Annotated in this window: 65 protein-coding genes, 2 tRNA genes and 1 riboswitch; of the genes, 19 read left to right on the top strand and 48 right to left on the bottom strand. The window is 63.8% G+C overall.

Annotated elements, in window-relative coordinates; translation table 11 throughout:
* Window positions 1–24: 24 nt before the first annotated feature.
* From KIH77_RS07665 to KIH77_RS07640, 6 genes are all read right to left on the bottom strand, one after another.
* On the bottom strand, window positions 25–831 hold the full coding sequence (locus tag KIH77_RS07665; RefSeq protein WP_219100640.1) for an ABC transporter ATP-binding protein: 807 nt from the start codon (window positions 829–831) through the stop codon (window positions 25–27).
* A 158-nt stretch (window positions 832–989) separates the two neighbouring features.
* Window positions 990–2,297, bottom strand: coding sequence for an ABC transporter permease (locus KIH77_RS07660; RefSeq protein WP_236024556.1), 1,308 nt, complete (start codon window positions 2,295–2,297; stop codon window positions 990–992).
* Between the two features lie 4 nt (window positions 2,298–2,301).
* Entirely contained in the window at window positions 2,302–3,618 is a 1,317-nt protein-coding gene (locus KIH77_RS07655; protein WP_219100638.1) for an ABC transporter permease, read from the bottom strand.
* 97 nt (window positions 3,619–3,715) lie between these two features.
* A complete protein-coding gene (locus KIH77_RS07650; RefSeq protein ID WP_219100636.1) occupies window positions 3,716–4,984 on the bottom strand; it encodes a DUF2318 domain-containing protein in 1,269 nt (422 codons plus the stop codon).
* Window positions 4,985–5,247: 263 nt separating this feature from the next.
* On the bottom strand, window positions 5,248–5,913 hold the full coding sequence (locus KIH77_RS07645) for an iron transporter (protein WP_219100634.1): 666 nt from the start codon (window positions 5,911–5,913) through the stop codon (window positions 5,248–5,250).
* Window positions 5,914–5,978: 65 nt separating this feature from the next.
* Window positions 5,979–7,769, bottom strand: coding sequence for an FTR1 family iron permease (locus KIH77_RS07640; RefSeq protein WP_219100632.1), 1,791 nt, complete (start codon window positions 7,767–7,769; stop codon window positions 5,979–5,981).
* A 546-nt stretch (window positions 7,770–8,315) separates the two neighbouring features.
* On the opposite strand from KIH77_RS07640, the gene KIH77_RS07635 reads away from it, so the two are divergent.
* Window positions 8,316–9,584 (top strand): FAD:protein FMN transferase, encoded by a 1,269-nt coding sequence (locus KIH77_RS07635; protein WP_236024555.1) that lies wholly within the window; start codon window positions 8,316–8,318, stop codon window positions 9,582–9,584.
* Between the two features lie 49 nt (window positions 9,585–9,633).
* On the opposite strand, the gene KIH77_RS07630 is transcribed toward KIH77_RS07635, so the two are convergent.
* Window positions 9,634–10,011, bottom strand: a complete 378-nt coding sequence (locus tag KIH77_RS07630) for a hypothetical protein (protein WP_219100630.1) — start codon at window positions 10,009–10,011, stop codon at window positions 9,634–9,636.
* A 593-nt stretch (window positions 10,012–10,604) separates the two neighbouring features.
* Here KIH77_RS07630 and KIH77_RS07625 point away from each other — a divergent pair.
* Window positions 10,605–13,217, top strand: coding sequence for a pectinesterase family protein (locus KIH77_RS07625; RefSeq protein WP_219100628.1), 2,613 nt, complete (start codon window positions 10,605–10,607; stop codon window positions 13,215–13,217).
* Window positions 13,218–13,519: 302 nt separating this feature from the next.
* Here KIH77_RS07625 and KIH77_RS07620 read toward each other — a convergent pair whose 3' ends face one another.
* The 4 genes from KIH77_RS07620 to KIH77_RS07605 all read right to left on the bottom strand — a co-directional run bounded on the left by KIH77_RS07620 (window position 13,520) and on the right by KIH77_RS07605 (window position 19,491).
* Window positions 13,520–14,536, bottom strand: a complete 1,017-nt coding sequence (locus KIH77_RS07620; RefSeq protein WP_219100704.1) for an aldo/keto reductase — start codon at window positions 14,534–14,536, stop codon at window positions 13,520–13,522.
* Between the two features lie 231 nt (window positions 14,537–14,767).
* Window positions 14,768–16,597 carry an ABC transporter ATP-binding protein gene (locus KIH77_RS07615; RefSeq protein ID WP_372445380.1) on the bottom strand — a complete coding sequence of 610 codons (1,830 nt, stop codon included), beginning with the start codon at window positions 16,595–16,597 and terminating at the stop codon, window positions 14,768–14,770.
* A 355-nt stretch (window positions 16,598–16,952) separates the two neighbouring features.
* A complete protein-coding gene (locus KIH77_RS07610) occupies window positions 16,953–18,752 on the bottom strand; it encodes an ABC transporter ATP-binding protein (protein ID WP_219100624.1) in 1,800 nt (599 codons plus the stop codon).
* A gap of 277 nt (window positions 18,753–19,029) precedes the next feature.
* A complete protein-coding gene (locus tag KIH77_RS07605; protein ID WP_219100621.1) occupies window positions 19,030–19,491 on the bottom strand; it encodes a MarR family winged helix-turn-helix transcriptional regulator in 462 nt (153 codons plus the stop codon).
* 1,011 nt (window positions 19,492–20,502) lie between these two features.
* Between KIH77_RS07605 and KIH77_RS07600 the strand changes: the two genes are divergently transcribed.
* Complete coding sequence (locus tag KIH77_RS07600) at window positions 20,503–21,975, top strand: amino acid permease (RefSeq protein WP_219100619.1); 1,473 nt, start codon at window positions 20,503–20,505, stop codon at window positions 21,973–21,975.
* A gap of 50 nt (window positions 21,976–22,025) precedes the next feature.
* Here the strand turns inward: KIH77_RS07600 and KIH77_RS07595 are convergent, their stop codons facing one another.
* Window positions 22,026–22,934: an alpha/beta fold hydrolase gene (locus KIH77_RS07595; protein WP_219100617.1), complete on the bottom strand. Its 909-nt coding sequence runs from the start codon at window positions 22,932–22,934 to the stop codon at window positions 22,026–22,028.
* Window positions 22,935–23,348: 414 nt separating this feature from the next.
* Here KIH77_RS07595 and KIH77_RS07590 point away from each other — a divergent pair, with 414 nt between their 5' ends.
* Entirely contained in the window at window positions 23,349–24,578 is a 1,230-nt protein-coding gene (locus KIH77_RS07590) for an alcohol dehydrogenase catalytic domain-containing protein (protein WP_219100615.1), read from the top strand.
* A gap of 474 nt (window positions 24,579–25,052) precedes the next feature.
* Here the strand turns inward: KIH77_RS07590 and KIH77_RS07585 are convergent, their stop codons facing one another.
* The 5 genes from KIH77_RS07585 to KIH77_RS07570 form a co-directional block, all read right to left on the bottom strand.
* Window positions 25,053–28,472, bottom strand: coding sequence for a bacterial Ig-like domain-containing protein (locus KIH77_RS07585; RefSeq protein WP_219100613.1), 3,420 nt, complete (start codon window positions 28,470–28,472; stop codon window positions 25,053–25,055).
* Window positions 28,473–28,478: 6 nt separating this feature from the next.
* A complete protein-coding gene (locus KIH77_RS07580; protein WP_219100611.1) occupies window positions 28,479–32,597 on the bottom strand; it encodes a family 43 glycosylhydrolase in 4,119 nt (1,372 codons plus the stop codon).
* Window positions 32,598–33,379: 782 nt separating this feature from the next.
* Window positions 33,380–34,966, bottom strand: a complete 1,587-nt coding sequence (locus tag KIH77_RS10475) for a family 43 glycosylhydrolase (protein WP_308283305.1) — start codon at window positions 34,964–34,966, stop codon at window positions 33,380–33,382.
* Between the two features lie 18 nt (window positions 34,967–34,984).
* The gene (locus KIH77_RS07575; protein WP_236024553.1) at window positions 34,985–39,583 is read right to left on the bottom strand and encodes a LamG-like jellyroll fold domain-containing protein; all 4,599 of its coding nucleotides are present in this window, start codon (window positions 39,581–39,583) and stop codon (window positions 34,985–34,987) included.
* A gap of 2,043 nt (window positions 39,584–41,626) precedes the next feature.
* Complete coding sequence (locus KIH77_RS07570; protein ID WP_219100609.1) at window positions 41,627–45,100, bottom strand: Ig-like domain-containing protein; 3,474 nt, start codon at window positions 45,098–45,100, stop codon at window positions 41,627–41,629.
* A 192-nt stretch (window positions 45,101–45,292) separates the two neighbouring features.
* Between KIH77_RS07570 and KIH77_RS07565 the strand changes: the two genes are divergently transcribed.
* Window positions 45,293–46,270 carry an AEC family transporter gene (locus KIH77_RS07565; RefSeq protein ID WP_219100607.1) on the top strand — a complete coding sequence of 326 codons (978 nt, stop codon included), beginning with the start codon at window positions 45,293–45,295 and terminating at the stop codon, window positions 46,268–46,270.
* A 57-nt stretch (window positions 46,271–46,327) separates the two neighbouring features.
* Here KIH77_RS07565 and KIH77_RS07560 read toward each other — a convergent pair whose 3' ends face one another.
* The 7 genes from KIH77_RS07560 to KIH77_RS07530 all read right to left on the bottom strand — a co-directional run bounded on the left by KIH77_RS07560 (window position 46,328) and on the right by KIH77_RS07530 (window position 56,893).
* Window positions 46,328–47,797 (bottom strand): amino acid permease, encoded by a 1,470-nt coding sequence (locus KIH77_RS07560; RefSeq protein ID WP_219100605.1) that lies wholly within the window; start codon window positions 47,795–47,797, stop codon window positions 46,328–46,330.
* A gap of 369 nt (window positions 47,798–48,166) precedes the next feature.
* Window positions 48,167–50,989 (bottom strand): S9 family peptidase, encoded by a 2,823-nt coding sequence (locus KIH77_RS07555; RefSeq protein ID WP_236024552.1) that lies wholly within the window; start codon window positions 50,987–50,989, stop codon window positions 48,167–48,169.
* 319 nt (window positions 50,990–51,308) lie between these two features.
* Window positions 51,309–52,169 (bottom strand): aldo/keto reductase, encoded by an 861-nt coding sequence (locus KIH77_RS07550; protein WP_236024551.1) that lies wholly within the window; start codon window positions 52,167–52,169, stop codon window positions 51,309–51,311.
* Between the two features lie 195 nt (window positions 52,170–52,364).
* The gene (gene garR, locus KIH77_RS07545) at window positions 52,365–53,249 is read right to left on the bottom strand and encodes a 2-hydroxy-3-oxopropionate reductase (RefSeq protein WP_219100603.1); all 885 of its coding nucleotides are present in this window, start codon (window positions 53,247–53,249) and stop codon (window positions 52,365–52,367) included.
* Window positions 53,250–53,314: 65 nt separating this feature from the next.
* A complete protein-coding gene (locus KIH77_RS07540) occupies window positions 53,315–54,493 on the bottom strand; it encodes a glycerate kinase (RefSeq protein WP_219100601.1) in 1,179 nt (392 codons plus the stop codon).
* A 108-nt stretch (window positions 54,494–54,601) separates the two neighbouring features.
* Window positions 54,602–55,519 (bottom strand): dihydrodipicolinate synthase family protein, encoded by a 918-nt coding sequence (locus KIH77_RS07535; protein WP_219100599.1) that lies wholly within the window; start codon window positions 55,517–55,519, stop codon window positions 54,602–54,604.
* Window positions 55,520–55,567: 48 nt separating this feature from the next.
* Window positions 55,568–56,893: an enolase C-terminal domain-like protein gene (locus KIH77_RS07530; protein ID WP_240542198.1), complete on the bottom strand. Its 1,326-nt coding sequence runs from the start codon at window positions 56,891–56,893 to the stop codon at window positions 55,568–55,570.
* Between the two features lie 254 nt (window positions 56,894–57,147).
* Here KIH77_RS07530 and KIH77_RS07525 point away from each other — a divergent pair, with 254 nt between their 5' ends.
* Together KIH77_RS07525 and KIH77_RS07520 are read left to right on the top strand one after the other, a co-directional pair.
* The gene (locus tag KIH77_RS07525) at window positions 57,148–58,275 is read left to right on the top strand and encodes a CdaR family transcriptional regulator (protein ID WP_219100595.1); all 1,128 of its coding nucleotides are present in this window, start codon (window positions 57,148–57,150) and stop codon (window positions 58,273–58,275) included.
* Between the two features lie 380 nt (window positions 58,276–58,655).
* Complete coding sequence (locus KIH77_RS07520) at window positions 58,656–59,774, top strand: DUF559 domain-containing protein (protein WP_219100593.1); 1,119 nt, start codon at window positions 58,656–58,658, stop codon at window positions 59,772–59,774.
* A 176-nt stretch (window positions 59,775–59,950) separates the two neighbouring features.
* Here the strand turns inward: KIH77_RS07520 and ilvC (KIH77_RS07515) are convergent, their stop codons facing one another.
* The 4 genes from ilvC (KIH77_RS07515) to KIH77_RS07500 all read right to left on the bottom strand — a co-directional run bounded on the left by ilvC (KIH77_RS07515) (window position 59,951) and on the right by KIH77_RS07500 (window position 66,980).
* Window positions 59,951–61,003 (bottom strand): ketol-acid reductoisomerase, encoded by a 1,053-nt coding sequence (gene ilvC / locus KIH77_RS07515; protein ID WP_219100591.1) that lies wholly within the window; start codon window positions 61,001–61,003, stop codon window positions 59,951–59,953.
* A 346-nt stretch (window positions 61,004–61,349) separates the two neighbouring features.
* Window positions 61,350–62,402 carry a ketol-acid reductoisomerase gene (ilvC, locus tag KIH77_RS07510; protein WP_219100589.1) on the bottom strand — a complete coding sequence of 351 codons (1,053 nt, stop codon included), beginning with the start codon at window positions 62,400–62,402 and terminating at the stop codon, window positions 61,350–61,352.
* A gap of 564 nt (window positions 62,403–62,966) precedes the next feature.
* Window positions 62,967–64,319: an MFS transporter gene (locus KIH77_RS07505; protein ID WP_219100587.1), complete on the bottom strand. Its 1,353-nt coding sequence runs from the start codon at window positions 64,317–64,319 to the stop codon at window positions 62,967–62,969.
* Window positions 64,320–65,102: 783 nt separating this feature from the next.
* Window positions 65,103–66,980 (bottom strand): glycoside hydrolase family 13 protein, encoded by a 1,878-nt coding sequence (locus KIH77_RS07500; protein ID WP_219100585.1) that lies wholly within the window; start codon window positions 66,978–66,980, stop codon window positions 65,103–65,105.
* A gap of 343 nt (window positions 66,981–67,323) precedes the next feature.
* On the opposite strand from KIH77_RS07500, the gene KIH77_RS07495 reads away from it, so the two are divergent.
* A complete protein-coding gene (locus KIH77_RS07495) occupies window positions 67,324–69,195 on the top strand; it encodes a hypothetical protein (RefSeq protein ID WP_219100583.1) in 1,872 nt (623 codons plus the stop codon).
* A gap of 77 nt (window positions 69,196–69,272) precedes the next feature.
* Here KIH77_RS07495 and KIH77_RS07490 read toward each other — a convergent pair whose 3' ends face one another.
* Together KIH77_RS07490 and KIH77_RS07485 are read right to left on the bottom strand one after the other, a co-directional pair.
* Window positions 69,273–70,043 carry a sulfite exporter TauE/SafE family protein gene (locus tag KIH77_RS07490; RefSeq protein WP_236024565.1) on the bottom strand — a complete coding sequence of 257 codons (771 nt, stop codon included), beginning with the start codon at window positions 70,041–70,043 and terminating at the stop codon, window positions 69,273–69,275.
* Between the two features lie 558 nt (window positions 70,044–70,601).
* On the bottom strand, window positions 70,602–72,053 hold the full coding sequence (locus KIH77_RS07485) for a glycoside-pentoside-hexuronide (GPH):cation symporter (protein ID WP_219100581.1): 1,452 nt from the start codon (window positions 72,051–72,053) through the stop codon (window positions 70,602–70,604).
* An 862-nt stretch (window positions 72,054–72,915) separates the two neighbouring features.
* Between KIH77_RS07485 and KIH77_RS07480 the strand changes: the two genes are divergently transcribed.
* On the top strand, window positions 72,916–74,286 hold the full coding sequence (locus KIH77_RS07480) for an NAD-dependent succinate-semialdehyde dehydrogenase (protein WP_219100579.1): 1,371 nt from the start codon (window positions 72,916–72,918) through the stop codon (window positions 74,284–74,286).
* A 553-nt stretch (window positions 74,287–74,839) separates the two neighbouring features.
* On the top strand, window positions 74,840–76,228 hold the full coding sequence (locus KIH77_RS07475; RefSeq protein ID WP_219100577.1) for an NAD-dependent succinate-semialdehyde dehydrogenase: 1,389 nt from the start codon (window positions 74,840–74,842) through the stop codon (window positions 76,226–76,228).
* 136 nt (window positions 76,229–76,364) lie between these two features.
* Here KIH77_RS07475 and pdxT read toward each other — a convergent pair whose 3' ends face one another.
* On the bottom strand, window positions 76,365–76,985 hold the full coding sequence (pdxT, locus tag KIH77_RS07470) for a pyridoxal 5'-phosphate synthase glutaminase subunit PdxT (protein ID WP_219100575.1): 621 nt from the start codon (window positions 76,983–76,985) through the stop codon (window positions 76,365–76,367).
* A gap of 104 nt (window positions 76,986–77,089) precedes the next feature.
* Entirely contained in the window at window positions 77,090–77,965 is an 876-nt protein-coding gene (gene pdxS, locus KIH77_RS07465) for a pyridoxal 5'-phosphate synthase lyase subunit PdxS (protein WP_219100573.1), read from the bottom strand.
* Between the two features lie 357 nt (window positions 77,966–78,322).
* Here pdxS and KIH77_RS07460 point away from each other — a divergent pair, with 357 nt between their 5' ends.
* A complete protein-coding gene (locus tag KIH77_RS07460; protein WP_219100571.1) occupies window positions 78,323–80,011 on the top strand; it encodes a ClC family H(+)/Cl(-) exchange transporter in 1,689 nt (562 codons plus the stop codon).
* A 57-nt stretch (window positions 80,012–80,068) separates the two neighbouring features.
* On the opposite strand, the gene KIH77_RS07455 is transcribed toward KIH77_RS07460, so the two are convergent.
* The 4 genes from KIH77_RS07455 to KIH77_RS07440 all read right to left on the bottom strand — a co-directional run bounded on the left by KIH77_RS07455 (window position 80,069) and on the right by KIH77_RS07440 (window position 84,128).
* The gene (locus KIH77_RS07455; protein WP_219100569.1) at window positions 80,069–80,452 is read right to left on the bottom strand and encodes a fluoride efflux transporter FluC; all 384 of its coding nucleotides are present in this window, start codon (window positions 80,450–80,452) and stop codon (window positions 80,069–80,071) included.
* Window positions 80,449–81,225, bottom strand: a complete 777-nt coding sequence (locus tag KIH77_RS07450) for a fluoride efflux transporter FluC (RefSeq protein WP_219100567.1) — start codon at window positions 81,223–81,225, stop codon at window positions 80,449–80,451. The genes KIH77_RS07455 and KIH77_RS07450 overlap by 4 nt, the downstream gene beginning before the upstream one ends.
* 200 nt (window positions 81,226–81,425) lie before the next feature.
* A riboswitch (Fluoride riboswitch) is annotated at window positions 81,426–81,536 on the bottom strand.
* Window positions 81,537–81,680: 144 nt separating this feature from the next.
* Window positions 81,681–82,646, bottom strand: coding sequence for a nucleoside hydrolase (locus KIH77_RS07445; protein WP_219100565.1), 966 nt, complete (start codon window positions 82,644–82,646; stop codon window positions 81,681–81,683).
* Window positions 82,647–82,703: 57 nt separating this feature from the next.
* On the bottom strand, window positions 82,704–84,128 hold the full coding sequence (locus tag KIH77_RS07440; RefSeq protein WP_219100563.1) for an MFS transporter: 1,425 nt from the start codon (window positions 84,126–84,128) through the stop codon (window positions 82,704–82,706).
* A 347-nt stretch (window positions 84,129–84,475) separates the two neighbouring features.
* Here KIH77_RS07440 and KIH77_RS07435 point away from each other — a divergent pair, with 347 nt between their 5' ends.
* Window positions 84,476–85,258: a GntR family transcriptional regulator gene (locus KIH77_RS07435; RefSeq protein WP_219100561.1), complete on the top strand. Its 783-nt coding sequence runs from the start codon at window positions 84,476–84,478 to the stop codon at window positions 85,256–85,258.
* A gap of 186 nt (window positions 85,259–85,444) precedes the next feature.
* On the opposite strand, the gene KIH77_RS07430 is transcribed toward KIH77_RS07435, so the two are convergent.
* On the bottom strand, window positions 85,445–86,746 hold the full coding sequence (locus tag KIH77_RS07430; protein WP_219100559.1) for an adenylosuccinate synthase: 1,302 nt from the start codon (window positions 86,744–86,746) through the stop codon (window positions 85,445–85,447).
* Between the two features lie 556 nt (window positions 86,747–87,302).
* Here KIH77_RS07430 and KIH77_RS10600 point away from each other — a divergent pair.
* Complete coding sequence (locus KIH77_RS10600) at window positions 87,303–88,643, top strand: polysaccharide deacetylase family protein (RefSeq protein ID WP_219100557.1); 1,341 nt, start codon at window positions 87,303–87,305, stop codon at window positions 88,641–88,643.
* 185 nt (window positions 88,644–88,828) lie between these two features.
* On the opposite strand, the gene KIH77_RS07420 is transcribed toward KIH77_RS10600, so the two are convergent.
* The 5 genes from KIH77_RS07420 to KIH77_RS07400 form a co-directional block, all read right to left on the bottom strand.
* Window positions 88,829–89,638, bottom strand: a complete 810-nt coding sequence (locus tag KIH77_RS07420) for an inositol monophosphatase family protein (RefSeq protein ID WP_219100555.1) — start codon at window positions 89,636–89,638, stop codon at window positions 88,829–88,831.
* 220 nt (window positions 89,639–89,858) lie between these two features.
* The gene (locus tag KIH77_RS07415) at window positions 89,859–92,210 is read right to left on the bottom strand and encodes a PASTA domain-containing protein (RefSeq protein ID WP_219100553.1); all 2,352 of its coding nucleotides are present in this window, start codon (window positions 92,208–92,210) and stop codon (window positions 89,859–89,861) included.
* Between the two features lie 438 nt (window positions 92,211–92,648).
* The gene (locus KIH77_RS07410) at window positions 92,649–95,054 is read right to left on the bottom strand and encodes a PASTA domain-containing protein (RefSeq protein ID WP_219100551.1); all 2,406 of its coding nucleotides are present in this window, start codon (window positions 95,052–95,054) and stop codon (window positions 92,649–92,651) included.
* A 21-nt stretch (window positions 95,055–95,075) separates the two neighbouring features.
* Entirely contained in the window at window positions 95,076–95,783 is a 708-nt protein-coding gene (locus KIH77_RS07405) for a hypothetical protein (protein WP_219100549.1), read from the bottom strand.
* 238 nt (window positions 95,784–96,021) lie between these two features.
* Window positions 96,022–96,897 carry a cutinase family protein gene (locus tag KIH77_RS07400; RefSeq protein ID WP_219100547.1) on the bottom strand — a complete coding sequence of 292 codons (876 nt, stop codon included), beginning with the start codon at window positions 96,895–96,897 and terminating at the stop codon, window positions 96,022–96,024.
* A gap of 468 nt (window positions 96,898–97,365) precedes the next feature.
* Between KIH77_RS07400 and KIH77_RS07395 the strand changes: the two genes are divergently transcribed.
* On the top strand, window positions 97,366–98,805 hold the full coding sequence (locus KIH77_RS07395; RefSeq protein ID WP_219100545.1) for an MFS transporter: 1,440 nt from the start codon (window positions 97,366–97,368) through the stop codon (window positions 98,803–98,805).
* Between the two features lie 695 nt (window positions 98,806–99,500).
* On the opposite strand, the gene KIH77_RS07390 is transcribed toward KIH77_RS07395, so the two are convergent.
* The 4 genes from KIH77_RS07390 to KIH77_RS07375 all read right to left on the bottom strand — a co-directional run bounded on the left by KIH77_RS07390 (window position 99,501) and on the right by KIH77_RS07375 (window position 103,566).
* A tRNA-Gly gene (locus KIH77_RS07390) sits at window positions 99,501–99,574 on the bottom strand.
* A gap of 161 nt (window positions 99,575–99,735) precedes the next feature.
* Window positions 99,736–100,665, bottom strand: a complete 930-nt coding sequence (htpX, locus tag KIH77_RS07385; RefSeq protein WP_219100543.1) for a zinc metalloprotease HtpX — start codon at window positions 100,663–100,665, stop codon at window positions 99,736–99,738.
* 211 nt (window positions 100,666–100,876) lie between these two features.
* A complete protein-coding gene (locus tag KIH77_RS07380) occupies window positions 100,877–101,899 on the bottom strand; it encodes a LysR family transcriptional regulator (protein WP_219100541.1) in 1,023 nt (340 codons plus the stop codon).
* A 218-nt stretch (window positions 101,900–102,117) separates the two neighbouring features.
* On the bottom strand, window positions 102,118–103,566 hold the full coding sequence (locus KIH77_RS07375; protein ID WP_219100539.1) for an FAD-dependent oxidoreductase: 1,449 nt from the start codon (window positions 103,564–103,566) through the stop codon (window positions 102,118–102,120).
* 233 nt (window positions 103,567–103,799) lie between these two features.
* Between KIH77_RS07375 and KIH77_RS07370 the strand changes: the two genes are divergently transcribed.
* Together KIH77_RS07370 and KIH77_RS07365 are read left to right on the top strand one after the other, a co-directional pair.
* A complete protein-coding gene (locus tag KIH77_RS07370) occupies window positions 103,800–105,275 on the top strand; it encodes an amino acid permease (RefSeq protein WP_236024550.1) in 1,476 nt (491 codons plus the stop codon).
* Between the two features lie 33 nt (window positions 105,276–105,308).
* Window positions 105,309–106,307, top strand: coding sequence for an asparaginase (locus KIH77_RS07365; protein ID WP_219100537.1), 999 nt, complete (start codon window positions 105,309–105,311; stop codon window positions 106,305–106,307).
* Window positions 106,308–106,741: 434 nt separating this feature from the next.
* Here KIH77_RS07365 and KIH77_RS07360 read toward each other — a convergent pair whose 3' ends face one another.
* Both KIH77_RS07360 and KIH77_RS07355 read right to left on the bottom strand, forming a co-directional pair.
* The gene (locus KIH77_RS07360; protein ID WP_219100535.1) at window positions 106,742–109,186 is read right to left on the bottom strand and encodes an HAD-IC family P-type ATPase; all 2,445 of its coding nucleotides are present in this window, start codon (window positions 109,184–109,186) and stop codon (window positions 106,742–106,744) included.
* 647 nt (window positions 109,187–109,833) lie between these two features.
* A complete protein-coding gene (locus KIH77_RS07355; protein ID WP_219100533.1) occupies window positions 109,834–111,795 on the bottom strand; it encodes a S1C family serine protease in 1,962 nt (653 codons plus the stop codon).
* A 217-nt stretch (window positions 111,796–112,012) separates the two neighbouring features.
* Here KIH77_RS07355 and tgt point away from each other — a divergent pair, with 217 nt between their 5' ends.
* The 3 genes from tgt (at window position 112,013) to KIH77_RS07340 (ending at window position 114,954) form a co-directional block, all read left to right on the top strand.
* Window positions 112,013–113,344 carry a tRNA guanosine(34) transglycosylase Tgt gene (gene tgt, locus KIH77_RS07350; RefSeq protein WP_219100531.1) on the top strand — a complete coding sequence of 444 codons (1,332 nt, stop codon included), beginning with the start codon at window positions 112,013–112,015 and terminating at the stop codon, window positions 113,342–113,344.
* 362 nt (window positions 113,345–113,706) lie between these two features.
* Window positions 113,707–114,453: a nitroreductase family protein gene (locus KIH77_RS07345; protein ID WP_219100529.1), complete on the top strand. Its 747-nt coding sequence runs from the start codon at window positions 113,707–113,709 to the stop codon at window positions 114,451–114,453.
* 418 nt (window positions 114,454–114,871) lie between these two features.
* A tRNA-Leu gene (locus tag KIH77_RS07340) sits at window positions 114,872–114,954 on the top strand.
* Window positions 114,955–115,343: the final 389 nt, after the last annotated feature.

Here is a 115,343-nt window from a genome sequence, read left to right as displayed (position 1 = left end):
GCATCGCCTACGAATAGTCCAAGGCTACTTGTTGAGCGGTTCAGCGCCGGTTTTGGCGGCCTTGGTGGGGTCGGCGAATCCGACCGGGGCGTCGCCGGACTGGGCGCCTTCGGCCTTCGACCCGGTGGAGGCGGGCTTGCCGCCGGCGGCCTCGTACGCGGCCCGCGCGGCGTCGTCATTCCACTTCTCGCCCACGAGCACGCCGTGGTTGAGCATGATCTCGCGTTCCGCGCAGCTGGCGACCAGCGCGTCATGCGTGACGACGATGATGGTGGTGCCCTGCTTGTGCAGGTCGCGGAACAGGTCGAGCACGATCTTCTCGTTCTTCTCGTCGAGGTTGCCGGTGGGCTCGTCGGCGAGGATGAGCTTCGGGCAATTAATCAGTGCACGGGCGATGCACACGCGCTGCTGTTCACCGCCGGAGAGCTGGCCGGGCAGGTGGTGGGCACGATCCGCCAGACCGACCTTGTCGAGCGCCTCCATGGCCTGCTTCTCATCGACGACGGAATGGTAGTACTGCGCGACCATCACGTTTTCGACGGCGGTCAGATGCGGCACGAGATAGAACTTCTGGAACACGAGGCCGATGAGGTTCTTGCGTACGTCGGCCAGCTGCGTGGCGTTGAGGTCCTCGAGTTTGCGGCCCTCAAGCGAGACGGAGCCCTTGGACGGGGTATCCATGCAGCCGATCATGTTCATGAGCGTGGTCTTGCCGGAGCCGGACGAGCCGACGATGGCGAGCCATTCGCCTTCGGGCACGGTGAGTGAAAGATCGTCGACGGCATGCAACGATCCGTAGATCTTGGAGATGTGATCGAGTTCGAGAAGCATGGGAGATTTCCTTCTTTTTGGTGTGGTTTGCTCCCGCTGGCGGGAGCTGTCAGCGTAGCTGACTGAGGGTGGCTGGTGCGCTATGGAGACGTCCAACCACCCCCAGCCTGCCTTCGGCAGCCAGCCCCCGCCAGCGGGGGCGGGGCAGAGACCGGGGATTATTCCTCGCGCAGCACGACGGCCGGGTCGATGCGGTTGGCGCGGTGGACGGGCGGGATGGAGGCGAGCACGGCGATCAGCGCGGAGAGGATCACCGACCCGATGGCGAGCGGCCAGTTGAGCGACAATGTACGTCCGAACACGACCGTGGTGAGCACGTGTGCCAGGCCATAGCCCGCCGCCGTGCCGATGACGCCGCCAATCAGCCCATAGAACGCGGACTCCACGTAGAATTCCGCGCCGATGCTGCGGCTGGAGGCGCCGAGCGCCTTACGCAGGCCGATTTCGTAGCCGCGTTGGGAGACGATCGACGAGATGGTCGTCGAGACGCCGACCAGCGTGAGCACGAGCACGACGAGCGAGACGATCCAGAACAGCGTCTGCAGCATGGTGATGATGCGCGTGTCGGAGGACGTGATCTTGGTGACCTGCTGCGCCTTGACGTGCATGGAGGTCATGTCGTTGATGGAGGAGACGGTCTTGTTCAGGTCGTCGCCGGTGGCGCTGGACGAGTATTCGATGACGTCGGCGCCGCGTTTGGTGCCGGTCAGCTTCTGCATGTCGTTCAGCGTGGCGTAGATGATGGAGTCCTCGTTGCCGCCGGTGTCGACGATGCCGGCGACGCGGAAGTCGGTGCCCTTGGTGTCCATGATGTCGCTGGAGACGTGGCCGCTCGCGTTCGTCGCGGACGAACCGCTCTGCGACGTCGCATCGCCGGACGACTGTCCGGACGACGCCGATGAAGACGACGCCGATGAAGACGACTGACCATCCGAGGAAGAAGACGACGAGGACGAAGACGCCGTGTTGTCGGACGAACGGTATCCGATGGTGATGGTCGAGCCGATGTCGGCGCCCAACGCGTCGGCCACGTCACGGCCGACGAGCACGGCGCCGCTTGACGGCCATGAGCCGTCGACGCTCCAATGATGGTTGAGGTCGCGCACCTGCGTCGGGTCGACGCCGGCCATCACATACGGTGCGGCGTTGACGCGCACGTTCTCGTAACGGTACGTGGCGTAGCGGGCGCTGCCGTGGGCGCGCACCATTTCGGTGGTGTGGTCGACCATCGCGCTGTCGATGCCGGTCTTATGACCATCGGTCTCGATGGGCGTGACGATGAGGTTCGCGCCATAGGAGCGCATCTCGTCGTTCATCTGCTGCGGCACGGCGATGCAGATCGCCGTCAGGCAGAACAGCGTGGCCGCGCCGACCAGCGACGCCACCACCGCCATGATCGCCCTGGAACGGCGGCGGAACACCGCTCCCCAGAGCATGGTGAAGAACATTCGGGTATTGGAAGTCATGGGTTTACCGGCCATGGAGCACCTCCGCGGGACGTAGGCTCAGAATGGAACGAATCGAGGACGCCGACGCCACGAGCACGGTGATCGCCAGCAGGACGAACACGAGCACGAAGACCATCGGGCGCATCGTGATGCCCGAGCCGAACACCACATGGCCGACGATCTGCGCGACGCCCGAGCCAAGCAGCGCACCAATAATCGCGCCGATCAGCGATATGGCGGCGGTTTCGGCGAGCATCAGGCGAGATACGGAGCCGTCGGTCGCGCCGATGGCCTTGAGCAGGGCCAGCTCGTTGGAACGCTCCGATATGGACGCGGCCATGAGGTTGGCGACGGCCACGGCGGCGGCGAGAAGGCTCAACGCGGTCATGAGAATCATCACGGCCTGGGTCTTCTGCAATACGTTGCCCTGCAGGGCGGCGACCTGCCGCACCTGCTTGGCCACGGCGCCCGGAATCACCTCCTCGATCTGGTAGGCGATGGAGCTCGGGTAGGCGGTGCAATACCACGTCTCCCATTCCTCCTGGCTGAGGGCGGCGGGGTTCTTCGCGGCCTTGCGGGCGAGGTCGTTCTCCGGCGTGGTCAGCGCCTTGACCTCGATCTTGTCGACGGAGCCGGGCAGGTCGGCGAGCATCTGCGCCGTGGACGAGGCGATGTACAGGCCGCCGTTGTCGTCGTCGCCGGAGTCATAGACGCCGGTGATCGTGATCTTCTGCGTATTGTGCTTGCCGGAGGCCGTGGTCTTGTTCAGGGTTATCGTGTCGCCGGTGCCGACGCCCAGCTGCTTGGCGAGCGTGGCGCCGATGACGCCCTGGTCGGAGTCGTCCTTGGGCCATGCGCCGTCAAGCTGCCACCAGGAACGCATGCCCTCGACGCCGGCCACCGTGCTTTCCCCGGTGGAGAGCTTGAGCTGCTTGTTGAACCACGTGCCGGTCACGGGGGCGGTCGCCTTGCCGTCCTTGCCGGATATCTGCGCGTGGAAGTTGAGCTGCGGGGCGAAGTTGGTGATGTTGAACGCCCAGAAGATCGTCTTGATCTTCGGCACGTCGGATTCCTTGAGGAACGACGTCGGATCGGTTTCCGACGACGCGCCTGCGGCATCGGTGTTGTACAGGTCGGAGACCACGGCGTCGGATTTCGGCTGCACGGTGATGTTCGACCCGTATGTGGAGAGTTCGGCGTTGAGTTTGTCGCCGACGTCGAACACGACGCCCAGCATCGCCACCGAGACCGTGGCCGAAAGGCATACGGTCAGCGCGATGAGCAACCGTCGACGCAACTGGCGGCTGAACGAACGATAGATCATTCGCAGAAAGAACAATGTTCCTCCTTTCTATTCCAGGGGAGATTCCGGTGTCCGTCCTCTCCCCCGCCCGCTTCGCGGGAGGCCTCCGTGGAGGAGGCCGGCTACGACGGTTTTACTTGAAGTGTGCGCTGAGCGCGTCGAGATCGGCGGTCTGGATGGTTATCTTGCCGTTGGCGGTCTTGTAGGGCAACGGGACGGGGTTGCATCCGCCCTTGAAGCCGATGGTCGCCAGATTGATGGCCACCTCGCACTTCTTGCAGATGATCTTGCCGTCCTTCTCGTAATAGCCGGCGTCGCCGCAGTTGTCGCAGGCGTCAAGGCCGATGCCGTAGGCGCCGCCGTTCTTCTTGATGATGATGAACCGCATGACGGTGCCGTCCTTCGCCTTGTATTCAAAACGATGCAGGTGGCCGTCCTCGACCTGGCTGAACGGGATCGTGGCGGTGGTCTTGGTGAGGGAATACGCCTCGGGAGGCGACAACGTCGGGGCCTTGTTGATTTCGGCCACGCCGAGCGTCAACGTGACGGTCACGCCGATCATCGCGACGAGACTCCATACGGCGGCGACGATGGCGCGGCGGCGGAACGCCCTATGCGTACGTGCGACGGCCTCGTTCGCGCCGGTCATCGGCATACGGAATCCGGCGATCACGGACGCTACGGCGGGGACGATGAACACCCAGGCCTGCGCCTGGATCATCCACGAATTATGGTTGAGCGACCATGCGAGGAACACGAACAGCGTATGCGGGAAGAGCAGCACCTTCACCTGGATGATCTGCAGCAGCGCGGTCGCATGCTGCCACAGCAGGATGACGAGCACGGCGAGCACGGCGAAGGTGAACGCCGGCCGCACGGCCGTGGAACGCATGGTACGGAAGATGGCGGCGATGATGACGGACGCGGCGATGCCCAGCGCGAAGCCGAGCGCACGCAGCAGCATGGCCGAGGTGAAGACCGGGTCGCCGGGCTCGACCCAGATGGTCAGCTGGAGGATGACGTCGGGCAGGGCGTAGAACACGGTGAGCGCGATGCACAGGGCGGCGACGCCGTTGGCGATGTGCATGAGGGCCGGGCGACGCTTCCAGTTCGTCACGATCCAATGGGATGCCGCGATCAGCGCGATGGTCAGGACGTCGACGATCACGCAGACGATGAGCAGCGGGAAGTTTACAAAAGTACGCTGGTTGATGATGGCGGACGCGCGCAATCCGGCGAATACGACCGCGGCCACCATACCGATGAGGAAGCCCCATCGGCGCCAATGCGCGCTGACCGGCTTGTCACGGCCCTCGCCGACGTTGAGCATCACGCTCAGACACATGATCAGCAATGCGGGGCCCAGCGTGCCCGGCATCACCGCAACGAACTGTTTCAGCATTCGCTTTCGCTTCTTTCCTAGGCGTTCCTTAGGATTTCTTGAGTTTTATGGTTTCGCGCCAAAAACGCGAAAAATCCTTCCGCCGTCATGTTCCAAGGTTTCAGGCGGAAGGAGGGGTCAGGGGCTCCCTGCAACGAGGGAGCCGGGCTGCATCGGTCTGAGGGGAGGGTTAGAGAACGATCGTCATGTTCTCTCCCCCAGTCGGCTTCGCCGACAGCCCCCTCGTCAGAGGGGGCCGAGCCGCGGCAGGCCGTACGACGTAATCACCACTGGCGCGGGGTGTAATCCCAGTTGTCGAAGGTGACCTCGATCGGTTCGGTCCAGAACTTGTGGTTCTTCACACCGGTCTCGGGATCGACGTGGAGCATCCAGCCCTTCTTCTCCGGGGACTGGATCGAGAGCTTCAGCTGGTAGGTGCCGGCCTTGTCGAGCTTGACGTTGGCGCCGTAGTGCGGGCCGTCGGAGGCGTTCATCTGCATGAACGTGCCGGAGGTGGCGGTGCCTTCGACCGGCTTGCCGGTGGACTTGTCGATGATCTGGTAGTTGACGGTCAGGTCGGGGACGAAGTCACCCTTGCCGTAGCCGTAGTCGGTGCCTTCCTGGCTGGCGTGGATGTCGGCCTCCAGGTGGAAGCTCGCGTCGGCGGCCTTCAGGCCCATGCCGGCGGGCTCCATGTCGATGGGCTGGAAGTAGACGGCGCCGACGGTCAGCGGGCCGGCGGGCTTGTCCTGCTCCTCGGCGGTGCCGGACGGGCCGACCGGGACCTCTTCGAAGCCGGAGGCCTCGCTCGGGGCGGCGGCGGACGAGGAGGAGTCGGACTTGCTGGAGCTGCTCGAGCTGCTCGAGCTGGCGGAGTTGCCGCAGCCGGACAGGGCGAGAGCGCCGGAGAGGACGATGGCGGCGAGGGCCATCAGCTTGCTTTTCTTCATTTCTCTATCCTTTAGTTGTTTTTGTTGTGTTGCTTGGTAAATTGCTTTGCCAAAATCTTGATGCGTCACTTGGTCGCGGCCTTGTCGGTCTTGCCGTCGGAGGACGGCTGGGAGGCCGATTCGAGGCGGGCCTTCTCACGGCGTTTCTTGGCGAAGCCGACCGCGAACAGGGCGATGACGGCGATGGCCGCAAGGACCTGCGCCACGATCGACTCGACGTACGGGTAGAGGCCGATCCAATCGTTCGTCGGCACGGACGGCAGGTACATGGCGGGCAGCAGGTCGCCCTCGATGAGGGCGTGCACACCGCCGCCGGCGAAGACCACGACCAGCACCGACATCAGGATCGACGTGACCATGAAGAACGGTCCGATCGGAATCTTCACCGAAGTGAAGCGGATGATGAGGAAGATGATGACGAGGACCACGGCCGCGGCGATGCCGCCCGTCCACATGCCCTTCGTATCCTGGCTCATCGTGTAGATGGACTGGTAGAAGATCACGGTCTCGGCGCCTTCACGGAACACGGCGAGGAAGCTCAGCATGGCCAGTGAAACCACGGTACCGAACGCCACCTTTTCGCCGGATTCCACCTGCGAGGAGACGGAGGCGACAGCCGATTCGGTCTTGTTCCTGATGTAGCGGTTCCATGCCTCGACGGACGACTTGTTGAGCATCCAGTTGCTGGTCCACAGCAGCATGAGCATGGCGATCAGGGCGCAGATGCCCTCCATGATCTCCTGCTCCTCGCCGGCGCCGCCGAACAGCAGCGTGAAGATGACGGCGATGACGCCCGAGCCGGCGAGACCGGCGACGACGCCCACGTAGATCCACTTGGTGAAGCGGCGGTTGCCGGACTTGACCAGGTAGGCGATCACGGCGGCGACGACGAGCAGCGCCTCAAGGCCCTCGCGGATGAGGATGAGGAACGCCTGGCCGACGGCACTGGTGAGGAACTTGAGCGCACCGCCCTCCTGGTCGGCGGCGCCGCCGTCGAGCTTGGCGGCGTCGGTGGTGAGCATCGACTTGAGCTGTTCGATGTTCTGCTTGACCTCGGAGACGGGCTTGCCGGTGTTCATCGAGGAACGGCACAGCTTGAACTGGTATTCGACCTGCGAGACGCGGTTGCCGCTGATGGCGCTGAGCACGGTCTTCTCGAAGCCGAGCTTCTCGTAATGCTGGTAGTAGGCCTCGTTGACGAGTGTGGCGCCCTTGGCGGCATCGCCCTGCTCGTACGCCTTGGCGGCGTCGTCGAGGATCGGCAGCATCGCATTGGCGACGTCCTTCCACGTCTTGGCCGTGTCGGTGGTCTTCTTTTTCTTGGCATCGAGGGCCTTGCGCTCCTTGGCGGTCTGCTCGGCGCGGGCCTTCGCGTAGGCGGCCGGCTTGAGCAGCTTGGCGTTGCCGTCGAGCGTGGCGGCGGTGGAGTTCAGGTCGGCGATGAGCTTGGCGGCCTGCTTGGCGATGGTGCCCGCGTTGCCGGTGGTGTAGGCGCTGGTCTGCAGATCCTGGAACTGCTGCGTCTGGCTCTGGTATTTCTCGGCGCCGATGGTGTCGTTGACGACCTTGCCGAAGTTGGCCGCCTCGTAGATCGACCACTGGGCGGACTGGAATTCGGAGGCCGCGCCGGCGTTGTCGCCGGCCTTGTAGGTCTTCTGGCCGTTGGCGATCTCGTCGTTGATGGCCTTGGCGACGGCACTCCACGTGGCGTAGTTCGTCGACGACGTGGTGGAGTCCGCGGCCTGCGCCGGCGATACGAGCGGCGCCGCGAAGAACGACGTCGTCAGTATCAGCAGCATGGCGAGCGCCGCGCCCACACGCACGACGACATCGAACACTGAACTACGTGACCGCATGATTTCCTCTCAAAAAAACCGATGTTTTTTGTGATTCACGGTCGTGTCAAGGCGTGTCGCACAGAAATCGAAAGAATTTTTCTGTTTCGGAAGGCGCGCTTCCGAAGCGGGAAAACCCTTTGAATTTCTTACGATTCTCGGCAATCCCTCGAATCACAGGTACAACGTAAGAGGCTTTCGGCAAAAAATAAAGTCTTGATTTTTTGGATGATGCGTGGTATCAAGCTCGCGCCGCGTGACGGCAACCGCGGAACGACGCCGGTTCGGCCGTCTCCGAATCCATCCCATGCACCAACCACTATATGGAAGCCCTCAAGCACAGGAATCCTGCTCGGCGGCGCACCGACCACCTTTCTTGCCATCCTGAGCGAAGCCGGCTATTGGTCATCCTGAACGGAGCCGGCTATTGGTCATCCTGAACAGAGCCGGCTATTGGTCATCCTGAACGGAGCCACCTTTTTCTGTCATCCTGAGCGGAGGCCGTAGGCCGGAGCCGAAGGATCTCCCACCGCCCCAAGATCCTTCGACTCGCTCCGCTCGCTCAGGATGACAGGAAATGAAACGCTCGCCCAGGATGACAAGGGCGGAACGCTCACCCAGGATGACAAAGGCAGAGCCCTCCATCCCGGCACCCCGGCTACCATGAGCGGTATGAACGCCCATGCCTCGCACGCCGACTCCCCTGACGGCGCCACCTCAGCCATCACGCCCGACAACGATGCCGCAGCCACCGGTGACGCGCATGCAGACGGCACGGCAGCACGCCATTCCTCGCGACTGCCGTACGTGGCCGCGTTTCCGCAGGCGCTGGGCACGGGCATCATCGTCACCTGCGAGCGGCCGGTCCCCGAATGTCTGCGCCGGCGCATGGCGAATCTCATCGAGGAATTCGAGGGCGCGTTCTCCCGTTTCCGCACCGACTCTTTGGTCGGGCGAATCGCGTCCGACGCCCATGGTGGCACGGTCACGTTCCCGTCCGGACTCGGTGCGGAGCCATTGTTCGCGCTCTATGACCGTCTGTATGCGGCTTCGGACGGCGCCGTCGACCCGCTGGTCGGCGAGGAGCTGACGAGACTCGGGTACGGCGCCGACATGGCGTTCCGCCTGCGTTCGGGCAAAACCCCGGAAACCGCCTCCCCTCCCTCATCCGCCTTTATAAAGTCGTCTGGAAAAGCGGGGGCCGCCTACGACACTTATGCAGACGGCTTGCAGAAGCGTCCGACGTGGCGTGACATCACGCATGCCGGGCGGACGCTGACCGTGGACCGACCGATGCGATTGGATTTCGGTGCGGCGGGAAAAGGCATGATGGTCGACCTGTTGGCGAATCTGCTCGAACATGAACTGCCGGACGCCGCCTACGTCGTCGACGCGGGCGGCGACCTGCGGGTCCGCGGCCTTGATCACGCCGACCCGTTGACCATAGCCATGGAGGATCCGGACGACGATGCGCGCGCGGTGGGAACCCTGCGCATCACCGACGGGTCATTGTGCGCGTCGGCGCCAAGCCGTCGTCATTGGCGAATCCGCTCAGGGGATGCGCTGCGCGAGGTGCACCATCTGCTGAACGCCGTCGACGGCCGGCCGGCGAACGACATCAAGGCCACATGGGTGTTCGTGCCCCGCAGCGGCATCACCAGTCCCACCGCACTGGCCGACGGACTGGCCACGGCCCTGTTCGTCGCCGACGCCGGCAGTCTGGCCGCGGCATTCCCCAGGGAAGACGGCGCGCCGGCGTTCGCATGCGCGATGCTCGACGCCGGCCGCAACGCCGCCGCGTCCGCGAACTTCCCCGGAGGCTTCTTCACGGCATAATCCGCCTCAGCCCGGTCGGGGCGGCCTTGGCGTTCACCGTCGCAACCGATCAGTCGTCGTTGTCGTCCCTGTCGTCGGCATCATCGTTGCCGTCGTCCTTGTCGTCATTATCGTCGTTGTCGTCGCTATCGTCCTTGTCGCCGGCGTCGTCATTCTTGTCGTCGTCGCTGTCATCGTTGCCATCGTTGCCATCGTCGGCGTCGTCGTTGCCGTCGTCATCGTTGCCATCGTCGTTCTGGTCGTCGGCGTCGTCATTATCGTCGTCCGTCGTGCCGGTGTTGCTCGACTGGCTCGGCGAATTGGACGGCGCGTCACCGCCTCCCCCTCCGATGTTGCCGCACGCGGACAATCCGAGCACCATCAGCACCGCCGCGAGAACGGCGAGCAACGGCATGATTCGACGGTTGGTGATGGACTTCGTACGCATGATATTCCCTTCATATGGTCGCCCGCATCATCGCTGCCACGGACGATCGTCAACCCCCAACGACCTATGCCGAAAACCCCACTGGCATACATCATCAAGGCCGGCCGGCAGTTGCCATGCCTGATTTCAGGGTATCGTATGCCCTATGGCCAAGAAGCCCCCTACTCCCCCTTCAAACGATTGCCATCACCGAATCTCTACGAATTCTTAGAGCAATCTAAGAACGAGGAGGCACCGCGCCGGTACGGCAAACCCCATCAGCCCGGAACCGCGGCAACCCGCACGCCGACAGCGCACATGCCCCAAGGAGGGCATTATTCACGTGTGGTTTTTTGCGACAAGCGAACATCATGATTCACAACCACATACCACATAATCATACCCTCGATATACCCCTGAACATTTCATCACGGACCCTCTATTCCGTTTCCCACCAATGAAGGCGAACCAGACGTTCTACGTTGGAATCCGAGGGTTGGATTTGTTGGGGTTTGAACAATCGCATCATTCATTTCTCCATCGGACCATCGGAAAAACGATTCCCATCAACGATTGCGAAGCATACAAAAATGAGAAAAAATCCATTGACCATAATGACCGGAGTATGCGCGGCCGCCATCATGATGACGGCATTCGCCATGCCCGCCAACGCGGCGGCAACGCCGAACAACACCGCAGCCGCGACGCCCGCGGCCACCAGCGGCGCCACCGCCAAAGCGCCGGCCGCGGCATCGTCCGATAACGCCGGCACCAACGCCAAGCCGGAATCCAACGACAATACCGGTAATACGAACAACGGCGCCACGACCGCCGGCAACGGCAACGCCGACACCAACGGCGCGGGAGCATCCGACGCGCCGAACACCGGCGACACCGCCGACTTCCCGGGAACGCCGGGCACCACGGAAGCGAAGGACGTCACGACGACGTTCGATGCCGCCGACGGTCTGAAGGACGCCTCCGGCAATCCGATTGCGGCAGACGCGACCGGCGTCGCCAAGCTTGAAGCCGCCAAGGGCTCGTTCGGCGCCATCAAGATCGACGCGACCACCGGCAAGTTCGCCATGCGCACGACGAACAAGGACGTGCAAATCAACGCGGGCACCGTACTGTACATCCCCGTGGCCTACGACGCCAAGGGTGTCTCGCTGAAAATCGCCTCCGCCGGCGGCAACGCCGCGATCACCGTGGACGGCAAGGACGCGACGACCAACCAGTCCGTCGCCATCGCCGGCAAGCAGACCGACTTCCCGAAGTACGTGACGGTGCGATTCACCGCCGCCGCATACGCCACCGCCATCACCGTGGACTACAGCTCCGACAGCGGCTACGGCACCCCGGACGTGAAGGCCGTGGACCGCACCTACACGTTCAACACCTCGAAGGCCGCGCTGCTCAAGGACGCCGCCGGCAAGCCCGTCGACGCGGCGAACCCGGCCATCCAAGGCGCCAAGGGCAGCTTTGACGACATCAAGATCGACGCGCTCTCGGGCAAGTTCCTCCTCAGGGCCAGCGACACGCAGGTGAACTCCGGCACCGTGCTGTATCTGCCCATCGCCGCCGACTCCAAGGGCGCGACGGTCACCGTGCAGTCCAGCGGCGCCAACGGCGTGAAGCTCACGCTCGACGGCGACGACATCGCCGCGGGAACGGCCAAGGTCGTCGACGCCACGGAGGCGCGCTACGTGGCGCTCGCCGTCAACAGCACCGACCCCACGCTGACGGGCAGCTTCTATCTGACGTCGATCAGCGTGGACTACGGTTCGAACGAGCCGGCCACGACGAACCGGACCGTCACCGTGGGCCACGGCAGGCAGTACCGCTACCAGAGCATCCAGCAGGCCCTCAACGCCAACGATTCCTCGCTGACCGACCGCCTCGTCCTGCAGATCGCCCCCGGCGACTACCGCGAGAAGATCACCGTGGCCAAGCCCGGCGTGGTGTTCGAGAACGGCGACAAGACGGCGACGCATCCGGTCGTCATCCACGAGGCGTATTACGCGGCCATGGGCACGGTCACCCCGCAGGCGAACCCGAAGTACGACGCCTCGCGCGCGGCCGGCACCAACACGTCGGGCACCGTGAGCGTGCAGTCGGGCGCGGACGGATTCACGGCATACGGCATCACGTTCCGCAATGATTTCAACATCTCCGTGCACCCCGAGGCCGGCTCGCAGACCCCGGCCGTGGCGCTGTACACGGCGGCCGACAAAATCAACCTCGTCAACTGCCGCCTCATCGGACGTCAGGACACCGTCTGGTTCAACGGCAACGGCCGCGTGAACGTGGCGAACTCGTACATCGAAGGCACGGTCGATTTCGTGTTCGGCTCCGCCGATGCCTACATCCACGATACGCAGCTGCACATGGCGCACTTCGCCGGCAAGGACAACGGCTACTTCACCGCGCCGAACACCAACAAGGCCCACACCGGCCTCGTATTCGACAAGTGCCGCTTCACCGCCGACGCCGCCAACGCCAAGGTCACGCTCGGACGCCCCTGGCAGACCGAGGTGAAGCAGGTCAAGAACGCGGCCGGCGTCATCACCGGATATGACTTCTCGAAGCAGGAGGGCGCCGACGGCCAGGGCGTGTATCCAATGGGCGCGGCCTCGGCCACGACGCTGCTGGAATCCACGGTGGCGTCGAACGTGGGCGCGAAGGTCTCGGGCACGAAGGCCGTCACGCGTTGGAGCACGTGGAGCCGCAAGCTCGACGGCAAGAACGTGGACGTGACCTACCATCCGGCCGTGCGGTTCGCCGAATACAATTCGGTCGACGAGAACGGCGTGGCCGCCCCCACCTACGACTACGATTCCAAGCTCGGCGGCGACAACACGAAGCGCACCGACTTCCTCATCGGCCACGGCGAGACGCTGGCCGCCGACCAGCTGGCGGCGAAGCGCACGGAACTGCTCGCCGCGATGCACATCGGCGACGGGCTCGGCGACTGGAACCCGGCGTTCGGATACGTGGGTCAGGGCATGGCGATCCCGACGACGCCGACAACGGGCAACGGCGGCAACGGCGCGAATGGCAGTGGCTCTGCGACGGTCTCGACGGGCTCGAACGCCGGCAACGGCCAGCAGGGCAACGGCAACGCGTTGGCCAGGACCGGCGTCGACGTCATCGCCGTCGCGGGAACGATGCTGATGATCGCGGCCGCGGGAGCCGTGATGGTGTATCGCCGTATGCTCAGCCGCTGAATCGAGTGGTCGTATCGGGAATCAATCGGTCGGTTGATTAGCCCAATCGGCTGATCGATTCCCGATTTACGCAACCATCGCAACCGGCAGGAACCGAAAACACGGTACGGTTCCTGCCGGTTGTTGTATATACGACGAATGGGAACCGGGGAAACGGTACCGTTCCTATCGGTTGCCTCACACACGACGAACGGGAACCGGAACAGTGACGCGGTTCCTGTCGGTTGCTCCACACACGACGAACGGGAACCGGGGAGGTTCCACGGTTCCTATCGGTTGCATGGCAGCATGGCAGCGTCGTGTTACCGACCGACCGCCGCGTTGAGATAGGTAAGTTCGTCGGACGTCAGCACGAGGTCGGTCGCCGCGAACGAATCGCTGATTTCATGCGGATTCCGGGCGCTGGGGATGGTGAACAGGTGGTCGTATTGCGCCAGTTCCCATGCGAGCGTGACGCGCTGGTACGAACAGCCGCGCGTCGCGGCGACCTTGCGGAACGGGTCGTACTTACGCTGGTCGACGGCGTCGAGGAATCCGCCGAGCGGCGACCAGCAGACGAATGCCAACCCCAATTCCGCGCAGTATTCCAACGTATGGTCGGGGTCGGGATAGGACGGCGAGAACTGGTTCTGCACGGCGATGAGACTCTCACCGAGGATGCTCCGGGCGATGTCGATGTCGTGGGCGTCGACGCGCGAGATGCCGACGTGACGGACCACGCCCTCGTCGACAAGCCGCCGGAACGCGCCCATCTGGTCCTCGTACGGCAGTTGCGGGTCGTTGCAATGCGAGTACAGCAGGCTCAGCGAGTCGACGTGGAGTCGACGGGCCGATTCCTTGGCCTGATGGATGATGGTTTCGGGGCGGGCGTCGGCCTGCCAGCCGTATTCGCCGAAGTTGTTGCCGGAGACGGCGCCGGTTCGGTCGGCGATGGCGGATTTGGGCGCGGCGGCAGAGTCTGCGTTGGAAGTGGCGGGAGCGGCGGAGAGGGTGCGCAGCCAGCCGGTTTTCGTGGCGACGAGCACGTCGTCGCGCGGGCCGTCCCATGTGGCGAGCGCCTCGTACACGAGTTTTTCGCCGTAGCCGAGGTCCTCGGGCTCGCCGGTGCCGGGTCTGCTGGGCAGATAATACGACCATGCGGTGTCGAGGTAGCGTACGCCGACGTCGAGCGCGGCGTGGATGGTGTCGATGGCGACGTTGCGGTTGGACGGCCGGCCCTCGATGGCGAGCGCCATGGTGCCCATGCCGAGTCTCGGCGTCTCGTATCCTGCCAGTCGTGCCATTGCGGCTCCTTTCGTCGTGCATCTACGCCCCAGCATAGGCGATGCGCGGGCGTGGATGGAGACGAGCCATCCTGAGCGGAGTCGCGCGCCCATCCCACTGTCATCCTGAGCGGAGTCGCCTACACACCACTGTCATCCTGAGCGGAGTCGCGAAGCGACGGAGCCGAAGGATCCCCCACCGCATCACAGCGCCGAGATCCTTCGACTCGCTGCGCTCGCTCAGGATGACATAAAGGGAAGCAGCCACCTAGGACGGCACAGGCACCACTATGCGGCCAGCGTGGCGAACTGGCTGTTGTACAGGTCGGCGTAGAAACCGCCGTCGGCGAGCAGTTCGTCGTGCGTGCCGCGTTCGATGATGTCGCCGTCCTTCATCACCAAAATCATGTCGGCGTTCTTGATGGTCGACAAACGGTGCGCGATGACGAACGACGTACGTCCCACGGTCAGCTGGTCCATGGCCTTCTGAATCAGCTCCTCGGTGCGTGTGTCGACGGACGACGTGGCCTCGTCGAGGATGAGGATCGGCGCGTCCTGAATCATGGCGCGGGCGATGGTGAGCAGCTGCTTCTGGCCAGCGGACAGGCTCGTGTTGTCGTTCAACACCGTGTCGTAGCCGTCAGGCAGGGAGCGGATGAACCGGTCAAGGCCCACGGCGCGGCAGGCCTCGCGCACCTGTTCGTCGGTCACGCCCCGCTTGGAGTAGACGATGTTCTCGCGAATCGTGCCTTCGAACGTCCACGTGTCCTGCAGCACCATGGCGAACTGGTTATGGACTTCGGCACGTGGCACCGACGCCGTCGATACGCCGTCGATACGGATGTCGCCGCCGTCGAGATCGTAGAACCGCATGAGCAGGTTGACCATGGTGGTTTTGCCGGCGCCGGTGGGGCCGACGATGGCGACCTTCTGCCCGGCCTTGACCTTGGCGCTGAAGTCGTGGATGACGGGCTTGCCCGGCTCGTAGCCGAACCGTACATGGTCGAATTCGACGTCGCCGCGCAGTCCGTTGTCGTCGCCGGCCTCATCGGTGATGTGTCGGCCTTCGAGCGCGCTTTCGTCCGTCATCTCCGGCTCCTCGAGGAAGCCGAACACGCGTTCGGAGGCGGCGGCGCAGCGCTGGAGGTTCTGGAACGCCTGGGCGAACTGGCTGAGCGGCTGCGTGTAGAGGCGGATGTACATCATGAACGCCACGATCACGCCGAATTCGATGGTGCCGTTCATGGCGAGCGCCGCGCCGACGACGCAGACGGCCACGTATCCGAGATTGCCGATGAACTGCATGATCGGCATCATGAGTCCGGAAAGGAACTGCGACTTCCAGCCGGAGACATACAGCCGGTCGTTGTATTTCTCGAACTGCGCGATGGAGTCGGCCTCGCCGGAGTACGCCTTGACGATGGTGTGGCCGGCGTACATCTCCTCCACATGGCCGTTGACCTCGCCGAGGGCGAGCTGCTGCAGCGTGAAGTATTTCTGCGACGCCTTCATGATGATCATCATGATGATGAGGCCGATGACGCTGACGCCGATGGCGGTCAACGTCATGGTCACGTTGTTGTAGAACATCATGACGAGCGAGCCGACGAACAACGTGACCGACGTGATGAGCGAGCCAAGCGATTGGCCGAGCGTCTGGCCGATGGCGTCGACGTCGTTGGTGATGCGGCTGAGCACGTCGCCGTAGCTGGTCTTGTCGAAGTATTTGAGCGGCAGACGGTTGATCTTCTTCGAGATTTCGTCGCGCAGACGCTGGGCGGTGCGCTGGGTGACGGTGGCCATGATCCAGCTTTGCACGTAGGTGAGCAGCGCGTAGCCGACGTACAGTGCCACGAGCGTGACGCAGATCCGTGTGACGGCGTCGAGGTCGATGGCGTTCATGACCGGGCGTCCGTTGACCATGGCGGGCAGGCCCTTGGTGATTTCGTTGGTGACGTCCTTGAGTTTGTCCGGTCCGATGATCTGGCAGACGGTTCCGGCGGCGCCGAGAATCAGCGCGACGACCATGGCGGGCAGGTACCGTTTGCAGAAACGGACGAGCTTGCCCATGATCTTGCCGAAGTCCTGGGGTTTTTCGGCCGCACGACGCGGTCCCATTGGTCCTGGCATGATTCAAAGTCCTTTCATTTGATGATGTGGGGAGGGTGGGGGTGTTTTTCGCGTCACCCCCGCTCCCGCTGGCGGGAGCTGTCAGCGTAGCTGACTGAGGGTGGTTGGTGTGCTGCTGAGTGGGTGTCGGACCATCCCCAGTCTCGGCTGCGCCGAGCCAGCCCCCGCCAGCGGGGGCCGAGTCGTGTCATCCTGAGCGAGACGAACCGGCGTACACACTGTCATCCTGAGCGAGCGCAGCGAGTCGAAGGATCTCGTTCCGCCACACCGAATCCTTCGGCTCCGGCCACGGGCCTTCGCCCGGGATGGCAAAGGCGCACGCAGCCCCGTCCCCACGTTTTGTCTACGCGGCGAGCTCCGACTCGCTGAGCTGGGATTCGGCGATCTCGCGGTAGACCTCGCAGTTGTCGAGCAGTTCGCGGTGGGTGCCCTGTCCGACCACGTGACCGTCGTCGAGTACGACGATGCGGTCGGCGTGCATGATGGTGCCGATGCGCTGGGCCACGATCAGCTTCGTGGAGTCGGCGCATTCCTTGGCGAGCGCCTCACGCACCTCGCGGTCGGTGCGGAAGTCGAGTGCGGAGAACGAGTCGTCGAACACGAGGATCTCCGGATGACGCCATACGGCGCGGGCGATGGACAGGCGCTGCTTCTGCCCGCCGGAGACGTTCGAGCCGCCTTGGGCGATGTCGGAGTCGATGCCGCGGGGCATCTTGTCGACGAATTCGCCGGCCCGGGCCACGTCGATGGCGGCCCGCACGGATTCGGCGCTGGCGGTGTTGCCGTTGGCGCCGGCGTTGCCAATGCCGGTCTTGTCGCCATAGGCCACGTTGCCGGCCACGGTTCCCTTGAACATGACGGAACGCTGCGGCACGTAGCCTATCTTGTCGCGCAGGGCGGTGAGCGTGTAGTCGCGCACGTCCACGCCGTCGACGAGCACCTGGCCCTCGGTGACGTCGTAGAACCGTGGCACGAGGTTCACCAGCGTGGATTTGCCGGAGCCGGTGGATCCGATGAACGCGACGGTCTGGCCGGGTTCGGCCTTGAAGCTCACGTGTTCGAGCATCGGCTCGCGCGAATCGGGGTAGGTGAAGCCCACGTTGCGGAATTCGACCTCGCCGCGCAGCTCGCGGCCGGCGGCGTCCTTCGCGCCGTCGGTGCGCTCGCCGTCGGTGACGGTCGGCTCGGTGTCGAGCACTTCGAGGATGCGCTTGGCGGAGACGTCGGCGCGCGGCCAGAGCACGAACACCATGCTCATCATGAGGAAGCTCATAATCACCTGCACCGAGTAGCTGGAGAACACGACCATGTTGGAGAACAGGGTGAGCTTGTCCATCATGCCGGCGGCGTCGATGAGGTAGGCGCCGATCCAGTAGACGGCGAGCATGAGGCCGTTCATCACGGTGTTCATGAGCGGCATCATCACGCTCATCGCACGGTTGGTGAACAGCTGGGTGCCGGTGAGTTCGTCGTTCGCCTTGTCGAACTTGGCCTCCTGGTAGCGTTCGGCGTTGTAGGCGCGCACCACGCGCAGACCGGTGAGGTTTTCACGTGAAACACGGTTGATGTTGTCGGTCAGCGCCTGCATGGCCTTGAACTTCGGCATGACCATCGCCATGAGCACGGCGACGGCGACGAGCAGGATCACAACGGCCACGCCGGTGGCGATGGTCCAGTCGAATCCCTTGCCGGCGATCTTGCACACGGCCCATACGGCCATGATCGGCGACTGCACGAGCAGCATGAGTCCCATGGTCACGAACATCTGGATCTGCGTGATGTCGTTGGTCGAACGCGTGATGAGGCTGGCCGTGGAGAAACGGTTCATCTCGGCCGGACCGAACGATTCGACGCGTTCGAATTCCAGCGAGCGCAGCCGGCGGCTGAACGACGCGCCCACGCGGGCGGTGATCAGGCCGGTCAACGCCATGCAGATGACGGCGCCGAGTGACACGGCGAGCATCTTGCCGCCGGCGACCCATACGTCATGCATCTCGCTGCCGGGCGTCTCGACCAGGCGCGTGATATCGGCCATGTAGTCGGGCAGTTCCAGATTGAACCAGATCTGCGCCACGATGAGCAGCAGACCGACGAACAGCTGCCCCCATTCGGCTTTGGAAAGGTATTTGCATATCCGAATCATGTTATGGTTTTCCCTTGCATATCTTGGTCTCCGTCAGCGCTTGCGTCAGGAGCTTATATAAGTTGTCGTCAAAAGTATTTTTCAGTACTTACCGTTTCATCTATTCATAATTTATGGTGTTCAATATAAGGCATAACAACACGACGGCAGAGCCAACGGTCGGCGGAGACAGCGGTCGGCGGAGACAGCATGTTACGCGGCCATCACGCCGTGTCATCACACTGTGTCATCACACTGTGTCATCACGCGGCCCGCCAACGCACATGCCGTCAGACCGTCACATCTTGCACGGCGGGCCGGCCGGCGGTGCCGGAAAGCCCTCGTCCCGCATATAGGTGCCGAACTCCTTGCAACGGTCGATGAACTGGCGGGTATGCTCCTCCCCCATGCGGTTGAACACATGGACGAACTTCTCGCGAATCTCATGGAACAGCATCCGCTCGCGCTCGCGGCCCTCGACGGTGATGCTCACCAACACGTTGCGACGGTTGGACGGGTCGGTCTCGCGTACGACCAGGCCCTTCTTCTCCAGCCGGTCGAGAATAGCCGAAACACGACCGGGGCTGACGCCCAGCGCCTCGGACATCCTGCCCGGGGTCAATGGCACGCTCGACATGGCCAGCATGTGCAGCGCCGGATGCTCGCCCTTCACGCCGCGGTTCACCCTGTCGAACGCCTCGCCCCGACTGTGCATCGCCATGGCGAACATCTCGTCGACGGCATCCTCCGCGAATCCCATGGCACTCCTTTCCGCCGAACATGGCACTGACTACGACTCGGGCACGGCATCGGATACATCGAATGCATCGCGAATGCGGCAGACCGCCCGCGACACGTACGTTCACGAACGGACGCGACGTATCCGACGAGATGGCCCGTCCGATGTGACGGTTCGTCCGATGCGAGCCGTCCGATGCGATGGCCCATCGCCGTCCCGCAATATTTTCTACCACCAATATTTCATAGTGTCAAATGTTTGGGTGTGGGGCGAGTGAGACAGCGAAAAAGATCCTTCGACTCGCTTCGCTCGCTCAGGATGACAGGGGCGAGCGCTCGCCAGGGCGGCAAGGCTTGCCCCCGCCGGACGAGCAGTCCCACGGACTGTCCGTAGGCGCCGCAAGGCCCTTGGCCCCCGCTGGCGGGGGCTGGTTCGGCGCAGCCGAGACTGGGGGTGGTTCGACACCCACTCAGCCACACCGCCAGCTCCCCTCAGACCGCCTCCGGCGGCCAGCTCCCCTCAACCTTGAGGGGAGCTCATGAGATGGCACGTCTCAGCCCCTGTCATCCTGAGCAAAGACCTCCCTTTACTGTCATCCTGAGCGAAGGACGGAGTCCGGAGTCGAAGGATCTTCCACCGCCTCAAGATCCTTCGACTCGCTCCGCTCGCTCAGGATGACACGACTTGGCCCCCGCCAGCGGGAGCCGGGTACCGGCACCACTGTCGCCCCCCCTGGACAGCCGCCCCCTCTGTCATCCCGAGCGGAGACTTCCCCTCACTGTCATCCCGAGCGGAGTCGCGCAACCTTCGGCCATGTCATCCCGAGCGGAGTCGCGCAGCGACGGAGTCGAGGGATCTTCCCGCCCAATGGACGAAAACCAACCGCTGACATACGGTGCGGCTACCCTCGGTACACGGCAAAACAACGACCACGGATGTTTCACGCAAACGATGTTTCACGTGAAAACGCCCCGATGCGCAATGTTTCACGGGAAACAGCCGCGGCCGCACAACAGAGAAGGAAGGGACGTCATGGCTGAGAATCCATCGACCAAACCCCGCGAGACCGACGATGTGCCGGTGCCCGCGTCACTGCGTAAATCACTGAAGAACCGCCACATCCAGCTCATCGCGCTCGGCGGCGCCATCGGCACGGGCCTGTTCTACGGCTCGTCCGAATCCATCGCCCTGGCCGGCCCGGCGATTCTGCTGGCTTATCTCATCGGCGGCCTTGCGATCTTCATGATCGTGCGCGCGCTGTCCGAAATGTCCGTGGAGGATCCGAAGGCCGGCGCGTTCAGCTACTATGCCACCCAGTACTGGTCCAAGCGGGCCGGCTTCGTCAGCGGCTGGAACTACTGGTTCAACTACATCCTCGTCTCCATGGTGGAGCTTTCCGTCGTCGGCACGTTCGTCAACTACTGGTTCCCGGCCATCCCCACCTGGGTTTCGGCGGCCGTGTTCCTCGCCGTCATCGCCGCGGCCAACCTGCTCGGCGTCAGCCAGTTCGGCGAGTTCGAATTCTGGTTCGCCATCATCAAGATCGTGGCCGTCATCGCCATGATCCTCGGCGGCCTCGCCGTCATCATCTTCAACCTGCCGACCGACTCCGGCATACGCGCAAGCTTCGCCAACTGGTTCACCGTGGGCGGCGGCTTCTTCCCCAACGGACTGATGAGCCACGCCGGCGACGGCTCGTGGACCGGCCTGCTCATGGCGCTCGTCGTGGTGATGTTCAGCTTCGGCGGCACCGAACTCATCGGCATCACCGCCGGCGAGACCGAGGACCCGCGGCGCACGATCCCGCGCGCCACCAACGACATCATCTGGCGAATCCTCGTGTTCTACATCGGCGCGCTCGGCGTGATCATGGCCGTCGTCCCGTGGAACACCATCGACGGCAAGTCCAGCCCGTTCGTGCAGATCTTCGACTCCGTGGGCGTGCACGCGGCCGCCGGCATCCTCAACTTCGTGTGCCTCACCGCCGTGATGAGCGTCTACAACTCCGGCCTCTACGCCAACTCGCGCATGCTCTATTCGCTGGCCAAGCAGGGCAACGCGCCCGCCTATCTCGGCAGGCTCAACAAGCACGGCGTGCCCGTGGCCGGCGTGCTCACCTCCGCGGTGATCACCGCCATCGCCGTGGTCGTCGTGTTCCTGTGGCCCGAGTTCGCGTTCAACTACCTCATGTCCATCGCCACCATCGCCGGTATCATCAACTGGACGATGATCATGATCACCGAGATGAAGTTCCGTCGCGTGGCCGCCGCCGGCAAGTCGCCGTCCGACTCCGCGCTGGCCGGACTCTCCGGGCAGAAGGCAATCGACGCCATCCACTTCAAGCTGCCCGCCGCCAAGGTGACGCCGTGGATCGTGCTCGCGTTCCTCGCGCTCGTGGTGGTGCTCATGCTCTTCTCCCCCAGCTACCGCGTGGCCGTGATCGCCGGCGTGATCTGGCTGGCCGTGCTCTTCGTGGCCTACCAGCTCACCCAGGCGAAGAAGTAGGCCTCGCGGGCCGGTCGCCGTCTACGCCGATTTCCGGTGCCGATCATCCGCTATGACCGGTGCCAGAAGTCGGCGAGCGCGGCGGCGAACCGTTCGGGCTGGTCAATCGTCGGGATATGCGCGGCGTCGGCGAAGACGACCGGTTCGACGCCCAGCATCGCCGCCTCGTGTTCGTACACGGAGTTCGGCCAGACGTCGTCGTCCTCGCCATACATGATGTTGATGGGCAATCCGCGTCGGCGCAGCGTCCGCAATTTCCCGGTCACATCAGCGTATTTCGTCATGAAGCCGGCGACCGACGCCAGATGGTATTTCGACGTGGCATGCATGCACTGGCGGAACAGTTCGGCGTACCGGTCCGGCTGCGGCTCGTCGCGGATGGGACGGTACGCGTAATACAGCAGCATCGAGCCGAACAGCCGCAGCAGCATGGGCGCGACCTCAAACAACGGCGTGCTGTTCACCGGGCGGGCGCCGGAATCGAACACGGTCAGCGAACGCAGAAGGTCGGGGCGGCGCACAGCGATGCGACGCGCGACCACGCCGCCGAAACTATGGCCGACCAAATCGACCGGGCGCTCGCGGGCCCCCAGTCGTTCCAACACTTCGCAGCCGTCGGCGACGAAATCGCTGAGCGCGTACGCGTCACGGCGGTCCGGGGCGGCGGAATCGGCCTGGCCGCGCTGACTGTAGGCCATGATGGCCGTGGTGCGGCGCGCGCCTTCGCGAATCCCCAGCTCTTTCCACAACTGTGGGAAAAACGGGATGAAATCCTCCTTCGAGCCGGTGAATCCGGGAATGAACACCGCCACGCGCTCGGCGGCGTCGAGATTATGCGTACCGACGGCGGTCAAACGCCCCACCGAGCAGTCGATGCCGAATGTGCGGAGGCAATCCGGCGTATCGAACGGGCCGAACTGCGGAACCCGGGGAAACCGGTAGTCAGACGATGCGTTCATCTTCACCTCCGCGATTTCTTTCGCGTTCTCCATGGCCGGGGCAATCGGGTGGCCCGAAATAAATGGATGGTCAGACCGGTTTTTCGGGGCGTCAAGGCCGGGAGGCATGTTCATGCCCATCGTAACCGTCGAATCATGCGATTCGCGGCCGCGAATATATGAAAAACCCGAGTCGTGGGTGTTTGATTGTGCGTAGGCCCGGAATTCGTTGATTTCGGGAATGCACAAAACATTGGAAAATCAACGATTCGCGTTTTTCACGCTACCAAAGACGGCGCGGATATCGTCATACGAACACCCACAACTCGCCAAAAACCGGATGAAAGTCGGCATCAGGCTCCACACATTCGCAACCAACGGCGTCTACCATGAGGTTGTATGAGTGTTTTACACGACGGCATTGGCAGTGACGCAATGAACGACAACACAGCAAACGATAACACCACCAATCCCGAAAAACCCAATGATTCCAACGGTTCCATCATTCCCGAGACCATGCACGCATGGCAGGTGCGCGACCAGCCGGGGAACATCGACGACGATCCGCTCGAATGGGTGGAGAAGCCTGTGCCACAGCCCGGACCCGGTGACGCGCTAATCCGCGTGCTCGCGTGCGGCGTGTGCCGGACCGACCTGCACGTCTCCGAAGGCGACCTGCCGGTGCATCGCGAGCATGTGACGCCCGGTCATGAGGTCGTCGGCGAAATCGTGGCGGTGGGGCCGGACGCCGGCATCGACGTGTTCGGCAACCGGTTCGAGGCGCGGGTGGGCGAGCGCGTGGGCGCGGCATGGCTGCGGCACACGTGCAACGAATGCGAGTTCTGCCACAGCGGCAAGGAGAACCTCTGCCAGCATTCGCTGTACAACGGATGGGATGCGAACGGCGGATACGCGCAGTATATGGTGGCGCCGATCGAGTATCTGTATTCGCTGGAGCCGCTGCTGGGCGGCGGGGAAGGCAAGGGCAAGGGCAAGGGCGATGGCGACGATGGCACTCCGTATTCGCTGGAGACGGTGGCGCCGCTGCTGTGCGCCGGCATCATCGGATTCCGCGCGTTGAAGCGTACAGGTCTGTTGGATGGAATCTCGTTCGACGGGCTCAACCTTGAGGCCGCACGCGATGCGATCGCGGAACGGCTGGGGCACAAGCCGGTGCTGGGATTGTACGGGTTCGGCGGATCGGCGCATATCACCGCGCAGGTGGCGTTGGCGCTGGGGATGCGCGTGCACGTGCTCACGCGCGGCAAGAACGCGCAGCGGTTGGCGTTGAAGCTCGGATGCGCGTTCGCCGACGACGCGTATGAGATGCCGCCCGAGCCTTTGGACGCGGCCATCATCTTCGCACCGGTGGGGGCGATCGTGTTGCCGGCGTTGGAGGCGCTGCGTCCGGGCGGTGTGCTGTCGCTGGCGGGCATCCATATGAGCGATGTGCCGACGTTGAACTATGAGAAGCATCTGTTCCACGAGAAGGAGATCCGTTCCGTGGAGTCGAACACGCGGCAGGACGGGCGGGAGTTCCTGGCGTTCGCGGCCGCGCATCACATCAAGGTCGATGAGCATCCGTATCCGCTCGATCAGGCGCAGCAGGCGTTGAAGGACCTGAAGGCGGGAGCGTTCACCGGTGCCGCCGTGCTGCTGCCGTAGAGGCGCTGCGAGCGCGGATTAAGGGGGACCGGGCATGCCCCATGCCTGATCACGCAAAACCGTTTGTCATCCTGAGCGGAGCCGTCCCTTCCCTGTCATCCTGAGCGGAGGCCATAGGCCGGAGTCGAAGGATCCTGCGCCGCATCAGCACCAAGATCCTTCGACTCGCTCCGCTCGCTCAGGATGACAGGGTGGAGGCACGTCGCCCAAGACGACAGGGGTGAGGACACTGGCCCCCGCTGGCGGGGGCTGGCTGCCGTCAGGCAGACTGGGGGTGGTTGGACACCCACTCAGCACCACACCAACCACCCTCAGTCGGCTCCGCCGACAGCTCCCGCCGTGTTGTGCGACGTGCGCTCGCAAGAGCGCACTGCTACGAACAGTCCACTGAACTGTTCGTCCAGCGGGAGCCAACTAAATGGACGTTCCGCCCCCGGCGGCCAGCTCCCCTCAGACTTGAGGGGAGCCAAGGCACTACGCGCGGTGGCGACGCAGCGTGAGCACCACGCCGGCGCCGGCGAGCGCGACGGCGGCCAAAGCCACCGCGCCCACGGCCACGCCGGTCCTGCTCAGCGAGCCGGACTTCTGCTCGTTGCCGCCGTACTGGGCGCCGTTGCCGTTGCCCTTGCTATCGGCGGCGGAACCGGAGCCGTTCGCGTTGGAGCCGTTGCCCTCACCCGAACCAGAACCCGAGCCACCGGTCTGCTGACCGTTGCCACCGTTGCCAGTGCCACCGTTGCCATCGGCAGGCACCGTCACGGTGATCTGCGCGCTGGCGCCGGTCGCCGGATCGGTCACGGTCACGGTGGTCTCACCGGCCTTGAGGCCCTTGATGCGGCGGTCGGAGGTCGGGTTGGCGCCCATGTCGACGAAGCCGACGACCTTCTCGTCCCCGATCTTCCAAGTGAGCTTGCCCACGTCGACGCCATCGCCCTTGACCGCCACGTTCAGGCCGGTTTCGGCGCCGATCTTGAGGGTCAGTTTGCCGCCGTCCACGCCGTCGCCGGTGATGCTCAGCGTCGGCTTGGTCGGGGTGACGGGCGTGTCGTCCTTGGCGAGCTTCACGGTGTAGGTGGTCGTGGAGCCGTCCTCGGCGGTCACGACGACCGTGACGACGTTGGTCTTGCCGTCGACGGCGACCTCGGCCTTGGCCCCGTTCTCGTCACCCAGCGCGTACGCGACCTGCTGCACGCCGACCGCGCCCGGATCGGCGACCTTGACGGTCACGCCGTCGGCAGCCGTCGCGGCCTTGAGCTGGTCCGCGTCGAGGGCGACGCCGCCGACGGTGAGCGACTTGAGCGAGGAGTCGTTCGACTTCTTCGCCTCGACGGTCACGTCGAACGTGGCCTTCCTGGTCTTGTCGGCGTTGAGCGTCACGGTCAGGGTCTGCTTGCCGGCCTTCGACGAATCGAATCCGGAGACGGTGTAGTCGGCCGCATCAAGCACCTTCGTGCTGTCATCGCTCATGTTTGCGGTCACTTCAAGACCGGCGGCGTCGAACTTGTCGCCGACGGTGTACGTGGTCTTGGAGGGCTGCTTGGTCACCGTGATGGAGTCGACGGTCGCGGCCGGCTTGTCCCCACCGTCGCTCGGGAACAGTTCGGCGACGCCGACGGCGCGGTTCCAGACCTTGAAGTTGTCGATCTGGCCGCCGAAGTCCTTGTCGCTGCCGTAGAACGACAGGCCGAGGTATCCGGAGGCGCTGTCCGTGCCCGCGAAGTCGGCGGCGGTCAGTGTGGTGGTCTTGGTGGCCACGAGCTTGCCGTCGAGGTAGTAGGCGATGGACTTGCCGCCCTTGACGACCACGTCCACGTGCACCCACGTGTTCTTGGCGGGCGTGGAGCCGGTGAGCTGGGTCTGCGAGCCGTTCTTCGACGCTTCGACGCGCGTGTTGGAGCCACAGGAGACGATGTTCACCAGATAGTCCTTGCTGCTCTTGCCGAGCGCCCACGGGTAGACGCAGGTGTTGGCGCCATCCCACTGATAGTCGGCGGAGATGGTGATGTCCTTCTGGCCGTCCGAGACCACGCCGGACGGAATCGTCACGTACGCCGTCGATCCGTGATTGCCGCCGGGCACCTGCAACGCCTTGCCGTTGTCCTCATGGTCGACGAGCGTGGCGCCGGAGTTGGTGATCTTGCCGTCGAGTTTGTCGCCGGCGGATCCGGTGTTGTCGACGACGGCGTTCGCGTCGGCGGAGGCGTCCTTGTCGAACGTGTATTCGAGGACCGGGTCGGAGGACGGTACCTTGGCACCGTCCTTGACGATGGTGACCGTGTAGTATTTCACGGTCTGATGATCCTGCGCATACGAGGCGATGTCGACGGTGGTCACGTCGTTGTCGAGCGTAATCGTACGGGCCTTCGTGTCGTCGATGATGACGCCGTCGACGGTCACGTACGATCCGGCGTCCTTGACGCCGATCGTCGCGTCGACGGACTTCGTATCCGACGGCACGGTGAGCGTGTACGACGTCTTGGCGCCGTCGAACGCAGGCGCGAGGTCGCCGTTGCTGAACTTCAGCGACTTGAGCGACGCGTCGTCGTTGAGACCTTCGGCGTTCTGCATGCGTACGCCGTAGACGCCGCCGACGAGACCGCCGGTGGACTTGAACAGCACGCGCACCTTGCCGTCCTTGGCCTGGGAGACCAGATCGGCGGGCAGTTCCGTGGTGTTCCAGTAGAAGGCCTTCGACCCCTTGTTCTCGATCGTGACGGTGTAGGTCTTCGCGTTGGCGGAGACCTCGCCCTTCGAGTTGTCGGAGACCGGCGTCGGGTCGACGATCATGCTGAACGTACGGCCCGCGTCGGCGGACTGGTACTGCACGCTCACGTAGTTCTTGGCATTGGCCGCGGTGTCGACCTTCAGATCGTAGCTGAACCAGCCATTGGCCTTGGCGTCACGGTACTGCTTGCCCTCGTAGGTGCCGGCGTTGGAGTCGTCGGACTTGGCGGCGTTGTGGGCGATTTCCTGCTGGAATTCGTTGTCGAAGGCGTCGACCGCGTCGGTGATGAGCGACTGGGTGGCGGCGTCGGTCTTCTTCTTGAGGATGTTCTGCTGGTAGACGTCGGAGTCGACCTCGGCGAGATCCCAGTAGATGGCGTACGTGGTCTTGTACGTCGAGTAGTAGGGATGGAGTTCGAGGCCGGCGGCGTCGCCGTCGACGTTCTTGAACTGGAACGTCAGGGTTTCGCGGGCGCCCGTGTTCGGATCGTCGGTGCGGACGAGGTTGCCGGACTTGCCGTCGGTGCTGACGCCCTTGAGCCATTCGGTCACGGACGCGCCGTCGGTCGGGATGATCGCGGCCTTGGCGTTCGCGTCGGAATCGTAGTTGGCCACGCGCACCTTCACACCGCCGTACGAGTAGTTCGTCTTGTAGTTGGTGTCGGTGAGCGCGCCGGCGAGCACGACCGGGCCGTACTGGAAGGCGACCCAGTTCTTGTTGTCGGCGGCGTCGATGGCCTGGAGCTTCGCAGGCAGCGTGTATTCGATGGCGGTGCCGTTCTTGACGGCGACCGTCACCCAGCCGTTGGCATCCTTGTCAAGCGCCTGCGTCTTGCCATCGACGACGAGCTTGACGCCGGAGGCGATGGCCCATTCGGGCACGCGCAGCTTGAGGTTGGCGGAGCCGTTGCCGGAGACCGCGAACTTCACGACGTCCTGCTTCGGGACGTTCGCCGTCTGCGTGATGGTCAGGTCATGGCGCTTGTCGGTGTAGGTGGACGACCAGAACATGTTCACGTAGATGTTGTTCTCGTCGGTGAAGTAGAACGAGTCGTTGAGCTTGGCGAAGTTCTCGATGCCGGTGCCCTGGCAGCACCAGTATTCGCCGATCGCGCTGCCGAACCAGCCTCCGGCCGGCAGCCCCCTCGTCAGAGGAGGCCGGCCGGCCACCCGACGCTACGCGCGGCGGCGACGCAACGTCAGCACGACGCCGGCACCGGCGAGCGCGACGGCGGCCAAAGCCACCGCACCCACAGCCGCACCGGTACGACTCAGCGAACCGAACGGCTTGGCGACAGCGTTCGGCTTGGCCGCATTGTCACTGGTCGTGCCGGTCACCTTGTCGGTGGTATTGCCGTTCGTGGATTCGTCGCCGGTACCTGCGCCCGGCTTGTCGCTCGGATTCGGGTTCGGCGTCACGGCGTCGTCGGACACCGTCACCTCGATGGTCGCAACCGTGTCGTCACCGACCTTCGCGGTCACGGTGGTCTTGCCGGCCTTCAATGCCACCAGTGTCTGCGAGTTCGTGCCCACACCCGCCTCGGCGGCGTCGGACGAGGCCTTCTTCTCAAGAGCGGCGACAGCCGGGTCGGACAACGACCACTCGATGGCCTTGCCAGCGACGTCGCCGTCGGCGGTGTACGTGGCGGTCAGCTTCTCGGAGGCGCCCACCTTCATCGCGAGTTCGCCGTCCTTCACGTTCTCGCCGGTGATGGCCAACGTCGGCTTGCTCGGCTCGACCGGTTCGGTCTTCTTGACCAAGTTGACCGTGTAGGTCTTCTTGGTCGTGCCGTCCTGCGCGGTCACGACGACCGTGACCTTGCCGTCGGCGACGGTCACGACGGGCTTGCCGGCGTTCGCGTCGTTGGCCTCGGCGACCACGTCGTCCGCCGTCACCGCGCTCGGATCGGCGACCTCAAGCGAGGCGCCATCCGCGGACGCCGCCTTCGCCATGTCAACACCGACACCGGCTACCTTCAGCGACTTGAGCGTCGCATCGGAGGACACGGCGTCGTCGACGACCTTGATGGTGAGCTTCACGTAGTTTGCGGCGGAGTATTCCTTCTGCAGCTCCTCGGTGGTGGTCATGTCGATGATCGGCGTGCCGTCGGCGCGGAAGTGCACGGGCACGACGCCGGCGGAACGTGCGGTATTGCGCGAACCGTTGGTCATCGCATGGTAGACGTTGTACACATCGCCGTACGGGTCGGCGAAGTACGAGTTGTGGCCGAGCCCGTACTGGCCGGCGAAGGTGCCGTTGTGCAGCCACGGATAGTTGGACTTCGTCCAGCTGGACGCCTTGGTCAGGTCGTCGCCGACGTTCGCGACCAGCATGCCGGTGGCATACTGCGGGGTCACGAGCTGCGCCGAGAACACCATATACACCTTGCCGCCGGAGACGAGCACGTTCGGGCCTTCGTTCACGCCGTCGAGCTCCCATCCCCATTCGGGGCGCATGATGCGCTGCGGCGTGGTGAGTGCCACCCACGGCTTGTCGGGGTTGACCTCGGCGATGGAGACGTTGGCCTTGGCGCCGGCGCGTTCCTCGTCGCCCTGGCTCCAGGCGATATATGCCTTGTCGCCGACCTCGAAGTAGGTCATATCGATGGTCAGACCGAGGTTGGAGAGGTTATCGAGGCTGCCATCGGCGAGCTGGCGCTGTACGCGGTGCTCGATCCAGTCGGCGGTCTTGGTCGGGTCGCCGCCGTCCTTGAGCTCCATGACGTACGCAACGGGCGCGGTGCCGACCCAGTTCGGACCGCCGTAGGCCTTGTCGGGTACGGTGGCGTAGAAGCAGTACAGCTTGCCGTTGATGACGTGCAGCTCCGGCGCCCAGTGGTAGCCCTTGTGGCCGAGGCCGTCGTTGTCTCCGAACAGGTAGACGTCCTGACCTTCGACCTTGTAGCCGCCGTCGGCGACCACTCCGGCCTTCTGGTCCTTGAGCCCGGCGAGCGTGTCGGAGGAGCGGATGAACAGCGTGCGCATGCCGCCCGCGTCGGACGTGCCCATGGCGTAGTACTTGCCCTTGTAATACACGATGTTCGGGTCGGCACGGTTGCTCATCATCGGGAACTGCTCGGAATAGTTCTGCTGGATGGCGGTGCCTTCGATGGTGGTCTCGCCGGTCTCATCGGTGCTGAGCTTGTTGAGCTGATCCTCGTTCCAGTTCACACGGAAGTCGAACGTGGATCCGTCGGAGTATTCGGCCTTGAGCGTCTTGCCCTTGGAGAGGGTGCCGTCCTTCTGCTCCACGCCGCCGGAGATCTGCTCCTTGAGCTTGGCGAGGTCGAAGCCTTTCTTCACGGTGATGGTGGCGGGCTGTTCGACGCCGGTGTTGTGCACGCGGCCGAGCTTCTCGGACAACGTGGCGGCGACACTCTTGGTCACAGCCATCGTGTTGGCGCTCACGGCGTTGGCGACGCCGGAAAGGTCGGCCTTCGTGCGGGCGAATCCGCTGCCGTTCTTCACGTCGGAGAACGTCTTGAAGTCCGTGGTCGTCACATACTTGTCGACGCCGTTGACCTTCCACGAGATGCGGTAGTCGTCGGCGGCGGCGTCGTATCCGGCGGTGATGCTGCCGGCGTCGAACACGGTGGCGTCGTCGGTCACCTTGACCATGTCGCCGCGCTCGTCCTCATTGGGTTTGCCGGACCATGCCGTCAGGTCGGACGATGTGGAGAAGGCGATCTGGCCGCCGTCCACGCGATTGCCGTTGACGTCGGTGAAAGCGGCGACGTACGCGTACTTGCCGTCCTTCATCGGGAACAGATACGGGTCGACGAGGCCGCGGATGTCGGTGGTCTGCGTCGGGTAACCGGCATTGTTCTTCGCGCCGACGGTGATCTTCGCCTCGGCGAACGCGACGCCGTAGTTGGTGTTGAGCGCCGTGTACTTGGTGCCGTCGTTCAGGGCCAGATGCAGCGCGTCACCGACGCGTGCGCCGCCGTTGATGGAATGGTCGCGCGTGTACGAGGCGATGGTCTCGGCGTTCTTCGGCATGATGCGCACGGCCTTGAAGGTCTTCGTGGCGGTCTTGCCGTCGAGGGCGATGGTGGCGGTGAGGTCCACGGTCTTCTCGGCATCGCCGTCGGCGCCGGTCACGGTACCGTCCGCGGCGACGAGCTTCGCACCGTCGCCCGTGGCCGTCCACGCAATCGTGGCGCCGTACAGGCTGGTCGGCAGCTTGGTGCCGTTGGTCAGCTGATAGTCGACGAGCAGTTTATCGCCCACCTGCGAGGGTTCGGTGATCTTGGCCGGCACGGTCAGTTCGAACGTCTTGGTGGCGGTCTTGCCGTCCACGGTTACGGTGGCGGTGAGCATCACCGCAGTGTCGGCAGCGGCCGGCGTCACCTTGCCGGCGGACGAGATCACGGCCTCGTTATTGGAGGCCCACGTCACCGTGGCACCGTACGAACCGGCCGTCGGCAGCGTGATATCGGACGTCACGTTGCCTTTGATGCCGAGATCGAGCGCGTCGGCGGCTGCTTCGGCGACGGTCTGCTTGGTGGCGTCGGTCTGCGCGTCGGCGAACACGGAGGAGACCTGGTCGGCGGTCAGGGCCTCGCCGTAGAAGCGCAGGTCCTGCACGGAACCGCCCCACGTCTTGTCTCCGGTGTAGTTGGAGCGGCCGATGTAGGCGTTGATGTCGCCCGTCCAGTCGGCCATGCTCTGCGAGCGTGCGACGGTCTGGATCTGCTCACCGTTGAGGTAGCTGGTGATGGTGGTCGGGGAGATCACGGTGGTGTAGTTGGCCCACTTGCCGGTCACGTCTGCCGTGGACGTGGATGAGCCGCCGACCTCGGTGTTGTACGGCGCGCCCGCGTTCGTGGCGTTGGTGATGACGGACTTGTAGTTGCCGCTTGGGTTGCTGGGGTTGAGCAGCCAGTAATGCGTCGGCATGTTGTTGCTGGCCGGGGCTTCGCCGAGATAGAGCGCGGCCGTGTTGGTGCGCGTGGTGGTGTTCTTGATCCACGCGGAGATGGTGACGGCGTTGCCGGCCTTGACCTTCGCGCCGATGTCGTTTGGCAGCGTGATGGCGTCGGTCCCAGCCGTCGTGGCCTTGCCGCCGGTGAGCGTCGCGCCGTCGGTGGCGTTGAACGTCACGCCGCTTTGCGCGGTGCCATTGAAATCGTTGCCGCTGACATCGTTCGCGTCAGCGGTCAACGGATAGCTGGCGATTGGCGTGGGCGCAGTCGTCGCGTCGGCCGCCGCCGCGGTGCCGGCGCCTATTGCCAGCCCCGCGAATGTCATGGGCAGCGCCGCTATGGCCGCCACCACTTTCTTCCATTTCCCCATGATTCTCCTCTGAACGTTGGGATTGTTGCGATATTCAGTTATGGATTGACGTGTGTTTACGCCGCGTCGTAGGCCCTGCGTGCCGGACTTGACGTTGTGTGCTGGACTTAGCCCTGTGTGCTGGACTTGACGTTGTGCCGAAGGCCCTGCACACCGAATGTGGCCCTACGTCGTGGCCCCTGCGTGCTGGACTTCGGCCTACATACTGGACTTGGCCCCGCATCGCAGGACTTGCGTGCCGGACTTGGCCTTACGTGCTGGACTTCGCGTTACGTGACGGGAACCGAAAATCACAAACGTTGCAATTCCAACGTTTTCGTTCCCGTCACACAGCCCAAAGTCCAGCACGCGGCGCATAGTCCAGCACACACGACGCAATCCAGCACGAGGCGCACAGTCCAGCACACACGACGCAATCCAGCACGAGGCGCACAGTCCAGCACGCACTGCGAAGTCCGGCACGCGGCGCACACGACGACGGTTGTGCGGCTTGCGCCGCGGTCTCTCGCCCAGTCAGCCTTTGACTGACAGCCCTCTCGTCAGAGGGGGACGGACGAGCCGCCCGACATTACTGCCACCCCGGGCGGAGGCCACTTCCCTACTTGTCATCCTGAGCGGAGGACGGAGTCCGGAGTCGAAGGATCTTTGCCGGATTTCAGCAAATCCTTCGACTCGCTCCGCTCGCTCAGGATGACAAGGCGGAAGCGCTCGCTCAGGATGACAACGGCGGGGAACGGCGTGACAAGGTGCAGGCGCACCTGGCCACACCAGCGTGCGCACGGTCACGCACGGCGCCTGCGGAGTGCGAGGGCGATGCCGGCACCGGCGAGCGCGACCACGGCCAGGGCGATGCCGCCCACGGCCGCACCGGTCCGGCTCAGCGAACCGGACCGCGAACCCGCGGCCTTGTCGCCGCCGTTCGCGTCGGCCGCTGCACCGTTCGCACCGGCAGCCCCGGCGCCAGCACTCGCATTGCCGGAACCGCTACCGGCACCCGTGCCACCGCCGGCACCCGTGCCCGGCTTGTCACTCGGCCCCGGCGTCGGCTTGCTCGGCTCGACCGGCTCGGACTTCTTGACCAGCCTGACCGTGTAGGTCTTGGTGGTCTTGCCGTCCTGCGCCGTCACAACGACCGTGACCTTGCCGTCGGCCACCTTCACCACGGCTTTCGCATTGGCGTCGGCTACCACGGCGGCCACATCGGCCACCTTCACCGAGCCCGGGTCAGCGACCTCCAGCGAGGCGCCATCCGCGGACGCCGCCTTCGCCAAATCGACACCGACACCCGCCACCTCCAGCGACTTGAGCGTCGCATCGGAGGACGCCTGCTCTCCCGATTCCGGTGCCACGACCACCTTCACCGTGACCGTGCGGTTCGCCGGCGCGACCTCCTGGTCCTTGGTCAGCGACATGTCGAGCATGCCGTTGGCGCGCACGTTCACCGCCTTGAGCCACGTGTTGCGGTCCTGGTCGAACAGGCCGCCGGCCGCACTGCCGGAGTGGATCTCCGGGTACGGGCGCGCATGGTAGGCCATGACGATGTTGCCGGCCTCGTCGTGCGCGAGCGAGATGTGGCCGGGGCCGGCGTGCCTGCGCTCATACGAGGTTTCGTCGGCGCCGTACTTGCCCGTGTACGTGTCGAGCGTGTCCAGCGACGGGAACGCGGCGGTCGTCCAGCTGGCCGGATCGGTCAGGTCGGCGTCGGCCTTGGCGCGCATCACGTTGGTGTTGTAGTACTTGTCCACCGTGGCGCCGGCGTACGCGATGTACACGTAACCGCCGTGCTTGAACATGAACGGCGCCTCGACGATCGCCTGGTCCGAGCCCTCGGTGTTGTCGCCGGGGGTCGGCGCCTGCTTGCCGTATTCGAACTGCTGGCTGACCTGATAGATCTGCTTGAGCGAGCCGTCGACGAGCGGGACCTCGCCGTTGTCGCCCATCTTCGCCTTGGCGAGGTACAGGCCGGCGCTCTTCGGGAACAGCCAGTAGCCCTGGGTCTTGCCGTTCTCCTCACGTTCGAAGTACGTCACGTCGAACGCGGCGCCCTCCAATACGGTCGGCTCGCCCCAGTTCTCGGCCTTGAGGAATCCGCCGTCCTTGATGGACTGTTCGTCGCCGGTGTACGGGATGAGGATGGTGTTGTTGCACCAGCCGCCGTTCGTCGACGAGGCGCCCTTATGGAAGCCGGCGACGATCCACCACCTGCCGTTGATCTTGTGGAACTCCTGGGCCCAGATGAACGCGCTCCATCCGTAGAACGAGTCCGGATACTGGTCCTTGTGGCCCGGAGTGCCGTTCTCCGGCTTGATGATGATGGTCTCTTTGGCGTCCTTCAACCCGTTGATGGTCTTGGCGCGCTTGAGGCCGATGGAACGGTAGCTGGTCTTCTACGCCATGGTCGGGTCCGTGGACTTGACCTCGTACGTCGAGCCGGTCAGATAGTAGTATCCGTCGTCCTCGTTGTAGAAGATGTCGGGATCGGCGCGGGCGTCGTTGACCATGGCCTCGACGGTCTGGTCGACCGTGCCCTTGACCTCGTACGTGCCGGCCTTCGACGTGTCGATCTTGGCCAGGTCGTCGGCGTTCCACGTGACGTTGAACGTCTTCTCGGAACCGTCGTTGTACGTCATCGTGGCCTGCTTGCCGCTGACGGCCTTCGTGACGTCGTCGACGGACGTACCGTTCTTCACGTCCACGTCGGCGATGTCCTTCCTGCCGGTGTTCTGCAGGTCGACGTAGTTCCTATAGAACGCGTCGTATTCGGTCTTCGACATCGTGAAAGCGCTGGTCTGGCCGCTGCCGGCCCATGCCGGCAGTCCGGCCGTGACCGAGCCGACGCCCATCGCGACCGCGTCGGCCTTCATCATCTCGCCGGCCTTGGTGTCCTTCGTCAGGTCGGAAAGCGTGGCCACGCGGCCTTCGCCGCTCAGACCGTCGGTCCAGTAGACCTTGTAGCCTTTCGCGGCGGCGTCGTAGACGATGCGCGGATCGGTGACGACGGACGAATCGGACACGGTGATCGCACGTTCGTTGGTGAACGTGGCGCCGTCGGCTTTGACGTCCCATACGTAAATCGCGCCGGTGGCGTTGTTCTGCGACGAGACGACGCCGAGCTTGCCGTCGGAGTTGCGGAAGAACGTCGGCGAGCCCATCTGCGCGTTCGGCTTCGCGGACTGCGAGCCATCCCACTTGACCGACAGAATCGACTGCGAACGGTTCAGCGGCGTCCATTTCTCGGCGTCCGCGGCCTTGGCGGCCACGTATAGCGAGTCGGCGCGACGGTCGTCGTTGTAGGCGAGCGGATCGTATTTCGCGCCGTTCGGGTCGCTGCGGTCGACGTCCTTGACGTAGGAGGCGACGGCGCCGCCGTTGTCGAGAATCGTTGCATCGGCTGTGATCGGCGTCGCGACGCCGTCGATGGTGGCGGTGAGCGTGACCTTCACGGACGCGCTTCCGGCCTTGGGCAGCGTGACCTTGCCGTCGGCGGCGACGAGCTTCGCGCCGTCGCCGGCCGCCTTCCACGTGACCTTCTTGCCGAGCACGGTGGACGGCAGGTCGCCGGTGATGCGCGCCGGGATGGCGAGCGCGGCGGCGTAGTCGGTCTTCGCGCCTTCGACGCCGAGGTCGTCGTCGCTCAGGGCCTTGCCGTAGATCTTCAGGTTGTCGAGCAGGCCGGAGAAGTATTCGCCGTTGCCCCAGTTCGCCTTGCCGATCTGGAGGATGCCGCCGGTCTCGCCGAGAATGTCGGTGAGCGTCTTGCCGGTGGTGTTGACGGCCGTGAGCTTCTGGTCGACGTACAGTTCCGCGGTCTTGCCGGAGATGACGATGTCGACGTGCTTCCAGCCGGTGTTCGTCTTGGTGATGGCGATATTGCCGGAGGAGTCGCGCGAGCCGCTGTTGTTGTCGTAGCGTTCGACGGTGATGCCGGTGGTCTTGTCGAGCACGCCGACGTAGTGCTCCTTGCCGTACTCCTGCTTGTTCGCGTCGGAGGCGGCGAAGAACGTCCAGCCGGTGTTGTTGGCGGCGTCGGGCTTGACGTCGTAGGAAATCGTGACGTCGGTCTTGCCCTTGAGGAGCGGCGAGCCGTCCTTGGCGGTGACGTTGAGCCAGAAGTCCTTGCTGAGCTTCGCGGCCTTGCCGTTGGCGTCGTCCTTGGAGTCGGCGAGCGTGGCGGTGCCCTGCGTGGCGCCGGTCGCGTTGCCGCCGTCGAACGTGCCGTCGGCGGGGGCCGTATCGAACGTGAAGTCGGCGAGCAGGTCGGGGTTGGTCGGCGTGGTCGCGCCGGTGCCGACCTTCACCTTGGCGGTGACGGTGATGGCGGTGGAGCTGTAGAGCGGACGGTTCTTCTGCGCGGTTGCGTTGTCGACGAAGCCGCCGGTCTGCTTCCAGCTGTTGTTGGCGTTCACGCCCTCGTTGATGAGGTCGTCCTCGTCGGTCTTGGTATCGCCGGCCGCGTTCGTCCACTTCCAGTGGTTCTTCGCCGCGCCGATGGTGTCGACGGTGCCCTTGACGGTGTAGGTGCCGTCCTTGGCAGTGTCGACCTTGGAGACGTCCCACGTGACGTCACGGTCGGCGGTGCCGTAGCCGTTGGCAAGCGTGACCTTCTGGGTGGCCGGCAGGGCCGCCTTCACGTCGTCGGCGGTGGCGTTTTTGCCGACGGTGATTTCGTCGGCGACGGTGAGGTTCTGATTGTCGCTCGCCTTCGCGTCGGCCGCGCGGATCGCGTCGTACTGCGCCTTGGTGAGGGAGACGACGCCGCCGTGCTTGGTGTTCGCGGTGAGGAAGAAGCCGTCGTTGCCGACGGGCTTCCACACGTTGCCGTCGGCCGCGTCGAGGTCGTCGGATTCGAGCAGGTTGTAGCCGTAGCGTGCGCCGGAGGCGACGGACCCGTAGTTGTCGACGAACATGTACCACTTGTCCTGGCCGTTGACCTTGAAACCGTTGGCGCCCTCCTGCGAGGAACCAAGCGTGTGGCCCACGTTGTTCTGGCGCAGCACCCAGCCCTGGGCCGGGTCGGTGGCGTACTGGCCGTTGTCGTTGGCGCGCCACCAGTCGGCGCGATCGGTGTATTCCATGAAGATGGTGCCGGAGCCGGTGGTGCGGTAGGAGCGCAGATGCTCGCTGCCGTCATCGCCCTTCATGGTGCGTTGGATCATCGTCGTGTCGATGGTGTTGCCCGGACGGTACTTGCTGTTCGGCACGAACACGCCGCCGAACTGGTAGGTGGCGTTGGTGAAGTCCTTGGTCGCCGCCCACAGCACGTGGGTGACCTTCTTGCCGGGCTGGTTGTTCTCACCGTCGTACTTGGCGGAGGTGGACCAGTACATGACGAACGCACCGCCCTGCTGGTCCTTCGGATTGTCCTTGTCGGAACCGTTGGCGATGCCGTCGTCGTTGAGATCGTAGAAGTTCGGCACCCAGGTTGCTTCGGGCGCCCATGCCATGCCGATATCGGAGATCGTCTTGCCGGTGACGGTGTCCTTGAGTGTCTGCGTCTTGGCGGGGTTCTTCGTGTAGGCGTCCTCGGTGGCGGTCTCCAGCTCGGTCATGTCGTTGAAGTGGATGAGATCCTTGGATTCCCACACATGCAACTTGGTGCTGTAGCCGGTGGACCACGTGCCCCAGCCGGCGTTGTCGCCGCCGAACACACGCAGGTCGGTGGCGAGGATGTAGTAGGTCTTGGATTCGGGATTGTAGGCGATGAACGGATCACGCACGCCGGTGGTGCTCTCGTTGTTCGCGAGGATCGGCTGGCCGCCGTTGAGCGTATCCCACTGGGTGGCGTCGTCGCCGCGGGAGATGTCGAGGTAGATCTTCTCCGCGTAGCCCTTGTTGTTCTCGATGAAGTGGACCATCGCGTAGCCGTAGGCATCGTCGGCCTTGACGGTTTCGACGGTCACCTTGAGCGTGGCCTTCACGGTCGGCGCGGCCTCGGAGGTCACGGTGATGGTGGCGGTGCCGGCCTTGACGGCGGTCACCTTGCCGGCGGCGGAGACCTTCGCGACAGCCGGATTATCCGATTCCCACGTGACGGTGGGGTCGGCGCTGCTCGGTTCGACGGATGTGCTCAGCGTGGTGCTGGAGCCTTCCCTCAGGCTCAGCGTGCCATCATCGGCCACGCTATTGCCGTCGATATGGAGCTTGCTTGGCACCGCGGCACCGAGATCGGTGGCGGACAGCGCGCTGCCGTAGATGTTGAGGTTGTCGATGAGGCCGGTGAAGTATTCGCCGTTGCCCCAGTTGCCTTTGCCGATCTGCAGCACGCCGCCGGAGCCGCCGAGGATGGTCTTGAGCTCCTCGCCATTCACGTTGCTGGCCACGAATTTCTTGTCGACGTAGAGTTTCGCCGTCGTGCCGGAGATTACGAGGTCCACGTGCTTCCAGTTGCCGGCGGTGCCTGCGTTCTGGTCGATGGTGGCGGTGTCGTTGTTGCGGCCATTGAGGTAGCGTTCGACGCGGGTCTTGTCGGTGCGGTCGAGCACGCCGAGATATGTCGGCGCGTTGCCGTTGACGGCGGCGTCGCTTGGCGCGGCGAACACGGTCCACTGGCCGCCGGTGGCCGTGGCCTTGGAATCGTAACTGATGGTGACGTCGTTGAGGCCGGCAAGCAGCGGGCTGCCGTCGGACTTGGTGACGTTCATCCAGAAGTTCTGGCCGAGCTGGGCGGCCTTGCCGTTCGCGGCATCCTTGCTTGCGACGAGATTCGCCGTGCCATTGACGGTCGCCTTGGCCTTGCCGGCGTCGGCGAACACGCCGTCGGTCGGATCGGCGTTGAAATCAAAACTGGCGATTGGGTCGGCGGCGGCCTTCGTCGTGTTCGCCGTCGCTATTGACGACGCTGTGGTTGACGACGCTGCCCCGGTCGTGCTGATTGCGGGCGACGTCGCGCCGCTTTCTTCGGCCGACGCGACGGGCGGCAGCGTCAGCCCTACGCCCAGCGTCGATATCGCGGCTATCAATGCCGCGAGTTGTCTGGCTCTCCTCAACGAGAATCCTTCCTCCTGGAAGCATCGGCTCGGCCACCACCGCGTTGTTATCAATTCGTTATCGTTTTGTTATCAATGTCGGGCGGTTCTCTGTTGAATCGACCGATATTCGACGGCGAATCGGGTTGACGCAGCTCCTCACGGCGGCCATTCGGCGCGCGGTACTTCGTTGTTGTTGGCTGTGTTCACGCCGCTCATGCGTTCTGCCACCGTCGTCGCCGAACTACGTAGTCCTGCGCTTTCGATATTCGACACCCACTCATGATGTGAACTCTCACAATTCTACTGTGACCGCTCACCATAGAGCAAGAGGCGCCCGCCTTCCTCAATCCTCATTCACTCTTTTTGCGGTCTGCCAAAGAGTGAATGCCCGGCTGTTCATACAAACACTCCCAACCCGCGGAACCACACATTTTCCAACTTCCATGAGTATTGTTGAGCGACTCCGATTCACTCTTTGAGCCTCGCAAAAAAAGTGAATGCCCCACCCGCCGAACGCCCGCCCTCCAGCACCGCCACGACGGCAGTACGGCGTACCAAGGCCGGGCGGCATGTGTTACTCGACCGTAGACTTGGCCGAACGGCCCACCCTCCAGCACCACCGCGACGGAAAACCAGCGCCCCCAAGGCGGTCTGATATATGTTGTCCGACCGTAAGCTCGGCCGAACGGCCCACCCTCCAGCACCGCCGCGACGGCAGTACGGCGTACCAAGGCCGGGCGGCATGTGTTACTCGACCGTAGGCTCGGCCGAACGGCCCACCCTCCAGCACCACCGCGACGGAAAACCAGCGCCCCCAAGGCGGTCTGATATATGTTGTCCGACCGTAAGCTTGGCCGAACGGCCCACCCTCCAGCACCGCCGCGACGGCAGTACGGCGTACCAAGGCCGGGCGGCATGTGTTACTCGACCGTAGGCTTGGCCGAACGGCCTTGAGTGTGTCGAGTAACACATGCCGCCCAGCCGTCCAAGCACCATAACAAGTCGCGGCCTGTCCCAAAACCAAACTACGCGACCGAAGAACCTGAAAAGAGGCTAGAACATGGTTCTTCGATCGCGTAGCAGGGGTTTCTAAAGGGGAAATGAAAAAAGAGAGGCGGTTACAGCTCCTTTGATGGTAGGGCGGGGAAGAACGTTCTTTCCCGCGTCAATGTCTCATCGGTATCGGGCAATGGATGATTTTCGTCGGTCCGACCGGAAGCATCACTGCCTCCGCCGTCGAGAATCAATGTCACGGGCGGAAACCCCCGGCAAGCTTCTCAGGTTTTGCCGGCGGCACCATCCGTTGACGATTCATTGCTTATTGCACTTATCGCACTCCGCAAAACGGCTTCCACGCTGCTTTGTGAAGGTTAACAAGCACATTTTTAGTGTACCAGATGTTAAGGCTCCCACAAGCCGTGTCTCGAAAAAAATCGGATTATTTTTCGGGGGTGGAAAATGCCCATCGCAAGACACAGCCAGCAAAGCAGTTTTATCGTCCACCAGCAATGCGGTTCAATGGCATTGCGACACGCCTCTTCGGCGACATCACGGCTCAACGGCGATGCGGCATGGCTGCCCAGCGGCGCGCCACCCCCACGGCGCTACGCCACCACGGTTCAACAGCCACGTGACCAGGGGCATCAATGCGTGACCGGGCACGGCGGCGGTCACGTGACCGGGCGCGGCAACCACGTGACCGGGTGCGACAGCCACACGACCGGGCACAGGTACACCCGGTCATGCGCCGATACAATTGTTGAAATTGCAACGTTTTCGCGAAGGCGTGACCCGGTACGGGTGCACCCGGTCACGATACAACGCACCCGGTCACACCACGTGACTTCGCGGCACGGAACGAGCACAACGGCATATCCGGCGTTCCATGCCAAATCACGTCCCCGTCAAGGAACCGGCCAGTTCATCCAGAATAAACACTCCACGCCACGGAGCATCACCGCCGCAAACACCAGAATCAGCCCCACCCCACCCTAACAACGCAATCGACCCCCTACGCGAACGCAGAGGGTCGATGAATCAGCGAATTCCGCTAGGCGGAGCCTACGCGCGACGCTTGCGCAGCAGCACCACGCCACCGGCGGCGGCGAGGACGAGCGCCACGACGGCCACGACGCCAACGGCGGCACCGGTGCGGCCCAGCTTGTTCGGCTGCTGCTCGTTGCCACCGTACTGGTCGGCGCCGGCCGACGACGTGGCGCCTGAGCTCGCGCTCGCGCTGGTGGAACCGCTCGGCTTCGCGCTCGGCGCCGGGCTCGACGTCGCCTTGTCCAGTCCGTCGATGGCAGCCTTCAGCTCGTCGGCGGCCTTGTTCACGGCGTTCTGATCCGTGGACTTCAGCGCGTTGTTGGCCGCGGTGAGCTTGGCCTGCATCGCATCCCAGGAAGCCGACGTGTAGTCGGTGCGGGCGAGCTTCCCGGCGCGGGCGATCTGCGCCTTGAGCGCGTCGTAGTTCACGGGGGTGGGCTTGTCGCCGCCCTCACCGCCGTCGGTCTTGAACGCGAAGGTGTAGGTCATGATGAATCCGCCGTCGGGGCTGGTCACGGTGAACACCTGGCCAGTGGCATCGGCCGCCTCCTTGACCGTCCACGCCTTCGGCGACTCGGGCACGCCCTGCAGCTTCACCTTCTTGCCCTTGTCGATGCTCACGGGGCTCTCCGACGCAGGGTCGAAACCATCCACCGAGGCGCCATTATCGGCATACACGGCAGTCACCTTGGCCAAATCCTTGACGCTGTACGGCGTCACCTTCACGCCCTCAACCTCGGTCGAGGACGCCTTGACCAGTCCATCGGTGTAGCCGTCATATGCAACCGTAATCTTGCCGGAAACGTCGCCGGGCACCGTCACCGTGGCCTTGCCGTCGGCGTCGAGCTTCACGGTCTTGGACCACTTGCCGTCCTCCGACGTGAACTTCACCGAACCGGCGACCGTGCCCTTGTCATCCGCCTTAACAGTCGCCGCAATTTCACGGGAATCCGCGTTGTACTCGGCGGTCGTCGTGGATTCCACGGCGGCAATCTTCGTCGGGTTGTCGGCGGTCCACTTGTGCATGTTCTCGGCGATGGCGGCCGAGACGTTCACGAACGCACCGTGACGGGTGGGCGTCGGCATGTTGGTCGGGGTCACCTTGCCGGTCACGCCCGGCCCCCACTGCTTTTCGGTGGCCCAGCCGTTGGTCTGCGAAAGCCGGTTCGTCCAGCCGGATGCGGCGAGCGCGGATTCGCTGGTCATGTACGGCTTGTAGCCGCCGGAATCGGCCATGATGATCATCGCGTCGCCGGCCTCGTTCTGGTTCGGGTCGCCCGCGTTGAGTTTGATGGACTCCGGGCCCTCGAACGGCAGGATGTTCTGGTCGACGAGCTGCCAGGTCTTGGTGAGGTCGGCGTTCGGGTCGGCGGACGTCGTCTCGCAGGTCAGGCACTTCGAACGCTCGAGGAACGTGGACTTGCCGGTGGTGATGTAGTCGCCGGCCTTGCCGCCCTCCTCGTTCTTGGTCAGGCGGTAGTAGGTGTCGCCGATCTTGAACACGGTGGAATCGATGCGGGAGTACTGGGTGTCCTGCCACTTCTGGGCCGGGGTGAAGGTCCTGAAGTCGCGCGTCGTGGCCATCATCACGATGTTGTACGCGCCGCCGGTCTTCGAGCTTTTCACCGCGGTGGAACGCGTGTCGTCCGTGTATTCACGGGACGACCAGAACACGACGTAGGAGTTGAGTTCGTTGCTCCAGAACGCCTCCGGAGCCCAGGTCATGCCCATGTTGTCGGCGTTGACCTTGATGCCGGTGTCGCCGTCCTCGGCGTTGGTGCGCGTCCAGTTCACCATGTCGGTGGACTCCCATGCCTCGAGCTTGAGGGAGCCGTACTGCTGGTTCTGGCCCCAGCCCTGCGACGAGACCTTGAGGTCGGTGGCGATCATGTAGAACTTGTCGCCGTCCTTGGACTTGAGCACGTACGGGTCGCGCAGGCCCTTGGTGTCGGTGTTCGAGACGATGACCGGGTTGGAGTTGTTGATCTCCTTGAACGAGAAGAAGTTGTTGCCGTCGGTGGCGGATTCGTACAGCGCCTCGCCGATCTTGCCGTTGGTGGTGGCGGCGTCGGAGAGGAACGTGACGGCCGCGTATGCGCCGTCGGGCACGGAACGCGTCTTCTCCTTGACGACGACGTCGACGGTCTTGGTGACCTTCTCGCCGCCCTTGTAGCTGGCGGTGGCGGCGAGCGTCACGGGCTTGGAATCACCGTCGCCGTAGGCCGGGCGGGTCACGATGCCGGCGCCCTTGTACGGGTCGGCCATGCCGTTGGCCGGCGCCTTGTAGTTGGCATCGGTGCCGGTGATCACCTTGTCGTTCGACGACGTCCACGTGATTGCGGAACCGTTCTGCGTGCCTTCGGAGACGAGCGGCAGGTTCTCGGTGGTGGTCTTCTTCAGCGCGGCGATGGCGGCGTCGAGGTCGGCCGTGGCCGCGTCGTGCGCGTTCATCGGGTTCACGGTCACGGTGATCGAATCGCGCTTGCCACCGACCGCGGTCGTGGCGGTGATGGCGGCCTCGCCCTTGGCGACGGCGGTCACGGTGCCGTCGGCGCTCACCTTCGCGACCTTCGTATCGGAGGATTCCCACTTCACGTCCTTGCTCACGGCGTCGTCGGGCTTGACGGTGGCGGTGAGCTTGGCGGTCGCCTTCTCGATCAGGGTGAGCTTGTTATCGGCCACGCCGGTGCCGGAAATCGCGACCGACTCCGGCTCGGTCAGTTCGGCGCCCTTGTACACCTTGATGTCGTCGATGGCGCCGTTCCAGTATTTGTCGGTGCCGATGCCGGAGGCGCTGCCGTCGTAGAACGACTTGCCGATGTACGTGGTGTAGCCGCCGAGGTCGCTCATCGTAATGCCGGTGTTGGCGGTGAAGCTGATGAGCGTGCCGTCGCGCCATACGCCGATGTTCGTGCCGTCGACGACGATCTTGTAGTTGTGCCAGACGTTGTTGTTATTGGAGACGGCGACCTTTTCACCGTGCTCGTTGCTCCACTTGTTGTCGGAGATGACCGTCTTGACCGCAGTGGTGCTGATGTAGTTGAAGAAGTACTTGTTGTAGTTCTGGCCGACCGCGAACGTGAAGTAGTTGCCGTCGTCGGCGTGACGCGACTTCGCCGCATACTCGAGCGTGAACGAGTCGCCGGCGTCCTTGAACAGCTGGTCGTCGATCTGCGCGTACTTGGCGCTGCTTGAATCGTTGTTGAGGTTCAAGGCCTCGTTATCACTGTGGTCGCCGAACTTGCCGACCGACACGCCACCGTTGAGCGTCATCTTGTATTTACCGGTCGAATCGGCGATGCTGCCGCTGTCCGTGCCGTTCTTGCCGGTGAAATCCCAGCTCGCAAGCAACGTCGGCGCCGTGTCGGCGGCCGGCGTCGTTGCCGCGGCACCGGTGCTATCGGCCATCGCCGGCGATACGCCCACGCACAGTGCGAGCAGCGACGCCGCCGTGGCGCCGGCCGCAGTGATTTTGCGAATAAGGCTCATTAATCCTCCTCGATCAAGTGGGGCTCCTCTTCCCCGTGTGAGCGCAAACAACGCTATTCTGGAATATTTTAGCGTATATCCAATTCACGAATCGCAAAATACCCGCAAATTTAGCGCTCACAATGAGGGTATTTCACGATTCGTGAATTCAACGCCCCTGAGTATCATCCCCGATGGGCAAAGGGAGGCAGCATGTCGCAGTTCGAGATCGTGGTCGGCCAGATCGTCGGGTTTTTCATCATGATGATGGTGGGGTACGGTTGCGTCCGCCTGCGGTTCTACGGCATGAAAACGCTCGACGGCATGTGCATGCTGCTCACGAAGGTGCTCATCCCCGTGCTCGTGTTCAGCAACGCGGTCGCCGGCACGACGCGCGCCGACATCGTCCGCAACTGGGGCATCATCGCACTGACGGCGATCATGTATGCGTTGCTGGCGGCTGTGGTCGCGGTCGCGGCGTGGATATTGCGTCTGCATGGCAGCCGCAGCCATCTGTTCCAGGCGGGGTTCATGTTCGGCAACGCAGGGTTCATCGGCATTCCGCTGGTCATGGCGTTGTTCCCCAAGGACGGCGCTATTTTCATCGTGCTGATGTCGTTGGTCGATCAGGCGCTGCTGTGGTCGTACGGCGTATGGTTGTGCGAGCCGGTGCGTGATGCCGGCGCCGAACGCGTCGCAGTCCCGTTCTCGCGCCGCGCCGTCGGTTTTCTGCGCCGTTTCGCCAATCCGGCGTTCATCGGGATTCTTATCGCGCTGGCGATCATCACAGCCGGTGTACGCATCCCCGGCGTCATATTGACGCCGTTGCATACGATCGGCCAGATGTCGACGCCGCTGTCGCTGTTCTATCTGGGCGGGTTGTTCGCGTTGACGAAATGGTGGGGGATTTTCGGAAAATACGAACTGTATGTGGGCATGGTCATCAAGATGCTGCTGTTCCCCATTGGTTTCGCGGCGCTGATGACGTGGTTCGCCGGCGCGACCGGGCTGCCGTTCACGCACGAGATGATCGAGATGATGGCGTTGATTTCCGGTCTGCCGACGATGACGACGATCGCGATGTTCTCCGGACGGTCGAAGAACATGCCGGAGTATGCGGTGGGAATGGTGCTGGTATCGACGTTGTTCTCATTGATTTCGTTGACGGCGATCTCGGCGGTGATTTTTTAATTCACGAATTGCGAGATACGCCTGTTTTTACCGCTAACAACGTCGATATCCGACGATTCATGAATTGATGGCGCGCTTGAGGTCGCGGTCCTCCAACCGCTGCCTCCACTGGCAGAACCCGCCGAAAATCACCAGCCACACCAAGCCTGCGATCGCCGGGCCTCGCGTATCGCTGGAGATGAACAGCGTGCAATATACGAATACGAAGAACGCAATCGCCAGCGTATTCGTGATTTTCCACGCCGGCATGATATAGCCATCGGCGATGAAATCGGGCGAGACACGGTATTTCCGATGCGCGATCATCGTCAGCGTGTAAATGAAGATGATCACGGCGGACGACGCCGACGAGAACAGCACGAACGCGCTGGAAACCTGCGGGAACGCATTGATGATCGGCGAGAGCACGATCATGGCCGCCGACACGATGATGGCCTTCGCCGGCACCTGGTTTTTGGATACCACGCCGAGGCGCTGCATGGCCGGCGACGGCGAATCCTTCGCCAGCTGGTACAGGTGTCGTCCGGCGGAGTACAGCAGCGAGTTCAGCGCCGACGACGCGGCGGTGATCACGACGAAGAACACGAGCGCGGCCGCCCAGTCGAGGCCGGCGTATTTGAACACCATGATGAACGGCGAGGCGAACGATCCGTCGGCGTTCGGCTGGAAATTGCGCCACGGCACGATCACCATGATGGCGATCAACGCGCCAACGTAGAAGATCAGCACGCGCAGGATGATTTCGTTGATGGCCTTGGGCAACACCTTGCGCGGGTTTTCGGTCTCGGACACGGTCACGCCGATGAATTCGATCATCTGATAGGCGTAGAACACCATCTGGAAGCTCATGAGCAGGGCCAGCCAGCCGTTCGGCGCGAGCGAGAATCCGTCGGTGATGTTGGTGAGGCTCACGGCGCCGGCGGGGCTGACGTGGTCGGAGCCGGTGATCTGCACGGCCGGGTAATGATATCCGATGACGAGCATCACGACGGCGGTGGCGATCATGCCGCAGATCAGCGTGATCTTGATCATCGAGAACCAGAATTCGGCCTCGCCGAACACCTTCACCGCGATGAGGTTGATGCCGGACAGCGCCACGAGGAAGCACAGTTCGATCAGCCATTTCCAATGGCTGAGATCGATGCCGAACGTGTCGAAGAACGTGACGAAATACGTGGAGACCGCGGTGATTTCGCTCATGCCGATGAGAATCAGCACGATCCAGTACGTCCAGCCGGCGAAATGCCCCCAGCCGCGGCCCAAATACCGCGTGATGAAGTTGATGAACGTGTGCTGGCTGGGGTCGCGGTACATCATCTCGCCGATGCCGCGCATGAGCAGGAACATGATGATGCCGACGGCGATGTAGACGAAGACGATGCTCGGTCCGGTGAGCGAGATGGATTTGCCGGAACCGAGGAACAGGCCCGTTCCGATGGTGCCACCGATGGCGATGAACTGCACGTGGCGGTTCTTCAGGCCACGGTTCATCTGGTTTTCCGCGTCAAGCTCCTCGACGTCCTGCATATATCCTCGTTCCCGCCGCGTCTGTTCGCTGATGCATTCCCGTTTCGGCGAACAGACGCGACGATGCACGACGGAACGCCGCTTGTATGCGGCAATTGCACTAGAGTACAGAACCTACAGGAAATTCGTGTAAACGGGGGAGGATTTCACCTGCGATTCGCCGTTGCGTGACCGGGGGCGGGGTGGGGCGGGGGCTTTCATCCGTCTTCGGTTGTTCGCGATTTTCACCGCAAAGCCGGTTGTTGGCGATTCTCACCGCAACACGCCGGTCGAAACGGCTGATTCGCGGTGGATTTCGACGAACAACCGGGGTTGCGGTGAGTTTGGCGAACAACCGGGGCGGCCGGGCACCGCCGTCCCCAGTCGCATCTACTCCGCGAGCGCCTTGCGCAGGAAGTCGCGCTGGAAGAGCAGCAGGTTTTCGGCGACGGTCTCGTCGTTGGTCATGTGGGTGATGCCGGTGAGCGGCAGCACGGTGTGTTCGCGGCCGGCGGCGAGCAGCGCGGAGCTGAGGCGCAGCGTGTTGGCCACGGTCACGTTGTCGTCGGCGAATCCGTGGATGAGCAGCAGCGGGCGGCGCAGGTTCGGCGCGTCGGCGATGAGGCTGTTGCGCTCGTATACGCGCGGGTTGAGGCCGAGGTAGCGTTCGGTGTAGTGGGTGTCGTACAGCGTCCAGTCGGTGGGCGGGGCGCCGGCGCAGGCCGCGGCGAACACGTCGGGCGCGCGCAGCACGGCGAGCGCGGAGAGGAATCCGCCGAACGACCAGCCGATCATGGCCACGTGGTCGAGGTCGGGCTTGGGCACTCCCCCATTGTCATCCTGTACGGGACGGCGCACTCCCCCGTTGTCCTCCTGAGCGGGGCGCACTCCCCCATTGTCATCCTGAGCGGGACGCACTCCCCCGTTGTCATCCTGAGCGGAGGTCGCAGACCGGAGTCGAAGGATCTCCCCCATCGCCTCGGGCAGTGCGCGCACGGCTTCGACCTGGTCCTCAAGCGCCACGTCGGCGAACCGTTCGAACATGGCGTGGTCCCAGGCGAGGCCGCGGGCGCCGGTGCCGCGTCCGTCGGCCGCCACGACGATGAATCCCTGATCGGCCCACCATTGCGCATCCCAGTACATCGACTGCGCGAGCATGACCTCACGGTGCATCGGCCCGCCGTACGGTTTCATGAGCACGGGCAGCGTTTCGGCGTGGGCGTACGGGCTGCCGGCCGACGGCAGCGTGATCGCCGCGTGCATGCCGCGCCGGCCGAGCCGGACGAACGTCGTGTTGGGCGTGAATCCGGGCGTTTCGGCATGGTTCGTGATCGTCGCGGAGACCGGCTCCCCCGACGATCCGTCCACCATGTGGATCATGACCGATTTGGCGTCGCGCATGGTGCGGCCGGAGAGCACCACGCCGTCGCCGGTGCGGGATGCCGTCCACACGCCCGGCTCGGGGTTGAGCACCTTTGGTGCGGCGGATTCGCCGGACGCGTCGTAGTCGCCGTCGGAGTCGGCGGCGAACCGGTTGCCGAAACCGTTGGCGTTGGGGGCGTCGGGGGTTTCGATGCCACGACTGTCGTCACGCACCTCCTGCCAGTACGAGCCGACGAACTCCTGGCCTGCGGACGGCAGCGGGAAGCTCACCACGTCGACGCCGCGGGCGTCGCGGGCCGCGCGCGCCAGCACGTCATGGTCGGTCACGTCGAGCACCGAAAGCACCTGCCAGCCGACAGGCGTGAACGCGTGGCCGTCGACGGCGAGACGCATGGTGTCGGTCTCCTCGTCGGGCATGGCGGTGATGAGGCGGCCGTCGGGCGTCCACGCCGGGCAGCCGTGGATCAGATCGAGCCAGTACCGGCTGCCGCTGACGGTCAGCGGGCTGGTCGGCAGCCAGCGGTGGCGTTCCTCGGCCGCGAGCGCGCCGCCGTCCTGTTCGAGCGCGAATCCGTCGAGGATGCTCTGCTGGGAGGCGTATCCGACGTTGGGATTGCTGCCTTCCTCGCCGATGGTGAGCACCTGGTCGGCGGTCTGTCGGCGGTTCTGCACGAGCAGCAGCGGGTCGCCGCCGCGGCTCCAATGCACGTCGGCGAGGTATTCGTAGCCGTGGCGGTCCCACCAGACTTCCGGCAGGTCGACGATGCTGGAGTACGCCATGTTGGCGGCGCGGTGCTCGATGTCGCCGATGTCGAATCGGAACAGTCGTACGTCGGCGTTCTTGGTGAGCGCCTGCGGATAGTGTCGCGTGCGGGCGGGCGCGGTCGGGTTCGCCGGGTCGCTGATGTGCCAGACCGGCTCCGCCGATTCGTCGGCGCGTTCGATGAGGAGGCTCTTCGAGTCGGGCGACCACCAGAATCCGTCGTAGCGGTCCATTTCCTCGCCGGCCGCGAATTCCGCCAGGCCGACGGTGACGTTCGGGTCGTCGTAGACACCGCAGATGGAGCGTTCGTCGTCGGGGGCGCCGTTCTCGCCGATGACGACGAGGTTGATCATGCGCCCGGTCGTATAGGCGACGAGCTTGCCGTTGGGCGAGATGCGTGGGTTGAGCACGGGTCGGAACAGTCGGCCGGGGTGGCCGTGCACGGCCATGGCGGATACGTACCAGGTGTCGCCGAGTTCGCGGGTGACGGCGTGGAGTTCGCCTTCCTCGACCGTAACGCGGGCCGGTCCGCGGCGCGAGTCGCCGCCCGCCGTGCCGAAGTCGTCGCCGCTATCGTCGCCGTCGGAATTGAGTTCGGATATGAATTCGAGGTCGCCGTCGAACACGATGGTCGTGAGCCACAGGCGGCCGCCGACCGTGAACGTCACGCGATTGCCGGATTCGTTGACGCTGTACGACACGATGCCGGCCGCGGATTCGCGGGCGCGTTCGCGGCGGGCCTTCTCCTCGTCGGGCACGCCGGCCTCGGCCGTGTTCGAGCCGGCGGCGGCGAACAGGTCGCGGGGGTCGGCCAGCAACGTCTCGTGATGGCGTCCCGCGCCGTCGAACCAGCTCATCCACAGGCACATGACCGCGTCCTGCGGGTCGCGCGACCGCAGGAACAGCGCGCGTGAGCCGTCGTCGACGACGGTGGCCGTACGCGGCGCGCCAAGCGAGAACCGCAGCGTACGGGCCTTCGCCCGCGGATACGCCGCGATCGCCGCATTGATATCGGCGATATCGGCGTTGGCTTCGGTGTTGATAATGGGCTGATTGGGCTGTGTCATAATCCGTCTGTCCCCGTTCGTTACATCTCTCCGGTCGACAAATCCAAATCAACCACAATACCCCAACTTCGGCAATTATGCGATGGCCACCGTTACGCGAGACGGCCACCGTTACGTGACCGGGAGCACGTATACCGTGACCGGGCACACCTTATCGTGACCGGGCACACCCGCACCCAGTAACGCCACTTGCAAAACGTTGAAAAACAAGGGATTCGACAAGTGCGTGACCCGGCACACCCGCCCCCGGTCACATACGCAACGCACCCGGTCACGCGCGATGCACCCAGTCACACATGCAGCGCACCCGGTCACCGCGTCACTCCATGTCCAGCGGCTCCTTGCGCGTCGGGGCGGGGAACGCGGCGTCGAGCGCGGCCAGGTCGCCGGGCGTCAGCGTAATCTCGCGCGCGGCCCAGTTGGCGAGCACATGCTCGGCCGTGCCGCTGCGGGGAATGGCGATCATGTCGTCGCGTCGCAGCACGAACGCGAGCAGGATCTGCATCGGCGTGGCGCCGTGTGCGGCCGCCACCGACCGCACGGCCGCGTTGTCCAACAGCCCGCGTCGCAGGCTGCCGGCCTGCGCGAGCGGACAGTACGCCATCATCGGCACGCCATGCTCGCGCATCCACGGCAGCAGATCGTATTCCACGCCGCGCGACCCGAGATGATACAGGTCCTGGTTCACGGCGCAATTATCGCCGCCCGGCACACGGAACAGCTCCCGCATGTCGGACGTGTCGAAGTTGGAGACGCCCCAGTTGGCTATCAGTCCGTCGGCCTTCGCGGTCTCCATGCACGCCACGGTTTCGGCGAGCGGCACCGATCCGCGCCAATGCAGCAGATACATGTCGAGATAATCGACGCCGAGACGACGCAGCGACGCCTCGAGACTGCGTCGGAGATTGCCGCGGCCGGCGTTATGCGGATACACCTTGGAGACGAGGAACAGCCGCTCGCGGTCATATCCTTCAATCGCCTCGCCGACCAACGATTCGGCGCGGCCTTCGCCATACATCTCGGCCGTGTCGATGAGCCGGATCCCGGCGTCGAGACCGGCCCGCAGCGCCGCGATCTCCGTGCGCGCGGAACGCCGCCCCTCCCCCAGATACCAGGTGCCCATGCCCAGTCGCGGCATCATCGTGCCGTCGTGCAGTCGTACGGTTTCCCTGAACGTCATGATTACCGTCACTCCCCTTGCCTTGCCAATAGTATCCGGATGTCCGGCGCGGAATCGCAATACGACGATTCCCGTGTTCCCCGCCGCATGGCGTGGCGGGGAACACGGGAAATCAAGCGATCGACGTTCCGTACATCGGCATCCGTCGTCACGCAACGTTGTGCATGTCGTCACGCGCCGGCGCGCGGACCGTCGTCAGTCCTGCAGCTTGAAATTATTGACCATCTCGTACCATTCGGCGATGCCGCTGTGGTCGTCGGAACCGTGGCCGTTGACCTTGAGCGACTGGAGGATCTCCATGGCGAGCGAGGTGAACGGCGCGGAGACGTTCACGCCATGCGAGGTGTCGAGCGCGTTCTGCAGGTCCTTGATGTGCAGGTCGATGCGGAAGCCGGGCGTGAAGTCGCCGTCGAAGATCTTCTGCGACTTCTGGTCCATGACGACGCTGCCGGCCAGACCGGAGCGAATGGCCTTGTACACGTTCTCCGGGGAGACGCCGGCCTTCTTGGCCAGCGAGTACGCCTCGGAGACGGCAGCGATGTTCACGGCCACGATCATCTGGTTGGCGAGCTTGGTGATGTTGCCCGCGCCGACGCCGCCGACCAGCGTGACGGTGGACGCCATGGTGCCGAGCAGCGCCTCGTACTTGTCGAACACGGCCTGCTCGCCGCCGACCATGACCGCGATGGTGCCGTCGATGGCCTTGGGTTCGCCGCCGGAGACCGGGGCGTCGAGGAAGTCCACGCCCCGCTTGGCCAGTTTCTCGGCGAACTCGCGGCTGGCAAGCGGGGCGATGGAGCTCATGTCGATGACGGCTTTGCCTTCGGACAGGCCTTCGGCGATGCCGCCCTCGTCGAACAGGGCGCTGCGCACGTGCGGCGAGTTCGGCAGCATGGTAATGACGACGTCGGCCTGTTCGGCGACCTCCTTGCCGCTGGCCGTGGCGATGGCGCCGGCGGCGGCGAGCTCGTCGACCGGGGCCTGGTTGCGGTCGTACGCGATGACGGTGTGGCCGGCCTTGAGCACGTTGTGCGCCATCGGCCTGCCCATGATGCCGAGTCCTACGAATCCTACCTTCATGATGGTTTCCTTTGGTTTGGTGGTTGGTTTGGTTGATTTGGTTGGTGATGCTGAGTGTGTGGCGGCTAGGGAGCCGGGGAGCTCAGGGCGTCGCGGCCGAGGAGGAAGGCGCGCATGGCGGTTTCCCCGGCGATCGGCACGTTCACGGCGGTGCGGGCGATGCATTCGTCCAGCGACGCCGGCCCGGGGATGGCGGGAACGACCAGATCGACGCCCATGCGGTAGACGGCGCCGAGGTCGTCGGCCCGTCCGCCGACGACGGCGACGACCGGCTTGCCGTGGCGTTTGGCGCGTTGCGCCACGCCGACCGGCGCCTTGCCGTTGGCCGACTGCGCGTCCATGCGGCCCTCGCCGGTGATGACCAGGTCGACGGAGTCCATGACGTCCTCCAGTCCGATGAGGTCGAGCACCGTCTCGATGCCGCTGCGGATCCGCGCGCCGCAGAACGCCACGAGTCCCGCGCCGAGGCCGCCCGCCGCGCCCGCGCCCGGCAGTTCGGCCACGTTCACGCCGGTCGTCGCCTCGACGACGTCGGCATAGTGCCGCATCCATGCGTCGGCCTTGGCGGTCCTGTCGGCGGTCAGTCCTTTTTGCGGGCCGTAGATGTGCACGGCCCCGGACGGTCCGACCAGCGGATTCGACACGTCGGTCAGGGCGACGAATTCCGTGCGGCCGATGCGCGGGTCGATGCCGGACGTGTCGATTGCAGCGATCGCACGCAGGCCGCGCAGTCCGCAGGGGACCGGATCGCCGGCGGCGTCGAGGAACCGTACGCCGAACGCCTTGGCCATGCCGGTGCCGCCGTCGCTGGTCGCGCTGCCGCCGAGTCCTATATATATGCGTCGTGCGCCGGCGTCGATGGCGTCGAGGATGACCTGTCCGACGCCGTACGTGGAGGCGTCGATGGCGTTGTCGAGCGTCTGTTCGATGAGCGTGATGCCGCTTGCCTGGGCCATTTCGATGATGGCTGCCCCGTCGGGCAGCAGCCCGTATTCGGCGGTCACGTCGTCGCCGAGCGGACCGTGGACGACGGCCGTGCGGCGTTCGCCGCCGCAGGCGTTGATCACGGCGTCGACGGTGCCTTCGCCGCCGTCCGCGATGGGGTATTTCGTCACCGAACAGTCGGGGACGACGCGGCGCACGCCCTCTTCGAGGAGGTCCTCGATGCGGCGGCTGGACGCCGACCCTTTGAATGAGTCGGAGGCGAGCAGCACTGACGGCGTTCGATACGGTCGCGGTTCCATGGCCGCCCTCCTTTCATATGATATTGACGATGATATGACCGGCGGCGTTGCGATGCGGCCGACGCGCCGGGTTGTCGGGTCGTTGTCCGCGATGGCCGGTCGTGCCGGTCAGTCGAGGTATCCGGCGTCCCGCATGGCCCGTTTCATGCCGTCGAGCGCGGCGCCGGCGGTGGGTTCCGTGGGCAGGACCGACGGGCCGACGTTCATGCCGAGCAGGTTGGCCATGTCCTTGGTGGCGGCCGGGAAGCTGGCCGCGTCCTGGGAGAGGCGGATCGGATTGAGCGTGAACTGGTCCTTGCGCGAGCCGTCCAGATCGCCGGCGATGAACTTGTCGTAGATGCCGCAGACGAGTTCCGGATAGATGTTCGCGGTGGAGCAGACGGCACCGTCGGCGCCGCAGCAGAACCCGGCGTAGACGATGATGTCCTTGCCGGCGAACACCCTGAAGTCGATGTCGGCGGTGCGGCGGACGAGCTCCTGCAGGTTGGTGATGTTGCCCGAGGAGTCCTTGATACCGACGATGTTATCCACATCGTGCGCCAGTTTGACGATGACGTCGAGTGAGATGGGGTAGCCGGCCAGTCCGGGATTGTTGTAGATGAGCACGGCCGTGTCGGGGACCACTTCGGCGATGGCCCTGAAGTGGTTGTAGAGGGCCGTCTGCGTGGGCGTGATGAACATCGGCTGGAGCACCGAGATGGCGTCGATGTCGAGCTCGGCGGCGCGACGGGCCAGTCGTACGCACTGGCTGGTGCGGATGTGGCCGACGCCGAACATGACGGGCACGCGGCCGGCGGCCTCGTCGATGATGGCCTGGGTGGCTTCGAGCATCTCGTCGTCGGAGAACATGTAGAACTCGGAGTTGGAGCCGAAGGCGAGGATGCCGTCCACGCCGTGTTCGATGACGTAGCTCACCTGTTCGCGCAGGCGCGGGATGTCGATGACGCCGTCACGCTCGTCGGTCACGGGCATGAGGATCGGCACGAAGATGCCTTTGAAGCTGTTGACGTTGATGGGATGTGCCATGTCGTTCCGTTTCTGGTATCGGGGGTTCGATGGATCCGGGGCCGGTCCTTAGCGGACGAGCGCCGGACGCTTGCCGTCGAACTTCCAGCCGGGGATGAGGTACTGCATGCCGGCGGAGTCATCGCGGGTGCCGCAGTTGTTCTCGACGTACAGGCGGTGGGCGGCTTCGAGCTTCGCACGGTCGATCTCCACGCCGAGGCCGGGCACGTCGCGCGGCACGGTGAGGCAGCCGTCCTCGAATTCGGGGGCCTTCGTGCCGAGGAACTGGCCGTCCTGCCACATGTAATGCGTATCGCAGGCGTTGATGCGCCCGGGGGCGGCGGCCGCGGCCTGCGCGACCATGGCGAGCGAGATGTCGAAGTGGTTGTTGGAGTGCACGCCCCAGGTGAGGTCGAAGTCGTGGCACAGCTGGGCCACGCGCACGCAGCCGGTCATGGTCCAGAAGTGCGGGTCGGCCAGCGGGATCGTCACCGAATCCAGTCGGATAGCGTTCTTCATCTCACGCCAATCGGTGTCGCACATGTTCGTCGCCGTGGCCAGACCCGTCCGCCGATGGAACTCGGCCATGGTCTCTCGCGCGGAGAACCGGCCTTCGGCGCCGCACGGATCCTCCACGTAGGTGAGCGTGCCTTCGAGCCCGCGGCACAGTTCCACGGATTCGTCCAGCGACCATGCGGCGTTCGGGTCGATGGTGATGCGAGCCTTGGGGAAGCGCTCCTTGAGCGCCTTCACCGCCTCGATCTCCTTGGCCGGCTCGAACACGCCGCCCTTGAGCTTGAAGTCATGGAAACCGAACCGCTCCTGCGCGGCCTCGGCCTGACGCACGATGGCCTCGGCGTCGAGCGCCGGCTCGCGGCGGATGCGGCCCCACGCGTCGGAATCGTCATCGTCGTGCAGGTACGGCATGTCGGTCCTGCGATAGTCGCCCACGTAGAACAGGTAGGCGAGGAACCGCACGCGGTCGCGCACCTGCCCGTCGCCGAGCAACGCCGCCACCGGCACGCCGAGATGCTTGCCCAGCAGGTCGAGCAGCGGCGTCTCCACGCCGGTCAGCACGTTCGTGACCTTCTTGAAGATCTGCGCGTGCGCGGTTTCCGCACCGGATCCGGCACCGGCCGCCCCGGCGACCTGCTCCTCGAGCATCCGGCGGCACCGCTGCACCACATCCTTGTATTCGCTGACCGAACGGCCCTCGACCAGCGGAACGCACGCCTCCAGACGCTTCGTGATCACCTCGCCGCCGGGCACCTCGGCCACGCCGGTCAGACCATCACTGTCCGTCATAACGACGATGTTGCGCGTGAAGAACGGTTCATGCGCACCCGCCAGATTCAGCAGCATGCTGTCGTATCCGGCGACCGGAATGACTTCCATAGTCGTGATAGTGGGAAGCATATCCCCTCCAATCCTTGATTTTCCGGACTTCATTGTGTGGACTAGAAAACGTTGTGTACTTCAATTATGGGATTCCGCAATCGTTCCCGCCATATTCCAGATGCTCGAAACCACGGCGGGTTTCCCAACCGAATATGTTCTCCGTACCATGGTCATGGGCTATATTGGAATGCAACGCATCGCCATACCGACCGGTCGGAACGAGCCGACCGATTCGCATCAGGGAGGGGCCAATGGACATCGATCCGCAGATCGCCGAAACCATCGTGTCGAACATCAAAGGCGTGATCCGGCATGAGATCAACCTGTTCGACACGAGCGGCACCATCATCGCCAGCACCGACAAATCCCGCGTCGGCACCTCGCACGACGGCGCGCGACTGGCCGTGGAAGCCAAGCGGACCGTGTCCATCGACGACGAGCATCAGTTCGAAGGCGCCAGAAACGGCATCAACGTGCCGGTCCTGTTCAACGGCTCGGTCGTGGCCGTCATCGGCATCACCGGCCGACGCGAGGAGGTCGAGCCGTTCGGCAACGTCATCAAAAAAATGACCGAGATACTGATCCGCGAGAATCTCGAACAGATCACCAGATTCGACCAGCGCATGATGACCGCCAATCTCATCAACATGCTGACGCTCCGTCAATACGACGCCGGATTCGTGAACTATCTGGCCTCGGCGTTGAACATCGACCTCGACCGGCGGCGACGGGCCGCGGTCGGCCGGTTCGTCGGCACCGGCGTGGCCATACCGGCCACCGACGGCCTGCACGCTATTCTTCAGACGCATTGCGGCGGCCTCGACCACAGCATGTTCTCTGTCACCGCGCGCGAGGTCTGCCTGTTCCTCGACGACGCCGACGTCACCGACCCCGCGGCGTTCCTCGGAGGCATACAGACCGACATCTCCAAGACGTTCCACCGGCAGATGAGCTTCGGCGTCGGACGGGCGGCCGACCAGGCGGACGCGTACTGGCGCAGCTACGGCGAGGCGTGCCGCACGGTCGACTGGCTGCTGTTCTCGCAGCAGAAAGGCGTCAGCAGCTACGACGACCTCGACTACGGCATGTTCATCTCGTCGATCCCCGCCGACGACGCCGAACGTTTCGTCGCGCACGTGTTCGAAGGGCTCGACGACCATGAGATCGACGACTTCCATACGACGTTCGACGCGTACACGCGGCACAACGGCAGCATCATCCACGCGGCCGAAGACCTGTTCCTGCACAAGAACACGCTGCAGAACCGACTCAACAAGATCGCGCGCGAAACCGGCTACAATCCGCGCGTACTGAAGGATTATTCGGTGCTCGACGCCGCGTTCAAGCTGCGTGACTACCTGGCGTTCCGCGCGGCGTAGGCGGGAGCATGTTCGGCGTGACCGGGTACATGTTTTCGTGACCGGGCACACCCGCACCCAGTCACGCCATCGACAAAACGTTGCAAAATAAGGGATTACAAACACACGTGACCCGGTGCACCCGCACCCGGTCACACACATGCGACGCACCCGGTCACAACGCAACGCACCCGCACCCGGTCACGTCTCAATCGCGCTCGCGACACGCCAACGCCAGCACATGCACGACATGCCGCCACGTTCGCAAACGCCTGCAATACCAACGGAATCGTCGATTCCCATGCGCAACGAACATTGTGGATAACGTTCCAGCCATCCACATTTTTCGCGATTATTCGATTTCGACGCCGTCGCCGTGCGTAAACCCGTACGCTCATGTCATGAACACTTACCAACCACCGTCCGGCACAGCGATTGCCCGCAACTACCTCGCGCGCTCATTGGTCGAAACGCAGCTGCACACGTTGCAACGCTGCCATGAATACAATGCGCGCGCCATCGCACGTCGGCAAATCGTATACGCCGGCGTCACCGCCCTAAAATTATGCCGATTGGAGACGCCATTGACGTCGCGTCTCGCCGACAACGAGTTCTGCATCGCTTATATCGGTCGCAATAACCGCTCCCATCGGAAGGACACCGGTTATCTGCGATGGATTTTTCGCGCGTCCTCCGGCAACATCACGGGAGACGTAATCGTGACCAATGACGTGCGGAATACGGTCGGCATGGGCATAACGACCAGCACGACCAGCACGACCACGACCTTGCTACCGACGCAACGGTCCGACGGCATCGTCACGGCCATCCCCGGCGCACCGAACATTCGGATTCCGTGGAACGGCGGCGTCATAATATGTACGCATCCGTTGACGACGTGGGCGATGATGGCTCCGTATCTCAGCCAGGTGGAGGTCATCGTGCTCGCCGACGCCATGCTCCGCGGAACCGCCAGCGACGTCAAAGTCACGAAGGATGACATTGTATGCTTTCTTCGGCAGGTGGATTTTCCCGGCAAAACGAAATGTTCCGCGGCTCTGCCATTTCTCGAGAACGTCACCGATTCGCCGATGGAAGCGCGAACAGTGCTGGCGCTGTTGAGCGACGGCCTCCCCAGACCCGTGACGCAGTGGACGATGTATCTGCCTGAATTGCGGACGGTCGCCGTGGTCGATATGGCGTATCCGGATGCGAAAGTAATCATCGAATACGACGGTGATGCGCATCGTGTTGACAAACAACAGTATCGCCGTGACGACAGAAAACGTCAGGCATTCCGTGCGCACGGATATGCGGTGATTGTGGCGTTCGCGGATGATGTGATGACCGCGGCGGGACGGCGGTCGTTGACGCAGCGGGTGGCGCAGGCGTTGGGTGTGACTGTCACCGGCCAACCGCTGCCGCAATATGCGGCGTTATCGAATGATCAACGCTTGGCCGGGCAACGCGACAGGCAGCGACGACGCCGGAATCGACGTCGGCGGCGGGGAGAAACGTAGCGTCGTGTGACTAGGCGCGTTGTGCCGTGTGACCGGGCATATGTCTACGTGACCGGGTGCACGTATACCCGGTCACGCGCTCATCAAAACCCTTATTTTTCAACGTTTCTCAGATGGCGTGACCGGGCGCGCGTGCACCCGGTCACACGATACAGTGTTTATTGGTCAGCGATAAATCACTGCACCTGGGCGCGGGCGATCTTGCCGGTGAAGGAGTTGGCCTCGTCGGCGTCCTTCACGGCGTCCTTGTTCCAGGAGAACATGGCGCGCAGCTTCGGGCCGACGGTCTCGATGCGCTCGTTGGAGTACTTCTCCTGCAGCTCCTTGAAGTGCGGGGCGCCGGCGTCCTGGTCGTCGATGAACTCCTTGGCGAAGGAACCGTCCTGGATGCGGCCCAGGTGGTACTCCATGCGCTTGCGGCAGTCCTCGTTGATGACGGTGTTGGTGTAGTCGCCGTACTGGGCGGTGTCGGAGCAGGACCAACGGGCCTTGTTCAGACCACCCTCGTTCATGAGGTCGACGAGCATCTTCAGCTCGTGGCAGACCTCGAAGTAGGCGATCTCCGGCTGGTAGCCGGCATCGGTGAGGACCTCGAAGCCCATCTCGACGAGCTTGTTCACGCCGCCCATGAGCACGTTCTGCTCGCCGAAGAGATCGGTCTCGGTCTCTTCCTTGAACGTGGTCTTGATGGCGCCGGCGCGCAGGGCGCCGAGGGCCTTCGCGTAGGCGAGGGTCAGCGCCCAGCCGTCACCGCGAGGATCCTGCTCGACGGCGACCACGACCGGGACGCCACGGCCGGCGGCGTACTCACGACGCACGATGTGGCCCGGGCCCTTCGGCGCGACCATGAAGACCGGGTGGTCGGCGGTCGGCTTGATGTAGCCGTAGTGGATGTTGAAGCCGTGGGCGAAGGCGACGGCCGCGCCTTCCTTGATGTTGGGCTCGATGTCGTTGGCCCAGATGGTGCGCTGGTACTGATCGGGGGCGAGGATCATGATGACGTCGGCTTCGGCGGACGCCTCGGCCACGGACTTGACCTCGAGGCCCTGCTCCTTGGCGAACTGGACCGACTTGGAGGTCGGACGCAGGCCGACGACCACGTCGACACCGGAATCACGCAGGTTCAGCGCATGGGCGTGACCCTGGGAGCCATAACCGATGATGGCGACCTTCTTGCCGGAGAGGACGGAGAGATCGCCGTCGTTTTCGTACCAAATCTGTGCAGCCATGTAAGCACTCCTTAACTACTGCGAATGTTGTTGTGGTTGCGCATAAGCGCCGCGCATGACGCGCGTGGTGTCCGGGACGCCGTCGGCCAGTCACCCACGCGGCATACCCCGCGAAACGATCATGAACCGCTCGATCGTCCACTCAGACGAGCTCATCTGAGGATTTTGTCCTGCAAACTGCCCACCATCCTACCGATAATGTCGCGTACGTCACATTCGCGTCCACAACGTGGGCGGTCAGATGGTTGCCCAGCAAAAAATCCCGCCGCCCCGACCGAAGCCGGAACGACGGGATTTTTCAATATTTTTAATAATTAATTATTAATTATTAATTATTAATAATCAATCACTGAACCTGGGTACGAGCGATCTTGCCGTTGAAGGACTCAGCCTCATCGGCGTCCTTGGCCGGGCCGTTGTTCCAAGAGAACATGGCGCGAAGCTTCGGGCCAACGGTCTCCAGGTGCGGGTGAGAGAACTCTTCCTGCAGCTTCTTGAACTTCGGGGCGCCGGCGGCCTGGTCGTCCATGAACTCCTTGGCGAAGGAGCCGTCCTGAATGCGCTTGAGCTGGTACTGCATGCGCTTCTTGGTCTCGTCGGTGATGACGGTGGAGGTGTAATCACCGTACTGGGCGGTGTCGGAGCAGGACCAGCGGGCCTTGTTCAGACCACCCTCGTTGGCGAGGTCGACCAGCATCTTCAGCTCGTGGAACACCTCGAAGTAGGCGATCTCCGGCTGGTAGCCGGCCTCGGTCAGCACGTCGAAGCCGAGGTCGCACAGGTGGTTGATGCCGCCCATGAGGACGTCCTGCTCGCCGAAGAGATCGGTCTCGGTCTCTTCCTTGAAGGTCGTCTTGATGGCGCCGGCGCGCAGGGCGCCGAGGGCCTTGGCGTAGGCCAGGGTGATGGCCCAGCCGTCGCCACGCGGATCCTGCTCGACGGCCACAACCACCGGGACGCCACGGCCGGCGGCGTACTCACGACGCACGATGTGGCCCGGGCCCTTCGGGGCGACCATGAACACCGGGTGATCCTCGGTGGGCTTGATGTAGCCGTAGTGGATGTTGAAGCCGTGGGCGAAGGCCAGAGCGGCGCCCGGCTTCAGGTTCGGCTCGACGTCCTTCTTGTACACGGCGGCCTGGTACTGGTCAGGCAGCAGGATCATGACGATGTCGGCCTCGGCGACGGCCTCCGGCACGGACTTGACCTCGAGGCCCTGCTCCTTGGCGAACTGGACCGACTTGGAGGTCGGACGCAGGCCGACGACCACGTCGACACCGGAATCACGCAGGTTCAGCGCATGGGCGTGACCCTGGGAACCGTAGCCGAGGATGGCCACCTTCTTGCCTTCGAGCACGGACAGATCGGCGTCCTTCTCGTACCAGATAGTTGCTGCCATGATTGGCACTCCTTTATATTGTTTGGTGATTACCGAGCGTTGGACGTCCGGCAATCGGTTGAGATTGCTGACGGCCTTCGGCGAGAAGGATTGTGTCCTAGACGTTGAAAGTCATCGATCACTGGGAACTAGTTCTAGTCCACCAGCATCTGACGCGGAAGTCCGCGTCCAAATATTGAATATTGAATTTTCGTATCGCGGGCGGTGGCGTTGTGGGCCGTCGTCCGCGCTGTGTTCATTCGACCACCGTCGGATGAACGGAAGCTGAATTCCACCGGAGAACTCGGTGAAATCCGCCGATGATGAGACTCGGAATTCGGCTTCACTTGGTGAAGTCGACATTCTTAGCTGAGGCTTCTCCATGGGAACAGTCCAGTGGACTGTTCCCGAAGCCGAAGCGAGCGCGAGTCATCGAGCGCGAGGATGAGACTTAGAACTTGATTTCACTTCGTGAAGCCGACGTTCTTAGCTGAGGCTTCTCCATGGGAACAGTCCAGTGGACTGTTCCCGAAGCCGAAGCGAGCGCGAGTCATCGAGCGCGAGGATGAGACTTGGAACTTGATTTCACTTCGTGAAATCAACGTTCTTAGTCTCATGGCACGAGAGCACCGCGACGAGGCAGCACACGGCCATGACGCCGAGGTACAGACCCACCGAGTGGACGCCGAAGTGGCTGGACAGCCAGGTGGCGATGGTCGGCACGAAGGCCGCGCCGACGATGGCGGCGAGGTTGTAGCCGATGCCGGAGCCGGAGTAGCGCACGTTGGCGTCGAACAGCTCGGGCAGGAAGGCGCCGATCGGGCCGAACGCGGTGCCCATCAGGGCGAAGCCGACGCACAGGAACACCATGTTGGCGAAGAAGTTGCGCTGGCCGACGATCTGGCCGTTGAGCAGGAACGGGAACAGGGCGGCGAACACGACGAGCAGCACGGAGGAGGTGACGATCACGCGCTTGCGGCCGAACTTGTCGGCGTTCACGCAGGAGATCACGATGAAGGCGGCGAACACGCAGATGGCGATCATCAGCATGAGCAGGTACTCCTGGTTGGAGAAGCCGAGGCCACCGCCGCCCTCGCCCTGGGCCTTGGTGCCCCAGGCGAGCGACCACGTGGCGAGCGTGTAGAACAGCGTGTAGGTGACGGCGACGAGGAACGTGGCCTGCAGGACCTGACGCCAGCTCTTGCGGAACACCTCGGTGAGCGGGGACTTGACGACCTTCTTCTGCTCCTGGGCCATGCGGAAGATCGGGGTCTCCTCCATGTGGACTCGCACGACGAGGCCGATGATCACGAGGATAGCGCTCAGCAGGAACGGCACGCGCCAGCCCCAGGCGAGCATGGCGGCGGAGTCGTTGAAGGACTCAAGCACGAAGTAGGTGCCGTTGGAGAGGAAGAAGCCGATCGGGGCGCCGAGCTCCGGGAAGGAGCCGTAGAGGGCGCGCTTGTTCTCAGGCGCGTTCTCGGTGGCGACCAGTGCGGCGCCGGACCATTCGCCACCCAGGCCGATGCCCTGGATGAAGCGCAGCAGGCAGAGGATGGCGACCGCGGCGATGCCCCACGTGTTGTAGGTCGGCAGGCAGCCGATGAGGAACGTGCCGACGCCCATCGTCATGAGGGAGACGACCAGCGTGGTCTTGCGGCCCATGCGGTCGCCGAAGTGGCCGAACACCAGCGAGCCGAGCGGGCGGGCGATGAACGCGATGGCGAACGTGAGCAGGCTCATGAGCAGGGCGACCGTCGGGTTCGCCTTGTCGGAGAAGAAGATGTGCGGGAAGTAGTTCGCAGCGGCGGTGCCGTATGCGTAGAAGTCGTAGAACTCGATGGCCGTGCCGACCATGGAGGCGGCGATGACGGTCTTGACGGAGTCACGCGCCATCGTCTTGAGTTTGCTATCAGTCGTAGCCTCGACTGCTGTCATTTCTCTAATCTCCTGTGTAGTCCGTGAATCTTCTGTTCGGGGGCCAACGGTTTCTCTCTGCAAGCGGCCGTCCGTCCGATTCCCGGGTTTCTCAGTTTCTTGAGTTGTCTTCCATCGCTCGTTTTTCATTCCGTGTATCGGATCTCGATCATGCGATATGAAAAAAGCCCCGCTTTTGGCGGAGCTCAAAACTAGATTTTGTCTGTTCCGATCCCCGCCACGTTGACGGGATCGAACAGTGGAAAATGTCGAATCAGTCCGCCAACGAAGACGGAATAATAATTCGGCCGGACACAGCAGCAAGTGCGACATTCAGCTTGGTTGCGGTCATTCCGTACATCTTGGCGAACCTCCTTTCGGCGTCATACATCTTTGCGGGCCTTTCGACCCGAACCACTTGAGAAGATAGGCGCGGCCTACGGCATACGCCAATCGAGGGCCACTATGTGGACAGTTCGGCGTTCGTGTTACGCACACCGTTCTTTCGCGGCGCATCCGCCCAACGGAAAGGAACCGAACGCACGTTTTGGTTCCTGTTCGTCGCTTACACCACGACCAACAGGAACCAAGACGCTACTTCCATTCCCATCCGTTGCACGCCGCTCAACAGATAGGAACCGGGGATGTGATTGCGTTCCCATACGTTGCAAATCACCCAACCAACGGGAACCGAACGTATGCTTCGGTTCCCGTGCGTTACGAATCCAGTCCGCCTTCCCCGCCGGCGGGGACGTGGGCAGTGGCCGACGCCGGCGGAGCATCATCGGCTCGTCCTACGCCCCGCTACAGCTCGTAGGCGAAGGCCTCCCATGGGGCGAGCTTGCCGAAGAGCACGTCGGCGGCGGTCTCCTCCTCCGGATAGGTGCTGATGAGAATGCGGTCGGCGCTCACGCCGCCGAGCGTGGTGCCGGCGAGGCCAAGGCCGAGCATGTCGGCGGTTTCGGCGGGGATCTTCGCCGATTCGCCCGACATATTGACCACGACCACGATTTTCCGCTCGCCGGAGCCGTCGATGCCGCCGCCGACACCGTCCTCGCGCAGCGTGCGCACGAACGCGTACACCTGCGGGTCGTCGGCGTCGAGCATCCGCCAGTCGCCGGCCGCGACGACCGGGTTCTCGTGCCGCAACGCGATGAGCCTCTTGTAGAACGACAGCACGGAGTCGGGGTCGCGCTTCTCCTTCTTGGCATTCACCACGTCATGGTTCGCGTTCACGGCCAGCCAGGGGGCGGTGGGCGCGTAAGGCGCGGTGAACCCGGCGTACTTGGTGGCGTCCCACTGCATGGGCGTGCGCGCGTTGTCGCGGCTGATGGCCTTGAGCGCGTCCATCATGGCCTCCGGGGTCATCACGCCGGCCTCGGTGAGCTGATGGTACATGTTGATGGATTCGAGGTCCTGGTACTGGTCGAGCGAGTCGAAGTAGGCGTTGGTCATGCCGAGCTCCTCGCCCTGGTACACGTACGGGGTGCCGCGGTGCATGTGCAGCAGCAGGGCGATGGCCTTCGCCGAGCGCACGCGCGCCTCGTCGGTGGAGTCGTCGCCCCAGCGGGAGACCACGCGCGGCTGGTCGTGGTTGTTGAAGAACAGGCTGGTCCACCCGGTCTTCTTCACCGCGCCCTGCTGGCCGGCGAGGCAATGCTTGAGGTGCGCGAGCCTCCAGGGTTCCGCCGTCCACTTGGACTGTCCGCCGCCCGGCTCCACGTGGTCGAAGAGGAACAGCATGTCGAGCTCGCGGTTCGCCGGGTCGGTGATGTGCCGGTTGCGTTCCGGCGTGATGCCGGGAGCCTCGCCCACGGTGAGGGTGCCCTCGCGCCCGTCGAACACCTCGCGGTGCATTTCGGCGAGGAACTCGTCCTGCCGCGGCCCGTCGGCGCAGAACGGGTTCGGACTCGAATAGCCGTCCTCCCCCACCGGCCCCGCGGATTCGGTGTTCGCGCCCACGCCCGGCAGTTCGCCGTTGGCGTCCACGTGCTTGGAGATCAGCGTAATTACGTCCATGCGGAATCCGTCGATGCCACGGTCGAGCCACCAGTTCATCATCTTGTAGACGGCGGCGCGCACGTCCGGGTTCTCCCAGTTGAGGTCCGGCTGCTTCTTCGAGAACTGGTGCAGATAGTATTCGCCGCGCTTCGGATCGTATTCCCATGCCGAGCCGCCGAAATACGACCCCCACTGGTTCGGCTCCGCGCCCGGCGTCCCCGGCTCGTGCCCCGCCTTGGCGGGCCGCCACCAGTACCAGTCGGCGTGCGGGTCGTTCCTGTCGCGCGAGGCTTGGAACCATGCGTGCTCGTCGGACGTGTGGTTCACCACGAGGTCCATCACGACCTTGATGCCCCGGTCGTGGGCCTCCTCGAGCAGTTCATCCATGTCGTCGAGCGTGCCGAACATCGGGTCGATGTCCTGATAGTCGCTGATGTCGTAGCCGTTGTCGTCCTGCGGCGACTTGTACACCGGCGACAGCCAGATGACGTCCACGCCGAGGTCGGCCAGATAGTCGAGCCGCGACGTGATGCCCGGGATGTCGCCGTATCCGTCGCCGTTCGTGTCCTGGAAACTGCGCGGATAGATCTGGTACACCACCGCGTTCGACCACCACGGGTTCGGCGTTGCGCCGTTGGTGTGAATCGTGTCGGGAAGCGCCGCGCGCTGTTCGGTCGTCATTTGCATCCTCCTTGACTGCCCAGAAACCGGAATCCTCGCCAATTTTACCGTTCAAGCACCCGTTGTCATCGGGAAACTGCGAGTTGTGGGTGTTTGCTTTTCGACTTTGCGGAATCCGTCTGCGTTCCACAACGGAAAACCGTTGAAAATCCGCGGTTGATGTTTTCCCTGTCGACGCCGCCGTAAACAACGAACACCCACAACTCGCGTTTTCGTTATGGAACGGCACAATATTGTGACATATTTTCGGCGCCCCCAACACGGGGATGGAATACCATTGTTCCGATAGTGCGGCGCGCGGCGTTCCGCGCGCGGATTGACGATGGAACGGCGGGGAGTGAGCATGACGACGAAGGATACGAACAACGGCAAGCGCGACGACGACAAGCGCAATGACAACGACAAGCGAGACGGCAACGACGACTTCGACACCGACATCAGCAGGGACCTTGATTTCTCCGGTCTTGACGACGATGCGGCCGATACCTCATGGGACATCCCCACGCTGACATTCGACTTCGACGGTTCGGACGACCGGCCGGATGACGACGGGGATGGCGAAGACGACGGCAAGGCCGACGAGGAAGACAAAGCCGAGGCCGGGGAGGAGACCGCCGCCGAAGACGGCAGCGAGGCCGGGGAGCCAGCGCGGCAGGCCGGTCCGGAGACGGACGCCGCGGCCGGCCCGGCCGATTCCGCCGATGCGGATGGGACGGCCGCATCGGATGACGACGTCCCGGTAGACGACCATGCGTCCGCGGACGACGCCGCGACAGACGACACCGCGGCGAATGACGACGAACGGAATGACGACGTGGCGGCGGAACGGACCACGGCCATGCCGACGGCCGCCCTGCCCGACCACATCATGCAGGACCTGCTGGCCGACACGGCCGATATTCCGCCGATCGGCGACATCGATGCCGAGACGGCACCGGACGCCACGACGACGCTGCCGGCCACGACGGCATTGCCGGCCACATCATCCGCAAGCGACGAATCCCTTGGCGAGACGACGATCGTGGAACCGGCGGTGACCGACGCCAGCGATGAGACGGGCACAGGCGAGGCAGGCACAGGCGAGGCAACCGCGGGTGAATCCATGCCGGCGAGCATCCCACCCGCGTCGGAAAGCACGTCCGCCGCCGGCGGAACCGCGTCGAACGCGCCGAAGAAGATTCGTCTGAACCGGCGCCGCGTGACGATATTCTGCATCGCCATCGTGGCGATTGCGGCGCTCATCGTGGGCGGCGTGTTCGCATGGCAGCGGTTCGGCGGCAAGTCGCAGGAGTCCGCGATGGCCGATTGCACGGCGTCCGTCAAGGACTACGGCACCGCGACCACGGCACTGACGAAGGCACAGAAGGATGCGCAGTCCGCTCTGCAGACGACGTCCTCGGAGGTCTCCGACCCCACGACGCTGACGAATCTGAAAAAGGCGGTGGACGGCGCCAAGGACGTGACGCAGGCCCGCGACTGCAAGTCGTCGATGGCGGCGTCCGAACTGGAGGCGAACGCCAAGGCCAATCAGACGATGGCGGACGCCATAACCAAGACGACCAACAGCATCAACAGCGCCATCAAGGCGGTGTCGGGCAGCAAGGGCGACAATCAGAAGAACACGCTGAAGGCGAGCCTGCAGGCGGCCATCACGTCGGCGCAGACCACATACGACGACAGCAACGGCGTAGTGGACGATGCCACCCGCACGACGCTGCTCAACGCCATCAGTGCGGCGCAGTCCGCGGCGAACGCACCCGAATCCACTGCGTCGGACCTGCAGAACGCGATGACCACGTTGGAGCAGGCGAAGACGGCGGTGAAGAACGCCATGCAGTCGTCGTCCGATTCGGGCTCGTCGTCGGGTTCCGGCTCGGGCAACGGATACTACAATTCAGGCAACGGATACGGCAACAACAGCTACGGCAACGGATACTACAATTCCGGCAACGGAACCTATAACCGGTACGGCAACGGCAGCTATAACGGGTATTCCGGCAACGGATACTACAACCAGTACGACAACGGCTCAAGCAGTTCAGGCAGCACCAATTCAGGCAACGGATCGTCGTCCTCCGGCACCGGCACCGGATCCCAAAGCGAGAAGACCCCCAGTGGCACCGTGACCGATAAGACCGGCAGCGACAGCACCAAGCCGAGCACGAGCGACCAGAGCAGCCCCAAGCCGAGCACCGGCACCGGCGACAACAAGTGACCGAAGGCTCCCCTTGTCAGGGGAACTGGCACGCGTAGCGTGACTGAGGGGTGGTCAGCGCCCCCACGACATACCCGCTACCGCCGCAGCAGACGCTCGCGCAGTCCCGGCGTGATCTTCACCGCCGTCCAGATGCTGCGCACCAGCAGCACCCCCAGATACGCGGCGAACAGATTCGCGCCCATGCGCGGCGTCACCCATCCGGCCACGATCGTTCCCAACGGCGCCACAATCGCCGCCGTGATGCCTATCGTCAGACCGTTGCGCAGATGCACGAGCCGCCGCCGCGTATTTGCCACGGTGCCGGCGATCGAACTGGGGAACATGGCCAGCAACGATGTGCCGCGCGCCATCAGGTCGCTCGCGCCGAACAGCACCGACAGCGCCGGCACCATCACGGCCCCGCCACCGATGCCCAGCAGCCCGGCCAGCACGCCGATGCCCACGCCCAGCAACGCCAGCAACGCGCCGGTCAATATCGTCATATGGATCACATGGTCGCGCGACGGCGTGAACACGATCTGCGAAAGAATCACGAACACCAGGAACACGACGAATATCCAGCGCAGCAGCACCTCCGGCAGCCATGCCAGCAGCCAGCTGCCAATCTGCGACCCGACGACCAGACCGCACGCGAGCAGCACGGCGGCTATCCAATCGACGTCGCCGCCGGTCGCATACGAGATCACACCGGTGATGGACGTCGGGATGATCGCGGCCAGCGACGTCGCCGCCGCATGACGCTGCGAAAGCCCCAGGAACACCAGTGCGGGCACGATCACCGTGCCGCCGCCGATGCCGAACAGCCCCGACAGAAAACCGGAAAGCACGCCCACGCCGATCAACATGGCCCACACGTGACCTGCCGGCCGCCCCTCCCCCAGGGTCGCCGAACCTTCACCGCCATACGCCGGCCCGGTCACGCCACGCACGGCACGCTTGATACGCTCGTCGGTCTGCGCGGCATCACGCCCATCGCCTTCACGAGTCGCGCGGCCATCCACGCCGTCGTTCCCGCGGCCATCCACACCATCATCCCCACGGGTCATGCGGCCATTCGCCGCCGCATCCGCAACGCCTTGCTTCACCGTATCGTCATTCACGCCCATATCGTCATTCACGCCGGCCACTTTACTCCCCGTCGTATCGTCTCAACGTCGTCATCCCAAGACGGCCGTAATCCAACGGCCGTAATCAGACAATCGTCATCCCAAAACAACACGGACAGCACGTCGGTTACAACGCACGCTTGCGTAGAACCCTACGCCGAGCCACACCAGCGTAGGGTTTTACTCGCGAATACGCAAAAACCTACGCGTAGCAATCCTACGCGTAGGTTGTGTTGCATGGATGCGTTATAACCGGCGCCCGGTTCACACGCAACTCATGCGAGCATCACGTGCGACTCACGCGGCGGCGTCGGCGGCGGCGCGACGCTTGGCGAGTTCGGCGCGGATGAACGGCTCGTTCTTCTCGAAGTGACGGTAGCCGAGCATGATCACGATCACGACGGCGTACACGATCACCGGCAGCCAGATGAAGCAGAACTGGATGGCGTTGAGCGCGGCGGGGGTCTGCGTCTGGTTGGCGACGTAGCCGGCGGCGGCCATGATCTTCGACGGGATCAGGTTGCCGAGGCCGGAACCGAACTGGATGCAGAAGGAGGCGCCGACGGCGGAAAGCAGACCGGCCGCACGGATGCCGTTCTTGTATTCGCCATAGTCGACCGTGTCGGCGAGCATGGCGAACGGCATGGCGAGCGCCATGGCGGCACCGAGGATGGAGATGGCCCAGAACACGACGAACAGGGCGAAGCTGTGCGATGCGGTGAGCAGCAGCAGCTGGCCGATGATGGCCATGACCATGCCGGCGATCATCGTGTCGGTCTTGCCGGCCTTGCCGAGCTTCTTGGAGATCACGGGGATGAGGAACGTGGTGATGAGACCGAGGATCTGCATGCCGTTGAGGATGGTGGCGAGGTTCTCGTTGTTCAGGTTGTACTTGGCGTAGTACACGGCCACGGACATGCGGTCCTCCTGCGCGATCCAGAAGATGACGAACGCGACGATGAGGATGATCCACGGCCAGTTGCCCTTGATGGCGTGCAGGCTTTCCTTGAACGGCAGCGGGTTCTGGGTCTTGGGATCGTAGTTGTGCTCGCGGATGTTGCGGAACGCGAAGAGCAGCAGGGCGATGGCGATCACGCCGTACAGGGCGAACGTGACCATGAAGCCGACCTTCTGGTTGGTGGCGCCGGTGAGCGCCTTGCCGGCCCAGTTGACCAGCGGAATCGTGCAGACGGCGGTGATGAACGTGCCGAACAGACCGCCGGAGAGACGGAACGTGTTGGCCTTCACGCGCTCGGCCGGGTCGGGCGTGAGGTTGGAGAGGATGGCGGTGATCGGCGTCTGGATGCCGGTGTACACGAGGCCGGCGGCCACGATGTAGGTGACGGCGGCGTACACGGCCTTGCCCATCGGAGGCAGGTTCGGCGCGGTGAACGCGAGGAACACGGTGATGGCGAACGGCACGCACATCCACAGGAAGAACGGACGGCTCTGGCCCCACTTGGTCTTGGTGTGGTCCACGATGGAACCCCACACCGGGGCGGAGATGCAGTCGCCGATACGGGCGATGAGGAGAATCCAGCCGGCCGCGGCGGCGGTGATGCCGAACACGTCGGTGTAGAAGAACATGATGTAGGTGCCGAGCGAAGAGTACAGCAGGTTGCCCGCCATATCAGTGCTCAGATAGGCGATCTTCTCCTTGACGGGCAGTACCCCGTCGAATTTCTTTCCCGTAACGGTGCCATGGACCGCGCTCGTCGCGGCGCTGGCGTTCCTCGTTGTAGCCGACATTGGTTGTCGCCCCTTTGCTTTGCGTTTCCTCTGTTACGGCGTCGTTTTTCGTAGCGTGCCTGGCGTTGCCGACGCTGTGCACGTGCGCATGCTTGCCTCTTGCTTGCCGACGTCGGGGAAAAGGTTATCGCTGCATTTTTTGGAAACGGCCGGATGTTATCGTTCCGAAGCCGTTTCGTTGCGCATTGTTTATAAATGACGGCGTTTGTTATAGCCCTGTAATATCGCGGTTGTGAACGGTATCACAAATGTTTGCTTTCCGTTATGAGTAACTAGTTACTGATGATGATGGCAGGTGGGACGAGGTACAGGGCACGGATACGCGAGGCGAATAGGCACGGTGCCGTGACCGGGTGCGGCGGTGTGCCCCGGTGCGGAGGCGTGACCGGGTGCGGAGGCGTGACCGGGTGCACCGTATCGTGACTGGGCACAGCCGCGCCATGTCACGCCAACCGCAAAACGTTGCAAAACAAGGGCTCCCAACCACCCGTGACCAGGCGTACCCGCACCCGGTCACACCAAAACCGCACCATGTCACAAACCCGCACCGAGTCACGCTTGATACCAATCGTTCCCCGCGCCCCGTCACGCGGCGCGGCCCGGCCATCCGCCACAGCAGCGACCACCCCCGCGTTGCACGAAATCACACGGGCATTCGCGGCAATATATTCGCCAAAACGCATACTCCGCGCGACAATGGAACATGTAGGAACACGAAGTACCACGCCCGGCATCATGCGAGCCATGCCACGTGCATCACGCGCAACGCAGCAATGCGCCGCTTCACACCATGCGACGCAACGGCGCACAACGCGACGCCACGCATCATCCGCCGGCGCGGCACATGTGAGGAGGCCCAACGATGGCATACGCAACAGTCAATCCCTACACCGGCGAAACCCTGAAGACGTTCCCCACCGCAACGCGCGAGGAGGTGGACGCGGCCCTTGAAGCCGCGCACGCCATATTCGGCGTCTGGAAGAACGAGCCGATCGAGGAACGCACGTTCGTCCTCGACAAGGCGGCGTCGATTCTCGAGGCCGAACGCAACGAATACGCCGAGATGCTCACCACCGAGATGGGCAAGATCATGTCGGAGGCGCAGGCCGAGGTCAGCGTCTGCGTGGCGATCCTGCGATACTACGTGGAGCACACGAAGGACCTGCTGCGACCGCGAATGCTGCTCACGCAGGGATTCGGCGAGACCGACGTGCATCTCGTCAACGATCCGACGGGCATCATCTTCGCCGTCGAACCGTGGAACTTCCCGTATTATCAGGTCATTCGCGTGGCCGCGCCGCAGTTGGCCGCCGGCAACGTCGTCATGCTCAAGCACGCGTCGAACGTGCCGCAGTGCGCCGCGCTCATGGAGCGGCTGTTCCTCGAGGCCGGCGCCCCCAAGGGCGTGTTCACGAATCTGTACCTGCCGCATGACCTGACGGAACACGTGATCGCCAGTCCGTACGTGCGCGGCGTGGCGCTCACCGGGTCGGAGAAGGCCGGCGCGATCATCGCGTCGCTGGCCGGCAAGCATCTCAAGAAGAGCACGCTGGAACTCGGCGGCATGGACGCGTTCATCGTGCTGGAGGACGCCGACATCCAGTCGGCAGCCGAATGGGCCGTGCGCGGACGCAACCGCAACGCCGGCCAGGTATGCGTGTCGTCGAAGCGTTTCATCGTCGTCGACGCGGTCTACGACGAGTTCGTCAAGCGGTACCGCGCGGAGGCGGCGAAACTCGTGCCGGGCGATCCCGCCGATCCGAAGACCACGCTGGCGCCGCTCTCCAGCGCCACGGCCAAGCGCCAGGTCGAGCAGCAGGTGGCGGACATCGTGGCGCAGGGCGCGAAAATCGAGTATCTCGTCGACGTTCCGAAAGAGGGGAATTTCTTCCCGTCGGCGCTGATCACCGACATTCCCGAAGGTTCCGAGGCCACGCGCACCGAGATTTTCGGACCGGTCGCGCAACTGTATCGCGCGAAGGACGAGGCCGACGCCATTCGCATCGCCAACGACTGCCCGTATGGATTGGGTGGTTCGGTGTTCACGACCGACATCCATCATGCGCAGGAGATCGCCCGCCAACTCGACACCGGCATGGTGACCATCAACCGCGCCAGCGCCTCCGGCCCGGACATCCCCTTCGGCGGCGTGAAGAACTCCGGCTACGGTCATGAGCTCATCGACCTCGGATTGAAGGAGTTCCTCAACCAGAAGGTCGTCATCAACGGATAGGCACGATGAGGTTCCGCCTGGACCGCGACGCCGAACCGGCGCCGCGGTCCAGGCGCGGATTGCCACGAAAACGTTGGCAACCTATTGGCATAGCTCATCGTCATGTCCGCATAATGATTGTGTCGGATTTCACTACCGTCAATGCTGACGATCGAAAGGGGCAACGATGACGTACTCGAAAAACAATCCGTAATCGACATCAGATCGGCGTGCACGTTCGACCGTACCTTTCGTTGCATACCGGAGGATTTGCCTGAAGTGGGGTTTGTGATGGCGAATTTTCGGTAAGCGTTTTCCATATATGGAGCAACAGCAGCGAGCAACACCGGTCGAGGCACACTCGCCGCCATGATGCAAAATGCGCTCATACGCCATACGTTTCAATGATTCATTGAAAATGACATCACATTATATACGACTTCGACCATTGAGACAATATGACACCGTTCTTTGGTAAGCGCTTTCATATTTAGCGGAAACGCTGCCAACGACGTTCAATCGTCAATATCATTAACAACTGGTTGCCGATGACGACAGCCGAAAGGGGAATGCCATGGCATACGCCACCATCGATCCATACACCGAACAAACCATCAAGACGTTTCCTGATGCCACCGAGGCCGAGGTGGACGCCGCGCTGAAGACCGCGCACGCCACGTTCCTCGAGTGGAAGGAGAAGCCGATCGCTGAGCGTGTGGCCGTGCTGGCCAAGGCCGCGGAGATCCTGGAGAACAACCGCAGCGACTACGCCTCCACGCTCACTCTGGAAATGGGCAAGATCACCGCCGAGGCCGAGGCCGAAGTCGACCTGTGCGTGGCCATGCTGCGCTACTACGTGGAGCACGGCGAGGAGCTGCTGTCCCCGCGTCTGCTCCCGGCGAAGGGCTACGGCGACACCGACGTGCAGTTGGTCAACGACCCGATGGGCGTAATCTTCGCCGTGGAACCGTGGAACTTCCCGTACTACCAGGTCGTGCGCATCACTGCGCCGCAGGCGACCGCCGGCAACGTCGTGGTGCTCAAGCACGCGTCGAACGTACCGCAGAGCGCGGCCCGCATGGAGCAGCTGTTCCTCGAGGCGGGGGCGCCCAAGGGACTGCTCACCAACCTGTATCTGCCGCATGACCTCACCGAGCATGTGATCGCCAGCCCGGTCGTGCGCGGCGTGGCGCTCACCGGCTCGGAGAAGGCCGGCGGGCATGTGGCCTCGCTCGCCGCGAAGCATCTGAAGAAGAGCACGCTGGAGCTCGGCGGCGCCGACGCGTTCATCGTGCTGGACGACGCCGATGTGGAGAAGGCCGCCGACTGGGCAGTGTTCGGCCGCAACTGGAACGCCGGTCAGGTGTGCGTCTCCTCGAAGCGTCTCATCATCGACGAATCCGTATACGACCGGTTCCTCGCACGTTACCGCGAAGGCACCGCGAAGCTGGTGGCGGGAGATCCGACCGACCCGAAGACCACGCTCGCGCCGCTGTCGAGCGCCGGAGCCGTGGAAACCCTGAAGCGCCAGGTGGCTTCTGCAGTGGAGCAGGGTGCCAAGGTGGAGTATCTGGCCGACGTGCCCGAACAGGGTGCGTTCTTCCGTCCGGCGATCGTCACCGACATCACCGAGGACAACGACGCCTTCCACACCGAGTTCTTCGGACCGGTGGCGCAGGTGTACCGCGCCAAGGACGAGGACGACGCCATCCGCATCGCCAACGATTCCCCGTTCGGCCTTGGCGGTTCCGTATTCAGCTCGGACATCCACCGCGCCCAGCAGGTGGCGCGCCGTCTCGACACCGGCATGGTCGCCATTAACCATCCGACCGTCGTCGCCGCGGACATCCCGTTCGGCGGCGTGAAGAACTCCGGATACGGCCATGAGCTGCTCGATCTTGGACTCAAGGAGTTCGTGAACCAGAAGGTCGTCGCCGTGGCCGACATCGACGGTCCGTTCTGATCGTTTGAACCTTCACTCCTTTGGCTCCCCTCACAGAGGGGAGCCTTTGCTAAGACGGTACCCATCTCGCGCTCGATATATCGCGCTCGCATCGCCTACGGGCAGTCCACCGGACTGCCCGCTTAACGGCTCAGCCTCACAGGCTCAGGAACAGCTCATGAATCCGGGTGTCGTCGGTGAGTTCGGGATGGAACGCCGTCGCCAGAATCCGGCCCTGACGCAGACCGACCACGTTGCCGTTCACCTCGGTCTCGACCGTGGCCTCCGAGCCGACCGACACGACGAACGGTCCGCGGATGAACACCAGCGGGAAGTCCTTGATGTCGCCGAAATCGGCGGTCGCGGCGAACGAGCCGAGCTGACGGCCGTACGCGTTACGGCGCACGACGGCGTCAAGCGCGCCGAAATACACGTTGTCGTCGTTGTCGAGCTTCTTCGCGAGCAGGATCATGCCGGCGCAGGTGCCGAACACGGGCTTGCCGGCGGCGATATGCGCGGCGATCTTCTCGAACAGTCCGGTGGAATGCAGCAGCTTGCCCTGCGTGGTCGATTCGCCGCCGGGCAGGATCACACGGTCGATGGAATCGTCGAAATCCTCGGCCGCGCGCAGCAGCTTCCACTGGGCGCCAAGCCGGTCGAGCATGGCGGCGTGTTCGGCGAACGCGCCCTGTACGGCGAGGATGCCGGTCACGCCGTGCTTGGCGCTTTCGGCCTCGGACGACTCCTCCTTGGAGATGTATTCAACGGCTACTACCAATGTCGTGTCCTTTTACGTAAAAACGGTACATATCAATGGCTCCCCTCGACGAGGGGAGCCGAAAAAACGCCGGTCGAAACCGAAACCTCACACCGAAAAAGCAATCACTCGCCGCGGGCGGCCATGATGGTTTCGATCTCGTCCTCGTTGATGCCGACCATGGCCTCGCCCAGGTTCTCGGAAAGGCGGGCCAGCAGGTCGGCGTCCTGCCAATTGGCGGTGGCCTGGACGATGGCGGCGGCGCGCTTGGCCGGATCGCCGGACTTGAAGATGCCGGAGCCGACGAACACGCCCTCGGCGCCGAGTTCCATCATCAGGGCGGCGTCGGCCGGGGTGGCCACGCCACCGGCGGCGAAGTTCACGACGGGCAGGCGGCCGTTGTCGTGCACGTACTTGGCGAGGTCGTAGGGCACGGCCAGCTGCTTGGCGGCCTCGAAGATCTCGTCGTCGCGCAGGCCGACGAGCTCGCGGATCTGCTTGTTCATCGTGCGCATGTGGCGAACGGCCTGGATGACGTCGCCGGTGCCGGGCTCGCCCTTGGTGCGGATCATCGCGGCGCCCTCGGCGATGCGGCGCAGGGCCTCGCCCAGGTTCTTGGCGCCGCACACGAACGGCACGTCGAACTGGGTCTTGTCGATGTGGTAGACGTCGTCGGCCGGGGACAGCACCTCGGACTCGTCGATGTAGTCGATCTGGATGGCCTGCAGGATGCGGGCCTCGGCGATGTGGCCGATGCGGACCTTGGCCATCACCGGGATGGAGACGGCCTCCTGGATGCCCTTGATCATCGCCGGGTCGGACATGCGGGAGACGCCGCCGGCCGCGCGGATGTCGGCGGGGATGCGCTCGAGCGCCATGACGGCGCAAGCGCCGGCGTCCTCGGCGACCTTCGCCTGCTCCGGGGTGGTGACGTCCATGATGACGCCGCCCTTGAGCATCTGGGCGAGGTTCTTGTTCAGTTCGGACCTGTTCTCAGCCATCTGTTTCCTCTTTTTTATCGTTGTATCGATATCGTTGTACCGATTACCGTTTGCGTCGATCGGTCGATCGTTTATCGTCTGGCTTCCTTCACCGGATCGCACGACCCTACGCATACGCTTCGGGCACGCTGCCGGCAAAGGCACAAACATACAAATACCAATGCTAAATACACTGCGTTACATTCATGTGCATTGCCCACATACCGACGCTAAACATACGTTTTTGAGATAACAAAATCCGATAACGGGCTCAAAACGGGCATATGTCCTCGATGACGCGCGACCCGGCGCACAACCGGCGCGCCATAGGTGACCGGGCACACCCACGCCCGTTCACCTATAGCCTCCGCCCGGGCTATGCTGAATACCGTGAAATCGCAGATCCACCGCTTCCTCTCCGACTCCGCCCGCGCGCGTTGGCGCATCGCCGCAAAGGCCATAATCGGTGGATTCGCGGTCGGCGTGCTCGTGGTGCTGTATCGGCTCGGCATCGAATACGGCACGCGGTTCGCGCGGGTCATGTACGCCACGTTCCGCGACCATCCCATATACATCGCGCCGTGGGCCGCGGCCGCCGTCATCGCCGGTCTGTTCATCGCATGGCTGGTGCGTTGGGAGCCGATGGCGTCGGGCAGCGGCATCCCCCAGACCGAGGGCGTCGTCACCTGCGGCATGCGCATGCGATCGTGGTCGGTGCTCGCCGTACGGTTCGCGGGCGGCCTGTTGTGCGGACTGTTCGGCCTGTCGATGGGACGCGAGGGCCCATCGGTGCAGATCGGCGCGGCCACCAGCCAGATGACGGCCGGTCGTCTCGGCCGCAGCGACATCGAACGCAACGTCCTGACGACGGCCGGCGCGGCGGCCGGGCTTTCCGCCGCATTCTGCGCGCCACTGTCCGGCGCGATGTTCGCATTGGAGGAGATTCACCGCAGTTTCTCCGCCACGATTCTGCTCGCCGCCATGTCGGCGTCGCTCACCGCTGATTTCGTGGCGAAGCAATGCTTCGGCCTGCAACCGGTCCTTGATTTCACCAGGGTCGAGCAGCTGCCGATCGAGGAGTATTGGTGGCTGATTCCGTTGGGGCTGACGATGGGCGTCGTCGGCGTGGCGATGAATCGTCTGCTCCTGGGCATGCAGACGCTGATGAACCATATTCCCGCCCCGGTCCGGCCTATCATCTCGTTGGCTGTGGCCCTGCCGTGCGGCATGTTCCTGCCGCTTGCGCTTGGCGGCGGCAGCAATCTCATCGCGTTCGTGGAGCAGGGCGACGTGGCGCTGTCGATGCTGCTGGTGCTGCTGGTTGTGAAGATGACGTTCACGGCCACGAGTTTCGGCAGCGGCTGTCCGGGCGGCATTTTCATGCCGATTCTGGCGGTCGGCGCATTGGCCGGCGGCATCGTGGCCACCGTCGGCGGGTATTTCGTCGGTTTTGCGCATCTCGACGCGCGGTACGTCTCCGTGTTCGCGGTGATGGGCATGGCCGGCACGTTGTCGGCGGCAGTCAAGTCACCGATCACGTCGGTGCTGCTGATCGTCGAGATGTCGGGCAGCATCACGCATATGCTGCCGGTCGCCACGTGCGCGTTCCTCGCGTTGTTCGTTTCCGACCTGTGCGGCACGAAGCCGATATACGAGGCGCTGCTCGACCGTTATCAGCGTGCGCACGGCATCGGCGACGACATCATCGTCGACTCGGTCGACGGCAACGGGCGCCCGGTCCGCGACCGCATCACGCACGACATCGATGACGCCGATATCGAGGATGCCGATTTCACCATCGCCAAGGCCAACGCGCGGCCGAGCGCGATCCGCAGCGGCGTGGTCGAGCATCCGGTCGAAATCGGCAGTCCGATGGCTGGATCGCTGGTGCGCAACGTGCCGCTGCCCGACGGTATGATCATCATCACTATCCGCCGCGGCAGCCGCGATTTCGTGCCCGGCCCCGATACGCCGATCCACGCCGGCGATTATGTGGTCGTGTTATTTAACGGGCGTGATGAGGTGAAGGCCCGAAAAGTGTTGAATAAGTTGTGCTCCTATTCATGAATCGCGAGATACGGCCCTAAAACGCCCCAAAACGGCCCCTATCTCGCGATTCGTGAATTAACGGACGAGCTGCCACCCCAATGCCGCGCACAGCACCGGCACCACGGTGCAGGCGATCAGATAGTATCCGGCCATCGACATGCGTTTGTCGCGGCCCAGCGACACGACCTCGTTGATGGCCGTGGAGAACGTCGACAGTCCGCCTAGGAACCCCGTCACGGCCATGAGATGCCATGGGTCGGAGAACGTCGACGCCGCGGCGGCCGCGCCCGCCATGCCGGCCAGGAACGACGCGATGATGTTGATGACCAGCGTCGACAGCGGGAAGGCGTTCTTCCATACGATTTTCACGGCGGTGTCGAGGACGAATCGTGCGACGGCGCCGAGGCCGCCGCAGATGCAGACGCCGAGGAACACGAAAACGGCAATGAAGAAGCTCATCGGCGGGCCTCCCGGGCGTTGGCGGTGGTGTCGTCGTCGGTCCACAACGAGCGTGGATTATCCACGTTGGCGGACGTTGTGGATGGAGCGGCCTTTGCGGACGACGAGGCCGACGACGCGGCCTTCGTCCCCTCATCGAACGATGACGTTCCGAACGATGACGGGCCGGCCGGAACGTCCATCTTCGCGGCGATCGACGGCGGCAGCCCTGCCGTATCGGCCACCGGCGATGCGGACGGCGATGCGTTTCCGGCGTCGACGTCGCGGCGGGATTGGCGGCCGGCAATCGCGAGCGCCAGCCGCACGCCGAGATACGCGGCCATGATGCCGATGCCGAAACTCAGCACGACGTATATCAGTACGCCGAGGACGTTGCCGGCGGCGAGGTCGCCGAATTGTTCGAACGCCAATGTGGACATGGTGGAGAGGCCGCCGCACATGCCCATGCCGAAGCCTCGTGAGATGACGTCCCGGCTGCGTTTGCGAATCCACGTCGCGTGCGTCATGTACGCGGAGAGGGCGGCGTAGACGAAGCATGCCATGATGTTCGCGGTGAACGTGCCGAGATGGATGGCCGACCATACGCCGCCCGCGTCCGGGTCGCCGGCGGTGGCGGCGTTGGTGAGCGACAGTCCGTAACGCATGCCGGTGCCGAGGCATCCGCCGAGGAATACGACGAGATACAGGGTCGAATCCGCCAGCGGGGGGACGTCCGACGAGGGTTTGGATGCCGCCGGCCCTGCCCCGGCCGCACGCTGTTGGAATTCTGCCATGCCCTTTCCTTCCTTGTTAATCGTGGAAGGAGGGCGGATAACGAGTAATGCGCAATCCGCTGAAATTCGACCGTCCACGATGCCTGTACCCCACGCTCCACGCGTGTCACACACATCAGCATCCATGCGATTGCACACGTATGCGCCCGTCGCATGAAAGTTCTGCACACGACCTCGGGCGGAGCCCGAGCATCGTCTGTCGAATTATAGGAACCATCAGCGGAAATGCGGTTCGGATGTCCGACGTCAAGCGCCGCGGCCGTTTGGGGCCGTTGCCGAACATCCCGGTGAGTTCCATCACCGCACATCAATATACGCCGATGCCGCATGAACGGCAATCGGCGTTTCACTCTGGGCCGGATTTTCGCCGGCGGGGCGGATGCGGGGATGTGGCGCGAGGGCCGCGGAGGCGCGTACAGCGACGCGTGCCGTGTACCTCGCGTCACATAGCGCGGCTATCTGGTCAATACGTCGACCAGATGGTCGGCGACCGGGTCATCGATGCGCAGGACCACGCGCGTCCGGGCGCCGGGCCGGTCATGCCATGCCTGCCGCTGGCCGCGCAGGTCGCAGATGAGCTGGCCGCGGCCGGGGCCGTGCGTGGTGTCCACCTCCATGGACACGGCGGGGGCGACGGCCGGGGTGATGCCGCCGGCGCACAGGGCCGCGGCCGTGGGATCGTGCAGCGCGCTGCAGCGACGGCCATATTCGGGCACGTGGAAGTCGAAGTAGAAGTCGAGCATCCGCCCGACCGCCACGGCCGCCGGGTTGGCGGAGGCGAGCAACGCCTGACGGTGGGTCTCTTCGAACGTGTGCGCCATGGTCACGTCGAGCGGCGCGACCGTCACGTCCCATCCGGCGGCGAGCGCGATCTGTGCGGCCTCGGGGTCGTGGCCGATGTTCGCTTCGGTGACGGGCGAGATGTTGCCGGGGACCAGGGCGGCGCCGCCCATGACCCATACGCCGGCGATGCGGTCTGGGAGCGTGGGGTCGGCCTCCACGGCTGCGGCGAGGTTGGTGAGCGGGCCGACCGCCACGATGTGCAGTGCGCCCGCATGCTCGTGGGAGAGGGCGATGAGCAGGTCGACGGCGGTGCGGTCGTCCACGGCGCGGTTCGCAACCGGCAGGTCGACGTCGCCGACGCCGTTGGCACCGTGCACGGCCGGCACGCCGCCGGAGAACACGTTGACGCGGTATCCACGGGCGCCAACGGCGACCGGCACGTGGCCGTGGCCACCGAGCGCGAGCAGGTCGAGGCTGTTGCGCGCAGCCTGGTCGGCGTTGGTGTTCCCGGCCACGGTGCCGACGCCGACGAGACGCACGTCCGGCGCGGCCATGAGGTAGGCCAGTGCCAGCGAATCGTCGATGCCGGTGTCGCAGTCGAAGTACACGGGACGGGGTGCGGTGCGGTTGGTGGTCATGGCAGCTCCTTGTATGTCTGGTATGTGATGCTGGGACGTCTGGCGGGTCTCCGCCGGTCAGACCTTCTTGCCTTCCGGAGCGCGCATCAGCAGGGCGGCCACCAGGGCGACGACGGTGATGGCCAGCGAGATGGCCATGGCCATGCGCACGCCGCCGACCGCGTTGGCGGAGGCGAACGGCGAGATGAGCGCGATGCCGATGCTGGAGCCGAGACCGAAGCACGCGCCGCTCATGGCCGGCAGGGCGCCCTTGGAGTCCTCGGGCGAGAGCAGCACGCCGAGGGCGTTGAGCGTGGTGAGCGCCAAGCCGTTGTAGCCCACGCCGAGCACGGCGATCATGGCCACGCACAGCACGAAGTTCGTGGGGAACAGCATGATCACGACGAGTGCTGCCACGCAGATGACCAGGCCGATGCGCAGGGTGAGGATCCATCCGATGCGCGGCGCGATCCAGCCGACCACGGGCGCGGCCACGATGCCGATGACCGCCGGCGGCACGAGGAAGAACAGCGACGAGATGGAGGCGCTCATGCCGAAGCCGATCTGCGAGTTCTGGCTCAGCACGACCATGGTGAAGTTGATGACCGGGTATACGCCGGCGAGGGTGAAGAGCACGCCGGCGATGACCGGCCACACCTGGCGGGACTTGAGCTCGTCCACGGTGATGAGCGGGCTGCTGGCACGCTGCTGACGGATCCAGAACAGCACGAGCGAGACGACGGCGATGACGAGCAGGATGATGGCCTTCGGTGAGGTCCAGCCGTGGTCGGCGGAGGATCCGGCGGAGATGCCCTTGTTCAGGCAGACGAATCCGGCGGTGATCAGCACGCCGCCGATCCAGTCGAATTTGCCGGTGGACGTGGTCTTCATGTTCTTCGGGAACGTGATGATGACGGCCACGAGCGCGATGGCGGTGAATCCGAGGATCACGATGAACAGCGAACGGTATCCGAAGTTTTCGGCCAGCAGGCCGCCGAAGTAGCCGTCCACGCCGCCGACGCCGCCGTTGAGCGCGGTAATCAGACCGAGTGCGGCGCCGAACGCCTTGGGAGAGAGTGCCTCGTCAAGCACGAGATAGGAGATCTGGAACGCCGCGGAGCTGATGCCCTGCATGGCGCGGCCGACGAGCAGCACCGGCAGGTTCGGCGCGAATAGGGCCAGCAGCGAACCGACCAGCAGCGAACCGAGGATTACGAACAGCACGTTGCGCCGCCCCACGTAGTCGCTCCATCGGATGAGTAGGATGCCGCCGATGGAACCGAACAGCAGGAAGATGGTGCTGACCTGCGAGACGTCGTTGATGGAGACGTTCAGTTCCTCGGCGATGCTTGGCAATGCCGGGGTGATCATGCTGGCGTTGAGCTGGAATGACAGTACGGTCATCATCAAGGCGGCGACCAGTGCCACGACCTGTCCTTTGGAGAGTCCGAGGCCGTTGTTCGGCTCTTCGGACGCAATCGTCTGCGTCGGTTGGGTGTTCATCTTCGACTCCTTCGTCTTGCTCCGTCGTCGGCGTACGTTGTCGATGTACGGCATTCGTCGGTCTGCGATATCGATGCCGTGGCCGGCATCATCGGGAATCGGCCACGTCGTCCGATTCATCGGGCCCATCGGATTCAGGTATCCATCGGGCCCATGTGTCCGCCGGATGACATCATGCGTCACCTTCATATGTCGTACTTATGCGTCATACCGACGAGTATGAAATCATACTTAATTATTAAGTAAGATATCATACTTACTGGTATGACACGCTGATAATACGCATTGGTGGAAGATTCCCCTGACGCGGCTAGACTAAGCGGTAATCGCAATCAAAGGAGAGTCGCATGGGCACCACAGCCGAGGAATATCTCAACAGCCCGCTCGTCATCGCGCATCGTCAGCCCATCAGAATCGCCGTGTATTCGCGCCTGGCCTCCGGCATCCGGTCCGGCGTGCTGCCCGCCGGCACGCTCCTCCCCCGCGAATCCGAGCTCGCCGAACGCCTCGGCGTCAGCCGCACACCCGTACGCGAGGCGCTCATCCTCCTCGAGGAGGACGGCCTGCTCACCACCAAACGCGGCGTGGGACGCTTCGTCACCGACTCCCTGCCCGCGCTCGGCCTCGAAAAGATCCAACCGTTCGAAGACATCATCGCGACCGGCGGCTCGCCGGTCGACGTCTCCCCCATCAAGACCATGTTCGACTCGGCCACGGAATTCGTCGCCGACCGGCTGGGCATCTCGGTCGGCGACGATACCTGGTTCCGCGAATCATTAATCAGCGTCGACGGTTCGCCCGCCGCAATCGTCCAGGAGCACCTGCCCTCGCACCGCGATGCGGAGGTCGGGCTGGATATCGACGCCACCCTGCGTCAGCTTTCCGACGACAAACGAACGCTGCTCGCCGAACTCATCGAACACGTCGGGGCGTCGTTCTCCAAGGGGGAATGTCATCTGGCCGCGAGCACGGCCGGCGAATCGAGGGCGTCGCTGCTGCACGTCGCCGCGGACGCGCCCGTGCTCATCCTCACGGAAACGATTCTGCACAATAACAGGCCGGCGTATGTGGGCAAGTACATCGTCTCCACGAACGTCCACGGCCTTTCAATCATGCAATCGGGCATCTGAGCGGCATACGACACACACCGGACGGGGGTAACAGGACCCGTCCGGCGCACGACCACCCCGTATAACGTCATATAACGCAAAACCCGGTCCGCGCAACGTCACGCAGACCGGGTAATGAACAACCCCGGGCAACAATCCCGGGAATCTCCTGATGGCCGACCGATATCGGTCGCCGTCAGCCAGCCGTCAGTCGATCAGCGAGTTGATGGAGATGATGTGGTCGCGCTGCGGACCGGTGCCGATCGCGGAGATACGGCAGTTGGAGATCTCCTCCAGACGCTTCACGTACGCCTGGCAGGTGGCGGGCAGGTCCTCGAAGCGATGCACCTTGGAGATGTCCTCGGTCCAGCCCGGCAGCTCCTCGTACACGGGCTTGGCCGCGGCGAACGCGGTCTGGTCCACGGGCATGTCGTCGTAGCGCGTGTGCGTACCGTCGGGGTTCTCCACATCGTAGGCCACACACACCGGAATCTTCTCAAGACCGGTGAGCACGTCGAGCTTGGTGAGCACGAGGTCGGTCAGGCCGTTGACCTGCGAGGCGTAGCGGGTCACCACAGCGTCGAACCAGCCGCAGCGGCGCGGACGGCCCGTGGTCACGCCGTACTCGTGGCCCTGCGCGCGCAGCCAGTCGCCCTGCTCGTCGAACAGTTCGGTGGGGAACGGGCCTTCGCCCACGCGGGTGGTGTAGGCCTTGGCCACGGCGATCACGCGGTCGATCCTCGTGGGGCCGACGCCGGTGCCGGTGCAGGCGCCGCCGGCCGTCGGGTTGGACGACGTCACGAACGGGTAGGTGCCGTGGTCCACGTCGAGCATGGTGGCCTGGCCGCCTTCGAACAGCACGGTCTTGCCCTCGTCGAGCGCCTTGTTCAGCACGAGCGACGTGTTGGCCACGAACGGCTTGAGCTTCTCGCCGTATGCGAGCAGCTCGTCGGTGGTCTGGTCCACGTCGATCGGACGGCGGTTGTACAGCTTCACCAGCATCTGGTTCTTCTGATGCAGGCTGGCCTCCACCTTGTCGCGCAGATGCTCGGCGTTGAACAGATCGTGGACGCGGATGCCCACGCGGTTGATCTTGTCGGCGTAGGTCGGTCCGATGCCGCGGCCGGTCGTGCCGATCTTGTGCTTGCCGAGGAAGCGTTCGGTCACCTTGTCGATCGTGCGGTGGTATGGCGCGATCACATGGGCCGATTCGCTCAGCAGCAGTCGCGAGCAGTCCACGCCGCGCGATTCGAGGCCTTCGATCTCCTCGAACAGGACTTCGGGGTCGACGACCACGCCGTTGCCGATGACGGGCGTGACGTTGGGGCTGATGATGCCGGAGGGCAGCAGATGCAGCGCATACGATTCGTCACCCACGACGACCGTATGACCGGCGTTGTTGCCGCCGTTGAAACGCGCGACGTAGTCGACCTTGGTTCCGATAAGGTCGGTGGCCTTACCCTTTCCTTCGTCGCCCCACTGCGCACCAATCAAAATAATTCCAGGCATGATGTCCTCCGAAGCCGCATATTTACGCCGCAAACAGACTACCGTAAGCCATGAACCGCCGCGTCTCCCGTCTCATGTATGGGTAGAGATCCTTCGACTCGCTGCGCTCGCTCAGGATGACAACATAGGTACCGCTCGCTCAGGATGACAACATAGGTACCGCTCGTTCAGGATGACAACATGGATACCGCTCGCTCAGGAGGTACCGCTCGCGCAGGATGACACAACGGGAACCGCTCGCGCAGGATGACAGACCCGTATCCCCATCATCCCAAGCAACCGCCCCTCCTTGTCATCCTGAGCGACCATCCCCTTCCTCGTCATCCTGGGCGACCATCCCCTTCCTTGTCATCCTGGGCGGAGTCGCGCAGCGACGGAGTCGAAGGATCCATCCCGTCACATTGCCCATTGTTTACCCGCTGTTTGCGCACCATATGACAGGAAAAACGCAAATGTGACGTGCCGCGGGTACATTATTCCCCGTAGCCCCCTTAGGCGCCCCATACCGGCGGCGAGGCGATCGCGCGTCGGGGAGAGAGTGGAGAAAGGCATATTCGTGAGCAATACAGAGAACGGCGCGCAATCCGACGACGCACCGGTCGAGGAACTGCATTTCGGCGACAGCGCGCGCGGCGCGAACTTCGATGATTTCATCGACGACGGCACGGACGGCGATTACGGCGGCGCACCGCGGAAAAAACGCAGCGTCGGCAAGATCATCCTCGTCACGCTCATCGTCATCGCGCTGGTGGCCGCCGCGGGCGTGGCCGGCGGCTGGTACTACATGAACCGACTCCGTCCGATCACCGTGACCGTCAACGGCACCCCCGTCGAAACGCATATCAACACGACCGTGCAGAGCATCATGAGCAGCAATGACGACTTCGGCACCAAGCCGGGCAACCTGCTGTCCGTGACCAACAAGGTGCTTGACGCCAAGGGCGGCGACAAGCAGACCATCACCGTCAACGGCCAGACGCTCAAGGCCGCCGATTGGAACACCACCCGGCTGCAGTCCGACGCGCAGATCACCGTCAAGAACGGCAAGGACACCGTCGAGGACCATACCGTCAAACGCGAGACGATCCCGTACAAGGGACCGAGCCTCGACGGGGTCGACCTCATGGGCGGCGGTGCCATCCAGTACGTCGAATCGCCGGGACGCGACGGCTACAAGGAGCAGTGGACGGGCAAGATCTCCAAGGAGACCGTGGACAAGGGCGTGGTCAAGAAGGCCGAGGACTTCAAGGTGACGACGAAGACGCCGCGTCCGAAGGACGGCAAGAAGTACATCGCGCTCACGTTCGACGACGGTCCGAGCGAATACACGGCCAAGTACCAGAAGATCCTCAAGGAGAAGGGCGTCAAGGCCACGTTCTTCAACCTCAGTGAGGAGGCCTCCTATTTCGGACCGCAGGAGAAGTCGCTGGCCGAGGATGGCAACGAAATCGCCAGCCACTCCGTCAGCCACAAATATCTGCCCGGGCTGCAGAAAAACGACCTGCGCAACGAAATCGGCAAGTCGTTCGGCGTCATCGAGAAGAACACCGGCGACAACGGCCGCATGTTCCGCTCCCCCTACGGCGCGTTCGAACGGCAGCAGTGGCTCGACTCCTATGACATCATCAGCATGAACGTGCTGTGGACCATCGACACCGAGGACTGGAAGCGTCCCGGCGCCGACAAAATCAAGGAGGCCGTGCTCTCCCAGGCCGAGAACGGCTCCATCTCGCTGATGCATGACGGCGGCGGCAACCGCGACCAGGACGTGGAGGCGCTGCCCGGCATCATCGACGGGCTCAAGGCCAAGGGCTTCACGTTCGTGACCGTCTCCGAGCTCATCAAGCTCGACGGCACGTTCCCCGAGTGGGTGGAAAACAACCAGCCCGCCAAGTAGGCGCCAGCGCAGCGAGGCGCCCCGCCCAGTGGGACCCAGCTCTGCCCGCCCCCACTCGGCCGCCTGCCGACTACTGTTGGCGCCAGCGCAGCGAGGCGCCACCCCGTCAAAGGAGGGATTCGGCGCAGGACGCGCGCGGATTCCCCGCGGCGGAAGGCGAAGGCGTACGAAGGTACGTCGAGTCTTCAGCCGCGGGGAAGACGCGCCGCCTCCGCCGAATCCGCCTCCGACGGATTCACTTCGTCGAGAAAATACTGCTGCAACTGCTCCACGATCTCCGGCGTGCCGGTGACGATGCTGCTTTCCATGGCGTTGCCGAGCGCCTCTCCGGACCAGTTGATGGTTTTGCCGCCGGCTTCTTCGACGAGCAGCCGTCCGGCGGCGCAATCCCAGAGCTTGACGCGGCTCTCAAGGTAGGCGTCGTATCGTCCGGCGGCCACCCAGGCCATGTCGAGGGCGGCGGACCCGCTGCGGCGGATGTCGGCGCAGCGTTCGAACACTTCGCGGATGATGGTGAAGTTGGGGCCGGCCATTTCGCGGTGGTATGGCGACGTGCCTACGGCGATGAGCGCCATGCCCATGTCGGCGGTCATGCTGACGTGGATGGGTTTGCCGTTGAGGTGGGAGCCCTTGCCGCGTTCGGCGGTGAACATCTCATCGAGGTACGGCTGGTAGACGACGGCCTTCTCGCTGTTCGTACCGTTCATCAATGCCAGCGAGATGGCGCTGTGCTTGACGCCGTGGATGAGGTTGCTGGTGCCGTCGACGGGGTCGAGCACCCAGTAGACGCCGTTGAAGTCGACGTTCTGCTCACCGTTCTCCTCGCCGAGGAACTGGATGTCGGGGTAGCGTGCGGCCAGTTCGTCGTGGATGAACTGCTGGATGTCGGAGTCGACCTCCGAGACGAAGTCCCCCATGCCTTTGACGCGGATGCGGTGGGCGGCGACGGTGTCGAACATATATCGATGCGCGGCCTCGCGGACTATATCGGTCAATACGGTCATTTCGACTTGTGCGGCACCCGTCATCGCGTCCTCCATCGTTCGGCTACAATGCCTTTCGTAAAACTCACTTGTCTTAGTTATAGTCAGGATTCCCTTCATAGGCATGAATATGGAATAACAATGGCATAACAACAACACAATTCTCGGGACATGCGGACGCGAAACCGCATGCCCCGGGCATTGCCTCCCGATGCGGCACTTCTCGGTCGCGTCACTTCTTGGTGCGCTCGTAGGTGCCGGGGATGGAGTCGTCGGCGATGCCCTGGTTGACGATTATCCAGTCCTTCGGTCCGCTTTCGGATTCGCCGCGGTTGAGCAGCACCGATTGGACGCCGGTGCCGAAGGTGTCGTACGACGTGCCGGCCGGGTAGGCGGTGAATTTGCCGCAGGGGTCGAATCCGGCTTGGATGGCGTGGGTGCCGTCCACGGTCTTGAGCGCGCCGGCGTCGCATTGCAGCGTGTAGGTGCCGCCGCTGCCCTTTGCCGCCGAGGAGAACCGTCCGCTGAACTTCAGTTCCTTGCGTGGCGCCGTGGCGACGGAGTACTTGGAGTCGCTGAGGTCGGCGGCGTAGGTAGTGCCGCTGAACGTGCCGTCGGATTTCAACGTCATGAGGGAGTACAGGCTGCCGTCGCCGGAGGCGGCGAACGTGTATTCGGAGCCGGCGAGTTCGGCGAAGATCTTCTTCGACGCCGCGTCGGCGCCGGAGGAATCGGACGTGGAGCCCGTCGAATCGCCCGCGCCTTTGACGTCGGCGTCGGTCAGAGAATCCCAGTCGATGGTGTCGCCGCCTTCGCTGAGGTAGTACACGGTTCCGTCGGATGGCGCGGGCTTCATCTTCACGGTCTTGGCGGTTTTCCCGGCGTTCGGGTCGGCGGGCATGAACGGGTTGGGGTCGGATTGGCTGGCGTTGCTAATCTCGGTTTCGGACTTGTCGTAGAGCGACTTGTCGCGCACGACGATGAACGGCCGGCTGGTGTCGACGGCCTTCTGCTTCCTGGCCTTGGCGAGCGCGTCGGCGTCGAAGTATCCGGATGATTCCACGGCGTTGACGTCGGCGCCTACGGGGAAGTAGAGGTAGAAGGCGTCCATGCGGCGCACGAGTCCGGATGACGGGCTGGTCGAGCCGGTGACCTTGGTGCCGTTGACGCATGAGACGCCGGGGCTGTCGCCCATGGGTTCGCTGCCGCAGTAGAGGTCGCCCATGACGGAGGAGAGCGGGAAGAGTTCGAAGGTGCCGGTTTTGCCGTTGATGAGCAGTCCGGCGTTGGAGCTGTCGCTGGGTGGCATGCCGTAGCTTTGGTAGCTGCGTGATGCGGTGAGCATGCGGGACTGGCCGTCGTTGTCGGCGGCGTTGAAGAGGTAGCTGTATTCGCTGCCGCTGTTGAGTTTCTCCATGTCGAGCGTGATGCAGGTGGTGTTGTCGCTCTTGCAGTAGGTGCCGGTCATGAAGTCGCCGGGGTTGGCCATGACTTTTTGCCCGTCCATGGTTTTGGTGAACACGGTTGTGGTCTGGCTGGCGTCGATGCCGTAGTAGAGGGTCACGCTGTCGCCGGATTCGAGTGGCGTTCCGGGTGCCGGATTGGAGCCGGCGATTTTGCCGACGTATTGTTTGGATGAGAATTTCGGCTGTAATGTCACCGAATATCCTTTGGACTCCAGTGTTGATTTCGCCTGGTTTTTGTCGGTTCCGATGATGTCGTATCCGATGCCGTCGCCTTTGGTGGCGACGCCTACGCTGATGCCGGTTTTGGTGTCGACGACGGGCGCGCCGTCGTTGGGATAGGTGGCGATGACGGTGCCGGGCTTGGTTTTCGTGGTGTCGTTGACGACGACCTGCTTGTATCGCACGGGCACGTCCATGGTTTTGAGCGTGGCGACGATGTCGGTGGCGGTCTTGCCGACGGTGCCCTGCGGCACGCCCGGCCCCATGGATTCGTTGACGGTGACGGTCTGGCCGGCGCTGATGCGGTCGCCCGTCTTCACGCCGTCGAGGCCGGCGAACGTGCCGACGTCCTTGCCGGAGTAGACTTTCTTGACTTCGGTGGTGATGCCTTGGTCGTTGAGTTGTTGGGCGACGATGTTGGCGGTGAGCTTCTTGCCGTCGGCGGGTTTGATGGCGCTGACGTCGGGGATGGTCTTGGCACCCCAGAGTCCGGCGCGGTGGGTGAGGAACATGCCGCCGGTGGCGATGAGCGCGATGGCGACGACCGCCGCGATGGTGAGGATGATCTGTTTTTTGGTGAGCTTCTCCTGTGCGGTGGCAGGCTGTGCGGTGGCGGTGGGCTGCTGGGCGACGGCGGTTTGGGCGGTGGCGACCGCCGGCTGTGGCATGGGCGCATCGGTCTCGCCGGCCCCGTTGCGTTCCGCTGCGGTTCCCGGCTGTTCCGGCTGCGTATGCGGCACCCGGGAGAGTACGGTGGCGTCGTCGTCATCGTCGAGGTCCGCTCCGCCGGAGGCATCCGGTGCGGCCGCCGTCGGTTCGAAATCATCCAACGGCTTGCCGCACTTGGCGCAGAACCGCGCGCTTGCATCGTTCCTGGCGCCGCAATTCATACAGAACATGGTCCGCTCCCCTCCGCTCGCATTCGCTTCACCCAGTCTAGCCCTGTTGACCCACATCCACCCCACCTCAGCCGCCGGAGGCCGTCTCACGCAGGCCGTGTGGGAAGGTGTCATCTCTCCCCCACCCGGCTTCGCCGGGAGCCCCCTCGTCAGAGGGGGCCAAGGCATGGCCGCCGTCAGCCGGACTGGGGATGGTCCGTCACCCGCGGTTGCCGAACCGTCACCCCAAGCGAACTTCCCCTCTTTCGCCATCCTGAGCGAGCGGCTTCCCCTTTTGTCATCCTGAGCGAGCGTAGCGAGTCGAAGGATCTTGTTCGCGACATAAGATCCTTCGACTCCGGACTACGCCCGCCGCTCAGGATGACAGGTGAAAAAGGTATCCGTCACCCACTCACCCCGCGCCTCGTCACGCACCCTGCGCCCTGTCACGCACAGCAGCTACCGCCGGTATCCCCACGCTTCGGGATCGCGCTCGTAGACGCCGTAGTCATTCTCGCCGCCGTTCTGATTGACGATCGTCCAGTATTTCAGCGGATCCGAATCCGCATACCCGTGAATCAGCCTGTAGTTCTCGCCTTGACTGCCGAGCACGCTTATCGCCGACCCGGCCGGGTACGCGCCGAACTTGTCGCAATGCTGGAAGCCGAGTTTCGACCGGTCACCTTCCGTGGTGAACGAATCGGCCTTGCACTGCAACGTATACGATCCGTCGGCGTTCTTGGTCGCCGATTCGAATCTGCCGCTGAACCCGACGTGGATGCGCGGCGCGGTCGCGTTGGACAAATCCGGCCTGTTGGCGTTGGCGGTGCTTTGGAACCCGCTGAATGATCCGTCGGATTTCACGGTCATGTAGTCCATGACGCTGCCGTCGCCGCTGGCTGCAAACGTGTAGTTTCCGGCCAACGTGGCGAACGCCTGCTTCGACGCAGCATCCGCGGAATCACCGCCGGCCGATTTCGACGCCGCCCCACCGGACTTCGCATCTCCACCGGACGCGCCCCCGTCCGACGCATCCCCACCGGACGCGGCAGTCTTGCTCGGCGCCACGCTCATGGTCTGCAACGAATCCCAATTCACGTTCGCGAACGCGCCGTCGACGAGGTAGTACACGTTCTTCGCATTGGGCGCCTCCTGGAACTTCGCCATGTCCGGCCCCGGCACGAACGGATTGGTGTTCGCGGTCATGCCGTCGTACGCCGCCATCGACGAATACCGGGAATTATCCCGACGAATCAGATACACGCGGCTGGAGTCGGGCTGGTAGCTGGACGATTGGCCAAAGTATCCTTGCTTTTTCAACGCGTCCAGATCGGCACCCACCGGCATGACGACGAAGAATTCCCGGGGCTCGTATTTCAGTTCGCTCAGATCGACGGAGCCGCTCCCCGAGATGGTCTCGATCTGCCCGTCGCGGCAGGTCACGGGACCATCGCCGACGAATGCGTTGCTTCCACAGCGGGGCAGGCCGAACCCGGCGAACAGCTCCATGGCGCCGGTGTCGCCTTCGATGAGGAAGTCCTTCATGTAGTCGGATGCACCGCCGGGGTTGGGTACGCATCCCGACGAGTCCTGCGAGTATGCGCACAGTGACAGACCATCCCAGACCTTGGAATAGAAGCCGCCGCTGGAATTGCTGTATCCGCCGGACGCCGGCTGGTCGGCGAGCCGCAGCGTGTACGGCTTGCTGTCGGTGGCGTCGGGCTTCAACGTCACGCAATCGCCGCCGTCGGTGCAGTATTTGCCGGCCAACGCGAGGGTGTTGGTCATCGCCGTCCGTCTGTCGTCGGAGAGGGTGTCGCCGAGTACTTCGTTCTTTTTGCTGGCGTCGACGCCGTAGTCCAGCGTGACCGTGGCCCCGGCGATGCGTGACATACCGGGGGCAGGACTCGAGTCGACGACCTTGCCGAGATATTGCTTCGACGAGAACACGGGCTGCAGGAAGACGACGTAGCCTTCGGATTCCAGCTTTTTCTTGGCCTGGTCCTTGTCCATGCCGACCATGTCGTATCCGACGCTGACGTCGTCGCCGGCCTTTGCGGCCACGCCGACCTGGATGCCGTCGGTCTTGCTCGCCACCGGCGCGCCGTCGGCCGGCGACGTGGCAAGAACCGTGCCTTCAGGGTATTTCGTCGTGTCCGTGACCGGCATCCGCCGGAACGTGACGGGCACGTTCATGGATTTGAGCAGGGTGACGATGTCGGCGGCCTTGCGTCCGGTCGTGCCTTTGGGAACGCCCGGCCCCATCGATTCGTTGATGGTGACGGTCTGGCCGGGTCGGATGGTGTCGCCGGCCTTCACGCCGTCGTATCCGGTGAATGCGCCGACATCACGGCCGGAGTAGATTTTGTTGATTTTCGTAGTGATGCCGCGGCTTTTGAGTTTGTCGGCGACGATGTTCGCCGTGAGTTTCTCGCCTTTGGAGGCAGATTGCAGTTCGTTGGCCGCCGGCAGGGTGCGGTCGCCCCACATGCCGGCGCTATGCGTGATGAACAGACCGGATACGAGTACCACAACGGCCGCGACGACCGCCGCGACCACGACGATGAGTCTGCGACGGCGGTTGACCGGGACGGCAGCCGTTGCGGCCACGGACGAGGTCGCAGACGAGGTTGCGGCTGGCACGTCGGACGGGACGCCGACGGGAAGCGGCACCGACAACGGGCCGGACGGCACCGGCGTCGGGGACGCGGCACCTGCCGCGCCGTCAGCTCCGGGGAACGATGTTCCCTCGGCCGGCACCGGCTGGCCGCATTGCCCGCAGAACCGCTCCCCCTCGTTGATCTTCGCGCCGCAGTTGTCGCAGAACATGCCCAGCCCCTCTCCTCCGCCGTTGCCTCCCAGCATAATTCCCCCGGATGTACCGCGTCAATCAGAGGGGTTGGGCCGGCCGTCGATGCCGTCATCCTCTCCGGAGCGCGTTTCAAGCTCATGGAACGTGGCCCGCAGATGCCGCAGCTCCTGCTCGATTTCGTCGATGCGCTGCACCTGCCGCGCAATCAATGCGTCAAACGCATCCTCATTCCGAACCGTGTCATCCGCGTCATCGCCCACACCCGGCTTGGAGATGTCCTCAGCGTGGGACGACTTCGCCTTGCGGGCTCGACCGGACGAACGCCGGCTTCCTGCCTCCGCACCGCCGGTCCCGTGCCCGGTGGAGGCGGCGAATCCCGCCCCTCCCCCATCGGCATCGCCATCATCGGCTTCGGCGTCGTCCGGAGATAGGCCGTATCCTTCCTTCTTCCACCGTGCTATGCATCGTTCGATTCGCTTGTATCCGATGATCGAGGAGTCCAGTCCAGCCTCCCGGAAGATCACGGCGGGGGATTCGCCATGGAAATACCGTTCCATGCATCGGTTCTTGAATTCCTCGGTATAGCGGATACGGTTGCTCGACACTTTCTTGACCGCACGCAACGATCTCAGGTATACGGCCTTCCCATCGCTTAATTCCGGCATTGAAGCCATTTCGTCCCCTTCACGCATTACCGCCGGCGAGGTCATTCCCGTCGGCCGCCGCCAATTGACGTCCGTTTTTCCATCGATAACAATCCGTTGTAGAGAATGTACCCCCACCAGAAAGAATTTACCCCCATTTGTCAGGAATTGTTATATTTTCGATGTTCATCGGACGTTTAGCCCATGTTCACCCCCAGCAACCCGATGAAGCGCGGCACGCTGCGAACCCATGACTATTGGGGGTTTTACTCTCCGACAACCCCCGGTCAATCATTTTGGCATATATTCGTCAGGTATTTCTCCAGCCGCGAAATACGACCCTTTTCGTTCAGGTCGGCGTCCGTTCAGGCCGGCATCAGAGCGCGGCTTTCAGCTTGGCGATTGCAAAGTCGGCGCCTTCGCCCTGCGAACCGTCGGAGAAGTAGCTGCGATGCCCTTCCTGCTCGCCGCTGGTCTGACACACCAGGTCGTCGCCGGCGCAAAAATCCACGATCCGGCTTTCGTACGCCTTCAATGCGTCCGGGTCGCGCGGCGAAAGCGACCCGTTCGTCGCCTTGTCGAACGTGCCGCGATTGTACGCCGCCTTGCCGTTGAACCGCGGGTCGCCGTACATCACCGCGGCCACGATATTACGCCCGGCCGCACCGGTGAGTACGTCCTGATTGCCGCTGACGTCCAGCCGCCGCTTCGGCGCGGACATCGCGTCGCCGACCACGACCGCACCCTGCGAGAACCCGAGCAGCACGGTCCTCTGCCGCGGGCACTGCTGCGCCTGCCCATTGAGCATCGCCACCAGCCGTCCAACGCCGGCGTCCACGCTGTCCACATCGAACGTGGCCGGATAATCCAACGACGTGACCTGCACCCGGCCGGCGAACGCGGCCGCGATCTGCTTGGCGACGGGATTGAGCAGGCCGTCGTTCGCGTTCTCGTTCGTGCCGCGCGCCATGACCACGCGCACATCCTGACCGGAACACCCCGACCTACCCCAATCGCGATGCGACGACGTCGGGGAGGCCGACGACGAGCTGCTTGGCGAGGAGCCGGACGCGTCCGACGCGGCACCGCCGCCGGACGCCGACGCACCCGTGGACGCCGACGCGGACCCGCTCCCATCGACGCCCGCCGAACCGCACGCCCCCAACGTCGTCATCGCCACCAGAATCGCGATGGCGGCGAACATCACCATCATGTTGTGCAGCGCACGCACGATCCGCGGATTCCTTCCCATCGCACACTCCTTTTTCGCGTTCCCCATTTATATCACCCCAACACCTTCCGTCCCACGCAGGCCGCACGCAGCCGATCAGCCCCTCACCAAACGGCAACAATCCGATAACAACGATTGCGAAACCGTAACGGTTTTCGTCGTTGTTATCAACGCATCATTGCGTAATCACCACACAACGTAACGTCCCCCGCCTGGCGTCGAATCCCTTCAACCCCAACAATTACAAGGCATTTGTCGTCTTCATATCAGACGCCGTCCGCCCGCATGCCACCGGGTTTCGCGACTCCATCACATCGGATTTTTGTTATCTTTCGGTATTGACACCGTTTTCTCATCTCTCTATCATGATTGCTTGCGTTAGCGTTCACACAAGGGTTGCGCACGCAAGGAATTCCGTTGTTCTGTTGTGTGCCATGATGTGTCGGCCTTTATGTGAAAGCGATTTCATTTTACGGGAAAGAGGAAGTAATGAGCAGCGCCATTACCACCAGCTTCAAGGAGAAACTGGGACTCAAAGACTATGTCGCCTACGGCTTCGGCGATATGGCCATCAACTTCACGTTCGGCTCACTGGGCATGTTCGTGGTCTACTTCTACACCGACATCGTCGGCATCTCCGCCGCCGCGGTCGGCACGCTGATGCTGATCTCGCGTTCGTTCGACGGCATCATCGACGTCTGCGTCGGCACACTCGTCGACAAGACCCACTCCCGCTGGGGCAAGGCCCGTCCGTGGCTGCTGTTCGGCGCCATCCCGTTCGGCATCCTCACCGTCACGCTGTTCGCCGTGCCGCAGAACGCCTCCGACACCGTGAAGATCATCTACATCTTCATCTCCTACAACCTCCTCATGATCGCGTTCTCGTCGATGGCCATCCCGTATGGCACGCTGAACTCGCTGGTCACGCAGGATCAGGGCCAGCGCGAGAAGCTCAACCTCTCCCGTATGTTCCTCGCCCAGTGCGGCATCCTCATCATCACCAACGCCACCATGCCGCTGGTCAACGCCTTCGGCGGCGGCCAGATGGGCTGGGTGCTCGCCTACGCCGTGCTCTCCGTCATCGCCTGCCTCCTGTTCTGGGTCGTGTTCGGCACGCAGAAGGAGCGTGTGAAGATCGCCAAGGGCACCAAGAAGAAGAGCCAGTACCCGTTCAAGGTCGAAGTCAAGGCCTGGCTGAAGAACAAGTACTGGTTCATGGCCTTCGGCTTCCTCGCGTTCTTCCACGTCGCCTACTCCCTCACCCAGGGCTCGCTCGTCTACTACGCCAAGTACTACCTGCACCAGCCCGACGCGGTCGGCGTGCTCACCCTCGCCTACCTGCTGCCCGCCATGGTCGGCATCCTCGCCTGCACCAAGCTGTTCCCGAAGTTCGGCAAGACCAAGGTCGTCATCTTCTGCCTGGTCGTCTCGATCATCGCCTACCTCCTGCCGCTGTTCGCCAAGGAAAGCTACAGCTTCATCGTGTTCACCCAGGTCGTGAAGGGCATCGTGTACGGCCCGATCCTCGGCTCCATCTGGGCGTTCTTCCCCGACACCATCGAGTACGGCTACTGGAAGACCAAGATCCGCGTTGAGGGTCTGCTCTACTCCGGCGGCTCGCTCGGCCAGAAGATCGGCCTGGGCATCGGAACCGCCATGGTCGGCTGGGTGCTCGCCGCGGGCGGCTACGACGGCGCCAAGGCCGTGCAGTCCGCCGGCGCCATGGGTGCCATCGACATGATCTACGTGTGGCTGCCGATCATCTTCTTCGTGGTCTGCATCGTGCTCATGGCCATGTACCGCATCGACAAGATCTTCCCGAAGATCATGAGCGACCTGGCCGAATGGAAGGTCAACGGAGCCCCGGCCCCCGACGCCGAGTTCCAGAAGCTCCTCGACGAGGCCGACGCCAAGACCGGCGACAAGTAAGGACCTCCGCCAATAAGGCCTTCACTCTCCGGTGCGGCGATTCGGCGGTCATCGACCTCTGGATCGCCGCACCGAAATTACATACTCGCGAAACGGCTGGTGAATCGATATCGCACGATTCACCAGCCGTTTCGTATTTCGCTTCGATTCCACTTCGATTCCGCCGGCCGTTCATCCGCCGGGCTCATGGCGCTCGTGACATCGTCGCGATGGATTACCCCGCAATTCCGCCCCATATGCCGCGCAATCCACGGAAATCGTCGTTCTCTTGATGGATTACGCTGCAAAAATCCGAATTCGCGGTCCGGTCCATCGCAATATCGGCAACGCTTCCACAAGACCCTTGGAATCATGCGGTTTTCATATCGCGACAACTCCCACGATGATGGACTACGCTGCATTTTCGGTTAAAAACGTCGTAATCCATGGGCAAACGCCGTTTAACGATGGATTACGACGCATTCCCCGCGATGTGCAACGCAATCCATTACGGCAGGCCGATCGAAACAGAAGACACGGCCCACCGAGAACGCACTTCTCTTCGGAAACGGCGACGTGTATCCGATACTCAACGCAGCCGTCAAGCGAATCCTGACGCGATTCCAATACGTTCGGCAATGTTCCATAATGGTTCCAAAAGACCGCGAACATCCCCGAAAAACCAAAAGGACCGTTGGAATTCCAACGGTCCCGGATGGAGCGGACGACGGGAGTCGAACCCGCCTCTAAAGCTTGGGAAGCTTTCATTCTACCGATGAACTACGTCCGCAGAATCGTGCATTTTGCACGAAATATCAGTCTAGCACATTGCCGTGGGGAAACGCCATCGGCGACGAACAGTGGTATCGACGATGCGCCGGCACCGACGGCACCGGCATCGCCGTCCGACACCAACACCAACAGCGACAGCGGCACCAGCAGCGGACGGCGCTACCGCATCGAAATGCGCTGGCCGGGCACGGCACCGGCCTGCCGCAGTTCGTAGCTCATCTGCATGAGTCGTTGGATGCGCTCCTCGGTCGGCGGATGCGTGGAGAACAGACGGCTGAACCCGCGGGCGGAGAACGGGTTGGCGATCATCAACGCGGAGACGCTTTGCGTGCCGGCGGTCTGCCGCATCGGCGCCATCGGGATGCCGGATTCGATTTTGCTGAGCGCGGAGGCGAGCGCCTCGGGGTCGCCGGTGAGCCGGCTGCCGTCCTCGTCGGCGTCGAATTCGCGGGTGCGGCTGATGGCCATCTGGATGAGCGAGGCACCGATCGGGGCGAGAATCATGCTGACCAAGACGCCGATGAGGCCGCCGCCGCGGTTGTCCTCGTCATCGCTGCTGCCGCCGCCGAAGTACATGAGCGAATAGCCGAGGTAGGTGATGACGGTGGACATGGCCGAGGCGATGGCGCCGGTGAGGATGTCGTGATTGTAGACGTGCATGAGCTCATGGCCGAGGACGCCGCGGATTTCACGCTCGTTGAGCAGCTGGAGGATGCCTTGCGTACAGCAGACGGCCGCATGGCGTTCGTTGCGTCCTGTGGCGAAGGCGTTGGGCGACATCGTGGGCGCGATGTAGATGCGCGGCATGGGCTTGCCGGCGCGGGCGGAGAGTTCGCGGACGATGCGGTACAGCGCGGGCGCCTCCTGCTCGGAGACCTGGCGCGCGCCCATCGACGCGATGGCGAGTTTGTCGGAGAACCAGTACGAGATGAACGTGGTGCCCAGACCGATGCAGATGTAGATGCCGAGCGTTCCCCGGCTGCCGCCGGTGAGCCACCATATGAGCATGATGATCGCCCACATGAGCGCAAACAACAGTGTGGTCTTCAGCCCGTTGAAGTGACCACGCACGCGTATTTCTCGGTCCATGAGACCAAACGTAACTATGGAGACTGGATATTTGCTGAATATTCGTTGTTAACGCTGCGCATACGTGCGAAACGCCGACGTTCACAACGAAAACGCGAGTTGTGGGTGTTTGTTTTTTAGAGATTGCCGGTCCGCTGTTGAAAAATCAACGGTTTGGGTACGCGGCAGCGCCGATGCCGCAAACCGAACACCCACAACTCGACATTTGCGTTCATTCGCCGGCCGAAAACGGCCGGAGATAGTGTCGTGCGGTCTCGGCGAGCTCGTCACGCAGGTGACGCAACGGTTCGCGGGTGTCGTTGACGCGGGTGAGGATGCCGATCTGGCGATTGGCGTCGACGTCGCGCAGGGTGCAGGCCACGAGATCGTCCTGCACGTGGATCTTGGTGTCGAGCGTGGGCACGATGGAGACGCCCATGCCCATTTCGACGAGGTTCTGCGTGGCCCAGTAATCATCGGTGGAGTGGCGGATGTCGGGCTGGAAGCCGGCGCGGGCGGCGAGCTTGAACAGGTTCGCGCGGCAGGTGGCGCAGCCGGCGATCCATGCCTCATCGCACGCGGCGGTGAGATCGACCGGTTCATGGTTCTGCTCGTACGCCTTGCCGATGGCGCTGGATCGGCGGACCAGAAGCCGCAACGGATCGGCACCGAGTGGCTCGAATCGCAGGGAGTCGTCGATGCGGAGGAAATGCGGGAGCGTGTCGTAGCGGAAGATGACGGCGGCGTCGGCCTCGCCGCTGGTCACCTGTTCCACGGCTTCCGGCGGCTCCATCTGCGCGAGGCTGATTTCGAGACGTCGCGTGGCGTGGTCGCCGTTCGCGGCCGCCCCCGGTTCGCCGTCGGCGGCGGATCCGTCGGCGCGCATGGCCTTTTCGTTGGCGATGCTCAGGCGGACCACCGTCTTCGCCACGATGGTCGAGCAGATGGATGGCGGCGCGACGATGCGCAGGTGCGCGAAGCTGCCGCGGCGATAGTCCTCGAGCTGGCGTTGGGCCTGGACGAGTTCGTCGGCCATGGCGCCGCCGTGCCGGGCGAGCATGGCGCCGGCCGGCGTGAGCTCGACGCCGCGCGCGGTGCGGGTGACGAGCTGCATGCCGCATTGGGATTCAAGCTTCTTGATTTGCTGGCTGATGGCCGGCTGACTCCAGCCAAGCGTCTTGGCGGCGGCGGAGAACGAACCACAGCGTTCGATCTGCCATAGGGTCACCAGCATCTGCGGATTGAGTTCAGCCATGGTTTCCAGTGTAGCCGCCGGCGTCACGACGGCGGGTGCGTGACCGGGCGCGCGGACGTGACACGGTGCACGTGCACCCGGTCACGCCGCTACGCAAACCTTGCAATCGCAACGTTTGTACAGCCCCGTGACCGGGTGCGCCCGCGCCCGGTCACAAAAACCCGCGCCCAGTCACACGCGCCCGCGCCCGGTCACGCCGCAACGCGCCCATCAGCGTCTCACTCGCCGGCGGCGAGCTCACGCATCTGCTCGGGCTCGATGACCTTCTTGTGTTCGCGGCCCTCCTTCGCGCCCTCGGCGCGCTCGAACTTGTCGATGCGCTTCCATCCGGCGAAGTCGATAGGCTTGATACCCTTGCCGGCGAGCAGCTCGTCGATCGACCCGGGGTTGCGGTCCTTGGCGAACAGGCCGTGCTCCGGGGCTGCGGCGAAGTCCTCGAGCATGTGGTTCACGATCATCAGCGCGTCGGACTTGGTCGAACCGATCAGGCCGACCGGACCACGCTTGGCCCAACCGGTGGCGTACAGGCGCGGACGCACCTCGCCCCCGTCGGCCTCGGTCGTGATGCGCCCGTCGCCGTTGGCGTTGGCCAGATGCGCGCCCTTCTCGTCGTAGGCGATGCCCGGCGCCTCGGCCGGCTTGTAGCCGATGGCGTGGTACACGGCCTCGACCGGGTAGTCCACGAATTCGCCGGTGCGATGCATCTTGCCGTCGGCGCCGGTCTCGGTCACCTCCACGCGGATGCCCGTCACCTTGCCGTCCTTGCCAAGCACCTCGGTGGGCGCGGAGTTGAAGTGGATGTAGTACTTGCGGTCGGCGGGGTTGCCCTCGTAATCCACGTCGCCGTCGTCTTCCATGTCCTCGGCCATCTCGCGGATGGTGAACAGCTCCTCGACCATCTGGCGGGCGAGCTTGTCCTTGCCGGCCACCTCGATGGTCTCGTCGTCGAGGTCGAAGTCGTCCTCGTTGATGATGAGCTGCACGCCGGGCAGCTTCTCCATCTCGCGCAGCTCCTGCACCGAGAACTTGGCCTGGGCCACGCCGCGGCGGATGAACAGGTGCAGCACGCGCGCCTTGTTGCCCTTGATGCCCTCGTACACGTTGTCGGGGATGTCGGTCTTGGCCTTGAGGTCGTCGGCGTTGCGCATGAGCTCGCGCGCCACGTCCATGGCCACGTTGCCACCACCGATCACAGCCACGTTCTCGGCCTCCAGCGGCCACGTGCGGGCGCCGGTCGGATAGCCGTCGTACCATTCCACGAACTTGGCGGCGCCGTACACGCCGTCGAGGTCGGAGCCGGGCAGGCCGAGCGGCTTGTCCTTCACGGCGCCGGTGGCGAACAGCACGGCGTCGTAGCGTTCGAGCAGTTCGTCGAGCGTCACGTCCTTGCCGAACTCCACGTCGCAGTACAGGTGGATGTTCGGGTTGTCGAGCGTCTTCTCCAGCGCGCCGGCGATGAACTTGATGGACGGATGGTCGGGGGCCACGCCGTAGCGGACCAGGCCGAACGGCACGGGCAGCTTCTCGAACAGGTCGATGCGCGCGGTGGCGGGCAGTCCCAGCTCCTCGCTGCGCTTGGCGAGCTGCTTGAGCAGGATGTCGGAGGAATATACGCCGGCCGGACCGGATCCGATCACGGCAATACGAAGTTCGTTAGTATCAGTCACGCATTACAGCGTAACGCATTTGCCGCCTACGGAACAGAGGGATTCACGAGGAAATGACATTCGTCGCAGACCAGCCCTCATTAACCACGTTGACCATTCGTGGTCATATCATGTTCACCGATTGCACGCCCGGCGCATAGCCGCCGTGCACGACGATGTCGATATCGACAATCGACGGATATCGATATCAGATATCGCATGGACATATACCGACATATATAAAAGGACATGTCATGACTGAGAAGAAGGAAGAGGCGACGTCCGCGTCCAAGGCGCCCGACGACGCCAACGGCCGCGTCGTCACGCACGACAAGAGCGACGCCGGCTACGCGAAGGACCTCAAGCCCCGTCACATCCAGATGATCGCCATCGGCGGTTCGATCGGCACCGGCCTGTTCCTCGGCGCCGGCGGCCGCCTGTCGCAGGGCGGCGCCGGCCTGACGATCGCCTACGCGATCTGCGGCGTCTTCGCGTTCCTCATGGTGCGCGCGCTCGGCGAGCTCGCCATCCGCCGCCCGTCCTCCGGCGCGTTCGTCTCCTACGCCCGCGAGTTCCTCGGCGAGAAGGGCGCCTACGTGACCGGCTGGATGTTCTTCCTCGACTGGTCCACCACGGTGATGGCCGACATCACCGCCGTCGCCGTGTACTTCCACTATTGGAAGGCGTTCGAGGTGATCCCCCAGTGGGTGCTCGCCCTCGCCGCGCTGGCGCTGGTGTTCGTCCTCAACATGATGAGCGTGAAGATGTTCGGCGAGGCCGAGTTCTGGTTCGCCGCCATCAAGGTGTTCACCATCATCGCGTTCATGGTCATCGCCATCTGGGCCATCGTCACGGGCGCCCCGGTCGCCGACACGCACGCCGGCATAGCCAACATCACCGAACACGGCGGCTTCTTCCCGATGGGCATCGCCCCCGTGTTCGCCCTCACGCTGGGCGTCGTCTTCGCGTTCGGCGGCACCGAGATGGTCGGCGTCGCGGCCGGCGAGGCCAAGGAGGCCAAGCAGGTCCTGCCGAAGGCCATCAACTCGATGATCATCCGCATCTTCGTGTTCTACGTCGGCTCCGTCATCCTCATGGCGCTCGTGCTGCCGTACACCGCGTACTCGTCGAACGAGTCGCCGTTCGTCACGTTCTTCTCCGGCATCGGCATCCCGCACGCCGGCGACGTCATCCAGGTGGTCGTGCTCACCGCCGCCCTCTCGTCGCTGAACGCCGGCCTGTACGCCACGGGCCGTACGCTGCGTTCGATGGCCGTGGCCGGTTCGGGACCGAAGTTCGCCGCGCGCATGAACAAGCACCATATTCCGTACGGCGGCATCATCATCACGTCGGCCCTCGGCCTGATCGGCGTGGTCCTCAACGCCGTGCTGCCGGCCGATGCGTTCGAGATCATCATGAACCTGGCCGGCATCGGCATCGCCGGCACGTGGGCCGCCATTCTCGTCACCCATCTGGCGTTCCTCAAGAAGGTCAAGGCCGGCGAGGAGACGCGTCCCGAATACCGCATGCCCGGCGCGCCGTACACGAACTACGTTTCGCTGCTGTTCTTCGCCATCGTCGTGATCTCCAATCTGACGAGCGTGTCCGGCCGTTGGACGCTCGCGCTGTTCGTGGTCGTCATCATCGCGATGGTCATCGGATGGTATTACGTGCGCGGCCGCATCGACGGCAATCTCATGGACGAGATGCTCGACACCGACGAGAACTGACCGACGTAACTGACTCACGTAAGGAATCGTACGATGCGCATTCATATCACGTATACCGGCGGCACGATCGGCATGGTCGATTCGCCGCATGGGCTCGTCCCCGGCGCCGACATGCGCGGCTGGCTGTACGGCTTGGTCGACGGCACGCAGATCGCGGCCGACCAGGTCTCGTTCACCGAGCTCGATCCGCTCATCGACTCGTCGTGCGCCACGCCGGAGAACTGGCAGGCCATCGTCGACGACCTGCGTTCGCATCATGACGACGCCGACGCGTTCATCATCCTGCACGGCACCGATACGATGAGCTATTCGTCGGCCGCCGTCTCGTACGCGCTGACGGATTTCGGCAAGCCCGTCGTGTTCACCGGCTCGCAGTATCCGCTCGGCATGGTCGAGACCGATGCGACGGCCAACGTGACCGGCGCGTTGAACGCCGTGTTGAGCGGCCGCGCGCATGGCGTCTCGCTGTTCTTCGGGCACCATCTCATCGCGGGCAACCGGGTGAGCAAGGTGTCGTCGTGGGCGTTCGAGGGATTCGCGGCGCCGTCGGTCGGCCTGCTCGCGCAGACGGGCGCGCCGTGGCATTGGGAACCGTATTCGGCCGACGGCTGCGGTTGGGCCGACCCGAAGCCGTATACGCGGCATGACGTGGCGGTCATCGACATGGCGCCGGGCATCACGGCGGCCCGGCTGGAGGCCATGTTCACGCCGCGGCCCGAGGCCGTGCTGGTGCGCGCGTATGGCGTGGGCAACGTGCCGGCCGACGAGCCGGGCCTGACCGACGTGTTCGCGCGGCTGCTCGACGAGGGGATTCCCGTGGTGGTGGCGTCGCAGTGCCAGCAGGCGACCGTGCTGCTCGGCCATTACGAGGCCGGCGACGCCATCGCCCGCGCAGGCGCGATCGGCACCGGCGACATGACGCTCGAGGCCGCGTACGCCAAGATCGTGTTCCTGCTGTCGCAGGGACTGCGCGGAAGTGACCTCGCCGCGTGGATTCCGAAGCCCATCGCCGGCGAGATCACGGCGGCGTAACGGCGGCGGCCGGTTCCCCGGTTCCCGGATTCCCGGGTTCCAGCGGCAGGTTCCAGCTTGCGGCCGCGGTTCCCATCCGTCGCCGATTCCCGACGAAAGGGAACCGCAACGCCTCCCTCGGTTCCCTTTCGTCGCCAACTCACAACCGATGGGAACCGTGACAGCTCTCCGGCTCCTTTATGTCGCACACCTCGCAACGGATGGGAATCGCAGCACTTCTCCGGTTCCCATCCGTTATCCACACCACAACGAACAGGAACCCGCCATGTCCTGCGGTTCCTGTTCGTCGCTGATTCGCAACGGGCACTATGCATGTTTCGCGATCGTAGGCTAGTGGAGACGTTTGCTACGCTTTGCGAGCAGACGTCGGAACGGCGGCCGAACGGCCTTGGGTGTATCGCGAAACATGCATAGGCATCTGCTCAGCAGAGCCGTCACTCCCGGTCGATGAGCGCCGTCAGCGCCCAGAGGATGCTGACCACGTCGATGGCCTCCTGCATGAACGCGCCGACGACCACGGGAATCAGGTTGAACGCGGCCGCCATCATGCCTGCCAACGCCAGTCCGAGGCCGAGCAGCACCGCCTGCATCATCACGCGCTTGGTGCGTCGTGCGATGGTGATGGCGTTCGGCACGGCGGCGATGTCGTCGTTCATGATGACCACCTGCGCGGACTGCGACGCGGCCGTGCTGGTGCCGTCGGTGATGGCCATGCCGATGTCGGCGACGGCCAGTACGGGCGCGTCGTTCACGCCGTCGCCGACCATCATGGTCACGGATTTCGTGGTGGATTCGCCGACGAACCGCTGCAATGCGCGGTCCCACCACGGTTGGACGCGCGGCTGCTCCGCGGCGGCCTCGCGGACGGCCGCGACCTTGCCTTCGGGGAACAGTTCGGACCTGACGTCGTCGATGCCGACTTCAGCGGCGATGACATCCGCCGATGCGGCCTTGTCCCCGGTGAGCATGGAAAGACGGCCGATACCCAGCGAGCGCAGTCGTTCCAACGATATCTTGGTGTTGGCTCGCGGCACGTCCTTGAGGACGATGCGTGCGACGAGACGGCCGTCGACGGCCACGTAGGTGGCCATCTCGTCGGGCGCGAGGTCGGCGAAGTGGTCGGAGGGGAAGAGTGCGTCGCGCATGGCATGGCGTCGCGCACGAGCCGCGGCAGCACGCGCGCGCGTGACATCGACGGGTGCCGTGGCACGGACCGTTCTACGGAAGCCATCGCCGCCGTCGGCATCCACGGTGGTGACCGGGTGCGAGATGCCGCCGGACGCCGCCACCGAGCGGAATCCGCTTCCGTCGCCCGCCTTCACGTCCGCCGTCTTCGCCCCGGGCAGCACGGCGAACTGGGCTGCGATCGCGCCCATGCCGCGCATGCCGGCGGTCACAAAACCGAACCGGCCCACGCGCACGACGTGGCCGTTGACTTCGCCCCTTACGCCGTTGCCGGCGTCCTCCTCGATGTGCCTGACGACCGGATACGTCCGCCCATGACCAGGACGGCCGTTCTCGGGGCAATCGCGCTGGCCGGCACCGTACCGCGCATGCAGGCGTTCCACGGCGGCGACTCCGGCCTTGGCGATGCCTTTGGCAAGGATGTGCACCGAATAACTCTCCACCACGCCGGCGAACATGAGGATATGGTCCTCGTTGAGTGCCGCGGCAGGGGATTGCGGCTGTGAGGCCGACGACGGCACGGTCACCACGCCGACCGGCTTGTCCACGCGCACGACCTGCGGCTTCTTGACGGTCAGCGTGCCGGTCTTGTCGAAGAAGATGTGCGAGACGCGGCCGAGGTTCTCCAGAACCTCCTGCGCCTTGATGAGGATGCCGGCCTTGGCGAGCCGTCCGGTGCCGGCCATGTAGGCCACGGGGGCGGCGATGAGCAGCGGGCATGGCGTGGCGAGCACGAGCACCTGCGCGAATCTCGTGGGTATGCCGGAGATGATCCATGCGGCGCACGCGATGATGAACGAGACCACGGTGAACGGCACTGCCAGCAGGTCGGCGGTCTTCACCACCGTGGCGCGCGAGTTCTGCGCCGACCGCACGAGTTCGAGGATGCGTTGGTATTGCGAGTCGCGCGACAGCTCGGTGGCGCGCATGGTGAGCATGGTGGCGCCGTTGACCGCTCCCGACATCACGCGGGCCCCGGCGAACACTTCGCGCGGCATCGGTTCGCCGTTGATGTTCGAAAGGTCGAGTGTGGCGGAACCGCTGAGCAGTTCGCCGTCGACGGGCACGGTCTCGCCGGGAAGCACCTGGAGCACGTCGCCGCGCCGTACCTGGTCTATCGGTACCGTCCGCAGATGCGACGCCGGGGCGGACGCCGGAGCAGGAGCCGACACGGCAGCGGAAGCCTCGGCATCTTCCGCTCCCGTCGTCTCACCGTCGTGCCGAACGCCGACGCCCGGCAGATCCACCACGTGCGCGATCCGCGGCGCCGCCTCCATGAGCGCGGTCAGGCTTCCTTCGGCCTTGGACTGCGCGTATTCCTCGATGGCCTCGCCGGAGCTGATCATCAGTACCACGGCCCAGCTGGCCCAGTACTCCTGCACGGCCACCGTCGAGAGGATCGCCACGACGGCCAGCACGTCCACGCCCACGTGACCGTGCCGGATGTCGTCGATCATGCCACGCAACGTGTCGATGACGGTGTAGGTCACCAATACGATGATGACCCACTGGCCTATGCTCGGGTCCACCGTCCAGAACGGACGTTCCCACGGTCGGTAATCCCAGAGTCCGGCCACGGCGAATGCGGACAATATGGTTATCGGCAACAACGGCACCTGCCGGCAGATGCGACCGCACGCTCGCACGGCGCGGACGACGATGTTGGGCCTAGGTTTTCCGATGGCTGTGCTCATCAGATGCTCCTTACGCTGGTTGTGTAGGGGGCCGACGTCAGTGTCGCACCCACACCCAGCCGGGGGCGTATGCGCGGGAATTCCGCGATATGCCGTGCACCGATACTGTTATCGATAATGTCGATGAGCATCGAATCGGGTAGGGACGTGACTGCGCGCTGTCGGCGCTGCAATAATAACGCCTTGTTAACCCACCCCGACGTCCGGCCGTGGGCGGGCCCCGGCCATCGTCGTGATACACGGCGTAAAGATTCGGTATTCAGTTATTTCGGTACACACCATACCAGCGGCCGCCCGACGGACACGCCGCCGACCACCATTGAGCCGGCACCTCGGCTCATTGCTCAGCAAACGGCGGCTTCTGGGGCGATTGCCTGCCATGCCGGATACCTATCTCGAACTTCTGGTGTTCGATATCACGGTATTGCAGGTATCGGCGTTGAAATTGCAACGGCTCTACTTCGTTTTCGTGAAAATGTCACCCCAGAAGTCGCAGATAGCTGTGGGCGCGCCAATTCATCGCCCCAGAACTTGCAGTTTGCAGACGAATCGCTCCTCGTACAACCACAACGGGCCGTGACATCACCTGCTGCGATGATGTCACGGCCCGTTTGGGATGTTACCGGAGGGATTCCGGCGAAATCACATCACCATCCGAAGTTGAACGGATCGTTGCTGCTTCCGCCGTTGTCGGAGTTGCCGTTGTTGTCGGAATTTCCGTTGTCGGAGTTGCCGTTGTTGTTCTGACTGTTGTTGTTGCTGGATTCGGAGCGGTTGGAGCCGTTGACGGCGCTTTCCTCCTTGTCCATGGTCACGTTGAGCTCGACGGTCTTGCCGTTGCGGACGACGGTGAGCTTGACGGTGTCGCCGAGGGCCGTCGCGCGGACGTATCCAAGCAGCGAGGCGTTGGAGCCGACGGTCTTGCCGTTGTATCCGACGATCACGTCGCCCTTCTGCACACCGGCCTTGGCGGCGGGGCCTCCGGAGACGACACTCTGCACGGCGCTGCCGGCGCGGGTGACGCCGTCGGCCTCGGCGGTGTCGGTCTTGACGGTGACGCCGAGCGCCACGTGCTTGACCTTGCCGTTCTTGATGATCTCGTTGGTCACGCGCTTGACGAGGTTGGAGGGGATGGCGAAGCCAATGCCGATCGAGCCGCTGGACGACGACGAGCTGGAGCTGGACGACGACGTGGCGATGGAGGAGTTGATGCCGATGATCTGGCCGGCGCCGTTGAACGTCGGGCCACCGGAGTTGCCGGGGTTGATGGCGGCATCGAGCTGCACGGCGTTGGTGACGATCTCGTTGTTCTCGTCGTCCATCACGGTGACGGGGCGGTTCAGCGCGGAGACGATGCCCGTGGTGGCGGTGTTCTCGTAGCCGAGCGGGTTGCCGATGGCCATGACGTTCTCGCCGACGGCGAGTTCGTCGGAGTCGGCGAATTCGGCGACGGTGAGGTCGCTCGGCGGGTTCTGCAGCCTGATGACCGCCAGATCGGTGGTGACGTCGGTGCCGACGAGCTTGGCCGTGTAGAGCGAGCCGTCGGAGAGCGTGACCTGAATCTGCGTAGCGCCGGAGACGACGTGGTTGTTGGTCACAATGTCGCCGTCCTTGGAGATGATGGCGCCCGATCCCTTGGCGGTGCCGGTCTGCCCGCCGGACTGGATCTGCGTCTGGATGGCGACGACGGAGCCGGAAACCTTCTTGGCGACGGACGTCCAGTCGACGGCCTGGCCGGATTCGGCCTTGGCGCTGCCGCTGCCGGAGCCGGAGCTCAGCGACGTCATGGACGACGACGTGGGCAGGGAGACCCAGCCGCCGGTGAGGGCGGCGAAGCCGAGACCGAGGCTGACCGCCACGGCCACGATGGCCGCGACCACGGCGGTGAGCACCGGGGAGACGCCACGGCGTGGGGCGGAGGCGCCCTGCACGTTGAGGTCGTTGGGGTTGCCGTTCGGCTGGTCGGGGTTGTGGAACGGGTTGAACGGGGAGCCGCCCTGCGGGGGTTCGCCGTTGCCATTGCCGCCGTTGTTCGCGTTCTGGGCGTTCTGCTCCTGCTGCACCTGCGGGGGCACGGGACCGTATGCGCCGAACTGCGGAGCGGGACGGTACGGCGACTGCTGCGGGGCCGGCTGCTGCGGCTGGCCGTAGGCGCCGTATTGCGGGACCTGAGGCGCGGCCGGAGTGGGCTGCTGCGGGGTGATGGGCTGTGTGGGCTGGGGCTGGGACTGCTGGGCGTTCGGGAACGGCAGCGTCTGCGTCGGCTGTTCGTTGGGAACCGGCAGCGTCTCGGTGGGCTGCTCGTTGGCCTGGGCCACTGGCGTGATGGATTCGGTTTCCTGCTCGGAGACGGGTGCCGCAGCGGGGGTCTGCGCCTCCGCGTTCTCGCCGGCGTTCCGCTCCGCCTGCGCCACCACCGGGTCGTACAATGCGGCGTTCGGCGCGGTCTGGTTCGGAGCGATGCCGTACTGCTGCGGCTGCTGCGGCGCCGCGCCCTCGTTCGCCGCCGACGTATCCGGATTCTGCGAAGTCTGCTCCCCGTCGTTCCGCCGCCGCGGCTCTTCGCCCGGCTGCTGCCCCCACTGGGGAACATTGTTGTTTTCAGCCATTGTCACTCCTTAGTTGGTTACATGGAGCTCGAACCGCTTACCATGTATGACGTGCTCGTTTGAACTATCTATGAGTTAAGACTCAGCCTCTGGAAGTTTCCTGAATGTTCGTTGAAAGATATTGTCGAATCCTCTTCCGACTTTCTCAAACACTTCGCAAAGCCGCAAGACCGTCGACGCGACACCGTGCAGCAGCCCATCGCTTAGAGTTATACGTATGACTGACGTGACAGACCCCACCAACACCACCATCGACCTCGTGGAGCATCCGCGCGGCGCGGCGCCCGGCAGGCCCGGCGACCGCGGCGCATTCGGATTCGAGATCACGCGCCGCCTCGACCCCACCGCCGACGGCCTTGGCCGCGGCGGCTTCCGCCACGGGCGCAGTGGCATCATCCATACCCCCCATGGCGATATCAAAACCCCCGCGTTCGTACCGGTCGCCACGCAGGCCACGATGAAGGCCATGCTGCCCGAACAACTCGTTGACCTCGGCGCGCAGTGCACGCTCGCCAACGCCTTCCACCTGTTCGAACGTCCCGGCGAGGACATCATCGACGAGGCCGGCGGCCTTGGAAAATTCATGAACTGGCATGGACCCACGTTCACCGATTCCGGCGGCTTCCAGGTCATGTCGCTTGGCGTCGGATTCAAGAAGACGCTGGCCATGGACGTCACCGGGCTCAAATCCGACGACATCATCGCCAAGGGCAAGGAGCGCCTCGCGTTCGTCGACGAGGACGGCGTCACGTTTAAATCCCCCCTTAATGGCGATATCCACCGGTTCTCCGCCGAGATTTCGATGGGCATCCAACACAAGATCGGCGCCGACATCATGTTCTCGTTCGACGAACTGACCACGCTGATGAACACACGGTCGTATCAGGAGGAGTCCGTCGAACGCACGTATCGTTGGGCCAAGCGTTGCGTCGCCGAGCACAAGCGGCTCACGGCCGCGCGGCTCGGCAAGCCGTACCAGGCGCTGTTCGGCGTCGTGCAGGGTGCGAACTACGAGGACCTGCGCCGTCACGCCGCACGGCAGATCGCCTCGCTTGACTTCGACGGCGTCGGCATCGGCGGCGCAATTGAGAAGAACATCCTCGGCAACATCTGCGCATGGATCTGCGACGAGATGCCGGAACTGCGCCCACGTCACGTGTTGGGCATCGCCGCGGTGGACGACATCTTCGCCGGCGTGGAGAACGGCGGCGACACGTTCGACTGCGTGGCGCCCGCGCGCACGGCCCGCAACGGCGCGATCTACACGCGCGACGGACGCTGGAACGTATTGCGCACGGCGTTGAAACGCGACTTCCGGCCGCTCGAGGAAGGCTGCGACTGCTACACATGCACGCATTATTCGCGCGCATATCTGCATCATCTGCTCAAGGCACGCGAGATGAGCGGCTGCACGCTGGCGACGATCCACAACGAACGGTTCTTCGTGAAGCTGCTCGACGACATCCGCGCATCAATCGACGGCGGGTATTTCGACGAGTTCAAGCGCGAGACGCTGGCCCGCTTCTACGCCAACGGCTCCCGCGGCTAGCGGCCAACAGCCGTATTCACCGTCATCCTGAGCGAGGGGCGCAGCCTCGTCCCTGTCATCCTGAGCGAAGGGCGCAGCCCGTAGTCGAAGGATTTCGCACCCCAGCCAATCCCAAGATCCTTCGACTACGCCGCAAGCGGCTCCGCTCAGGATGACAGCGGGGAACACGTCACTCAGGATGACAAAAACAGGCTTCCATCCCGCCGCCCCTCCCCAACGGGAGCCAGCCGAAAGATGCCGCCCCGCGCAACTTTCCGCACCAACGCCTCGCGCTCCCCGGCACCGCCTACGATGGGAGCCAGCATACGTAACCGTCACGTATTTCGTCACCCGTATGGTTTTGGGGAACAGAAGGAGAACTCATGGACCTGCTTGAAGCGATGGAGGCGCGTCACGCCATCCGCATGTACACCGACGAACCGGTCGACGCCGACGCATTGGCCGCGCTGCAATCCGAGATCGACGCATGCAACGCCGAAAGCGGTCTGCATATCCAGATGACCCACGACCTGGACGACGCGTTCCTGGGATTGAAGACGCATTACGGCCGCTTCAAGGGCGTGCACAACGCAATCGCACTCATCGGTGCGCCCGTACCGCCGGCCGAGGGCGCGACCGCCGGCTGGGTCAAGGAGGGAACCGCCGACGAGGCGGCCACGGACCCCGGCGAGATTACCCTGCAGGAGAAGGTCGGCTATTACGGCGAGCGTCTGGCGCTGAAAATCGTGCAGTCGGGCCTGCAGACCTCGTGGTCGGTGCTCGACAACGCCGATGCGGCACCCGACGCCTGGTGGAAGCTCGGTCCCGACGAGAAAATCGTATGGGTGCTGGCGTTCGGCCACGGCGCACGTCCGGGTGGCAAGCACCGCAGCAAGCCCATCGAGGAGCTCTGCACCCTTCCCGAAGGCACGGAGATGCCCGAATGGTTCCGTCGCGGCATGGATGCGGCCATGCTGGCGCCCACGTCGTTGAGCCAGCAGCCGTTCCTTTTCACACTGCATGAGGATGGTTCGGTAAGCGCCGCGGCGACCGAGGGCCTGTTCGCCCACGTCGGTCTCGGATGTGCGAAGTATCATTTCGAGGTCGCCTCCGGCCATTCGGTGCGCTGAGCCGCTCAGACCTACGGGCAGCGGCCCATGGTCTACAGCCTCCGACCATCCAGCACACCAAGGAGTCGCTCCCGGTACTGGCTTTGCCCCCGGCACTAACTCTGCCCCAGCACTAGCCATGGAGGGCTCCAACGGGCACATTCCCGGCCAATCCTCCTCGGCCTCCTCCCCGTTGTTCGCCGAATCCACCGTTTTGTCGGTTGTTCGCCGATTTCACCGCGCGTGAACGGTCACACGGGCCGTTTGGCGGTGGATTCGACGAACAACCGAACTTGCGTCCGATTTGGCGAACAACCACGCCTCCCCGCCGTCATCCCAAGCGAGCGCAGCAAGTCGAAGAATCTCCCACCCACGACACGCCGGCAACACACCCAATTTGGCATATCGAAAAACGCAGTGCTATATTAATCACTTGTCTGCGAGCGTGGCGGAATGGTAGACGCGCTGTCTTCAGGTGGCAGTGAGTGTATGCTCGTGGGGGTTCAACTCCCCCCGCTCGCACGATTGACGAAAACCCCGAATCGTTGGAATCCTAACGGTCCGGGGTTTTCTCGTATGCCGGGAAGACACACCGGCAATCGCCCGACAACCACGCCAGCTGCTCGCCAACAACCTGACAACCGCGTCAGCCGCCCGCCCGCCTTCCGACAACCACCCAACAACACCCGGCATCCCTTCCCGCCAGGTTACGGCATCATGTCGAGACGACGAATTCGGCACAACCGCCCCTCGTCGCGCATCACCCCCGTTCTAGACTGGAATCGCGGGCTAAGGGTCAAAACGTGGGTCTTATTCGCGCGTGTTGTTGGCGTGTTGGTAGGTTAGTGTGAGCGTCCGGCCCAGCCGGTTCTGATGCCGAACCCGCTTTCGTAGGCGTCGACGCCGGTGGC

The sequence above is a fragment of the Bifidobacterium pluvialisilvae genome (assembly GCF_019331695.1).
Lineage (GTDB): Bacteria > Actinomycetota > Actinomycetes > Actinomycetales > Bifidobacteriaceae > Galliscardovia > Galliscardovia pluvialisilvae.
This window is presented reverse-complemented; position numbering and strand designations above follow the sequence as displayed.

Coding starts and splice junctions, on each gene's coding strand:
- KIH77_RS07665 (WP_219100640.1), bottom strand. CDS start 831: ATGCTTCTCGAACTCGATCACATCTCCAAGATCTACGGATCGTTGCAT.
- KIH77_RS07660 (WP_236024556.1), bottom strand. CDS start 2,297: ATGACTTCCAATACCCGAATGTTCTTCACCATGCTCTGGGGAGCGGTG.
- KIH77_RS07650 (WP_219100636.1), bottom strand. CDS start 4,984: ATGCTGAAACAGTTCGTTGCGGTGATGCCGGGCACGCTGGGCCCCGCA.
- KIH77_RS07645 (WP_219100634.1), bottom strand. CDS start 5,913: ATGAAGAAAAGCAAGCTGATGGCCCTCGCCGCCATCGTCCTCTCCGGC.
- KIH77_RS07640 (WP_219100632.1), bottom strand. CDS start 7,769: ATGCGGTCACGTAGTTCAGTGTTCGATGTCGTCGTGCGTGTGGGCGCG.
- KIH77_RS07635 (WP_236024555.1), top strand. CDS start 8,316: ATGACAGGAAATGAAACGCTCGCCCAGGATGACAAGGGCGGAACGCTC.
- KIH77_RS07630 (WP_219100630.1), bottom strand. CDS start 10,011: ATGCGTACGAAGTCCATCACCAACCGTCGAATCATGCCGTTGCTCGCC.
- KIH77_RS07625 (WP_219100628.1), top strand. CDS start 10,605: ATGACCGGAGTATGCGCGGCCGCCATCATGATGACGGCATTCGCCATG.
- KIH77_RS07620 (WP_219100704.1), bottom strand. CDS start 14,536: ATGCTGGGGCGTAGATGCACGACGAAAGGAGCCGCAATGGCACGACTG.
- KIH77_RS07615 (WP_372445380.1), bottom strand. CDS start 16,597: ATGGGACCGCGTCGTGCGGCCGAAAAACCCCAGGACTTCGGCAAGATC.
- KIH77_RS07610 (WP_219100624.1), bottom strand. CDS start 18,752: ATGATTCGGATATGCAAATACCTTTCCAAAGCCGAATGGGGGCAGCTG.
- KIH77_RS07605 (WP_219100621.1), bottom strand. CDS start 19,491: ATGGGATTCGCGGAGGATGCCGTCGACGAGATGTTCGCCATGGCGATG.
- KIH77_RS07600 (WP_219100619.1), top strand. CDS start 20,503: ATGGCTGAGAATCCATCGACCAAACCCCGCGAGACCGACGATGTGCCG.
- KIH77_RS07595 (WP_219100617.1), bottom strand. CDS start 22,934: ATGAACGCATCGTCTGACTACCGGTTTCCCCGGGTTCCGCAGTTCGGC.
- KIH77_RS07590 (WP_219100615.1), top strand. CDS start 23,349: ATGAACGACAACACAGCAAACGATAACACCACCAATCCCGAAAAACCC.
- KIH77_RS07580 (WP_219100611.1), bottom strand. CDS start 32,597: ATGGGGAAATGGAAGAAAGTGGTGGCGGCCATAGCGGCGCTGCCCATG.
- KIH77_RS07570 (WP_219100609.1), bottom strand. CDS start 45,100: ATGAGCCTTATTCGCAAAATCACTGCGGCCGGCGCCACGGCGGCGTCG.
- KIH77_RS07565 (WP_219100607.1), top strand. CDS start 45,293: ATGTCGCAGTTCGAGATCGTGGTCGGCCAGATCGTCGGGTTTTTCATC.
- KIH77_RS07560 (WP_219100605.1), bottom strand. CDS start 47,797: ATGCAGGACGTCGAGGAGCTTGACGCGGAAAACCAGATGAACCGTGGC.
- KIH77_RS07555 (WP_236024552.1), bottom strand. CDS start 50,989: ATGACACAGCCCAATCAGCCCATTATCAACACCGAAGCCAACGCCGAT.
- KIH77_RS07550 (WP_236024551.1), bottom strand. CDS start 52,169: ATGACGTTCAGGGAAACCGTACGACTGCACGACGGCACGATGATGCCG.
- garR (WP_219100603.1), bottom strand. CDS start 53,249: ATGAAGGTAGGATTCGTAGGACTCGGCATCATGGGCAGGCCGATGGCG.
- KIH77_RS07540 (WP_219100601.1), bottom strand. CDS start 54,493: ATGGAACCGCGACCGTATCGAACGCCGTCAGTGCTGCTCGCCTCCGAC.
- KIH77_RS07535 (WP_219100599.1), bottom strand. CDS start 55,519: ATGGCACATCCCATCAACGTCAACAGCTTCAAAGGCATCTTCGTGCCG.
- KIH77_RS07530 (WP_240542198.1), bottom strand. CDS start 56,893: ATGGAAGTCATTCCGGTCGCCGGATACGACAGCATGCTGCTGAATCTG.
- KIH77_RS07525 (WP_219100595.1), top strand. CDS start 57,148: ATGGACATCGATCCGCAGATCGCCGAAACCATCGTGTCGAACATCAAA.
- KIH77_RS07520 (WP_219100593.1), top strand. CDS start 58,656: ATGAACACTTACCAACCACCGTCCGGCACAGCGATTGCCCGCAACTAC.
- ilvC (WP_219100591.1), bottom strand. CDS start 61,003: ATGGCTGCACAGATTTGGTACGAAAACGACGGCGATCTCTCCGTCCTC.
- ilvC (WP_219100589.1), bottom strand. CDS start 62,402: ATGGCAGCAACTATCTGGTACGAGAAGGACGCCGATCTGTCCGTGCTC.
- KIH77_RS07505 (WP_219100587.1), bottom strand. CDS start 64,319: ATGACAGCAGTCGAGGCTACGACTGATAGCAAACTCAAGACGATGGCG.
- KIH77_RS07500 (WP_219100585.1), bottom strand. CDS start 66,980: ATGACGACCGAACAGCGCGCGGCGCTTCCCGACACGATTCACACCAAC.
- KIH77_RS07495 (WP_219100583.1), top strand. CDS start 67,324: ATGACGACGAAGGATACGAACAACGGCAAGCGCGACGACGACAAGCGC.
- KIH77_RS07490 (WP_236024565.1), bottom strand. CDS start 70,043: ATGTTGATCGGCGTGGGCGTGCTTTCCGGTTTTCTGTCGGGGCTGTTC.
- KIH77_RS07485 (WP_219100581.1), bottom strand. CDS start 72,053: ATGTCGGCTACAACGAGGAACGCCAGCGCCGCGACGAGCGCGGTCCAT.
- KIH77_RS07480 (WP_219100579.1), top strand. CDS start 72,916: ATGGCATACGCAACAGTCAATCCCTACACCGGCGAAACCCTGAAGACG.
- KIH77_RS07475 (WP_219100577.1), top strand. CDS start 74,840: ATGGCATACGCCACCATCGATCCATACACCGAACAAACCATCAAGACG.
- pdxS (WP_219100573.1), bottom strand. CDS start 77,965: ATGGCTGAGAACAGGTCCGAACTGAACAAGAACCTCGCCCAGATGCTC.
- KIH77_RS07460 (WP_219100571.1), top strand. CDS start 78,323: ATGCTGAATACCGTGAAATCGCAGATCCACCGCTTCCTCTCCGACTCC.
- KIH77_RS07455 (WP_219100569.1), bottom strand. CDS start 80,452: ATGAGCTTCTTCATTGCCGTTTTCGTGTTCCTCGGCGTCTGCATCTGC.
- KIH77_RS07450 (WP_219100567.1), bottom strand. CDS start 81,225: ATGGCAGAATTCCAACAGCGTGCGGCCGGGGCAGGGCCGGCGGCATCC.
- KIH77_RS07445 (WP_219100565.1), bottom strand. CDS start 82,646: ATGACCACCAACCGCACCGCACCCCGTCCCGTGTACTTCGACTGCGAC.
- KIH77_RS07440 (WP_219100563.1), bottom strand. CDS start 84,128: ATGAACACCCAACCGACGCAGACGATTGCGTCCGAAGAGCCGAACAAC.
- KIH77_RS07435 (WP_219100561.1), top strand. CDS start 84,476: ATGGGCACCACAGCCGAGGAATATCTCAACAGCCCGCTCGTCATCGCG.
- KIH77_RS07430 (WP_219100559.1), bottom strand. CDS start 86,746: ATGCCTGGAATTATTTTGATTGGTGCGCAGTGGGGCGACGAAGGAAAG.
- KIH77_RS07415 (WP_219100553.1), bottom strand. CDS start 92,210: ATGTTCTGTATGAATTGCGGCGCCAGGAACGATGCAAGCGCGCGGTTC.
- KIH77_RS07410 (WP_219100551.1), bottom strand. CDS start 95,054: ATGCTGGGAGGCAACGGCGGAGGAGAGGGGCTGGGCATGTTCTGCGAC.
- KIH77_RS07400 (WP_219100547.1), bottom strand. CDS start 96,897: ATGGGAAGGAATCCGCGGATCGTGCGTGCGCTGCACAACATGATGGTG.
- KIH77_RS07395 (WP_219100545.1), top strand. CDS start 97,366: ATGAGCAGCGCCATTACCACCAGCTTCAAGGAGAAACTGGGACTCAAA.
- htpX (WP_219100543.1), bottom strand. CDS start 100,665: ATGGACCGAGAAATACGCGTGCGTGGTCACTTCAACGGGCTGAAGACC.
- KIH77_RS07380 (WP_219100541.1), bottom strand. CDS start 101,899: ATGGCTGAACTCAATCCGCAGATGCTGGTGACCCTATGGCAGATCGAA.
- KIH77_RS07370 (WP_236024550.1), top strand. CDS start 103,800: ATGACTGAGAAGAAGGAAGAGGCGACGTCCGCGTCCAAGGCGCCCGAC.
- KIH77_RS07365 (WP_219100537.1), top strand. CDS start 105,309: ATGCGCATTCATATCACGTATACCGGCGGCACGATCGGCATGGTCGAT.
- KIH77_RS07360 (WP_219100535.1), bottom strand. CDS start 109,186: ATGAGCACAGCCATCGGAAAACCTAGGCCCAACATCGTCGTCCGCGCC.
- KIH77_RS07355 (WP_219100533.1), bottom strand. CDS start 111,795: ATGGCTGAAAACAACAATGTTCCCCAGTGGGGGCAGCAGCCGGGCGAA.
- tgt (WP_219100531.1), top strand. CDS start 112,013: ATGACTGACGTGACAGACCCCACCAACACCACCATCGACCTCGTGGAG.
- KIH77_RS07345 (WP_219100529.1), top strand. CDS start 113,707: ATGGACCTGCTTGAAGCGATGGAGGCGCGTCACGCCATCCGCATGTAC.